Consider the following 115,343-nt stretch of genomic DNA (forward strand, 5'->3'; position numbering starts at 1 on the left):
CCTTATCTATCATATATGATGGAAGGAGACTTTTCTGGTCACGTTTATGAGGGACATCTTCGCTCTCCAGATGCAACTGGAGACCGAGTAAACTTCACTGGCGACAATATCGCAACTTATGACTTTTCTAGTGATCTACGCAAATTTCAATGGGGACTACAAGTAGGAGGAGAATGGAAAGCCTACAAACATTTAAACGTACATGCTGATTTAACATGGGGATTGAATGATATCTTTAAAAAAGACTTTAAAACAATCTCATTCGCTATGTATCCTATCTACTTGAATGTAGGATTTGGGTATGCATTCTAAAACAATAATGCGGCGACGAAGAATCATATATCATTAAAATTCTTTTTCGACTATATAAAACAAGAATCATATATAACAGATCATCTCATTTTCTATTGAGATGATCTGTTTTTCTTTCAAGAGTTTTCGTTTCATATACCTTTCATAAATCAAATGATAATAAGCTAGATTTCTTAATAAAAATATACCCTCATTACAATAATGTAACGAGGGCGTTTATTTGAAAGAAAGTTTATATATACTCTCTTTAAGAACCTACTATATTCTATTTTTCAAATGTTATTTTCAGATCATCAAGCATTAAAGTACTATTCGGAGCTCCTTCATAAGCATCACCTTTTTTACTAGACGTACAAATAAATGCAATTTTATATTCTGTTGAGGCATTATAAGTTTTTCCATTTACTTCGCTAAAATCTAAGTCAAAATGCACCCATCCATTAGTCGCAACGCCACTTTGAATACCCGCACGCATAACAATAGCATCACTAGTATTCACTGTCTCTCCATCCAATGTAATATCATTACTATCCTTATCTTTTGCTTCATATAAAATAGCATAAATATCACACTCATCAACAGCTCCTTCTACTACTTTATAGTCTTTATCATAATAAACTTCCCCTGGAGTATATTTATACCATCCTGAAAACTTCAATGGTTTAGATATACAAGCTATTCCAAACTTTGTAGATTTTAATGGTTTTGCCGCATTCAACTCAAATTTACCAGAAAATAAACTACCAGCAGTTATATTAGGAGCCATATTAGCCATTATTGCCCCCATCCATCCACCATACTTTTTTAAATCTGCTTTAGCATGAGCTAAACTCACTGTTTGCAAACAAGCAGCCCGTTGCCCCTGTTTAACATCTTCCGTATTATAAGTAACACAATAAGGAGGAACAACTACATCAGGATTATCCTTAGCAATTCCTTCTAAAGAACTATATACAATAGAACTACCACCATTAGTAGAAGCATAGGAACCTGCTGGAGTATAATAACCATAAGTTTTATCCTGTATCCAATTTTCAAAATCCAATGCTAATTCTTTAAAAGATATAGATGCTGTATATGTAACAGTTGTACCATCTTCAGCCGTCACAGTATATTGTACAGGAGAATTAAAATCTTGTACAGTTCCACTTTCAGGTGATACAACAGCTTTCTCATTAGAGAGAGCAATAGTAGGGACCAAAATTCTTAAATGCTCCGCTTTTGCAGTATCAGCTACTACAAAAGTTATGGTCTTAGCATTTTCATCAATAACAGGTTCTCCTAACACTAAAGAATCCACTTCTGCAACATTCCTGTCAAAAATAAAACTACTAATCTTTGCTTCACTACTTTCCGAACCTGCCAATTTCGTACCTACATACTCTACACGTACTTTCATAGTTCCACCGTTTACATCCACTTTTATAGTCAAATTCAGATTGCTGCCTGATACAACCCCAGATACAGATACAGCACATTCCCCTACTACTAAAGAAAGATTCTCATTGCCGCTAAATGAATAATTATTGTTATCTATAACCACCGGACAATTTTTAACAGCCAAATCTCCAATAGTAACATTCTCTGCACCGATTGTAATCACAAAATTTTTCAATTCCAAACCTACAGCTGTATCAGATGTTCTTTTGATTGTTATCTTTTGCAACATATTTTCGGCTACAGGTACATCACCAGTTTCTAACTCATAAAACACATTCATCGAGCCTTTGTAATTTCCAACAATCTCATTATCAATAATTCCTGGTAATTCAGAGTTTTTGTTATCGTCATCACTACAAGACGTAAACAATGTCGCAGTACACAATACTGCAAACAGATAATAAAATAATTTCTTTTTCATGTCTAAATTCTCTTTTTAATTAATAAAAGCAAATGCGCGATATACCATCGCACAGATGCCAAAATTTCACAGCTGCAAAGTAACTACTATTTCCACATCTTCGCAAGGTCTATTTTTCTTGTTTCTGTCCTATTTTTAAAGAAATATACTCAAAACCCCTTGTAATATACCATTTTTCAAGTCAAAATTATAATTTAAGAAAAGAAAAGAGAGCCTATTTCCCTAAATCTACATATCTTTGTAATAAAGTAAGAAGTACGATATATGGAAGAATTACCCAAAATAGACTTGCCGGAAGAATGGCTCATAGGTACAGGAGTTAACAAAGAATTGCTCAATTTATATACAAACTTTCCCTGCCGGTTGAAATCGGAAATATTCGTATTATGTATGGATGGAGAAATTGAGGCTTCAGTCAATCTAAACCGTATCACAGTACGAGCTAACGATTTTGTTACTATCATGCCGGGAAGCATTCTTCAGATACACAGTGTAAGCGGAGAACCCATACTTTATTTCGGAGGATTCTCATCAAAATACATAGAACAAGCCAATTTAACCCCTTCATCCATCAATACTTTATTTATAACGATAGGAAGACCTGTCATTTCATTAAAACCGGAAGGGACCAAATTATTAGCGGAATACTTTCAATTCTTGATAAAATTATATGCCTTTTTCAATGAATCAACCCGTAAAAGCATTACTCCGCACCTGTACAACAATATACACGCAGGAATAGCTGCCATGTATAACACCCAACTACAAAACACTAAAGAATATTTATCTAAAGGTGAACTAATCTACAAAAATTTCACTCAACTGGTGACGCAGAATTACAATCATACTCGAAATGTAGCATGGTACGCCGAGAAACTCAAGATCTCAAATATCCATCTGTGTACTACAGTTAAGAAAGTCACTGGGAATACATGTGCAGAAATCATTGCACACATGGTCATCATGGATGCCAAATCACAATTGAAGTCCACCCATCTTTCCATTCAAGAGATTTCTAATTCACTCAATTTTGCCAACACATCGTTCTTCGGCAAATACTTCAAACGATATGTCGGCATGAGCCCATTAGCCTATAGAAATAACGGATAAATAGAATAAATCACACATCACCTTAAGCCTCCGGCATCAAGACCACTCCCAGCTTCTTCTTACCGTCCATCTTGACTATCACAGGCTTTTCAAAACGAACATGACGGAGATAGTTCGTTTCCTGCACTGCTGGTTGTGCATTGAGGAAATCCTGGTTATAGACTCCATCATTCATAAAGGCGTTGATCGTGAAATATCCCACCCCGAAAGAAGTCAGGTTCTGGAAAAAGTGTGTCCCCTGACTGGGATCTACCCGGTAATTAGTCAGACCGGCTTCCACAATCACACGGGCAGCCGAAATATGAGGCCACTTCACCGGAATACCAAGCCATGTATCACTGCTTCCCCAACGTCCCGGGCCAACCAATACATAGTTCTTTCCTTCGTTCAGGAACTGTTGATTGATCTTCTCTATCTCCCAGGCAATCGTCTGATTATTGGAAGCACTATAATTGTCCGTTTTTACATAAACCACATCATATACCTCATTCATAATACCGTGTCCCAATGAATTATACGAACGGAGAATCACATCTTCATCAGGAATCTCGTTCAAGTCTTCATCCAGCATTTCTTTGCTGTCTACGATAGGACGGATCTGCAACAGATAGAAAGTTCCGGATTTATCCTGCTCTCGACTTAACGTTGCTGCAAATTCAATTTCAACCGGACGGCGCATCTCCTGTTCACCATATTTCAGTACTAACTGCAAGATACGAGCCAACGGGAAAACATCATGTTGCAGGATATTAGCAAAAGTAATCACCTTACGTCCTCCCGGATATAAACCATCACGAATGATCTGATCGTACGGATCGTAGGTAGAAGCAATATAACGCAAGGCACCGTCACTTTCTGCCTCTTTAACATGAAGTTTCAGCAAATTAAAACCATCGTCGATAGAAAAATCATGTCCGGCATTTTTCAAATCCAACGCATAGAAACGAGTTTGAGTCTCTTTGAGGGCAATTTCCATTTCGCTGGTTTGTAACACCTGATTAGGATGATAAGGAGAAAAACGAAGGGTCATGCCACCGTCAACAATATATTTCCCCAATCCCAAAGCCAGATTCACCGTTCCTTCTTCTGCTTTTTCATCCCCTAACGGATAATAATTAAGCGAGCGTGCCACACCGGACATGGAAGGATAATAACGGTCACCGTACTGATTGCCAACCACTTCCTGCAAGATAACAGCCATTTTCTCCTGATCAATTACATTCGACGTAGCTTGCATATACGCTTTGCTGTCACGGAAATAAACCGAAGCATACACCCCTTTGATAGCATCGGAAAGCATCCGCAACATTTCATAGCGGTCGTCCAGATAAGGAATCATGTAGGTGTTATAAATTCCGGCAAACGGTTGATAATGGGAATCTTCCAACAAGGAAGAGGAACGAATGGCAATCGGAGACTTCACTACATCGAAGAAAGTGAAAAAGTCCTCTATCAACCGATCCGGTAACTTAGCCTTCAAAAAATATTTCAAAATCGTAGCATCATCCGCATCCGACAACGCAATCTGATACAGATTGTTGGTGTCCATGAACTCATCAAAGACATCCGTGCAAAGCACCACTGTTTTCGGAATAGCAATACGCGCATTTTCAAACTCTTCAAACTCCGGATGACGCTTCACCATATTATCAATAAATGCCAGTCCACGTCCTTTTCCTCCGAGAGAACCATCCCCGATACGGGCAAAGTTAGAATAACGGTCGAAGCGGTCGCGCTTAAAGACCGCTACGACTCCCTGGTTCTTCATCTTACGATACTTCACAATCGCCTCAAAGATGATTTTACGGTGAGCATCCACATCCTGAAGACTATTCCAGGTGATCGGTTTCAAGAATTCAGCCACCGGGAACATGGCGCGCGAATAAAACCAACGCGACACGTGATTCCGGCTGATATGATATAAGAAGGACTCCGCAGGTACGGCAAAAAGAATGTTTTGCAGCTCCTTCAAATTCCGGACGCGGGCAATCTCCTCCCCGGTATCCGGATTCCGGAAAATAAAATCACCAAAACCAAAATTATCGGAAACGATACGGCGCAAATCAACGTCCATCTTCTTGGAGTTCTTGTCGATAAAGCTGGCACCATACTTGGCTGCATAAGACGAATTTTCAGATTCGGAAGACTGGATAATCAAAGGAACAAACGGATCATTCTTACGTATCTCCGCACACAGCTTGATACCTGCCAGACCGTCTTTCTCCCCCCGTTCCACTTTCGGGAAACGGACGTCAGTGATTACCCCCAATATATTATTCTGATACTTATGATAGATCTCCATCGCCTCCTGATACGTACGTGCCAACACTATTTTAGGACGTCCACGCATACGGAGCGTACGCTGGTGTGCATTCAAGGCTTCGGTAGAGAATTCCTGACTCTGCTTCAACACGAACTTATACAGATTCGGCAAAATGGAAGAATAGAAACGAATGCCATCTTCCACCAAAAGAATCAGCTGCACACCGACCTCCTGCACATCGTGTTCCAGATTCATCTTGTCCTCTATCAACTTAATGATAGACACCAACAAGTCGGTATTACCCAACCAGCAGAACACATATTCGAACGCACTTAAATCTTCATTGATAATCCGTTTGGTAATACCATGGCTAAAAGGGGTCAGTATGACGATAGGAATATGCTCGTATTTCTCTTTGATATGGCGGCCGATATCGAAACTGTCATTATCCCCCGTGCTCGGCATACAAATCACCAGGTCGAACGACATATTTTCCAACTGTGACAGTGCTTCCTCCTCCGTAGATACCTGCGAGAAACGAGGTGGATAGCGCAGAGACAAAGAAGTGTATTCATTGAAAATCTTCTCATCAATGCGCCCGTCATCTTCCAACATGAAAGCATCGTAAGGATTAGCGATTAATAACACATTAAAAATCCGCCTTGTCATCAGGTTGGCGAATTGTGTATCTTTGAAGTAAAGCTGGTTTAATTTATATTTACTAAGCATAAAGTCATTCTCCTTTCTTATTCCAAATCGTCATATCTCCAAAATCATGTTTCAGCAGATCGTTACTATGAATAATGGCATATTTAAATCCCAAATATTCACTACGAATATCCAACAACTCCTTTATAACCGGATAATAATCTTCTTTCTTACCTGACATATATTCATTAACAGCATAAGAGAAAAAGTTCATTTTTTGAATAAACTCATCATAAAATCGTTGTTCACGACAGTTCCTATAAGGTAGTTTCCCATTAAATAATAAATTCAACAACTGAATCGTTGAAAGCACTTCGGAAGTCGCATGGTCACTATTAAATATTACTTTCTGATTAACAAAGTCATTTGAGTGCCTTATTATAGTCTCTATGTCATAATGGATCGGATCTAAGATATCATCATACTTATTCGATTTTTTATTATTGCAGTATCCACAAGCTACAAATAAATTTTCCCATGTTTGTTTCAAGTCTCCATTATTAGCTTGCGACTTGAAATGTTCTACTTGATAATCTGTTGTCAAATGCCGTTCGCACAAATAACATTTATCATTCTGATCCATCAGTAATTGTTTGCAGACTTCGTCCGTGTTATAACTTTTATCTAAAGTTTGTGGCTTATCTGCATTCTTACAAATTCTAATCATCTTAATTAATTCTTATTTTGCCACTCTCTTTTCAGATCATAATATTTAGCTTTAACTGCAGGAGCTACTGCCTCCGGAATCTTATCAAAATCTTTCAGATACATATCCAATTCACTTTTATCCGAAACAGAAAGCTGCTCTGCACGAATCAGCTCTTCCAGCCGTTGTAAACGCATTTGAATTTCACTGGAATCTGTGCGAACACCAAAATAACCTTCCGCTAATGCTTCATAAGAATAATCCGTTAAGTCTTCAATTGGTTCACGATGTTCCAAATCAAAAGCAACAGCATTCTCTAAAGAATTAAGAATAAAAGGAGAATGAGTAGTAACAATAAACTGTATATTAGGAAAAATAGTAGTCAACATCGGCAAGATCATTCGCTGTAGTTCCAAATGAAGATGTGTTTCTATTTCATCAATCAACACAATTCCCTCTTTCTCGTATGCACGCACCACATTATCCTGTGACTGCATTTTTAAGATTAAATCGGCTACGATATCCAATGCAGCTGAATATCCTGCTGACAACTCCGTGAATTTAAACGATTTTCCACGTGTTTGAATGAGAAAAGAGTAATCTTTATAATTGAAATCAAGTTCCAGGGTTGTATCATCAAATATCTGACGGAGGATATTACGAAAACCGACAAACCATTGACGAATATAATCAGCATCCTCCATTTTTCCTTCATTGCGGGCTAAGGCTTCTTGCACTTTACAGTCAACCATAAAATTCAAGAACTGATCTACTTTATTATGTTTCAGATCAGTTTTCATTTCCAAATCCGGTTTAATCGGATTCTTAGGTTCTACAAAAAGAGATCTACGTTCATCTCCATAATAGGCTATGATAAAATCTTGACTTAGAAAATCCTTGGAGATGGAATATATATCATGGAATGAAAGTTCCACTTTGCCATAAACTTCTTCAATCCAAGTTTTATATAATTCAACGCTATCTTGATCAGCTATTATTCTCTGTGAATCACCTACAACTTTATGTTGCTGTAACCGTATTCGGCAAGACTCTAAATGTTTCTCATAATCTAAAAAGCTCAATGTCTTATCATTGCAAACCTTGCTCAAATGCTCCACAATTGCATTCAACAAAATAGTCTTACCACTTCCGTTCTTTCCCGTAATAATCAGATGTTTTTTCTCATTTTCAGAAATTGGAATACAAAAGTTCTCCAAATGAAAAATGTGATTAACCTTGATATTCGTAATAAAATTACCCATAGTCCTTTATACTTGATGATTACTTTTGCAAAGTTAATTTTTTAAATCTCATTTTCCATCATCTTCTTTATAAAGTTTACTTGTTTATCTCTTATTATTTTGTAGATTTGTAACTTTAAGTTTATTCAAAAAGACTTTTTATTCACATGAAAAAAGTAACTTTATTAATGAGTGGAATCATGGTGATGTCATGCGCTCCCCAACAGAAAAAGCTAGTCTACCCCGAGACGGCAAAGGTAGACACCGTAGACGTGTACTTTGGTACACAAGTTCCCGACCCTTACAGATGGTTGGAAAATGACACCAGTGCAGCTACTACTGCCTGGGTAGAAGCACAAAACAAAGTAACGAATGAGTATCTAAATCAGATTCCATTCCGGGAAAACTTGTTGAAACGATTGACCACACTGGCCGATTACGAGAAGATCAGTGCGCCAATCAAGAAACATGGTAAATATTACTTCAGTAAAAATGACGGCCTGCAAAACCAGAGTGTATTCTACGTACAGGATTCACTGGACGGCGAGCCTCGCGTTTTCCTCGACCCGAACAAGCTCTCGGACGATGGCACAGTGGCACTGACCGGTCTTTACTTCTCAAACAATGGCAAATATACCGCTTACAGTATCTCACGCAGCGGATCGGATTGGTCTGAAATATTTGTCATGAACACTGAAAGTGGCAAGTTATTGGAAGACCACATCGAATGGGCCAAATTTACCGGTGCCGCCTGGCAGGGAGACGGATTCTACTACAGCGCCTACGATGCTCCCGCTAAAGGAAAAGAATTCTCCAACGTAAACGAAAAGCACAAAATCTATTATCACAAAATAGGTGAACCGCAATCGAAAGATAAACTGATTTATCAGAATCCGGCTTATCCGAAACGTTTCTATACAGCCAGCACCAGCGAAGACGAACGTATTCTCTTCCTCACAGAATCCGGTGCCGGAAGAGGCAACAACTTATTTATAAGGGACCTGAAAAAGCCGAATTCTCCTTTCATCCAACTGACTACCGACCTCGACTACCAATACTACCCGATTGAAGTGATCGGCGACCAGATTTATATTTATACTAACTATGGTGCACCGAAAAACCGGATCATGGTAGCCGACATCAACCGTCCGAAACTGGAAGACTGGAAAGAACTCGTTCCCGAATCAGAAGCCGTTCTTTCAAATGCAGAAGTGATCGGTGGCAAACTGTTCCTTACTTACGACAAAGATGCTTCGAACCATGCATACGTTTACGGCCTCGACGGCAAGCAGATTCAGGAAATCCAACTGCCTTCACTCGGTTCGGTAGGCTTTAGCGGCAACAAAGACGATAAAGAATGTTTCTTCGGATTCACTTCATTCACCATTCCGGGTGCCACTTATAAATATGATATGGACCAGAACACCTACGAACTATACCGTGCACCGAAAGTACAGTTCAACTCGGATGATTTTGTGACGGAACAAGTATTCTTTGCCAGCAAAGACGGTGTAAAAGTTCCGATGTTCCTTACCTATAAGAAAGATCTGAAGAAAGACGGAAAAAATCCTGTATTTCTCTACGGATACGGTGGTTTCGGCATCAGCCTCAATCCGGGTTTCAGTGCAATGCGCATCCCATTCCTCGAAAATGGCGGTATCTACGCACAAGTCAACCTGCGTGGTGGCAGCGAATACGGTGAAGACTGGCACGTAGCCGGAACTAAGATGCAGAAGCAGAATGTATTCGACGACTTCATCTCTGCTGCCGAATATCTTATCAACGAAAAATATACGAATAAAGATAAAATCGCCATTGTAGGTGGCTCCAATGGTGGTCTATTGGTAGGTGCCTGCATGACACAGCGTCCGGACCTGTTCCGTGTAGCAATTCCGCAGGTAGGCGTGATGGATATGCTTCGCTATCATAAATTTACTATCGGTTGGAACTGGGCAAGCGATTACGGAACAAGCGAAGACAGCAAAGAAATGTTTGAATACCTCAAAGGCTATTCTCCATTGCACAACCTGAAACCGGGCACAAAATATCCGGCAACACTGGTAACCACTGCCGACCATGACGACCGTGTGGTTCCCGCCCATTCATTCAAGTTTGCCGCTACGCTGCAAGCAGACAACGACGGTACAAACCCGACACTGATCCGCATCGACAGCAAAGCAGGTCACGGTGCAGGCAAACCGATGGCAAAAGTACTTGAAGAACAAGCAGACATCTACGGTTTCATCATGTACAACTTGGACATGAAGCCGGATTTTAAGAAGTAAAAAGTACAAAGTATTAAATTCAGGTATTAAGTATGAGCACTTAATACTTACATTAAATATTAGGTATAGAGTATTAAGTATGAGCTCATGCGGTTTGCAGCGTAGCCTACCACTTAATACTTTATACCTAATGCTTTTTTCCACTATCATTTTATCATTATTTAATCAAAATAATGGCATAAAACCAATCACATCTGAAAAATTTTCCTATATTTGCAGTGAGTTAGTTGACATTTTATCAGAATTAACCTTTTAAAATATAGTATCATGAACATCCAGAAAATCATGTCCTCTTTGGAGGCTAAGCATCCCGGTGAATCTGAATATCTTCAGGCAGTGAAGGAAGTTCTTCTTTCTATCGAAGATATATACAATCAACATCCAGAATTTGAAAAAGCTAAAATCATAGAAAGATTGGTAGAACCTGACCGTATCTTCACTTTCCGTGTGACATGGGTGGACGATAGAGGCGAGGTACAGACCAATCTCGGCTATCGTGTACAATTCAATAATGCGATAGGCCCATATAAAGGTGGTATCCGTTTCCATGCATCCGTTAATCTTTCCATTTTGAAGTTCCTCGGTTTCGAACAAACATTCAAGAATGCACTGACTACCCTGCCTATGGGTGGCGGTAAAGGCGGTTCCGATTTCTCTCCACGCGGTAAGAGCGATGCTGAAATCATGCGTTTCTGCCAGGCATTTATGCTGGAGTTGTGGCGTCATCTCGGACCGGACATGGATGTGCCTGCCGGTGACATCGGCGTAGGAGGACGTGAAGTGGGCTATATGTTCGGCATGTATAAGAAACTGACTCGTGAATTTACCGGTACATTCACCGGCAAAGGATTGGAATTCGGCGGTTCATTGATTCGTCCGGAAGCTACTGGTTTCGGAGGACTGTATTTTGTCAACCAGATGCTTCAGGCAAAAGGGATCGATATAAAAGGTAAGACAGTGGCAATCTCCGGTTTCGGCAACGTTGCCTGGGGAGCAGCTACTAAAGCTACCGAACTGGGTGCAAAAGTGATTACAATTTCCGGTCCGGACGGATATATCTACGACCCGGATGGCATCAGCGGTGAAAAAATTGACTATATGCTTGAACTTCGTTCTTCGGGCAACGATATTGTGGCTCCCTATGCTGAACAATATCCGAACGCAACCTTCGTAGAAGGAAAACGCCCGTGGGAAGTGAAAGCGGACATCGCGCTTCCTTGCGCCACCCAGAACGAATTAAATGGAGAAGATGCTCAAAATCTCATAAAAAATGACGTACTTTGCGTCGGAGAAATTTCCAACATGGGATGTACCCCTGAAGCTATCGATCTTTTCATTGAACATAAGACGATGTATGCTCCGGGTAAAGCGGTCAACGCAGGTGGTGTAGCCACTTCCGGTCTGGAAATGTCTCAAAACGCAATGCACCTTAGCTGGAGTGCTGCCGAAGTGGACGAAAAGCTCCATGCAATCATGCACGGCATCCATGCACAATGCGTGAAGTACGGCACGGAACCCGACGGTTACATTAATTATGTGAAGGGTGCCAACATTGCCGGATTTATGAAAGTAGCTCACGCAATGATGGGACAAGGCGTTGTTTAAATTGAAAATTGAGAATTAAAAATTAAAAAATAAAAGAGTTTGGTAGTGGACTATGTTAGTCAACAAAACATTTATTTTTCAATTCTCAATTTTTAATTCTCAATTTATTTAAGGACTTTGTTTAGTTGTATTTGTATTTGTGGTTTGCGCTGCTCGTCTCCTGTGACAGGACGCGGGTAGCGCTATTTTTTTGAGATTAACATTATTTTCGCTGGAATTAATTATCTTTGTAGCATGATAGGTTAAATAATAGTTTGTGAATTTGTTATATGCGATAAACAACTCACAACTAATAATTTACCATTATTGGTTTTGTAATTAATAATCAAGTAATAAATAAAAAATGCTACAACCCGAATTGAAATTCCGCCGTGACAAGATTCGCAGTCTGATGGTGTCGCAGGGCATTGACGCCGCACTTATCACGTGTAATGCAAATTTAATTTACACGTATGGCTGTGTAGTCAGTGGCTATCTTTACCTCCCCCTTCATTCGCCTGCACTATTATTTTTTAAACGTCCTAATAACATCACAGGAGAGCACTCATTCTCTATCCGCAAACCGGAACAAATTGTTGATCTGCTGAAAGAACAAGGATTGCCGATGCCAACCAAACTGATGTTAGAAGGTGACGAACTTCCTTATACGGAATATTGTCGTCTGGCCGGTCTCTTCCCGGAAGCGGAAGTGGTAAATGGTACCCCGTTGATTCGCCAGGCACGCAGCGTGAAAACACCTGTAGAAATTGAAATGTTCCGCCGCTCCGGCATTGCTCATGCAAAGGCTTATGAGCAGATTCCTGGTGTTTATCGTCCCGGTATGACGGACATTGAATTTTCCATCGAAATAGAACGCCTGATGCGCCTGCAAGGTTGCCTCGGAATTTTCCGGGTATTCGGACGCAGTATGGAAATATTCATGGGTAGCGTACTGACCGGAGATAATGCCGGTTACCCCTCTCCTTATGATTTTGCCTTAGGCGGTCAGGGACTTGATCCTGCCTTGCCGGGAGGAGCAAATAAAACTCCGTTAAAAGAGGGACAAAGCGTTATGGTGGACTTAGGTGGCAACTTCAACGGTTACATGAACGATATGAGCCGTGTATTCTCCATCGGCAAACTGCCCGAAGAAGCTTACACCGCCCATCAGGTTTGTCTGGATATCCAGGAAAAGATTGCTTCCATTGCCAGACCGGGTATTGCCTGTGAAGTGCTTTACGACACAGCAGTCGAAGTGGTCAAAGCAGCCGGATTTGCCGACAAATTTATGGGAACAGGACAACAAGCCAAATTTATCGGTCACGGCATCGGGCTTGAAATTAACGAAGCTCCGGTACTGGCTCCCCGCATAAAGCAACAATTAGAACCGGGTATGGTCTTTGCCCTCGAACCGAAAATCGTTATTCCGGGTGTAGGTCCCGTAGGTATCGAGAACTCTTGGGTAGTGACCAACGAAGGAATAGAAAAACTGACGAACTGCAATGAAGAAATCATTGAATTAAGTTAAACAGACGATGAAAAAGATGTGTCCGGCAAAGAACAGGCACATCTTTTTCTACTAATAATAACACACTTAACCCCCAAAACCAATGAAACAACCTTTCATTCTAACCCTTGTATCCTCTGTTGCCTGCGCTGCAACAGCCGCCAACAAAGCACCGGAAAACACCACACCGACAAAGTCAAAAACACCCAACGTTGTATTTATCTACGCCGACGATCTCGGCTACGGCGATCTGGAATGTTACGGAGCTAAAAACGTACAGACACCCAACGTCAACCGACTGGCAAAATCGGGAATCCTTTTCACCAATGCTCATGCAACAGCCGCCACCAGCACCCCTTCCCGCTACTCCATGCTAACCGGAGAATACGCATGGCGCAAAGAAGGAACGGATGTAGCGGCAGGAAATGCCGGAATGATTATCCGCCCCGAACAATACACCATGGCAGATATGTTCAAAAGTGTCGGTTACACCACTGCCGCAGTAGGCAAATGGCATCTGGGACTCGGAGATCAAACCGCCACTCAAGACTGGAATGCTCCGTTACCGTGCGCACTGGGCGATTTAGGTTTCGACTATCATTACATTATGGCAGCCACAGCCGACCGTGTACCCTGTGTGTACATCGAAAACGGGAAAGTAGCCAACTATGATCCGAGTGCTCCCATCGAAGTCAGTTATCAAAAGAATTTTGAGGGTGAACCAACCGGAAAAAGTAATCCTGAATTACTTTATAACCTCAAGCCAAGTCACGGTCACGACATGTCGATCGTTAATGGAATTTCACGCATCGGTTTTATGAAAGGCGGTGGAAAGGCACTCTGGAAAGACGAAAACATTGCTGATTCACTTACCACACACGCCATTCAATTCATCGAGGAAAACCAAAACAAACCTTTCTTTCTCTACTTTGCCACCAATGACGTACATGTGCCCCGCTTTCCTCACGACCGTTTCAGAGGAAAAAATCCGATGGGATTAAGAGGTGACGCTATCGTACAGTTCGATTATTGTGTCGGTGAAATCCTGAATACACTCGAAAAACTGGGATTAAGAGAAAATACACTCATTATTCTTTCAAGTGACAACGGCCCGGTAGTAGACGACGGATACGATGACAAAGCAGAAGAACTACTCAACGGTCATAGTCCTGCGGGACCGCTACGGGGCAACAAATATAGTGCCTTTGAAGGAGGAACCCGTATTCCTGCCATCGTCAGCTGGCCTGCAGGAGTAAAAAAAGGAATGACTTCAGACTTATTGGTTTCACAAGTGGACTGGCTCGCCTCTCTCGCTTCCCTGACCGGAGCTACGATGCCTAAGAATACCGCACCGGATAGTTACAACTATCTGGGAAGTTGGCTGGGTAAAGAAAAGACAGACCGCCCGTGGGTAATAGAGCAGGCTTCCAATCACACGCTTTCCGTCCGCACCAAAGACTGGAAATACATCGAACCGAATGACGGACCGAAAATGATTCAATGGGGACCGAAGATAGAAACCGGAAACTCTAAAGAACCCCAGCTTTATAAGATGAAAGAAGTGAAAGAGGTAACCAACTATGCAAAAAATATGCCGGAGAAAGTGGCAGAACTGCAAAGTATCCTTCAAAGCGTACGCGAAGGAAATGTTTCATTTTAATGACAACAACATCATGAATTATCAATCAATCCCGTTGATAGGCAGCGCCCTGCTTCTATCTACCCTATCTGCCAACGGACAGAAAAAAAATACCCAGCCCAATATCCTCTTCATCCTTTGTGACGATATGGGATATGGAGACTTGGGATGCTACGGTCAACCATTTATCCGCACCCCTCATATAGACGCCATGGCCGGTGAAGGAATGCGTTTTACGCAAGCATACGCAGGAAGTCCCGTCAGCGCCCCTTCCAGAGCTTCATTCATGACAGGACAACATTCAGGCCATTGTGAAGTACGAGGTAACAAGGAATACTGGAAAAATGCACCGATTGTGGAATATGGACAGAACAAAGAATACTCAATAGTGGGGCAACACCCTTATGATCCCGACCACGTAATCCTGCCGGAGATAATGAAAGATAATGGCTACACCACAGGTATGTTCGGCAAATGGGCCGGAGGTTACGAAGGCTCCTGTTCCACTCCCGACAAACGGGGGATAGACGAATACTACGGTTATATCTGTCAGTTTCAGGCTCATCTTTATTATCCCAATTTCCTGAACCGTTATAGTAAAGCGTTGGGCGACACCGGAGTGGTACGTGTAGTGATGGATGAAAACATCCAATATCCGATGTATGGTCCCGACTACCTGAAACGTCCGCAATATTCGGCCGACATGATCCACCAGAAAGCATTGGAGTGGCTGGATCAGCAAGACGGTAAACAGCCGTTTTTCGGCGTATTGACTTACACCTTGCCTCATGCGGAACTCGTTCAGCCGGAAGATTCTATCCTGAATGAATACAAAGTTACATTCAACCCGGATAAAGAATTTAAAGGAAGCGAAGGCTCACGATACAACGCCATCACACATACACACGCCCAATTTGCCGGAATGATTACCCGCCTGGACTATTACGTGGGCGAAGTTTTGAAAAAACTAAAAGAAAAGGGGCTGGACGAAAACACATTGGTTATTTTCTCGAGTGACAACGGCCCTCACGAGGAAGGCGGAGCTGATCCTACTTTCTTCGGCAGAGACGGAAAACTACGCGGATTGAAACGTCAATGTCACGAAGGAGGAATACGTATTCCATTTATCGCCCGTTGGCCGGGACACATACCTGCAGGCGAAGTAAACGATCACATCTGTGCTTTTTATGATTTAATGCCGACGTTCTGCGAAGTGATCGGTATCAAAGACTACGAAAAGAAATACCGCAATAAGGAAAAAGAAGTCGATTATTTCGATGGGATTTCTTTCGCTCCCACACTGTTGGGTCAAAATAAGCAAAAGAAGCATGATTTTCTGTATTGGGAATTTGATGAAACAGACCAGATTGCCGTACGCATGGATGATTGGAAAATGGTAGTGAAAAAAGGAACACCGTTCCTCTATAATCTAAAAACAGATATTCATGAGGATCATGACATAGCACTCCAACATCCGGATATCGTGGAAAAGATAAAGGCTATCATCTTTGAACAACATACTCCGAATCCTCATTTTTCGGTGACGTTGCCCAAACGGTAAACGTACGGATAAAGAAATAATGAGTAATCAGCAGTTGGAAAGCAAGTTATCATTCATTCCGATGCTGTTTTGAGGAAAATACGGATTTTCGAAGCTCCATCCAATAGAATGATTATATTTGCATTTTGATTATAAGGAATAAATTACAAACCACTAATCAGTAAACAATGAAATTCAGCAATGTAAGATTATTAGTAAACGACTTCGCCAAATGCTTCAAATTCTACACCGAACAACTCGGATTGGAACCAGCCTGGGGAGATGAAACCAGCGGCTACGCCAGCTTTAAAGTAGCCGACGGAATAGAAGGCTTAGCCCTTTTTGTATCCGACTGGATGGCACCTTCGGCAGGCAATGCAGATAAACAGCAACCTGTTGGGATGCGCGAAAAATCAATGATCTCCTTCAGTGTAGATAACGTAGACGAAACCTTTGCCGCTCTAAAAGCAAAAGGCGTGACATTTATTAATGAACCTACAGATATGTCCGATTGGGGGATGCGTACCGTGTACCTGCGCGATCCCGAAGAAAATCTGATAGAACTCTTTACTCCTCTGTCACGGGAGCAATGTAGCCAGGAACTCCTCGAAGAAGATAAGAAATTTCAATAAGAGATATTGCTAAAAGAAACGTGCCCATACAAGTGAGCCGGAAAAAACATTCAAAAAGAAGGTGTATCAAAACCCTCATAAATTAAAAATCATCCTCGCTACAACTACCTGTAACGAGGATAATTTCGTTGAGAGGGGAGTTTTGATACATTCTCTTATACGTTAGCATCCCACTCAATACTGCCTTGTTTTACTCCAATTCAACTACTGATTCGCATAAATCAGTGTCTGAATACTATAGATTACGATGCCTGATTTTATATCTGTTCCATCCTTCTATCAGCGAATAGGCGTCATTCCCATCTTCTTTGCCCGTTCCAGCATGAAAGCATGAGCCGCTTCGTATTCGTTCGGAATCACTCCATCCAAGATTGCATCTTTAATAGCACTCTTCAAAACTCCAACTTCACGACAAGGTTCCAAGCCGAAAATCTCCATAATTTCTTCTCCGCTCACAGGTGGCTGGAAGTTACGGACACGGTCTTTCTCTTCCAAATCCTTCAGTTTCTGTCGAACCAACTGGAAGTTATTCAGGAAACGCTGTTTACGTTCCATATTCTTGGAAGTAATATCCGCTTCACAAAGCATCATCAAGTCGTCAATGTCATCACCCGCTTCAAAGAGCAGACGGCGTACAGCCGAGTCTGTCACCACGTCATCCGCAATAACGATCGGGCGCATGTGCAGGCTGACCAGCTTTTGTACATACTTCATCTTCTCATTCATCGGCAACTTCATCTTGCGGAAGATATGCGGAATCATCTTTTCACCGATAAAGTTATGATTATGGAACGTCCATCCCGCTTTAGGTTCCCAACGTTTCGTGGCAGGTTTGGCAATGTCGTGCAACAAAGCAGCCCAGCGCAACCAAAGGTTATCAGTCTTCTTGCTGATATTATCTAGCACTTCCAACGTATGATAAAAATTATCCTTATGGGAACGCCCGTTCCTTGTTTCCACCCCCTGTAAGGCAGCAAATTCCGGAAAAATCAACGGCAGCAAACCACTACGCTCCAAATCAATAAACCCTTTTGAGGGGATTGGAGAAAGAATAATCTTATTCAGTTCGTCCGCAATACGTTCACGGGATATAATTTCAATCCGTTCCTTATTCCGGCAAAGCGATTCGAAAGTATCATCGTCAATGTAAAAACCCAGTTGCGTAGCAAAACGGATGCAACGCATCATGCGCAAGGGATCATCGCTGAAAGTGATATCCGGGTCGAGGGGAGTGCGGATGTTTTTTTCCTTCATATCCTCCAAACCTCCGAACGGGTCTACTAATTCGCCAAAACGTGCTTTATTGAGACATACAGCCAGAGCATTGATCGTGAAATCACGACGGTTCTGATCGTCTTCCAGCGTGCCGTCTTCAATAATAGGTTTACGCGAATCCCGTTGATAAGACTCCTTACGTGCACCAACAAACTCTACTTCCGTGCCTCTATATTTTACTTGTGCTGTTCCGAAATTCTTGAAAACAGAAACATGAGCACCACGTCCCAACTGTTTTCCAAGGGCTTCCGCCATTGCAATTCCACTTCCTACAACTACTACATCTATATCTTTAGAGGGACGCTGCAGAAAAATATCACGAACGTAACCACCTACCACATAACACTCCATACCGAGTGCATCAGCCGTTTCGGCTATCTGTCCGAAGATGGGTTCGCTAAAATGCTGCTTCAATTCCTCTTGAGTCAACTCTATCATTCTTTTTAGTTATCAGTTTTGAGGGAACAAAATTACAAAAATAAGGGATATATTTGTATTTTTGCCGCTAATAAAGTGAACGAAGAACGATGAACTGCAAATGAAGGCCGGACACTGTTCATTTGAAAATAGCAAATAACAAAACCAGTAAATAAAATTTGTGATGAAAAAACTGATTATCCTCTTTTGTGGTACGCTGGCATTAGCTGCCTGCGGAAATGGCCTTGAGAAAAAAGCCAATGAAAAACTGATGGTTGCCAAGGCTGCCTACGAACGTGGCGACTATGAAGAAGCTAAGTTACAAATTGACAGTATCAAGATTCTCTATCCCAAAGCGTTCGAAGCACGTAAAGCGGGTCAGGCACTGATGCTCGATGTTGAAACAAAGGCACAGCAGAAAACGCTTGCTTACCTGGATAGCGCCTTTCAGGCAAAGACGGAAGAATTCAATGCCATCAAGGACAAATTCAAACTAGAAAAAGATGCCGAATATCAACAAGTCGGCAACTACCTCTGGCCTACACAGACCATTGAAAAGAATATGCACCGTTCGTACCTCCGCTTCCAAGTGAACGAGCAAGGTATAATGAGTATGACTTCCATCTACTGTGGTGCCGGTAATATTCACCATACAAAAGTGAAAGTGATTGCTCCTGATGGCAGTTTTGCAGAAACTCCGGGTTCCAAAGACAGCTACGAAACAACGGACATGAACGAGAAAATAGAAAAAGCGGACTACAAACTAGGGGAAGACGGAAATGTGATCGAATTCCTGAATCTCAATAAAGATAAGAATATCCGTGTGGAATATATAGGCGACCGCACCTATAAAACAACAATGAGTCCGACCGACCGCCAAGCCGCAGCAAGTGTCTACGAATTAGCACAAATCCTCTCGGCCATGGAGCAGATTAAGAAAGAACAAGAGGAAGCCAACCTGAAAATCGGATTCATCAATAAGAAGAAAGAGCGGAAAGCACAGGAGGAAATTACCGATTAATAAGAGGAAAACCATTCAGCAAAAAGAAACCTATCCGTACGGAAATGAGCTAAATGGACATTTATTGAAACGCAGATTAACGCAGATTATTAGAAGACTGCACCATGTTTGAGAACTATTTTATTCTTTGCGAAAATCTGTGTTAATCTGCATTTCAATACTTATTTGCTAAAATATCAATTGATTCATAACCGTCAAAAGAGAAGTCATCCACCAGAAAAAGCCATTGGTTAATAATAAAACAGACGGGAATAGTTGTTATTTTTCATAAACGACAACTATTCCCGTCAAATGTATAATGAGACTCTTAATCCTCTGCGTGGGAGAAACGGCGTTTCCTGGTAGGAAGAAAAGGCGTAGTCTGCCATCATGAAACGGCGTAGCCTGGTAACCAAAAACGGCGTGGTCTACATTCCTTTATTTCACTCTTCTATTCAACTGATTATTAGCCTTTTCCTGCTTTGATTTTCCGACCCGTTTTCCGGTCGTCTTCTTTTTACCGGCTGTGGACTTTGTCTTTCCGGCAAAAGGATTGTTACTTTTTTTGATTGACATAGACAGTACTTATATAGACCGCACTTATTTCTTACTATTCTTACTATTCTTATTATTCCTATTCTCCTTCGTAATACTCACCCAAAAACCAGCGAGCCACAAAATCCCAGTTTTCCTGCAATAACTCTTTTCCGTTCTCAAACGGGAACTGTGCTTCCGGCAACAGATCATGTTCCATTCCATACTTCAGCAAATCGAACGGACACAAACCTTCTTCACAAAACAGCTCGTAGGCTTCCTCTTCAGCCAGTTCGGCATTGTAGAGCGGATTACGTTTATCGGCAAAATATTCGGCCACATCAGGACCGATCAACAACCCTTTCGGATTGGCAAAAACCACAAAGTTACCAAACTCCTTTAAGTCAGGCAACAAAGAATCCTCTTCATCTTCCCACTTCAACGACTGCACAAAGAAAAATTTCAGCGCTTCATAAGAGTCAAAGTACAAAAGCGGTTCACCTTTGCTCGCTTCAAGAAAACGTTCTACGTTCGTAGGCATCTTTTCACCCGGCAAAGCTACCGGCAGAGGCATCCGTTTCTTTTGCATCAGTTCCGTTTCCATCAACCAGTCCGTTGCCAGATGATCGCTGATAGGTGCCAATTCGAACGCAACATCCAAACGGTTATAAAGTGCATCCGCAAACTCCAGCAAATCCGCATCCATCGGATTCTCCACTCCATCAAAATCATCGCCAACCGGAGAATTGATCGCCCACAAAAGGAAAACAACATCTTCACGGTTAATTTCGTCCGGCAAGTATTCTTCCGTCAATGCGTAGAAAGGCAAATAACGTCCGTAACTTTCCCGATGCCAATGAATAAACTGACGCCAGTTTCCTCCATCCGCTACACAATCTTCCAAATACAGGGCACACGTCAAAGCCACTCGCTTCTGATCTTCCTCCAACTCTCTCCCACCGTATATAAAAGAATCTGCCACCAACGGCAATAGCTGGTTAGCGAAATCCAGATACCATTCATCCGTATCCACCGCCTTTGCACGACCGTGAGCATCCAGCCATGCTTTCATATATATCTTCTGTTGCTTCATACTACAAACGTTTCAAAGCCAGTTTAATCACCTTTTCTACCGGAGCATCCGGCTCCTCCTTCAAGATAGCCAACACTACCTTCTGTGAAGGCGCAGCAGCAAACCCTAACATCGTCAATGCAGACACCGCCTCTTCCTGCACTTCCGCATTGGCAGGTTGCAACAACAGACCAGCAGAAGCCCCTCCGACAGCAGACGCACCTATCGTCTTTATCTTATCTTTCAGGTCGACAATCACCCGTTGCGCAGTCTTCAGCCCGATGCCTTTCACCGTTTTCAGTATGTTCGCATTTTCGGTGCTGATCACGTTCACCAGTTCGGCAGGCGAGAGAGCCGAAAGAATCATACGCGCCGTGTTCCCCCCGATACCCGAGACGGAAATCAGCAACAGAAAAATCTCCCGTTCCTGTTTCTCGGCAAATCCGTAGAGCACATACGCATCCTCACGAATCGCCTCGTAGATATATAGCTTACAGCTTTTCTTTCCCTGAATAGCCGAATAGGTATTCAAGGATATATTGGCGGCATATCCCACCCCGTTACAGTCGATCACCGCGGTTGCCGGACTTAGTTCGGCAAGTTCGCCTCTAATATATTCTATCATAACAGGGACAAAGATAAAACTTTCTCACCACAGATTACACTGATTTTCACAGATTATTCTTTTGATGCATTAGATATGAAGAATATGAAAAAAATAAAAATATTAAAGCAGATGAACCAAAGTTAGTAGTAATTTGTTTACTTTTGCAAGCAAAAGAAAGAAATTTGTTCATTAAAACCAAGAAAAGAATGAAAAAAGTAAGAGCTGCCATCGTTGGTTATGGCAACATTGGACATTATGTACTTGAAGCGCTTCAGGCAGCACCTGATTTCGAAATAGCCGGAGTCGTTCGTCGTGCAGGAGCAGAGAACAAACCGGAAGAGTTAGCAAACTACGCAGTAGTGAAGGACATAAAAGAGCTGGGAGATGTAGACGTAGCTATTCTTTGCACACCGACCCGCAGCGTTGAGAAATATGCAAAAGAATACCTGGCAATGGGGATTAATACGGTAGACAGTTTCGATATCCACACCGGTATCGTTGACCTGCGCCGTACCTTGAATGCAGCCGCCAAAGAACATAAAGCCGTATCGATCATCTCTGCCGGATGGGATCCGGGAAGCGACTCTATTGTACGCACCCTGCTGGAAGCGATTGCTCCGAAAGGCATCACCTACACCAACTTCGGTCCGGGTATGAGCATGGGACACACTGTAGCCGTAAAAGCGGTTGACGGAGTGAAAGCCGCTCTTTCCATGACCATTCCGACCGGCACGGGAATCCACCGCCGCATGGTATATATCGAACTGAAAGACGGATATAAATTCGAAGAAGTAGCCGCTGCCATCAAAGCAGATCCTTACTTCGTGAACGATGAAACACACGTGAAACTCGTTCCGAGTGTAGACGCCCTGCTGGACATGGGTCATGGTGTAAATCTGACTCGCAAAGGTGTATCCGGCAAAACACAGAACCAGTTGTTCGAATTTAATATGCGTATCAACAACCCCGCACTGACCGCACAAGTGCTGGTATGCGTGGCACGTGCTTCCATGAAGCAACAACCGGGATGCTACACGATGGTAGAAGTTCCCGTTATCGACCTTCTCCCTGGCGACCGCGAAGAATGGATCGGACATTTGGTATAATATATTTTATACATAAAACAAAATTAAAATAGAGAAAGGTGATACACCTTTCTCTATTTTTTTTATCTTTGTGAGCATACTACAAAAACACAATTATGAGAAAACTATTTATTCTCTGCGCATTTCTGTTACAATTTCTGTCGCCTGTCCACTCGCAACAAGCCACAACAGCCACCATAGAGCCCAATCTAAAGTACGGAAAACCTTCCAAAGAAGAACTGTCTCTCACCTCTTATGCCCCGGACACCACCGCCACGGCCATTTATCTCTTCCATCAGGGACAAAGTGACTTCGTCTACCACGACGGTTTTCAACTGACTACCGAGCATTGGGTACGCATCAAAATCCTGAAACCGCAAGGAGTGTCATACGCCGACGTGTCCGTTCCCTACTACTCTCCCACCGATAAGGATGAAGGACAGGAAAGAGCCAGTGACATAGAAGGCTGCTCCTACAATATGGAAAACGGGAAATGTATAAAAACGTCCATGAAGCGGGAATCCATCTCTTTCGAGCGGATCAACAACCTGTATAAAATGCTAAAATTCTCTCTGCCTGCTGTCAAAGAAGGCACTGTCATCGAATATCACTACAAACTCTACTCCGACTATTTTTCACACATCGACAACTGGATGATGCAGGAAGAACTCCCGATGCTCTACAACCAGTATAAGATCACCATCCCGCATGTGTTTATCTATAACATCGAATTGCGGGGAAAGGACTACATACAAGTGAAGCAAAGAGACTCCTCCATTCATGCCACGGAACGTGAGGGGGGCAGTGCGGGAGTCAGCAAAGACTTCACCGTTTCGGCACAGGAAACCACCTTTACCTCACGCAACCTTCCGGCTATCCGTCAGGACGAACCCTACTGCTGGTGTCCGGAAGACTACAAGGTGCAAGTGAGTTTCGACCTGCAAGGCACGCAATTCACCCCCAATGAATACAAGCCGTACAGCCAGAAATGGGAAGATGTAGACAACCAACTGTTGAAACCGGAAAACACACAGTTCGGCAAATACCTCTCCTTCACCAACCCCTTCCGCCCGGAAACGAAACAGGCATACAACAGCGAAATGAGTTTCGAAGAGAAAATCATCTGCGCCTTCCAGGTACTCAAAAAGAAAATGGCATGGAACGGACGCTATCAGCTCTACAGCAAGGAACTCGAAAAGGTGATTTCCAAAGGAAACGGCAGCAACGCCGACCTGAATTTCATCCTTATCAGCATCCTGAAAGACTTCGGACTGGAAGCCTATCCGGTAGTTATGAGCCGACGTTCGTCGGGCATCCTGCCTTACCACTTTCCTTCCCTGCAAAAACTGAATACGTTCATTGTCGCCGTCTACGACATAAACAAACAGAAATACGTCTTTTTAGACAGCTCCATGGACGTACCCGCTCTCAATATACTTCCGCTCGAACTGTCTGTAAACAAGGCGCGCATCCTCTCCCCGAAAGAGACAGAAGAAAAGAAATGGGTGGACGTAATGGCTCTTGCCGACAACAAAAGTTTTATGAAAATCGAAGCCCGCCTGGAAGGAAACCAAGTGAAAGGACATCGCAGCACCATTCTCTACGGACAGGAAGCCGTAGAATATCAGGCTAACGAGAAACATAAACAGGACAGCATCGTTTCGAATCCCGAAAGCAATGGCAGCCTGAAAAACAAACTCACCGTCACCAACCTGAAAGTGAAAAAGCAGGAAAATGACCGGGCACTGATAGAAGAAGAGTTCGACTTCGTCCTGCAAACCGACCGGACGGACGATCACCTTTATATAAATCCGATGCTCTTCCCGCACCTAAAGAGCAACCCGTTTATCCAGACGGAACGAGTGCTTCCTATCGAATTTCCCTATCCGTACAAGTTTACAATGCTGGCTACGCTGACTCTCCCCGAAGGATATGAAGTGGAAGAAACGCCCCAACCACAAGTCATCCGTACACAAGGAGACGGCTTGCAATGCAAATATATGATTCAGAGACAGGGAAATACAATCTCACTTAATTATATTTTCTACCTGAAAGAACCTATATTCCTCACCGAACAATACAAACAACTGCAGGAACTATGGACCAAAGTGATCGAGAAAAACAACGCACTCATCGTGCTCAAGAAACTATAGAATCATCACAACTTAAAACTCCAAAATCATGATGAAAACACTGTTAACTTTCGTTTTCTTATTACTGGGGTGGCAAAGCTTTGCCCAGCAAACAGACACAAACACCATCACCCCCAGCCTGAAATACGGCAAACCATCGGAGGAAGAGCTGAACATGACTGCGTACGCCCCTGACACAGCCGCCACAGCCGTAGTGCTCTATTCAAAGAATACCGCCCACTACGACCTGATTAACAACGAGTTCCGGCTTGTGTACACATACGAAACAAAAATCAAGATACTCAAATCCGAAGGTACGTCTTATGCCGACATCAACATTCCATTTTACTCCAATGCGAACAGTGGAATCATGAAGGAGAATGTCGGCCAGATTGACGCCTCGGCCTACAACATGGAAAATGGGAAAATAGTACGTACCAAAATGAAACGTGACCTGATTTTCAATGAGCGACTCAACAAAACTTATGAACAGGTCAAATTCTCAATACCTGCCGTCCGCGAAGGAACCGTATTCGAATACAAATATCAGATCAATTCCGACTTCTATTACAACATCAACCATTGGGAAGCTCAAAGAGATATCCCCGTACTCCTGACACAATACGACATCACGATTCCTGAATATTTCGAATTCAACCTCGACATGAGAGGATCACATTCCTTAAATCCGAAAGATCAGTCGGAAAGCATGTCTTTCCACCTGCAATATCAGAATGGGCAGATCGAAAAAATCGATTGTACGGGACGCCATCTAAGTTTCACCGGCAAACAATTACCCGCTCTCCGCCCGGACAGCTACGTATGGTGTGCAGACGATTACAGGAGCGGCGTCAACTTCGAACTGCGGGGGATCAGCTTCCCCGGAGCACTTTACAAATCATTTACGCACACCTGGACGGAAATTGACAAAATGCTGATGGAGGACGAAGATTTCGGTTCGCCACTCAAAATGCGTAACCCGTACCGGGACGAAATGGCGGCACTGTCTCTCGACAAGCTCTCCGACCGACAGGACAAGATTGCGGCCATCTACACGTTCCTCAAAAGCAAAATTTCGTGGAATGGACAATACGCCCTCTACGGCAGCGAAGTGAAAAAGGCTGTCAAAAACGGTACAGGAAGCAATGCAGATATCAACTTTGCGTTAATGAGTATGTTGCGTGACGCTCAAATTCCCTGTTATCCGGTAGTCATGAGCCGTAAAAACCTGGGAATCCTTCCCCTTAGCCATCCTTCTATCCAGAAGCTCAATACCTTTATTGTCGGCATAGCCGACACCGACAGCACTTTTGTGTTCCTCGACGGTTCCGTTACCAACGGATTCATGAATATCCTGCCACCGGTATTGATGGTAAACCGCGCACGCCTCATCAACGGCATAGGCCAAGACAACTGGATAGACTTGAGCAGGCTCGGGAAAAACCAGATACGTTCATCCGTCAAAGCTCAAATTCATCCTGACGGAAAGATCATCGGCAACCGCCAATCGGGCTACGTCGGACAATATGCCTCCGGTTTCCGCAGCCGTTATCATGCAGCCAAAGACAGCACGGAGTTTATCAACAAACTGGAAACGGAAGAAAACATCAAGATAACCAAGTTCACTACGGAAGGAGTGAACATCTTCTCACCCAAAGTGACGGAAAGTTTCGAGTTTGAGAAGCAGGCAACCGTAAACGATCATCTGATTTACGTCAACCCGTTGATTTTCATGCATGTCAGCAAGTGTCCGTTTATCCAGGTGGAACGACGACTGCCGCTGGAAATGCCTTACACCGAACAGCTCATGCTGGTGGTCAACCTGACACTTCCCGAAGGATATGCCGTAGACGAACTGCCACAGTCGATGAATCTGCAAACGGAAGACAGACAAGGATTCTGCCGATACAACATCCAGCAAAAAAATAACACAATCACCCTCACTTACTCATTCGCTTTCAATAAACTACTTCATCTCATCGACGAATACAAAGGAGTGAAAGCGTTCTGGGAAATGATTGCCGAGAAAAACAACGAGATTTTAGTACTCAAGAAAATATAAACTTTACCTATTTATAAAATGATTCGTTCCAGCCACCCCATCCTGAAACAAAGGATATGCCGGGCATTCGGTCTGTCCTGTGCCATTCTTTACCTAAGTCTGCACATACAGCCGGCATGTGCACAGGATATTCTCAAGGACGCCAATTCCATCATTGTGGAAGCACGCACAGAGGTTCTCTGCAAATCCATGACTCAATCCATCGAAAAAGAAAGCCTGACAATCACCGTCCTCAACCGCAAAGGATTGGAGGCAGCATATTTCTTCTGCGGATGTGACATGTTCCGTTCTTTGCAGAAATTCTCCGGAGAAATCCTCAATGCCACCGGACAAAGTGTACGCAAGATAAAGAAATCCGAACTACAGAAAAGTGAATATAGCTCTTCGCTTAGCACGGACGATTATTTCTATTATTACGAATGTAATTATCCTTCTTTCCCTTTCACAGTAAAATACGAATGGGAAATGAAATGCAACAACGGACTGATCGGTTATCTCCCTTTTGTCCCGCAGGCAGAATTTAACCAGGGAGTAGAGAAAGCGACTTACCGGATCGAGCTGCCCGCAGGACAAGGATGCAGATACCGCGAACTGAACACGCAAGGAAAAGGAATCGAAGTGAAAGAGTCCACCGGAGCCGACGGGCAGCAAGTGATCGAAGCCACCGCTTCCAAGCTCTCTCCCATCATTAAAGAACCTTTCGGACCGGATTTTACTGAACTGTTTCCACGTGTCTATTTTGCGCCTTCCGCCTTCAAGTACGACAAGTCGGAAGGCGATATGAGCAACTGGCAAAAGTACGGAGAATGGCAATACCGATTGCTCGACGGGCGCGACCTGCTCACCGAACCTTTCCGCGCCAAACTGCACGAACTGACAGCCCACTGCACTACCGACCGGGACAAGGTGAAAGCAATCTACGATTATCTGGCCAAAACCACCCGTTACGTGAGCATCCAACTAGGTATCGGAGGTTTACAGCCCATTGCCGCCGCCGATGTTTGCCGCACGGGATTCGGCGACTGTAAAGGATTGTCCAATTACACCCGCGCCATGCTGAAAGAGTTGGGAATTGCTTCCACTTATACAGTCATCAGCACCACCAACGAGCGTTTACTACCGGACTTCTCCAGTGCCAACCAGATGAATCACGTCATCCTACAAGTTCCACTTCCCCAAGATACGCTCTGGCTGGAATGTACCAACCCATCGCTTCCCTTCGGTTATGTCCACCAAGACATTGCGGGACACGACGCCTTACTCATCGAACCGACCGGCGGCCAGATGTATCGCCTACCCACCTATCCCGACTCACTGAACACGCAGCACATCGTTGCCAACATCACCCTCTCCCCCACAGCCGAGGCACGGATAGAGGTGAACGAAATCTCCCGGATTTTCCAATATGAGAATGAAGCAGGCATCGTCTATCTGGAGCCTAACAAACAGAAAGACCGCATCCGTTCAAGCATCAACTTATCCCAAGCCGATATTCAGAACCTGCAAATCAGCGAGTGCAAGGAGCCCAATCCGTCTATCACCTTCGACTACACTGCCACCAGCAATCAATACGGGCATAAAACGGGCAACCGTCTGTTTATCCCCACCAATGTGTTCCGAAAAGAATTCAGTGTTCCTCCTGTGACGAAGCGCACCTATCCCATTTACATCAACTACGGATACACAGATACCGACAGCATCCGCATCCAACTGCCGGAAGGATATGTAATCGAAGGACTTCCGAAACCGCTTGACGTGAAAAGCAAGTTCGGCAGTTTCCATTCCGGTATTCAGGTGAAAGATAAGGAAATCTACATCACTCACCGATTGTTTATGCGCAAAGGGGTTTACAGTCCGGATGAATATGCGGCATTCATTGATTTCCGCAAGCAAGTGGCAGGACAATATGGAGGAAAAATCATTTTAAAAAAAGAATAAGGAGGGAAACGCTTTACAGAAAATAAAGTATCTTTGCGACTCAACATTTTTTGTGACTTAACCATTCAAAAAAAGGAACATTGAAGAACAAACGATACAATCATATAGAAGAATGGGCAAATACCCTTAGCCACGGAATAGGCATCCTGCTTGGAATCGTGGCCGGATATTTCCTATTGGAAAAGGCTTCCGAGAATATGGAACCGCAGTGGGCAGTTGCTTGTGTATCCGTCTATCTGGCGGGGATGCTTTCCTCTTATATCAGTTCTACGTGGTATCACGGCAGCCGTCCGGGAAAGCTGAAAGAGCTGCTCCGCAAATTCGATCATGGAGCTATCTACCTGCACATTGCCGGAACCTACACTCCTTTTACCCTGCTCGTTCTGCGGCATGCCGGCGGATGGGGATGGGGAATCTTCGCTTTCGTCTGGCTGTCGGCTATCGCCGGTTTCATTCTTAGCTTCAAAAAGCTGAAAGAACACAGCAATCTCGAAACGGCTTGTTACGTAGGTATGGGCGCCTGTATATTGGTAGCCATGAAACCTTTGTTAGATCATCTGGGAGAACTGGGAGCCACTACCGCTTTTTGGTGGCTGATTGGCGGAGGAGTTTCGTATATTGTGGGAGCTGTTTTTTATTCATTGCGCAAACCCTATATGCATGCCACTTTCCACTTGTTTTGTCTGGGAGGCAGCATCGGGCACATCATTGCCATCTGGCTGATTCTGTAAGGAATGGTAGGGACAAAAAAAAGGCTATCTATCCCAGACAGCCAATCTTTGTTAACCTTAAATCTAATACTATGAAAAACACAGTACAAAGATACGGACTTTTCGGTCATCTCCAAATTTTCAGGCCAAAGCAGCCTAACTTATAACACGGTTTAATAAAAAGCAGAGGTTCGTTAACGTTTAACGCAATAAAGTTAAAAATTAACGAATCGTTTATTAACGATTTAAATGATTGAATTGCCGCTAATGAGTTTTTTCCTTCTGAATTTGAAACGAACAAACAAACAGATTCACAAATTCGTTATATAGAAAAGAGGAACTTAAAACGAAAACGATTTAGAACGCAAATTTATGGATTGGAAAAATCACCTGATAAAACACCTGCAATGGTCGGACTCCATCATCAACCGGGAGGCAAAAGAACACGTAGCCCGTGAAATTGCCGCCACGGCAAAAGACGGAGATGTGATAGGAGCCGGCTCCGGCTCTACAGTCTACCTGACTCTGTTCGAACTCTCACGACGAATTCGTGAAGAGTACTTGCATATCGAAGTGATTCCCGCCTCACAAGAAATCTCGATGACCTGCATACAGCTAGGCATCCCCCAAACTACCCTCTGGAACAAACGCCCCAACTGGACATTCGACGGAGCGGACGAAGTAGATCCGCAACAGAACTTGATTAAGGGACGTGGCGGAGCGATGTTCAAAGAGAAACTACTGATTAGAAGCAGCCGCAAAACGTTCATCATCATCGACCCCAGCAAGCGTGTGAATCAGCTGGGAAGCAAATTTCCCATCCCTGTAGAGGTCTTTCCGGACTCACTGACTTATGTAGAGCATGAGTTGCAGCGGCTGGGTGCCTCGGAGATTGTTCTTCGTCCCGCTCGTGGCAAAGACGGACCTATCTTTACAGAAAACGGCAACTTTATCCTCGACACCCGTTTCAACTACATCGACTCTTCGCTCGAAGAACAACTGAAGGCAATCACCGGTGTTATAGAGAGCGGACTTTTCATAGGTTATGACATCAAAGTGATCGTGGCGGAATAAAATAACACAAGCTGAAAATCCCATTTTGTAGAGACGTAAATTTGATTTGTTCTAATGCAAATTAAATAGTATAGCTTTACCTTTATTTTAGTTAGTAGAACTAGGTTATCTGACACCCGGGTCTCAGACATACCGACACCCGGGTGTTGGGTATGCTGACACCCGGGTGTCAGGCATCATGAGACCCGGGTGTCAGACAACTTATACTTGCAGTCTTTTGCATTCTTCTTTACTATCACTCATAATTTCAATCACTATTAGATTGTAACATTTAACTCATACCTCCAAAACACGAATATTAAAAAACGCCTAGATAAAGAAAAACACCGGGAAATTTATTAAAAATTTGGGTAGAATATTAATCCCTTCTCAAAAATCAATGAGAAGCAAAGACTACTAAATTGATAAGAATTGATAAAGGAAGTTTCAATAAAAGAAACCGGAAGAATAGGTTAATTTTTAAAATCCGAAACAAAAACATTGAAAAACAACAAGATAGGAGAAAAAAAGCAGAAGGAAAGGAGAAAAGAAAAATCAATAAGTCTTAGCAGAACTTGGTACATTCGTGATTGTAAACTTACCGTCAATATCAGTGATAGTACCAAGGGTAGTGCCATTCACCAATATTGAAGCACCTACGACAGGTTGCCCATCTTCTTCAGAGGTAACCAAACCGGTAACTCTGGATGTTTGCGCTGTCACCAGACCTATACCTATAAAAAGGAAGGTCATTAAGAACATCAATTTTCTTTTCATAAATTCTCTCTTAAATTTAACCTATAAACAGATTTTTTGTCTCTAACAGGTTGCAAAGATAACACGAATTATGACAAATCGAAAAAAGTGTTACGTATTTAACTAAAAAGTATCGTTTTGAAAGCAATAAGTTTCTAAAAACTGATAGGTTAAAACAACTTCTTTTAAATTTAGCATCTTTTAAAAGATAGTTTCTGTCATAAAGATAGCACCAAAATCAGGCTTTTCAAGAAAAAGAGAACATTATTACCTCCAAAACGGTATCTTTTTATCATTTTGCACCTTCAAAAGGGTTAAAGAACTATTAACAATGATAAAGGCAGAAACTTCTACATACCAAGTTCTGCTAAAACTTTGCGCGTTTCTTATGTAGGAATGATTTCGCAAGACGTTTCCATCAAACCGGGAGTGATAAAAGTTGTTTTGAAAAGCGACGCGAAGGCACTGGATGAGGTTGTGGTGACAGCCATGGGTATCTCACGCGAGAAAAAAGCACTGGGCTACGCCGTTCAGGACGTAAAATCAGATCAACTGACGCAAGCTGCCAACTCTAATCTGGCGGGAGCGTTGCAAGGTAAGGTGTCCGGTTTGGACGTGAAGCCTTCAAGTGGTATGCCGGGAGCTTCTTCACAGATCACCATCCGTGGTGCACGTTCTTTCTCGGGTGACAACACTCCGCTTTACGTTATCGACGGAATGCCGGTGACCAGTACTCCTGACGTTAGCACAGATATCCAGAACAATGGTAGTGTGAGCGGAGCGGACTTCGCCAACCGTGCAGTGGATATCGACCCTAATGATATTGAAAGTATCAACATTTTGAAAGGTCAGGCTGCTTCTGCGCTTTATGGTATCCGTGCTTCCAATGGTGTGATTATCATCACGACCAAAAGTGGTAAAGGATTGGAAAAAGGCAAACCGCAGGTTAGCTTCTCTTCTAATGTCAGCTTCGATGTAGTCGGCCGTCTGCCGGAGTTCCAGAAAACATACGCACAAGGTTCGGGTGGAAAATTCAGTCCCACTTCGGGAACCTCTTGGGGACCTAAAATTTCCGAACTTCCCAACGATGCAACGTATGGTGGTAACACGGACAACAAATACACTCAACAGTACGGTAAGCAACAGGGAAAATATTATGTACCCCAACGTGCGTCAGCCGGTCTTGACCCATGGGCCACTCCACAGGCATACGACAATGCCAAAGATTTCTTCGATACAGGAATTACCTGGAGCAACTCACTGAATGTCGCGCAGATGCTCGAAAAAAGTTCCTACTCTATCTCATTGGGAAATACGCACCAGGACGGTATTATCTCAAGCACCGGTATGGATAGATATAATGTAAAGGTTAGTGCCGACACCAAACTGACTAGTAACTGGAGTTCCGGATTTACAGCCAACTACATCACTACTTCCATCGACAAGGCAGTGACTTCCGGTAACGGTCTGTTGAGAACGGTTTACGCAGCTCCTCCCAGTTATGATCTGGCCGGAATTCCAAGCCATGTAGACGGCAACCCGTACACACAAAATTCTTTCCGTGGTAGCTTTGACAACGCTTATTGGGCGATGGAAAATAATAAATTCACAGAAGATACCAACCGTTTCTTCGGAAACGTATATACAAGCTATCAGACTGATTTCGGCACAACTAACCACAAGTTGAACGCAAAATACATGGTCGGTGTGGATGCTTACACTACTCACTACGTAGACAGCTACGGATATGGTAGTAACACTGGTGGCGGTCGCGGACAGATCGAGAACTACGGCTGGACAAACGCTACATATAACTCATTGCTGACCATCAACTACGACTGGCACATTAATGAGGACTGGGGACTGAATGCGGTAGTGGGTAACGAAATTATCCAAAGCAACAGAAAGAAGTATTATGAATATGGTACGAACTACAACTTCCCGGGATGGAACCACATCAACAACGCCACTACTCAACAGACAGAAGAAGAGACATGGAAAAACCGCACGGTGGGATTCTTCGGTAACGTATCAGCTTCTTACAGAAATATGCTTTATCTGACCCTCACCGGACGTCAGGACTACGTATCTAATATGCCACGTAAGAACCGCTCATTCTTCTATCCTTCTATTTCGGCTGGTTTTATCCTGACGGAATTGGATGCATTGAAAAACAATGTCGTTAATCACGCTAAATTGAGAGTATCTTATGCGGAAGTAGGACAGGCAGGAGATTTCCTCGAAAACTACTACTCGACTCCGACATACGGAGGTGGTTTCTATATGCTGACTCCAATCATGTACCCGATGAAAGGCACTACCGCCTATACTCCGTACTACACGATTTTCGACCCGAAACTGAAACCGCAGAACACACGTTCGTATGAAGTGGGTGCTGACGTGAACTTCCTCGATAACTTAATCACATTCAGTTATACGTACTCACGCCAGAATGTAAAAGACCAGATTTTCGAAGTGCCTTTGGCTTCTTCTACCGGTGCTAGCAAACTACTCACCAACGGTGGAAAGATTCATACCAACACGCATGAATTCACTCTCGGCTTCAACCCCATCCGAACGAAGAATATCAACTGGGATTTTGCATTCAACTGGACGAAAATCGATAACTACGTAGATGAACTGGCACCGGGTGTAGAAAATATCTCTCTGGGTGGTTATGTTACTCCGCAGGTACGTGCTTCGGCAGGTGAGAAATTCCCTGTAATCTATGGGGTAGGCTTCAAGAGAGATGAAAACGGTAATCGTCTGGTAGACGAAAACGGTCTTCCTATCGCTGGTGAAGCACAAGTAATTGGTAAGGTTTCTCCGGACTTCCTGATGGGTTTCAACACCACATTACGCTTATGGAAGTGTACAATCAGCGCAGTACTTGACTGGAAACAGGGTGGCCAGATGTACAGCAGAACAACCGGACTGGCAGACTACTACGGTGTCAGCAAGAGAACGGAAAACCGCGAAGGTACCATCATCTTCGACGGATACAAAACCGATGGAACTAAAAATGATATCGCCATCACAGGTGCAAACGCACAACAGGTATTTTACAGCCGCCTGAACGATATTGACGAATCTTCTGTATATGACAATTCTTTCATCAAACTGCGTGAAGTAGCTGTCAACTACAAAATTCTTCAAAAACGTTCGATAGAACTTTCTGTAAACGCATTTGCCAGAAATATCCTGATCTGGGCTCAATTGCCTGACCTCGATCCGGAAGCCAGTCAGGGTAACAACAACATGGCAGGAGCATTTGAAGATTATTCAATGCCGCAGACAGCTAGTTTCGGCTTTGGTTTCAACATTAAATTTTAATCTGCAAGACAATGAAAAAATATAAATCAATAGGAAAATTGCTGGCAGTTTCTTTCTTGACTGCTGCCATTGCTTCTGCTTGTACGGAAGACGCAATGGATAAAATCAATGAAAACCCTAACAATCCTCTGGATGCGCCTGCAAAATTTTTGATTACGGACTTAGGGGTAAGCACTGCATTCAGCACTGTGGGAGGGGATTTCTCGCTCTATTCTTCTGTTTACATTGAACACGAAACGGGTATATCCAACCAGCTTTACCGGGCGGAAGTACGTAGCGGAGAGCCTACAACGGCTACTACCTACAACAACGCATGGATCAACGTGTATTCAAATATCAAGAACGCTAAAATCGTTATCAAGAAGTGTGAAGAAGATCCTTCGGAAAAAGGAAACGTAGTGACGGAAGCAATTGCTAAAATCCTGCTCGCTTACAACGGAGCAGTGGCTGCCGATGTATTTGGAAATACACCGTACAGCCAGACTGGTATCCTCAATCCGGACGGCACACCAATGTATATGCAGCCCAAAATAGATACGCAGGAAAGCATTTATCAGGAAGTGATGCAGAATCTGGATGATGCCATCACTCTGCTGGATAACGGTACTGCCAAAGATGCAGGTCTGTCCGGCGCAGTCGGTTCTAAAGACTTGATCTACGGTTCAAACACCAGTACTCAAGCAAGTATGTGGCTCAAGACAGCTTATGCGTTAAAAGCACGCTATACAATGCGTCTGCTCAATAAAAGTGCCAATAAGACAACTGATCTTCAGAACATTCTTACTTATGTGAGCAAATCATTTGCTAATGCAAGTGAAGAATGTAAACTGGCTGTTTATGACGCTGATTCGCAGTTGAATCCGCTTTGGTCATTCAGCTATAGCCGTAACAGTTTGGCAGCCAGTGCCAGTCTGATTGAAAAGTTTGTTGAGCGCAATGACCCCAGAGCACCGCAAGCATTTCTGGAGCCCGATCCCACCGGCTATATTGCTTATGGATACGGAGGTACGCAAGCTACAGACATCGCAGGTATCAAAGCGGCTCCAAACGGAACTCCGCAAGAGTTGCAGAACAATTATGGTATGTCAATGATATCATGGGCAATGTCGGCTCCTACTCTTTTAATCAGTTATCACGAAGTGAAATTCCTCGAAGCAGAAGCATTATGCCGTTTGGGGGGCAGACTGGGTGAAGCTAAGAGTGCTTTAAAAGCTGCAATCACTGCCGGATTCGAGAATCTGGAAAACTCAATTATAGATGCCGCTGACACTTGGGTATATGATGGTGACAGCGATTTGGGGGCAGATGTAGCAGAAACCTATTTCACGGATGAAGTAGAACCGTTATTCGATGCCAACCCTCTGCAAGAGACAATGATACAGAAGTATCTCGCCTTCTTCGGTGCATCCGGCGAATCACTGGAAGCCTATAACGACTACCGTCGTTTGAAAGGTGCAGGAGAAAACTTCATTGTACTGAAGAACCCGCTGAACAACAATAAGTTCCCATTGCGCTTCGGTTATGGAGCAGACGACGTATTGGCAAATCCTGAAGTGAAAGCTGCTTTCGGTGATGGCCAGTATGTATATAGCGAAGCTGTCTGGTGGGCCGGCGGAAACAAATAATGAACTTAAAATCTCTCAAAGGAGAGACTTTACATAGAGTCGTTTCTGTACTCTAACAAATTAACAGAGGCGAACAAAAATAGGCCAACCGTGAGGTTCGCCTATTTTATTTTATCCAATTTCATCAGATGAATGCTCAAATATAATAGAGAAAAAGGAATATTCAACGGCATCTTTTACATACCATTTTTCTACCCAATCATACTCTTTTTCTACGCTATTCCGTATTTAACGTTTAAGCATCTTTTAAATAAATTAAAAAAATTCCCGTACGAATCAATTTCACCACTGCAAATCGGGTAGATATTTGCTTAAAGTAGTGCGGAGAATACTCAAAGTAATAGGTTTCACCAATACTTCAGTTGCTCCTGCGTTCATTGCATTTTCCTTATCCGAGCTGAAAGCATAAGCTGTCTGCATGATAATAGGAATTTCGGTATTAGACTCACGAATTATCTTCGTTGCCTCCAACCCGTTCATCACCGGCATCTTGATATCCATCAGCATTGCTTTGGTTCTTTCCTGGTGCTGTTGAAACAACTCCACCATTTCCTGCCCATTTTTAGCCCACTCGATATCACACTTTTTGCCTATGATAGCCTTGATTAATTTAAAGTTGCTGTCATCGTCTTCAGCTACTAAAATTAAGGGTCTGAATTCATTCATTTGTTCGCTTTCCATATCGCTTATATATTGTTTTTTTATCTGTTTTTTTGGATCAATTTCCCTTTTCAGCCCGCAAGTTATAAAAAAGATTCATATATTTCGCTATCTTTGCGCCTCAATTTAAAAGAATAGTATGATTTCTGTTGACGGACTAGCCGTAGAGTTTGGCGGCACTACTTTATTTAGTGATATTTCTTTCGTAATTAATGAAAAAGACCGCATCGCACTGATGGGTAAAAATGGGGCGGGAAAAAGTACGCTGCTGAAAATTTTGGCAGGCGCACGACAACCGACACGTGGAAAAGTTTCCACGCCCAAAGATTGCGTAGTGGCCTATCTGCCTCAACATCTGATGACGGAAGACGGAAGAACAGTGTTTGACGAAACGGCACAGGCTTTTTCACATCTGCATGAAATGGAAGCGCAGATTGAAAAACTGAACAAAGAGCTCGAGACACGGACGGACTACGAGAGCGATAGTTACATGGCGCTGATTGAAGAAGTGTCTGCCTTGAGCGAGAAGTTTTATTCGATTGACGCAACCAATTATGAAGAGGATGTGGAAAAGGCATTGCTCGGATTAGGGTTCACCCGGAGCGATTTTCAACGCCAGACGAGTGATTTTAGCGGTGGATGGCGGATGCGCATCGAGCTCGCTAAGTTGCTGTTACAGAAACCGGACGTACTCTTGCTCGATGAGCCGACTAATCATCTGGATATTGAATCTATTCAATGGTTGGAAGATTTCCTTATTAATAACGGGAAAGCAGTTATCGTAATCAGCCACGACCGCAAATTCGTGGATAATATTACAACACGTACCATCGAAGTGACGATGGGACGTATTTATGATTATAAGGTGAATTATTCCCAATATCTGCAACTGCGTAAGGATCGCCGCGAACAGCAGCAGAAGGCATACGACGAGCAGCAGAAGTTTATTGCTGAAACGAAGGAGTTCATCGAACGATTCAAAGGAACATATTCAAAGACGTTGCAGGTACAGAGCCGCGTCAAAATGCTGGAAAAGCTGCAATTGCTCGAAGTCGATGAGGAGGATACTTCTGCATTGCGACTGAAATTCCCGCCTTCACCCCGTTCGGGCAGTTATCCGGTTATCATGGAAGGTGTTGGAAAGGCATACGAAGAGAAAGTGGTGTTCCGCAACGCTAACCTGACAATTGAGCGTGGTGATAAAGTAGCTTTTGTCGGTAAAAACGGTGAAGGTAAATCTACACTCGTGAAATGTATCATGAAGGAAATCGAACATGACGGTACACTGACTTTAGGACATAATGTACAAATCGGATATTTCGCTCAAAATCAGGCTTCGTTGATGGATGAAAACCTGACGGTTTTCCAAACGATTGACGATGTAGCCAAGGGGGATATCCGGAACAAGATTCGTGATTTACTGGGTGCCTTCATGTTTGGTGGTCCCGAGGAATCGATGAAGAAGGTGAAAGTACTTTCGGGTGGGGAGCGTACCCGCCTTGCCATGATTAAATTGCTGTTGGAACCTGTCAACCTCCTGATCCTGGATGAGCCGACGAATCATCTGGACATGAAAACGAAAGATATCCTGAAACAGGCATTGCTGGATTTTGACGGCACACTGATTGTTGTTTCACACGACCGTGACTTCCTCGACGGACTGGTGACCAAGGTGTATGAGTTCGGTAATCAAAAGGTGACGGAACATCTTTGCGGCATCTACGAGTTCCTCGAAAAGAAAAAAATGGATTCGTTGCAAGAACTGGAAAAGAAATAATAAATAATAAAAAGAGGGTATCGGCTGCAGGCGGAATAAAAGTATTTGTATATTTGCAACATGATCCATCTTCAAAGAATTATGTCAAATAATGAAATGCAAGAATTGAGCGATAAATTACGGCGCGGCCTTCAATTAGCAGAAAAGCGGTTGCTGGAAAAAAATGCTCGTAACGGCACACTCCTTAGTCAGGGGACACCGGATGGAAAAGTTATTTATGTGTCAGCAACCGAATTGCTGGAACGTTTGCAGGAAAAAGAAAAAGAATCGCTAAAAAAATAAATTCTCTAAAAGAAAGGATGAAAGGGAAGAAAGGAATAATAGTAACTCTGCTGTTTTTTATCAACATTATTATGTTGGTGGCAGCGGTTATTCCCCATCATCATCACCCCAACGGAATGATTTGCATGAAGCAGGACTTGCCTGTAGAACAGCAATGTCCCACGCATCATCATCACCCGGGAAACGACTCATGTTGCAGCAGCGAATGTATGACTCGTTTCTACTCTCCCACTCCATCCATCCATACGGATAGCGGACCGGATTATGTATTCATCGCTACCTTATTCACGGATGTAATCATCGAACATCTATTACGACCGCAAGAGAAACGGATCAAGAACTATTATGTCTACCGAGACTCCTTGCATGGTACGAATACCCATCGTACCACTTCTCTTCGTGCCCCTCCCTACTCTGTTTTTGCGTAAAAGCGTAAATGCAAATCAGTTGCATCTGCGTTACCTTATCTTTGTAGCGTAAAAAGAAAACAGTAAAATTTAGTAGGAAAATATCATTATGAAAAAACTTATTTTCGTGGGAATCCTGGGCTTATTCGTGCTGGGATCCTGTAATAATAGTACCGTCACACACACACACAACGAACACGATCATGCCGCGGAAGGACATAATCACGAGGCAGAGGAACCCGATCATTCCCATGAAGGCGAATGTAGCGGAGCACACAATCATGATGCAGCCGATGAACACAACGAAGCTGCCGAAGCCCACAGTGATGAAATCATTCTTCCGAAAGCAAAAGCTGAAGCAGCCGGTGTAAAGGTGAGCGTTATTGAACCTGCACCTTTCCAGCAAGTGATTAAAACCAGCGGACAGGTGCTGGCTGCTCAAGGGGATGAATCGGTTGCCGTAGCTACAGTAGCCGGCGTGGTATCTTTCCGTGGAAAAGTAACGGAAGGAATGAGCGTCGGCAGCGGCACTCCACTAGTCACCATTTCTTCAAAGAATATCGCTGACGGTGATCCGGTGCAACGTGCCCGCATTGCCTACGAAGTATCCAAGAAGGAGTACGAACGTATGAAGGAGCTTGTTAAAAACAAGATCGTATCCGACAAGGATTTTGCACAAGCGGAACAAAGTTACGAAAACGCCCGTCTTAGTTACGAAGCTCTTTCCAAGAATCACTCGGCTATCGGACAAAGCATTACGGCTCCTATTGCCGGATATGTGAAAAGTATTCTCGTGAAAGAAGGTGACTATGTGACCATCGGACAACCGTTGGTAAGTGTGACGCAGAACCGTCGTCTTTTCCTCCGTGCCGAAGTGTCAGAAAAGTATTACCCGTATCTCCGCACGATCAGTTCCGCCAATTTCCAGACTCCCTATAATAATCAGGTGTACGAGTTGAAAACATTGAACGGTAAACTTCTCTCTTTCGGAAAAGCTGCCGGAGACAATTCTTTTTATGTGCCTGTCACTTTTGAGTTCGACAACAAAGGGGAAGTGATTCCCGGCTCATTCGTAGAGGTATTCCTGCTTTCTTCAGCAATGGAAAACGTGATTTCTCTTCCGCGCACCGCGCTGACAGAGGAACAAGGCATATTCTTCATATATCTGCAACTGGACGAAGAGGGTTATAAAAAACAGGAAGTAACGATAGGAGCCGACAACGGCAAAAGCGTTCAAATCCTGACTGGTGTAAAGGCTGGTGACCGTGTAGTGACCGAGGGTGCTTATCAGGTTCGACTGGCAAGCGCAAGCAATGCAATCCCGGCACACAGCCACGAACACTAAAGAGACTAGGCGTCGCAGCCGTTTTTTTGTGCGGCGTATCTATCAAGTTATTTATAACTCTCAATTAATGAAACATCATGCTTAATAAAATTATACATTACTCCCTACACAACCGGTTGGTTGTAGTTTGTGCGGCCATCCTCCTGCTTATTGCGGGAACGTACACCGCCATGCATACGGAAGTAGACGTATTCCCCGACCTAAATGCACCTACGGTAGTAATCATGACCGAGGCGAACGGTATGGCTGCGGAAGAAGTTGAACAGCTCGTTACTTTTCCTGTTGAAACTGCCGTAAACGGAGCTACGGGTGTGCGTCGTGTCCGCTCTTCTTCTACTAACGGATTTTCCGTTGTCTGGGTAGAATTTGACTGGGGAACGGATATTTATCTCGCTCGCCAAATTGTTAGTGAGAAATTAGCAGTGGTCAGCGAATCACTGCCGGTTAATGTCGGCAAACCGACTCTCGGACCACAATCTTCCATTTTGGGCGAAATGCTCATCATCGGTCTGACTGCCGACTCCACTTCGATGCTCGATCTCCGCACGATTGCGGATTGGACCATCCGTCCCCGCCTGTTGTCTACCGGAGGAGTGGCACAAGTGGCTGTGCTCGGAGGAGACATCAAAGAATACCAGATTCAGCTAGATCCCGAACGGATGCGTCATTACGGCATCTCAATGGGAGAAGTGATGACTGTGACACAGGATATGAACCTGAACGCCAATGGAGGTGTGCTCTATGAATTCGGAAATGAATATATTGTACGCGGTGTACTATCCACTTCCAAGACAGAGCAACTTGGCAAAGCGGTAGTGAAGACGGTGAACAACTTCCCCGTCACACTGGAAGATATTGCAAACGTAACCATCGGACCGAAAGCTCCAAAACTGGGAACTGCTTCAGAACGCGGCAAATCCGCTGTCCTGATGACTGTTACCAAGCAACCGGCTACCAGCACACTGGAACTGACGGACAAACTGGAAGCATCTCTGAAAGATCTCCAGAAAAATCTGCCGCCGGACGTAAAAGTTTCAACGGACATATTCCGTCAAAGCCGCTTTATCGAAAGCTCTATCGGCAATGTGAAGAAATCACTCTTTGAAGGAGGAATTTTCGTTGTCATCGTGCTTTTCCTGTTCCTGGCAAATGTACGTACTACGCTGATCTCATTGGTGACACTACCTCTTTCCCTGCTCGTTTCGATCCTGACTTTACACTACATGGGGCTGACAATCAACACCATGAGTCTTGGAGGTATGGCGATAGCTATCGGCTCATTGGTAGACGACGCCATTGTCGATGTGGAAAATGTATATAAACGACTGCGGGAGAACCGCCTGAAAGCGGAAGCAGAAAGACTAAGTACGCTCGAAGTGGTATTCAATGCGTCGAAAGAGGTGCGCATGCCTATCCTTAATTCAACGTTGATTATCGTAGTCAGCTTTGTTCCGTTATTTTTCTTGAGCGGCATGGAAGGCAGAATGTTGGTTCCACTAGGCGTTGCTTTTATCGTGGCCCTGTTTGCGTCTACGATAGTTGCCCTGACACTGACTCCGGTGCTCTGCTCTTATCTATTAGGAAGCAATAAGACGAACAAGGAACTGAAAGAAGCTCCTGTTGCCCGCTGGATGAAAGGGATTTATGAAAAAGCACTGACTTGGGTATTGGCACATAAACGTGTGACTCTCGGAAGTACAATCGGACTTTTTGTAGTTGCCCTCGGAGTGTTTTTCACACTTGGACGCAGTTTCCTCCCTTCGTTCAATGAAGGATCGTTCACCATCAATATCAGTTCTCTACCGGGTATTTCGCTGGAAGAAAGCAACAAAATGGGACATCGTGCCGAAGAGTTATTGATGACGATTCCCGAAATACAAACGGTAGCCCGAAAAACGGGACGTGCTGAATTGGATGAACATGCGTTAGGAGTCAATGTTTCTGAAATAGAAGCTCCGTTCGAATTGAAAGACCGCTCGCGCAGTGAACTGGTAGCTGATGTACGTGAAAAATTAGGTACGATCACCGGAGCAAACATAGAAATCGGACAACCGATCAGCCACCGTATCGACGCGATGCTGTCGGGTACGAAAGCGAATATTGCTATCAAGTTATTCGGTGATGACCTGAATAAAATGTTTTCACTCGGTAATCAAATCAAAGGAGCGATCAGTGACATTCCCGGTGTTGCCGACCTGAACGTAGAACAACAGATTGAACGTCCGCAGCTGAAAATACAGCCTAAACGGGAAATGCTGGCTAAGTTCGGTATTACCCTGCCGGAATTTTCGGAATATGTGAATGTAGCTTTGGCTGGAAAAGTAATCTCACAAGTGTATGAACAGGGCAAAAGTTTTGACCTGATCGTAAAAGTGAAGGATGATGCCCGGGATGAGATGGAGAAAATCCGTAACCTGATGGTAGACACGAACGACGGCCGCAAAGTTCCTTTGAGCTATGTAGCGGAAGTGGTATCGGCCATGGGTCCGAATACGATCAACCGCGAGAATGTGAAACGTAAAATTGTCATTTCCGCCAATGTGGCCGATCGTGATTTGCGCAGTGTTGTGAATGATATTCAGAAACGCATCGACACATCGGTACAATTACCCGAAGGTTATCATATCGAGTATGGTGGACAGTTTGAAAGCGAGCAGGCTGCCAGCCGGACGTTGGCGTTGACTTCATTTATCAGTATCGTGGTTATCTTCCTGTTGCTGTACAATGAGTTCCGCAGCGTGAAAGAATCCGGGGTTATTTTGCTGAATCTTCCGCTGGCATTGATCGGTGGTGTCTTTGCCTTGGTGATTACAACAGGGGAAGTCAGCATTCCGGCTATCATCGGTTTCATCTCTTTATTCGGTATTGCAACCCGTAACGGTATGCTGTTAATCAGTCACTACAACCATTTGCAACAGGTAGAGGGTTTGAACGTGTACGACAGTGTAATTCAAGGCTCTCTCGACCGTCTGAATCCGATTTTGATGACGGCATTGTCTTCTGCACTGGCACTGATTCCATTGGCACTTGCCGGTGATTTGCCCGGTAACGAAATCCAGAGTCCGATGGCTAAAGTGATTTTAGGAGGATTATTAACGTCTACTTTCCTGAACGGTTTTATAGTTCCGATTGTTTATCTGATGATGCACCGGAAAAAGGTTCAGGAAAGCTTGTAACAAATAAAGAAAATAAGAATGAAACAAATCATAAGCACTGCACTTCTGTTCTTAACCATAGGCGGAGTGCAAGCCCAAAACGGAATTGACCAGGTATTGAAGAATATCGAAACGAACAATAGGGAGCTGCAAGCAAACGAGCAACTGATTACTTCGCAAAAGCTGGAAGCCAAAACGGATAATAACTTGCCTGACCCTACTCTTTCTTATGCGCATCTATGGGGAGCGAAAGATAAAAACGAAACAATCGGTGAACTAGTTGTTTCACAAAGCTTTGATTTCCCCAGTCTATATGCTACACGTAACAAGTTGAACCGCCTGAAAGCAGGAGCTTTTGACAGCCAGGCGGATGTTTTTCGTCAGGAGAAGCTGTTACAGGCTAAAGAACTCTGCCTGGATATTATTATGCTCCGTCAGCAAAAGCATATTTTAGAGGAACGTCTCCGCAATGCGGAAGAGCTTGCTAAAATGTACGCCAAGCGTCTCCAAACGGGAGATGCAAATGCGCTCGAAACCAATAAAATCAACTTGGAACTGCTGAATGTTAAAACGGAAGCGTCTCTGAACGAAACAGCACTCCGCAATAAGCAGCAGGAGTTGAATACACTAAATGGTAATATTCCGGTGGTTTTCGAGGAGAACCAATATCCGGCTATACCGCTCCCGAGCGATTACCAAATGTTGAAATCGGAAGTCATGGCAACGGACCGTACTCTAATGGCACTAGGCAACGAGAGTCTCGTTGCACGTAAACAAATCGCTGTCAATAAATCCCAGTGGCTGCCGAAGCTGGAACTCGGCTACCGTCGGAATACGGAAACAGGTGTGCCTTTCAACGGTGTAGTGGTAGGCTTCTCCTTCCCGCTTTTCGAAAATCGGAATAAGGTGAAAATCGCTAAAGCGCAGGCACTCAACATCGACTTGCAAAAGGATAATGCTACCCTGCAAGTGGAATCAGAATTGGCACAACTTTACCGGGAAGCGAAAACGCTGCATGCTTCAATGGAAGAATATAGCAAGACTTTCCAGTCGCAACAAGATTTGGCATTGCTGAAACAAGCTTTGGCAGGTGGACAAATTAGTATGATCGAGTACTTTGTAGAAGTGTCGGTGATCTATCAAAGTCATCTAAATTATCTGCAATTGGAAAATCAGTACCAAAAGGCAATGGCACGGATTTACAAAAGCAAGCTATAAATAGTACATAAAACTCTTTAGGCATGGATTACGCTGAACATACTAATTTCTATTTTTAAGTTATGTATTCAGTGTAATTCATGCCTAAATATATATTCCATAGATCTCCTCTTCTCTCATTTTCTTCAAATTCCGACTGGATATTTCAAAACAATACACTACATTTGCAACAAACATAAAATCTGAAATATGAGACCTAAACATTTCTATTTATTCATGTTATCCTGCATCCTTACGCTACTAAGTGGCTGTAAAGATGATGACGACAATCCACTACGTTTTTACAACAGTGAATACGAAGTGCCTATGGGTGGCAGACGTTACCTCGGCCTGGAAAGCGGAAATGGTGACTACTCACTTGCAGTGAAAGACACACGCATCGCAAGTGCCGGAACTGAAACTGGCTGGAGCGGAGTACCTGCCGGACGTATGATTTATGTAACCGGTATCCTCACCGGAACGACTTATCTGACAGTAACAGACAACGCCACACAAGAGAGTTGCACTTTACCAATCAAGGTGGTCGATAATTACGAAAATATAAAGTTGCTCCGCAGCTACTTGTCTAACTTACCCAACGGAGACACAAATCTTCTACCCGGCATTTCCGACATTTTCCTGATTAACAACCACGCACGGGATGTTTATTTCTTCAAGCAGGGACAACCGACGGCTTTTTCACCCGGACTTGAATTAATAACTCAAGGAAGTTACAAACTGGAAAAAGAAGAAGGAGACGATGAGAAAGTTACACTAACTCTCACGTTTTCCGAAGATACGACACCACATAAATTCATCTTGTGGGGAAACTCCTATCTATATCACCGACTGGACAAGAATCTGAATTTGAACTGGAACACTCCCCCCATTGGAGAGACACGGACATCGCCCGAACCGCCTCCTGCCTACACACTGGAAGAAATAGCAGAAGGTGTAGAACCCGGAAAGGGCAGACAACTTGTTTTCAGTCTTACCCAACAAGAAATACCTACGGGAATACTGCCTTAATCAGTAATGTCTGCGGATAAGATGCGTATATTTTCCGGTAAGTATCCACTACGGATGCGCCATTCTTGCGGATAAAGATTATTGGCACGATTGCCGATATTCTTCACAAATCCGAGAGGGATATGCCGATAAGTAATCAAAACATACCCACGAGGGGCTGTTGCCGGTAAGGTAATGGCCTCTTTTCGTAAATAAGTGATAGCCTGTTCATAACTTATTTCTTCTATAGCGAATGCTTCCCGGCACAAAAGGGAGGTACACATTGCCAACGCATGGTTAGGGATCAAATCCTTTCCTTTCACCTCGCCTATCTCAATCCCTGCCGACACGATTTTCAGGCTTTGTTTCATCGTCGTCAATTCATTAGTATAGTACTGCGAAAAAGCCCGGATATTTGTTCCTTCCGCCAATAAAATATACTTGTCCGAATTTTCATCATTCAACCAGCTTTTGGCCATATTCAGATGTTCTTTCAATACAGGAGAAGATGCTGCTATTCCTTTCTTATCCTTCTTCTTGAAAGCTTTCTCTTTCGCGAAAGAAGATACCGGAATCTCTTCTTCCGTCTCCGGCTTACGAAAAGCCACCAGAAAAAAGCCTTCACCTTTCGTCTTATGAGGGAAAAAATGATAGACGGGAATAGAAGATTTAGAATAATCCCCTTTATCTGACAAAAGATCTCCTGTTATATTCCAATTCTCCTGCACCTGCACAGTTAACGGTTCGCCTCCATACTCTTGTTGAATCCAACGTGCATTCTCTTCATCCTCTTTTGTATTAAATGTACACGTACTATATATAAGAATACCTCCGGGCTTCAACGCATCCCAGATATCCGCAATAATCCGTCGCTGGCGCTGCCAACAGATTTCCACATTCTCGGGATTCCACTCTTCCACAGCTACCGGGTCTTTACGGAACATACCTTCACCGGAACAGGGAACATCTGTAAGAATCACATCAAAGAAAGAGGGTAAAGCTGAAAAATCTGCCGGATCATTATTAGTCACTACCACATCCGGATGTCCCCACTTCGTCAGGTTTTCAGCAAGAATCTGCGAACGATTCCGGATTACCTCATTGGCTACCAGCAGGCTCCCTTCGGGAAGTACACTACGGGCATGAGTCGATTTTCCACCGGGAGCCGCACAAAGATCCAACATCTTCACCGGCCCGGTGACATATTGCCGGAGTACCTGCTCCACAAACATAGAAGAAGCTTCCTGAACATAATAACAGCCTGCATGAAATAAGGGATCGAACGTGAAAGTGAGACGCTCCTCCAAATAGAATCCTTCGGAAGACCAAGGTACTTTATCCGATAAAGAATGATTGATTTTCAATTGATTCAACCGAATGCTAACCGGTGGTTCCTGTTGGAGGGCAACAGCCAGTTTGTCGTATTCTTCATCGCCCAATAGAGCGCGGGTGTAGCCTATAAAAGAAGCAGGTAATTCCATTTTTCGTTTATTAATTTCCGCAAATATCAAAAATATTTCGTCTCTTTGCAACTTTCTATGATATTAACTACGTCTAACAGACAAAGAAATAAATTAAAAAACTATTGATATGAAAAATTTTCTATTAGCATTGATGGTTGTACTGACCACTTGCACACTGGCTGTTGCCCAGACTACCGTTGTTCGTGATTCCATCGGGAAAGTAAAAGTAACTGTGACCAAAGACAATAAAGCAAATACGAACAATACTGCTGTCACAGTGATTGGTGTAGACACAGCAGATGCTGATTCTGCAGACGTGAATGCAAACTCAAGTAATGTTAGCACCACTCATGGTAAAGCCAGCTTCACATTCGATTCGGATGACAGCGATTTCCCCTTCCACAATGTTAGTGCCGGCGGAGGTATTCTGGTAGCAATCATAGCAATCGTTGCCGTATTCGGATTTCCGGTATTCATTCTATTTGTAATCTTCTTCTTCCGTTATAAAAACCGGAAAGCACGTTATCGCCTTGCCGAACAGGCACTTGCTGCCGGCCAACCGCTTCCGGCAGAGTTTATCCGCGAAACCAAAACTGTCGATTCGCGTTCACAAGGCATCAAGAACACCTTTACGGGTATTGGTCTTTTCATCTTCCTCTGGGCAATCACCGGCGAATTTGGAATTGGAGCTATCGGCTTACTCGTTACATTCATGGGTATCGGACAATGGATTATCGGTAGTAAACAACAGACTCAAGACGCAAATGCTACCCGGATGTATACAGGTAATAAGGATGAAAAAAAGAACCCGAATAACGTTAGAACCGATAGTTTCGAAATCATCCCTTCCGAATCCGAAGAGAAAGACAATGGAGTAAACGAAGAAAAGAACGACGAGAATAAATGAGCCAACTCAATGATATATCGTTAGTCGCACAGGTCGTGGTGTTCAAGAACACCAGGGCCTTCGACCAGTTGGTGAAGGAGTACCAGTCGCCCATCCGGCGATTCTTCCTCAACCTGACTTGCGGCGACAGCGAATTGAGTGACGACCTTGCGCAAGATACATTTATCAAAGCGTATACGAACATTGCCTCTTTCCGGAACTTGTCAAGTTTCTCTACGTGGCTGTATCGTATTGCTTATAATGTTTTTTATGATTATATTCGCAGCCGGAAAGAGACAGCCGACTTGGATACAAGAGAAATAGACGCCATCAACAGCACCGAACAGGAGAATATCGGGCAAAAAATGGATGTCTACCAGTCGCTCAAAATGCTTAAAGAAGTGGAAAGAACCTGCATCACGTTGTTCTACATGGAGGACATTAGTATCGACAAAATTGCAGGGATTGTAGGAGTACCGTCAGGGACAGTGAAAAGCCATCTGTCACGCGGGAAAGAAAAATTAGCAACGTATTTAAAACAAAACGGTTATGACAGAAATAGACAATGATAAGCTCTTGCGCGATTTCTTCGCAGAAAACAAGCAGGAAATGGCAGATAACGGATTCAGTCGCCGTGTCATGCACCACTTACCCGATCGTAGTAATCGCCTGGCTCGTATCTGGAGCGCTTTCGTGATGACTGTGGCGGCCGCACTTTTTGTATGGTTAGGCGGATTGGAAGCAGCTTGGGAAACCATAAGAGAAGTATTTATCGGTATGATTAATCATGGCACTTCCAGCCTTGATCCGAAGTCAATTATTATCGCAGCTGTTGTACTATTATTCATGGCTACACGAAAGGTTGCTTCGATGGCATAATTAACTCCTGGAAAGAAGCTGTTTCGTTAAAGAATGATAAATTTGCCCTTGTTAGCAAAGGAGCCCAAACTTAGATATCGTATCTTTGTTCTTCTGTAAACTAAAAGAGTGAGAAGAGTTTTGAAATTACGTATATTTATTTTATTTCTGTTCCTGCCTATATTGAGTGTTCAGGCAGGTATCATCGACAGTCTGATGATACATCCCAGGGACTCAATCGGATTAACCAGCGATTCCCTTGTGCTACGCTATTTACAAGAATCGGGAATCCCTATATCTGATAATAATAAGGTAAAACTGCTAAAAAGCGGACGGGAGAAGTTTATCGATTTGTTTGAAGCCATCCGGGAAGCTAAACACCACGTCCATCTGGAATATTTCAATTTCCGAAATGACTCCATCGCCAATGCTTTATTTGCTCTGCTGGCCGAAAAAGTGAAAGAAGGGGTCGAAGTACGAGCTATGTTCGATGCATTCGGAAACTGGTCGAACAATAAACCACTTAAAAAGAAACATCTCAAGAAAATACGTGAACAAGGAATCGAGATTGTTAAGTTCGATCCGTTCACTTTCCCTTATATCAATCACGCCGCCCATCGCGATCACCGGAAAATAGCTGTCATCGATGGAAAAGTGGCATATACCGGTGGTATGAATATCGCTGACTACTACATTAACGGACTACCCAAAATCGGAACTTGGCGTGATATGCACACACGCATTGAAGGGGATGCTGTCAATGATCTGCAGGAGATATTCCTAACGATCTGGAATAAGGAAACCAAACAGAATGTAGGTGGAGCCGCTTATTTCCCCAAACATAAGGAACAAACGGACAGTACGAATATTGTGGTAGCAATCGTAGACCGTACCCCGAAAAAGAATAGCCGTATGTTAAGCCACGCTTATGCCATGAGCATCTATTCAGCCCAAAAGAATGTTCATATCGTCAATCCTTATTTTGTACCGACTTCTTCAATCAAAAAGGCGTTGAACCGGACAATCGACCGAGGCGTAAATGTTACAATCATGGTTTCTTCTGCCTCCGATATCCCGTTTACTCCGGATGCCGCACTTTATAAGTTACACAAACTGATGAAAAGAGGAGCTACTGTCTATATGTATAACGGTGGATTTCATCACTCTAAAATAATGATGGTGGATGATTTGTTCTGTACAGTTGGCACTGCCAACCTGAACAGCCGCAGCTTGCGCTATGATTACGAAACTAATGCTTTCATCTTTGATACCAAAATAACGGGTGAATTAAATACAATGTTCCGGAACGATATCGAGCATTGCACTCAACTAACGCCTGAATTCTGGAAAAAGCGCTCCCCGTGGAAGAAGTTCGTCGGCTGGTTTGCTAATTTATTCACTCCATTTTTGTAATTTTGTGCGGAGAATCATTTTCACCACAACTTATTCATTATGAAACAATACCTGGATTTACTCAATCGTGTACTAACCGAAGGTACAGAAAAAAGTGACCGTACCGGAACCGGAACCATCAGCGTTTTCGGTCACCAAATGCGTTTTAATCTTGATGACGGTTTCCCGTGCCTGACAACCAAGAAACTACATCTGAAATCAATCATATACGAATTGCTTTGGTTTCTGCAAGGTGATACTAATGTGAAATATCTTCAGGAACATGGAGTGCGCATCTGGAACGAATGGGCGGATGAGAACGGCGACTTAGGACATGTTTATGGTTATCAATGGCGTTCATGGCCTGACTATAACGGTGGATTTATCGACCAGATCAGTGAAGTGGTGGAAACAATCAAACATAATCCGGATTCACGACGTATCATTGTAAGCGCCTGGAACGTAGCAGATTTGAATAATATGAATTTGCCTCCCTGCCATGCTTTCTTTCAGTTTTATGTAGCAAACGGACGGTTGAGCCTGCAACTGTATCAACGCAGTGCAGATATTTTTCTGGGTGTTCCTTTTAATATTGCATCATACGCATTATTGCTGCAAATGATGGCACAAGTGACGGGACTGAAAACCGGAGATTTTGTTCATACCTTCGGTGATGCACATATCTACCTGAACCACTTGGAACAAGTGAAGCTCCAATTATCACGTGAACCTCGTCCATTGCCACAAATGAAGATCAATCCGGATGTGAAAAGTATCTTTGACTTCAAATTTGAGGACTTTGAATTAGTGAACTATGACCCGCATCCGCATATTGCAGGAGCAGTAGCCGTGTAACTTTATGAGTAAAATATCTATCATTGCTGCCGTAGACCGCCGTATGGCTATCGGCTTCGAGAACAAACTTCTTTTCTGGTTACCCAATGATTTGAAACGTTTCAAAGCATTAACTACCGGAAACACCATACTGATGGGACGCAAAACTTTCGAGTCACTACCGAAAGGCGCATTACCCAATCGCAGAAACATCGTTTTATCTTCCAACCCGGCTACAGAATGTCCCGGTGCGGAAGTTTTCCCTTCACTCGAAGCAGCTTTGCAAAGTTGTAAAGAGGAGGAACACATTTATATTATAGGAGGAGCAAGTATTTATCAGCAAGCTCTTTCTTTCGCTGACGAACTTTGCCTGACAGAAATAGATGATATGGCTCCCGAAGCCGACGCCTATTTTCCGGAAGTATCGCCAGAGATGTGGCAAGAAAAAAGCAGAGAAGCTCATCCTGCGGATGAGAAACATCTCTGCTCCTATGCTTTTGTTGATTACGTGAGAAAATAACGATTAATCTTCATCTTCTATGTCGACCATGATTGGCATCTGCCGCTTAATGGCTTCATGGAAGGAGATTAATGTCTCGGTACGCGCCAAACCCAATGGTTGCAACTTATCGTGAATAATACTCAATAAGTGATGGTTATTCTTTGCGTAAATTTTGATAAACATATCGTATTTTCCGGTAGTGAAATGACATTCCACCACTTCGGGGATAGCTTCTAAAGCTTTTGTTACCGAATCAAAGGATTCGGGATCTTTCAGATATATACCAATATAAGCGCAAGTCTCATATCCGATTTTCTCGGGGTCGATGACATATTCCGAACCTTTTAATATACCTAAATTAGTAAGCTTCTGAATACGCTGATGGATTGCAGCGCCGGAAACATTACATGCTCGTGCTACTTCCAAAAAAGGAATACGCGCATTCCCTGCAATCAGTTTCAGAATTTGCTCATCTAAAGCATCTAATTGATGATGTCCCATTTTTGAATCAAATTGTTTTTATCAATGAATCTTTTATGCAAAGTTAGCGATTTTTCGACAACAAATACTATAATCTATTACTTTTATTTGCAGAAAGCGGATAAGTCAACAATAGTTCGTACCTTTGCGAAAAACATAAATATACCATTAATATGAAACATATTTGCTGTATTATTCTGTGTTTCTGTACTTCTATAGGAAGTTATGCACAGAATTTTGCTGATTATTTTCAGAACAAAACATTGCGAGTGGATTATATCTTTACCGGGGATGCTACACAACAGGCTATTTATCTGGATGAGCTATCACAACTTCCTACCTGGGCAGGACGTCAACATCATCTTTCGGAACTTCCATTGGAAGGTAACGGACAAATTATAGTGAAAGACCTTGCCAGCAAACAGTGTATCTACAAAACGTCATTCTCTTCTTTGTTTCAAGAGTGGCTGTCCACAGACGAAGCTAAAGAAACAGCCAAAGGATTTGAGAATACTTTCCTTCTTCCTTATCCTAAACAGCCTGTGGAGGTAGAAGTCACTTTATATTCTCCGCGAAAAAAAAGATTGGCTACCTATAAACATATCGTGCGTCCGGATGATATATTGATTCATAAACGGGGGGTATCACATGTCACTCCGCATCGGTATATGCTTCAAAGTGGTAATGAAAAAGACTGCATAGATGTTGCCATCCTTGCAGAAGGATACACAGAAAAAGAAATGGATATTTTCTACCAGGATGCCCAACGTACCTGCGAAAGTTTGTTTTCGTATGAGCCGTTCCGCTCCATGAAGGGTAAATTTAATATTGTTGCCGTAGCCAGTCCTTCTACGGACAGTGGTGTCAGTATTCCCCGCGAAAATCAGTGGAAACAAACGGCGGTTCACTCTCATTTCGATACTTTTTACTCGGACCGTTATCTGACTACCAGCCGGGTAAAGTCTATCCATAATGCATTGGCAGGCATCCCCTACGAACATATCATTATCCTGGCTAACACGGATGTATATGGTGGTGGTGGAATATACAATTCGTATACGCTGACCACGGCCCATCACCCGATGTTCAAGCCGGTAGTCGTGCACGAATTCGGACACAGTTTCGGTGGACTGGCTGACGAATATTTCTATGATGATGATGTGATGACAGATACTTATCCGCTGGATGTCGAACCATGGGAACAGAATATTTCAACGCGTGTGAACTTCGCTTCCAAATGGAAAGATATGCTTCCGTCAGGTACCCCGATCCCGACCCCTATTGCTGAAAATAAGAAATATCCCGTAGGAGTATATGAAGGAGGTGGCTACTCTGCCAAAGGCATTTATCGTCCGGCTTATGACTGTCGCATGAAAACAAACGAATATCCGGAGTTTTGTCCGGTTTGTCAACGTGCCATCCGTCGAATGATTGAATTTTATGTTCCTTAATGGAATACAATTATATTATTGTCAAACTTAAAACCCAAACCTCATGATTAGACTTCAACCAATTAGTACGTCGGATCTGCAACATTACAAATTCATGGAAGAGCTTCTAATTGATTCGTTTCCACCGGAAGAGTACCGTCAGTTGGAACAACTGCGCGAGTACACTGATCGTACGGGCAACTTTCATAATAACATCATCTTTGATGATGACCTGCCAGTCGGCTTCATTACCTATTGGGATTTTGACAGTTTCTACTATGTAGAACACTTTGCAACCAATCCCGCCCTGCGAAATGGAGGCTATGGAAAACGCACGCTGGAATACTTGTGCAATTATTTGAAACGCCCGATCGTATTGGAAGTAGAACGTCCGATAGAGGAAATGGCAAAACGACGTATCAGCTTTTATCAACGTCAAGGCTTTACGCTGTGGGAAAAAGACTATAGCCAACCTCCTTACAAACCCGGAGATGATTTTCTACCCATGTATTTAATGGTACACGGAGAATTGGATTGTGAAAAAGATTTTGAAACAATCAAGAATAAAATTCATACGGAAGTATACGGAGTAAAAAATATAATATGAAGAAAGACTTATAAAAATTTAATCTGCAAAGTTACTTATATTGATTTTAAGAATATATAAAAAGAAAGGATATCCAAACAGATTGGACACCCTTTCTTTTTATATATTAAATTAACTAATTACTTCTCACCACGTTTCGTAGCCGAATAGTTAATCTTCAAAGCATAAGATTTTCTAAGAGCATTTTTTACGTCAGTAATAATACCCATCTTTGTCTTTTGATCTACTTTCAGAGACACAGTCATTTTAGCTGCATCACCTTCATTCATACTTGCACGTTCCTGGAAAATGAAGTCTTGTACTTCACCAACTTCAGCATAGCTGTCGTTGAGCTGAATACGACTTTCAGTACCCATTTTCGCGCGATATTCTTGTGTAGGTTCCCCTACATAGATGAATGTTACCAGCGATTTCTTCTCCAGTTTTTCGAGTTCAGTACCTTGCGGAAGTGTAAACTGCACCTTTAATGTTACCTCACGCATTGTTGTTACAATCATAAAGAAGAACAACAAAGTAAAGATAAGGTCAGGCAACGAAGAAGTATTCAATGCCGGCATTTCACGTTTACCAGTCTTATTAAATTTTCCCATTACTTACTTCTTTTTTTCTCCGTACTTTTTAGGTTCTGCCTCAGAAATTCTCTGCGGATAAATTTCACGAATCGCCTTTTGTTGATCGTCATTCAATTCCGCATATGTCTTTTGCCATTTTTCCTGAGCCAACTCGTCTCTCAATTCATTGTATGCAGCCACCAATTCGTTCTGCACACTGATATATGCCTGATAAGAAGATCCACGGTCATTCTGCAAAGAAATTACATGCTTGTCATTAACCAGATATGTGCCGAAGAATTCTACATTCTTCTGTGTTTTTTCAGGCATGTGTTCTGCATTAGCAACATTAGCAATAAATTCTTTAGCTCTTTCTCTTAGCTCATCAACACCGATATAATCATTTCCGCACATCAAGGCATCATCCTTATTCAGGTATACCTGTAAGACGTTACGTTCTTTGATCTTATCTGTGTTCTGTTGGTCTTGATCTTCGGGTGGTGGAGGCAAAAGTCTTGCCAAACCACGGTCCGTATCCATTGATGTCGTAATCAAGAAGAAGATCAGCAACAAGAAAGCAATATCCGCCGTAGAACTTGAGTTAATATCAGGAACTTTTCTATTTCCTTTTGCCATTTTTAATCACTTATTTAATTGAGTGTCCTCAATTGATTACGATAATTTTTTCTTTATACCACTCGCGATGATTGCAACAATAGTTACAAACAACAAGATGTAGATAGAATAAAGGAACATATCAGTTATTTTCAGCCAGAAAGGAACGTTGTCAGTACCACTATAGCCAGGGATCTGCATCGGTGTACCATCACCCATAGACCAAGCTACAATTAAAACAACAACTAAAAGAACCAAACCAAGCAAAGATTTGATAGCATTTGCCGGATTATCTTTCAAAGCTGCGCCAAACTGGAATATAGCAGCAATCACAGTGGCAGCAACAGCTACACCAAACAAAACGTACATCAGATAGAGTAAGGCGTCTGTTTGAGCTGGTTGCCACATCTCGGGATCTACCCCCGGAATCAAGGCATCGCCAGTGGCATCTCCTCCTAAGAAGAACAAGCCGATAACGATCAGAATAATAGCAAACATCGCATACAGTGCGTAATACGATATTCTATATGTTAACTTACTCATTTCAGATTATTTTTTGTATTTCAAGTTATATTTGATTACCATATCAAGCAAAGAGATAGAAGAATCTTCCATTTCACTTGTAAGAGCCTCAATTTTAGAAAGTACGTAGTTATAGAATACCTGAAGGATCAATGCTACGATCAAACCGAAGATAGTTGTAATCAAGGCAACTTTCATACCACCTGCAACAACCGTCGGAGAGATATCACCTACCTGCTGGATCTTATCAAATGCCTGCACCATACCGATTACAGTACCCAAGAATCCGAGTGACGGAGCCATTGCGATAAACAGTGTGATCCAAGAACATCCTTTTTCAAGGTAACCTGCCTGTACACCACCATAAGATACAACTGACTTCTCAACTACGTCGATACCTTGATCGATTCTCATCAAACCTTGGTAGTAGATAGAAGCAACCGGGCCTCTGGTGTTACGAGCAATGTCTTTAGCAGCTTCAACATCACCTTTTTCCAAAGCAGCTTCGATAGATGCCATGAATTTTTTTGTGTTGATTTCAGCCAAACTCAAATAAATGATACGTTCAATACAGAAAGCCAAACCGATCACCAAAGCGATAGCTACCAAACTCATGAAAGATGCAGTACCTTCGATGAATTTAACTTTGATTTCCTTGTGAATACCACCCTCTTCTGCAGCAGGAGCAGCAGCTGTAGTAGCTTCAGCGGCAGGAGCAGCTTGTTGTTCAGTTTGTTCTGCTGCAGGAGCGTCTTGAGCCTGAGCAAGTTGAATTGAGCCAAAAGTGAAGGCCCCAATCACAGCAACAATTGCAAATAACTTTTTCATTGTGTGTCTAATTTTTAAGATTAATTAATTGATTATTATTATTGTATTTACTTCTCATCTCTCTTTCATTTCCGCGGAGAGACGGGGATTCGAACCCCGGATACGCTTTTGGCGTATACACGCTTTCCAGGCGTGCCTCTTCAACCACTCGAGCATCTCTCCCTCTGAGTTTTCAGCATTTTCAGCTACAAATGTATTCTTTTTTTTCTTTTCAAGAAGCATTCTCCCTCTTTTATCTCGAATAAATACGGCAAATTAATATAATTTAAAACCTTTCGAACCTTATTTGCGGATTCCGAACACTTTTAGCGCATTCACAGAAGTGACCTGTGCCACGTACTCCGGATCCCTCTGATAAATATCAGCCACCTTCATGAGTGTGTCTCTCACATTGGCACTTTCATTCCTCTTTCCCCGGTTCGGCACGGGAGCCAAATAGGGAGAATCGGTTTCGAGCACAATGCGCTCTAAAGGAACAGTCGTCAATGCCTCCGGCAAAGTCGATTTCTTGAAAGTTACAACTCCATTGATACCTAACATAAATCCTTCAAATTCCAACAATTTCGCCGCTTCTTCCGATGTCCCGGTAAAACTATGAAAAATGCCGGTCAATGGGGTATTTTTATAGGGTTCCATTACCTTATATATATATTCAAACGCTTCTCTTGAATGGATTACAATGGGAAGACCATATTCCAGCGCCCACTCTATTTGCTTTTCAAAAACCAAGATTTGCTCTTTCAGAAAAGTCTTATCCCAATAAAGATCAAGACCTATTTCTCCGATAGCCACAAACTCATGGGAAGTCGACAAGTATTTGTGAACAATCGCTAATTCCTGTTCATACGATTCATTGACAGAAGTGGGGTGCAATCCGATCATCGGATAGCAAAATCCCGGATAATCCCTACAAACCGACAACATAGCATCAATGGTCGTGCTGTCTATATTGGGCATAAATATATAGGAAACTCCTGCTTTTCTGGCACGTTCCATCACCAGAGGCAGGTCTTCGGTAAATTCTTCAACAAAAAGATGAGAATGAGTATCGATCAACATGATATTTCTTTTTCTTCTTTTATTTTTTCGCTGGAGCGATAATAATATATCAGCCCATAATCGCGACATTTTTCTAATCGGGTATCATTGGGAGTGACATCCTGGTATTTGGCTTCTACCTGATTCCAGATATCCAAAATCAATTCATCCGCACGGTCACGCATGGACGCCAGTTCATCAAGACTACGATTGGTTAATGCCTGATAGTTCTTCTGCCGTTCATAGCTATCCAGGAAAATATCATAATGCACTTTCACACGTGCAATAGTCGGATTATAAATAGGTATGCCACCTTGAGTGGTCCTTAGTTGTTCGCCTTCGATTATTTTCTTCCCCCACTCTACCAGTGAGGCTTCACTCAACAGGTCTGGTACGGTATTGGAAGCAGGCAAGCCATATAACTCTTTATGTGTTACCTTGATTTCATCACGAAGCACTGCCAAATTGAGCACCTGAATAAAATGAGAGATATAGAGCCGGGCAGTCTTCACATTCATCTGATGTTTACGGCTGGCACGCGACTGATTATCGTAGCACTGTGTATAATAAATTTGCGCTGCCTCAAACCGATGCAAGAAGTTGCGCGCCTCAAATAATGTCTTCAATGTAATAGCCAAGTCACGCACATTATACATCTCTCCCTTTTCGACAGCCGCTTTCAGCGCCCGAACTCTTGCTTGATCTGTATTTGGTAGTCGTCTATAAGGCATATCTCCGATACTTAACTACATTTCACGATACATTAATAATTTCACCAGATTCTTCAGTTCTTTTTTTCTGTCTTCCGCAACAGCTACCGCCGCCAGACTTTCCATAGCGAACGTATAATATTCACGCATTTTGCTTTCACAGATATTGCGGATATTCAACTGATTATAGATTTCAGTTACCGCTTCGATTTTTTCAGTCGGTTGAAAAGCTTCAGCATTCAACCAACGATTCAATTCAGCATGCTGCTTTTCATCCGCACGGTTCAGTGCTTTGATAAGCATATATGTTTTTTTATTGCAGAGGATGTCTCCACCTATCTTCTTCCCGAACACTTCCGGATCACCATATACATCCAACAAATCATCCTGCAACTGGAATGCTACTCCGATATGCATTCCAAAATTATATAGATTCTCTGCATCTTCAGCAGTCGCTCCTGCCAGAATTGCACCTATTTTAAGACTACCCGCAAGCAATACAGCTGTTTTCAAACGAATCATTTCAATGTATTCGTCTTCTGTGACGTCACAGCGAGATTCAAATTCCATATCCAGTTGCTGTCCTTCACAGATTTCGAGTGTAGTCAGACTGAATAAATCCATCACTTCTTTCAGGTGTTCCGGTGGACAACCCGTCATATACCGAAATGCCAGAATCAGCATAGCATCTCCCGAAAGTACAGCAGTATTATCATTCCAGACCTTGTGCACGGTAGGTTTCCCTCTGCGCACATCCGAACGATCCATCAAATCATCATGCAACAAGGTGTGATTGTGATAAACTTCAATTGCAGTGGCAGGATCGTATATAGACGCAACATCCTCCCGATACAAGTTATATCCCATCAACATTAATACAGGACGTATCCGCTTCCCACCCAGAGAAAGGATATATTCAATCGGTTCATAAAGCCCTTTCGGCGTCCGGGTAAACTGGATTTCAGAGATATGATTATTTATCTTATCGAGTAATTGAGAAGCTGTAAACATGATGAATAAAAAAATTAATGAATAAAAAGAGGCTGCCGAAAGCAGCCTCCCAATTTATAGTGTTACAAATTACTGCAATCTAAACATCACAGGAACCGTAAATTTAACACGTACCGGTTTTCCGCGCTGCATACCTGGTTTCCACTTCGGCATGGTATTAATCACACGGAGGGCTTCTTTATCCAGATACGGGTCGACGCTACGTACAACCTTCGCATCTACAATACTACCGTCTCTGTTAACAACGAACTGTACGATAACACGTCCTTGAGTTCCGTTTTCCTGTGCAATAGTCGGATATTTAATATTTTTTGCCAGATACTGCATCAAAGCGGCTTGTCCGCCCGGGAAGTCCGGCATGTTTTCTACAACCTCGAAAATTGTCTGTTCTTCCGGCTCTTCTTCAACAACCTGTACAGGCACGTATTTTACTTCTACGCGAGCTTGATTATCTTCATTGATAATAGTTGTTGTTTCCTCAATCTGAGCTTTATCATCTACAATCTCCAGCAACTCGGCTACTTTCGGAGCTTCGGGTGGTGGCGGAGCTTGTTGTTCAGGGGTTTCGGTAATAGGAATGATTTCCTCTTCAAACACGACATCAGCTACTGCTTGGCTTGTATCTATCTTCACGTCACGCTGGGTCCATTCGAACGCCACGAACATGAAAGCTAGAACTACCACGTAACCAATGAGCAGCCATGTTGACTTCTTGCCTTCCAGGTCTGCCTTGGGTGATTTTTTAACTTCCATAAATTTATTAATATAATGATTAAAAAAAAATGTCTTCCATGTGTCTCTGGGCAAATATAGTACATTTTCATAGATTCATTCCCCTCTTCACCTCTTTTTATCCGGCTTTTTAACTTTTTTAATTCTTTCGTACTTGTCTTGCTCCTTTTAACGGCAAAGCTATGGTTGATTTTCAAATTTACCGTATCTTTGGCGGACAAATCAGATGAACTGAATATGAAAAAGATAACAATTGCAATCGATGGCTTTTCCTCTTGTGGAAAAAGTACAATGGCCAAAGATCTTGCCCGCGAAGTGGGTTACATTTACATTGACAGCGGAGCCATGTATCGTGCGGTCACTTTATATAGTATAGAGAACGGGATTTTCAACGGAGACGTGATCGATACGGAGAAACTGAAAAAAGAAATCAAGAACATTCGTATATCTTTCCGGCTGAATAAGGAAACCGGACGTCCCGACACGTATCTGAACGGCGTGAATGTGGAGAATAAAATCCGTTCAATGGAGGTTTCTTCCAAAGTGAGCCCTATCAGTACACTTGACTTCGTACGTGAAGAAATGGTGGCGCAGCAACAGGCAATGGGAAAGGAAAAGGGCATTGTCATGGATGGCCGGGATATAGGAACTACCGTTTTCCCGGATGCGGAACTGAAAATATTTGTAACCGCTACTCCCGAAATCCGTGCTCAACGTCGTTATGACGAGCTGAAAGCAAAAGGACAGGAAGCCAGCTTCGACGAAATTCTGGAAAACGTGAAACAACGGGATTATATCGACCAGAATCGGGAAGTAAGTCCACTTCGCAAAGCTGAAGATGCTCTGCTTCTGGATAACACCCACTTATCGATTGAAGAGCAAAAGGAATGGCTTTTCGGACAATTTAATAAGGTAAGTAAATAGTTTGCTTTATGATCAAGGTAGAGATAGACGAAGGTTCCGGCTTCTGCTTTGGTGTGGTGACAGCCATTCATAAGGCAGAAGAGGAGTTGGCAAAGGGAGAGACTCTCTATTGTCTCGGAGATATTGTACACAATAGCCGGGAAGTGGAAAGGCTTAAAACGATGGGATTAATCACGATCAACCGGGAAGAATTCAAGCAACTGAAGAATGCCAAGGTATTGCTTCGCGCACATGGAGAGCCACCGGAAACTTACATGATTGCCCGTGAAAATAATATAGAAATTATCGATGCGACCTGTCCGGTAGTATTACGTTTGCAAAAACGCATCAGACAAGGGTATCTGACAGACAGTGACAAAGAAAAACAAATTGTCATATACGGCAAAAGCGGTCATGCTGAAGTGCTGGGATTGGTGGGTCAAACAGATGGAAAAGCAATTGTCATCGAAAAGGCAGAAGAAGCCAAAAAGTTGGATTTAAACAAAAGCATCCGTCTTTTCTCACAGACTACCAAGTCACTGGACGAGTTTCAGGAAATCGTGGAATACTTCAAACAACATATTTCACCGGAGGCGACTTTCGAATATTACGATACTATCTGTCGTCAGGTTGCCAACCGGATGCCTAAGCTCCGGGAATTTGCGGCTACACACGATTTGATATTTTTCGTCAGCGGCAAAAAGAGTTCAAACGGAAAAATGCTGTTCGAAGAATGTTTGAAGGTGAATACCAATTCACATTTGATAGATAACGAGAACGAAATAGATCCTTCTCTCCTTCAAAACGTAAATTCAATTGGCGTATGTGGTGCGACTTCTACTCCTAAATGGTTGATGGAGAAGATTTACAATCACATTCGGACACTCATCAAAGAATAACAGCTTTATTCTGACAAAGAATAATAGCAAAGCAACATAAGGAAACGGCAAAGTAACATGAACGAATAAAAGGAAAGCGGAAAAAGGTCATTTGAACATTTTTAATGTTTTCTTCTTACGAAAAAAAACTTCATAACCACTGCTTTCAACTTTTTGTTGTACATTTGCCGCGTCAAACTAATTAATGAGAGATTGTTATATGGGAACAGTTAAGTGTATCGGAATTTTGACCTCCGGAGGTGATGCTCCGGGAATGAACGCTGCTATACGTGCAGTGACACGTGCAGCCATCTACAATGGATTGCAAGTTAAAGGTATATACAGAGGATATAAAGGTCTGGTTACAGGTGAAATCAAAGAATTCAAGAGTCAGAATGTGAGTAATATCATCCAGTTGGGTGGTACTATCCTGAAAACGGCACGTTGTAAGGAGTTCACGACTCCGGAAGGTCGTCAGTTGGCTTATGACAACATGAAAAAAGAAGGCATCGATGCTTTGGTTATCATTGGTGGAGATGGCTCACTGACAGGTGCGCGTATCTTTGCACAGGAATTTGATGTTCCATGTATCGGACTGCCGGGAACTATTGACAACGACCTTTATGGTACAGATACGACCATCGGATATGATACTGCATTGAATACCATATTGGATGCCGTAGATAAGATTCGCGACACAGCCACTTCACATGAACGTTTGTTCTTCGTTGAAGTTATGGGACGTGATGCCGGTTTCCTTGCGTTGAACGGAGCTATCGCTTCGGGTGCGGAAGCTGCCATTATTCCGGAATTCAGTACGGAAGTCGACCAACTGGAAGAGTTTATCAAAAACGGATTCCGCAAATCAAAAAACAGTAGCATTGTATTGGTAGCCGAAAGCGAACTGACAGGAGGAGCCATGCATTATGCCGAACGTGTGAAAAACGAATATCCGCAATATGATGTACGTGTGACGATTTTAGGTCACCTGCAACGTGGTGGTAGCCCTACCGCTCACGACCGTATCCTGGCAAGCCGCCTTGGTGCTGCTGCTATCGATGCTATTATGGAAGATCAACGTAATGTTATGATCGGAATCGAACACGACGAAATCGTCTACGTACCGTTCAGCAAGGCTATTAAGAATGACAAACCTATCAAAAGAGATCTTGTTACTGTATTGAAAGAGCTTTCGATCTAATTTTTTTATTCTAAAGAGTTTATTTTTACTGATATATGACGACAAAGAGCGGTGAATGATGGGATAACCCCATTTATTCACTGCTCTTTTATTTATATAATGTGGTATAGAGATGAACTACAACTACATCACCGAGCACATTCACATATATTAATTTAGCGGTTCTTATTGTCAGACCATTATTTCATGATTTACCCTCCCGTATATCCTATCCGCCCAGTTTTACTTACCTTTCGTGACAGATCCCCATTAAACAAGCATTATACAGCCGTTATACTTCTATTATCCGGTAAGCATTGTTCAATCAAGATGCCGGTATTGGTAGTTCACCACGGCCGTGGTAAGTATTCGTCACGGCCGTGGTAGCATCTCACCACAGCCATGAAGAGATCTCACCACGGCCGTGACGAACTACTAATAGCGGCATCTTAAGTAAGCATTCGGGCTCGTGCGTGTTTCTTTCCCTTCTTTTCTTTCCTACCTTTGTGCCTTCATAATCATCTTAATCCATTATGTGTTCAGTATTAGTATTTTCTAGTGAAAGTGAAAAGCTGCGTAGTCTCTTATCCGAGTCTAACCATTTTGATTCTGTTCTTTTCATATTTGATGGTGGTCGTCGTTATAAAGTTTCGGCTTCCAGTCTTGGCATCCATTCTCCTCAGGATCTACTTCTCCCCTTAGGTCTTGGTCTTTTCCGTAACAGTCCTTTCTGGTCTTATTACCTTTATCCCAATGGTTGTAATTTCCATAAAGGTATTGACGGTCTTTGTGGCGAGGTCATCCGGCACACGGGTTCTTGCGTGTCAGAGCAGAGTTGTCATATTTTTCTTGACCGTTCCCGTAGCAGATTGCATATCCTCTATCGGTGCGAGGACGAATACCGACTGGAATGCCGTCGTCTGAACCACAGTTCTTTCTTCTTGAAAAAGGACGAACGGAAAAGAGATTTTCTTCAAATTTCCTGGAATCGCCTGAATGAGCTGCTTACTGTTAAAAAGTATCGGAAAACAGTTGAAAAGTAATCTCCCATCCTACAAGCCGTACAGGTTTATTTTGATAACTTTGCCACATAATAAAAAAGTGGATATGCAGTGAAAGAACCAGTCATTACCTTTACTTTGGAAGAGTACGAAGAGTTGCGCAAGGAACGTGAACGTCTTGAAAAGGAACATGCGGAACTTCAGAGAAAATACGCAGCCTCTTTGCAGGAGTATTCCCGCCAAGTTGAGGAAATCTCAGCCTGTACAGCCGTCATTGCTGACCTGAGATGGAAATTGGCTGATTTGACACGCCGTTTATGGGGTAAATCCAGTGAAAAACGTCATCTTCCCGAAGATGCCAACCAATTGAGCATCTGTTTTGAATCTCCGTCCGATGTCAATGACCCGGTAGCGGAGGAGCAGAAAACGGCTGAGAAATCTGCCCGGTCGGAGAATGGTTACAATCGTTTCCGTAAGAGCTTCACCCAAAAGATTACTCCCCACGCCCGTAAGCCCATCGATCCGTCCCTTCCCCGTGAAGAAATCATCATTCCCATGCCGGAAGGTCTTTCTCTGGAGGGAGCGACGAAGCTGGGGGAGGAAGTGAGCGAACAATATGCCGTCAGCCCTGCCCGATTCTATGTGAGACGCATCATCCGTCCTAAATACCGGCTTGCCGACGGTCGTATCATAACTGCTCCCATGCCCGTAATGGCACACCCTCACAGCAATGCCTCGGAGAGTGTACTGTCCCACATTGCCACCGCCAAATATTACGATCACCTGCCTCTGCACAGACAGCTGGACATTTTTGAGCGTGAAGGCATCCATCTGAGTCCTTCCACCGTAAGTAACTGGATGATGGCTGCCGCACAGCGTTTGGAGCCGATCTACAATGAGCTTCGTGAACTGGTTAAGGACAGTTATTACGTCATGGCCGATGAGACGCCCCACCCCGTACTTGAAAGCGACCGACCCGGTGCTCTTCATCGCGGGTATATGTGGAACTTCTATCTGCCCCGGTTTCATACCCCCTTCTTTGAATATCACAAGGGGCGTGGCAGCAGCGGAATAGACACACTGCTGGCAGGACAGGTCCGCGTGGTACAGAGTGACGGCTTTGCAGTATATGACGAGTTCGACACGCTACCCGGAAAGTTGCACTTGTGCTGTTGGGCACACGTCAGGCGCAAGTTTGTGGAAGCGGAAGGAAATGACCCTCCCAGAGCAAGGTATGCACTTGAACAAATAGGCAGACTGTATGCTGTGGAGGAGGAAATCAGGATAGAACATCTGGAAGGCGAGGCTGTAGTAAAGCTTCGCCGGGAAAAATCGTACCCTATTATCAAAGGACTGGAAAAATGGTGCAAAGAGGAATATGAACATACGGTCGATAAATCGCCTGTTGCCAAGGCCATATTCTATATGTACACACGCTTTGAACAACTGTCCGGATATGTCAATGATGCACAGTTCTGCATTGATAATAATCCGGTGGAGCGTTCTATTAGACCGTTGACTGTAAACAGAAAAAATACACTCTTCTCCGGATCGCATGAGGCAGCACACGCAGCGGCAATATTCTTTTCACTGATGGGATGTTGCAGGGAAAATAAGGTGAACCCAAAACTATGGATGCAGGACGTGGTGATTAGAGTACAGGATAAAGAAAGAGAAGAGAAAAACGACTACTCCGATTTACTGCCATTTAATTGGAAAGGATAAACAAGAAAGGTTTATAAAGTCAAAAGCCAGACGTACTCCGTCTGGCTTTTGACTTTATAAGAGTTTGGAGAGAATACGCACGAGACCGAATGCTTACCATCTTAACATAACTATACCGGCATCCCAACGCAACTATACCGGCTACTCTCGTTATAAAACCTCACTTAATCAACCTTAAAACAAGCTACTTGATAAGAAGTCAAGCCTGACAATAAAAGTTCATATATTTTATTGTCAGGATATTATCAGCATCTATTGTCAGGATATATAAAATTGATATTCAACAACTTAAATACTATCCTGACAGATTGACGATAAAAAGAGTACAAATCATGATGTATTACCTAAACAAAACCATATGGTTTGCTCATAGCGCTATAGAAATGGGCAAAAGATGTTATTGCTGGCAATAATCTACCATTATGCAGCTTCTATTTCTTCGTACCTATATTATTTTAGATTGCCTGATGAATTTCCTTATCCATAAATAATAACCGGTCAGTGGTAATGCAGCTCCAATCAAAGCAGCAATAAAAGCAAGTATGCGGGTAAACATCCCTCCCCAATTGCCGACATGTACCGAATAAATCCAGCCGCGAATTTTTCCTGACTTGTCTTGATGTTGATAAAGACTTGTTTCCGTAAATTCACCAGTATCTGTATTGAAAGAATAACGGTCAGACGCACGCTGATTTCCGAAGCGGTCGAAAGACACACTTGCCGTACCAGAAGAAACACTAATTTGCTTATATTCCGGATTTTGATGCTTTAACTTATCATACACTTCCTGCCAACAAGCGAATGGCGAAGCCGCAGAATACCGATCACTATGATTGCTTTCCGAACCCTCTCTTTTATCAGCACTTCGCCTACCATTTCCTCCCCCTTTCTTTTCCTGATTAGCCAGTCCGGTATTTCCTTTATGCTCATTATGCTTCTGTTCATTTCCATGGGAAGCCCGTTGTTGTACCTCTACCCCGAAAACTTTATAAAAAGCCGTCCGGTACCATGGAAAAGACCATGTCAATCCCGTCAGCGCCATAGCTAACAAAAAGATCAGAGCATACATTCCACCTGCCACATGTAAGTCATACCAGAATCTTTTCCAGCCTTTTGTTGCCGATATCTTCAGACTGTTTTTCAGTGCCCTACGTGTACGGGGCCACCAAATGACAATACCAGAGACCAGTACCACCACAAATAGCAGTGTACTGACACCTACAATCATCTTTCCCCAAAATATTCCTTCATTTCCCGGATTCATACTATCCAACAGCCAACGATGCATCCGGAACATAAACATAAAAAAGCCGCTGCGTTCTTTTTTACCTTTTATTTCACCCGTATACTGGTCTACATATAAAGAGGCACGGCGTGGTTTGGAAAGACTGACCTGATAAGCCCGTTCGGGATCAGAAGAAATACTGACACCGGTCACAGAGATACTATCCGGCAATGCAGATGCCACTTTTTCAAGTAACTTTCCGATAGAAACAGGTTCTTCCTTCACCGTTTCCACGTAGCAAAGATCGCGACAAGACAGTTCATTCACTTCATCCTCGAATACCAGCATCGCACCGGAAAAACAGATCAGAGTGATTATCAGCCCGAAAGGGATGGAAAGCCACAAATGTATCTTTCTGAATATTTTCTTCATGTTTTCATTATCATTCTTGAAAAGCCTGCAAAGCTTTCCGCTCGGCAGGCTTTCATCTTTAAAAACTATTTTCTACTAAACCGGTATTTATTTGGAAAGATATTCCATCTTACCTACCGTAGTAATGGCATCAGCATTTACCGTCAGGCCTTTGACTGCTTTACCCGTCTTTGCATCAATCTTATAGAAAGCCGGTTTTTCGCCGGTAGTCACAGTAACCGCCATATAAGCATAACCATTTTCTCCATAAGGCTCACCGCCAAACTTACCATCAGCCGGCAAACCTGTAACGGGTATAATTGTTTCATCTTCTGCCTTGAACACCGCCAATTCACTGACATCGGCATCTTTACCATTCTGAATCATATCTTCCGCACCGTTTTTATACAACTGGAGCAGGAAATAATCTTCAGAAATATGCCAGCAACGGAAAATCGGATGACGAGTTCCTATTTCCTCAAAGTTCACATAATAATCCGGATCGAAAGCAGTTGTGCCTGCTTTGATACGCATCACACCGGAAGGTTTCTGCCCCGTTACCTTTTTCAAATCGGCAGACGAAACAGCCGTACGTCCATATCCGGGAGAGAATACATACACATCGCCATTATCAGCAGCCCAGATAGTCTGATAATATTGTGAACGCATACGGCCACATGCATAACCTATTTTATCTGTCGTAGCAATCACCGGTGTCTCGTTGAAATTAGTACCACTATAAATTGCGACATAAGCATGATCGGGATATTGTGTAGAGGGAATGACACCAGCCGTATAGGCACCGCTGCCGCTACCGCCATCAGCTTTAGTCACAAGTTCCTGATCCGTCACTTTGTCCGGCCACTGTTTAATACCGTATTTACTCATACCCATCGGAATCACCGACGTATAAATCTTGTTGTTGGCTTCAACCAAACCTGCCCATGAAACTTTTTCGCCGTTACCCAAGAAATTTTCGGCAAGCAATGTACCTTCTTCCTGGGAACCATCCGTCGCATCCAGATAGTTAAACAATAAAGCTTGAGCCACATTCTGGTCCTCATCCGTTATATTCGAATCTCCGGTAGAAACGGTCACTACTTTATTTCCCCAGGTTCCATAAGATGTGATACGGTTATAAGTATAGGTATATTTTTCTTTCATTTTACCATCGGCACCGAGATAATAAGAAGCTCCCGTACCCGCTCCGCCTTTATTATAAACTAAGGCAAAAACATAATCCAATCCTTTATACACCCAATATGTACCGCCAATCACTTCAGTTCCATTCCCCTGGGTCGACACCGTTCCCTCATCCAAAGAATTGGCCACCACCAGATAACTGGCTTCACCGGATGTGGCAGCAACCACATAGGCCGTATTTCCATCGATCGCAGGATTATCTACCGGATTATTATCATCATCGCAAGATGCGACAAACACACCGCTACTCAAACAAAAAGCTGTAGCAAAAGCCTGTAATAAAAACTTCTTCATATATTCTTTATTATTGATTTATACTAAAAACTTACTCTACCTATTTACCGAAAAATACCCTGAACTTTCCATAGAATGCCCGCCCCGCTTTTTGCAGACTAAAATTGTCGAATAACCGGGCATCTGTGAAATTCCGACATTCAAATGATACATTATAACGTCCGTGTTTCATTGTATAGGACAAAGACAGATTATGAGAGAATTGTTCCGGCACTATATTTTTTGATTCTTTATCTCCCAGATTCTCCCAATAAAGAGGAAAATCATGTTGCCAGTAGCTATCATACCCTATGCTCAATACATTTCCCTTGACAAACAAGTCGTTCCAATAGAAATTAGCGTTGATATTGGCATAACGATAGGGAAGATTGGGCATGCGCACCTTATAGTGCATACTTTCCTGCAAAGAAGAGCCTGCCAGATATTTCTCATAATCGCGGGTATCAATACTATTGAATGTTCCTCCTATATCAAACCAACGTGAAAAGCTATACAGTAATGACAGATTATATCCTTTCGTTCTCACATGACCGTGGTTCTCATAATACCCGTAACTGGTTCCTCCCAGCACATCCAATCCTCTTTTTATGTAATCTTTCGTATCCCGATAGATCAGACCGGCCTCGGCATACAGTCCGTGCCTGCCAAACTGGTGATTATAACTGAAACTCAAATTGATATTGTCGCTCTTCTCCGGTTTCAGGTTTATTTTGCCGGCTTCAAGGTCTTCATCTCCAAACAGCTCGTCTGTCGTAGGAAGCCGGAAAGCCTTCTCATACGATAGCTTCACCTGCAGGTCCTTCCATAGAAAATACGTACCCGCTGCACCATATCCGAGGGAACTTGCGGTATTGGACAGGTTGATATAGTTGCCTATACCATCTGTGTTTTGTGACACCGGTCCCTTGTTGTATTGCCGGTAGTACTTGGCAAATGCAGAAACATTCCACTTTTCCGATGGCATCAGACGATAAGAAAGTCCGCTGACATTCTTACGTGTAATCTTAGGTATAGTGAAATCCGTAAATTTGGAAGAAGAGCCTACCGTAGAACGACTTGTACGTTCAAAATCACTAATCACATGGCTGAAAGTAAATGTATGCGCCTGTCCGATATGATAATTCATCTTCAGTGTTCCATTCCAGTTTTTATTTTTAGATTCACTATTCTGATAAGATTGTTCTCCCCGGCTGCCCTTTTCATAGAAATCTCCTCGCCAGTTATAAGCTCGGGAAGCTGTATCTACATTGTTGGTGATATTATGATTATAGTTGGCAGTAAATAGCAAATCCAGATTCTTGACGAACAAGTTCTTTTTATAGTACTCCAATGAAGGAACCAACGAATGTCCCTTGCGGAATTTCTCACCGAACACGACATCTTGATAAACGCCTGTCTGTATCTCTTTATAAAAATGAGAATAATTGAAACTCAATGCCAGTCTGTCCGCCCATTTCTTTCCCACCAGACCGATTTTTCCGATCACAGCTTCATTATGGTACTGATCGTTAAAACGCTTCAGATGATAAATTTTGCTTTTATCGAGCGGCGGAAAACGTACGCTGCCGTCTTCCCGAATCTCAAACTCGCGTACATAAGTGTCCACATAGTAATCATTGTCCGAGAAATTCTGGAAAGCATTGACTTCATACATGAAACCGTTCTTGAATGTTTGTCCGAAACGTGCGTATGACTTATGAGTATTAAATGACCCGTAAGAATAGGAAGCGTCCATAAACCATTTTCCGGGCTGCTTGTTGGTAACGATATTCACAACGCCTCCGATGGCATCTGTTCCGAATCCTACCGGAACCACTCCTTTATACACCTCAATACGGTCTGCGAAATTAATAGGTACATTATTCAAATCGAATGCAGCACCGGCTCCCTCTTGTGGTATGCCATCAATGAATATTTTCACATGTTTCCCGCTGAAACCATCAATATACAATTGCATATCCGACCCTACTCCACCTGATTCACGGAGCTTTACCCCCGGCACTTTAGTCAGTGCGCCCGCCAAGGTCTGCGTACTGTTATGCAGTTTCTTCGCATCAATGGCTACCGCATTAAAAGCAGATTTATTCACACGACCGACACCGGATGTCGTAACTACCACCTCTCCCAACTCTTTTACTGCCGGAGCAATGGTGATATTTACCTTTATTCTCTCTCCCTTGCCTAGTTTGACTTTCTTTTCTACGGTCTGATAGCCGATAGCTGAAACAACCAGAGTATATTCACCCGCCGTAGTTTTCAAATGATAGATGCCCTTTTCATCTGTATAGCAACCGTGATTGGTTCCTTTCAGATAGACCGTTGCAAAATCCACGACTTCCTTTTCCGTAGACATCACTCTACCCGAAATCAAACTGTTACGATGATGCCCACGTTGTGAATATGCTGATACGGAAAACAAGAACACTAGAAAAACCAGAAAATACTTATTACTCATCTCCTTTTTACCTTTTTACTTTATACCTTTTCATCGCTCTAAAAGCGATACAAAGGTAAGTAGAAAGAAAAGTACAAAACAATCCCTATCTTTCGGTAAAAATAAGACAATATAAAAGAGATATATAGATATGCGCAATACCTATATATAAGTAAATACTACTTCAGCCAGTTCGCCAACGCACATTCCGTCACCTCCCATAACTGTTCTTTCCGCACATGATTCGTGTATTTATCAGACAAGTTTTTCTGGTGGTTATTGACATACAATTGTCCTGTCACGCCTGCTTCCTTTTCATCCAACAATAAACCGACTGCCGTAGAAGCCCCTTTCTTCGGTTTGCGGATAAAAGGACGGAAAAAAATATCCGTCAACGGATCGAACCACTTATGCATCGTAATGATATTAGTAGAAACAATTCCCGGATCAGCGGCATTGACGGTGATTCCTTTCTCACTAAGTTGCCTGGAGAGTTCGAAAGTAAATAGTAACAAAGCCAGTTTGGTGTTACTGTAAACAGGAATTCTCCAAAAACGCCCCGTTTTTCCTCTGTGAAAGAAATCGGGAAAATCGAGTTTACCGATTGCGTATGTACAAGAAACCATATTGACGATACGCGCTCCACGCACCATCAGCGGAACCAATTTCCGGGTAAGCAGATAAGGTCCCATATAGTTCACACTTACCGTTCGCTCAAACCCATCAGAAGTAGTATGAAAACCTGTCTCCATCGTTCCGGCGTTATTCATTAACAGAGCAATGGGGAGGTTTCTTTCCAATATCCGGTTGGCAAAAGAAACTACCGATTGCATGGAAGACAAATCAATAGCCATTACTTCCAAATACGGGTTTCCGGTTTCCTTGCTCAAACGTTCGCGAACAATCTCCGCTTTCTTCGGATTATAACATGCCATTATGATTCGATAACCGGCTTTGGCTACGGCACGTGTTATTTCTGTCCCCATTCCTCCGTCTGCACCGGTGATAATCGCCCATTTCATTTCACTCATTTTTTCTCCAATTTATCAATCTCCTTTTGCAAAGACAAAGGAATTTGTTCTTTCAAATGTTGATGACAAGCCATTTCTATCGTATACATACGACCGATGCAATAATTACTGTGTCCACAGTTGCAGCGTGCCTGTTCCTCCTTTTTCATCCGGTTTACAAATCCCGGTTCGTTGAGCAAAGCTCTCGCCATCTGCACGGCATCAAAACCGGAATCGAGCACTTCATCTATTTTCTGGCGGGAAACAAGACCGCCGACATAAATCAGCGGCGCATTCGGAAGAGCTGCCCGGAATTTTAGTGCATCTTCAAGGAAATATGCTTCTTTAAAAGGCACAGAGGGTATCATCCATTTACCAAACATACGAACTCCGTATTTCAACCACCAGCAATTCATATAGTAAGACATCGAACGGATCGGCATGGCACCCCGCATCACATACATCGGTGCACGGCTCACAAAGCCTCCACTCAACACCAATCCATGAACGCCATGTTCCAATAGACGTTTGGCCACTTGTATCGATTCGTCAATCTCCATGCCTCCTTTGAAACCGTCACGCATATTCATTTTCACGAAAACAGCCATATCATTGCCTGCCGCTTTCATCACTTCTTCCATCACCAGGTCCATAAAACGCATCCGGTTTTCGAGCGAACCACCGTATTCATCTTTCCGATGATTGGTATATGGGGAAAGGAACTGACTAATCAGATATCCATGTCCTGCATGTACTTCAACAGCGTCAAATCCTGCTTCTCTCGCCAGATTGACTGCATTTCCATACGCTTGTGCCATTTCCGGCAACTCCTCCTTTTCCATTCCACGCACAAACGTAGGAGAGTAAAGATTAAAACCCGAAGATGCGGATATAGGAGTGACACCACAAATATTCCGATGGGACATATTTCCACAATGTCCGATTTGTATACCCACTGCTGCACCTTCATCGTGCACAGCTTTTGTCAATTCATGCAAACGGGGAATAATAGACGGGCGCAACCACAACTGACGGTCGAAAGAAAGTCCGCTTTGCGTCACAGCGGCATAGGCCACTGTTGTCATACCCACTCCTCCCGCAGCTACCGAACGATGGTAATCCAGCAACATCTGCGTAGGAGTATTCTCCGGACACATGCTCTCAAAAGCTGCCGAACGGATTGTTCGATTCCGCAACGTCAAAGGCCCAAAAGTGACCGGGCTAAAAAGTTTAGATTCCATAGTAGTTATATTTATTAAGTCATATTGAAGTCGTGATGAAAAGTGCCTCTAATACCTAATAAAGGAAAGGGAACACTCGTTTCCGTTCTCCCACCGCATCTCCGAATTCTTCGCGATAACGGCACCAGATGGCATTGGCACGGGGAACAAGGTTAGCAATCGTCCACCAAAGGAAAACAAGTCCGGAAAGTGAACAGGTGAGTATCGCCCATCCTGCCCATTCTACTATTTCACCAAAATAGTTGGCGGAAGTGACGTAACGGTACATTCCTTTTTGAGGCAGATAATGCCGGGTATCTCCCGGTTTACGCAAGTGCCGGATGATATAATCCGAATGCCAGTTCGTCAACATACCTGTGAAAAAAAGCAGTGTGCCTATAATAAACCACGGTGAAGTGAACCAACCGGATTGATACATCGTTTCGGGAGCAAGATAAAAGATCCATTTACCTTGCATATAGCCATTCAGCAAATTAAAAAGAACACCCATCGACATGATTGCCAGCGGCATCTTACTTTTTCCCGTCAGTAACAGAGGAAAAATGAAGGCACGCTGAAAGTAGTGAATCTGGAAGAACAGGAAAAAAGTGAAGATCACCGGTTCAAACCGACGCTCGGAATATATCCACATTACGGACATCACCAGGAAAACCGGAGCTTCCATCAATATCCAGGCTAGTTTATTGGATATAGCTACGCCCCACGATGCCGTGCGGAAAATGCCATATCCGGCTTTCACAAAGTAAAGGGCGATAAAAACAACCAAGGCAATCAGGCTCATCACGCCCAGAAACAGATTAAAAGCATCTATATTCATGTCGATCTTTTTTTTGTAACACGCAAAAATAACAAAAATGAGATGAATGACGGTACAAAAAAGAGAAAGAATCTGAAATACATTCCTTTACGAACATAAAAACAGCATTCCCGAACGCATACCTGGAATTACCAGGCATACATCCGGGATCACTTATATATTCAATTAAAGGATTTGTTTTTATCAACGTTTCTTGATTGGAATATAAGCCAAATCATCGAGTACATTCTTATAAGCCGGGCGGATAATTCGTTTGCCTTCGAAGGTCAATTCTTCATTACGATGTGCACACCAGCCTACGATACGCGCCATAGCAAACAGAGGAGTGAAGATTTCCTGCGGTAAGCCGATCATTTCATACACGAAGCCTGAATAGAAGTCAATATTGCTGGATACTGTCTTTCCGTTGTTTTTAACACGTCCGAAAGTAGCGATAGCACGTTCTTCCAACAGTTCGAGGAAAGCAAATTCGCTTTCTCTTCCTTTTTCACGGGCAAGGTCACGAGCCAATTCTTTCAACAGAAGAGCACGGGGATCGGAGATCGTATAAACGGCATGTCCTATACCGTAGATCAGTCCGCTCTTATTATATACTTCCTTATTCAACATTCGGGTGAAATAAGTGTCTATCTCATCCACACTTGTCCAGTCTTTGATATTTTCTTTCAGATGCTGGAACATGTCGGCAACCTGAATATTTGCACCTCCGTGAAGCGGGCCTTTCAATGAACCGATACCTGCGGCGATGGCCGAATATGTATCCGTTCCGGTAGAAGAAGTAACGCGAACGGTGAAAGTGGAGTTGTTACCACCCCCATGTTCTGCCTGAAGAATCAGCAACAAATCGAGGGTACGAGCATCGAGTTCGGTATAATTTCTTTTCAGCATGTACAGGAAGTTCTCGGCAATAGAGAGTTTTTCCTGCGGATGGCGGATATGCAGAGAACGTCCGAAAGTAGCATGACGAAGCATATTGTACGCATAAGCAATGATAGTGGGGAATTTCGAAATCAGTTCAATACTCTGGCGCATCAGGTTATCTCGGGAAGTATCATCCGCATTCGCATCAAAACGGTACATTTCGAGCACACTGCGTGAAAGAATATTCATGATGTTGTTTCCTTCCAACTCTATGATATTCATTTTTGTCTTCTGCTCCAACGGCATATTGTCGTTAATCAAATCACGGAAAGAAAGCAGTTCTTCTTTATCCGGCAGACGTCCGGAAAGCAACAGGTAAGCCACTTCTTCAAAACCAAAACGTTTCTCTTTGATAATGGCATGCGAAATATCTTCCACATCATAACCACGATAGAATAATTTTCCCGGTATCGGTTTCAGTCCACCACCCGGAATACGTTCATAGCCTACTACATTACCGATTTTGGTTAAACCTACCAATACACCCGTGCCGTCTTCATTACGCAATCCGCGTTTCACATCAAACTTTGGGAACAATTCATTATCAATCCGGGTAGCTTCCTTCATCTCCTCGGAAAGTTTGTAAATCAGGTACTCTTTTTTCATCTTTCTTCGTTTTTTATTCGTTACTTTTATTTTTCAATTCTTTCCACGATCTCACGAGTGAAAGCGGAAGTAGAGAGGGAGGTTCCATTCGGCATAAAACGAGCTAAATCGTGTGTAGCGCGAGCGTCCAGGAAGCTTTGTTCCAAGGCTTTCTCTATCAGAGCAGCCGCTTCTTTCCAATCAAAATATTCGAGCATCATCACTGCCGAAAGTATAATAGAACAAGGGTTCACCACATCTTTTCCCGCAATATTGGGAGCTGTTCCATGAGTCGCTTCAAAGATGGCATGTCCTGTTTGATAGTTGATGTTTGCTCCCGGAGCAATACCGATACCGCCTACCATAGCTGCGAGTTGATCGGAAACATAGTCTCCATTCAGGTTCAAGGTAGCTATTACGGAATATTCTTCGGGAATCAGGAGTGTATTTTGCAAGAAAGCATCGGCAATGCAATCTTTTATCACCAGTCTGCCGTCTGCCAAAGCATCGGCAAATTCACGTTGTGCCAGTTCGTAGCCCCATTTCTTGAAACCACCTTCTGTGAACTTCATGATATTTCCTTTATGCACCAGGGTTACAGAAGGCAAATGATGATCGAGTGCATACTGGCAGGCAGCACGTACCAGACGTTCGGTACCCTCACGTGATACAGGTTTCACACCGAAAGAGGAGGTTTCCGGGAAACGGACTTTTGTTACTCCCATTTCGTCTTTCAGGAATTTATAGAACTTTTCAGCTTCCGGAGTACCGGCTTCCCACTCGATACCTGCGTAAATATCTTCCGTATTTTCACGGAACACGCACATGTTCACTTTTTCAGGTGATTTGACAGGCGACTGTACTCCCTGATACCAACGGACCGGACGAAGGCAGACATATAAATCAAGTGTCTGACGCAGCGCTACATTCAACGACCGGATTCCACCTCCGACAGGAGTTGTCAACGGGCCTTTGATTCCTATCAGGTATTCCTGAAAAGTTTCCATTGTTTCATCCGGCAACCAGGAACCAGTTGCATGGAAGGCACGTTCTCCCGCCAACACTTCTTTCCATTCGATCCGACGTTTGCCGCCATAGGCTTTCCGGATAGCTGCATCCACTACGGCTTGCATGGCAGGAGTCACTTCCGCTCCTACTCCATCACCGGTAATATAAGGTACGGTAGGCACATCAGGCACCAGCAACGTACCATCTGTTTGCATGGTTATCTTGCTCATTTTTTATCTTGCATTTAAAGCAGAACCGGCACGGAACCAGGCTATCTGCTGTTCATTATATGTATGTTGTACTTCAAAACTTTCTTTCGTTCCGTCTTCGTGATGAAGAACAATCGTCAAATTACGACCGGGTGCGAAATGGACTAAACCTACGACTGACAGAAGATCATGTTCCTGAATCTTGTCATAATCCGCCTTGTCTACAAAAGTAAGAGCAAGCATTCCCTGTTTCTTCAGATTCGTTTCGTGGATACGGGCAAAACTCTTAGCCAGAATGACACGCACATTGAGAAAGCGCGGTTCCATGGCTGCGTGTTCACGGCTGGAACCTTCTCCATAATTCTCTTCGGCAACAACTATAGACGGAATACCTTCAGACTTATACATTTTTGCCGTACCGGAAACTGTTCCATAAGTATTTGTTGAACGATTCCAAACGCTGTTCGTTTCACCGTTGAAAGCATTGACAGCTCCCATCAGCATATTGTCGGAAATATTCTCCAAATGTCCCCGGAAGCGGAGCCACGGACCTGCCATAGAGATATGGTCGGTAGTGCATTTGCCTTGTGCTTTAATCAGTAAAGGCATATTCAGTAAATCCTGTCCGTCCCACGCCGGGAAAGGCGTCAAGAGCTGGAGACGTTGAGAATCAGGCTTCACCTTGATTTCTGTTTTTGCTCCGTGTGGGGCAATATATCCCTCGTTCCCGGATGTAAAACCTTTCAAAGGAAGTTCATCTCCTACAGGTTCGGATAGTTTCACCTTTTCTCCGTCATGATTTACCAGTCTGTCTTTCAACGGATTGAAGCAGAGGTCACCAGCAATCGTTAATGCCATCGTCAGTTCCGGAGAAGCTACAAACGCATAAGTATTCGGATTACCGTCAGCACGTTTGGCAAAGTTACGGTTGAAAGAAGTAACGATTGAATTTTTCCGTGTCGGATCGTCCGTCTCGCGTTTCCATTGACCGATACAAGGGCCGCAGGCATTTGCCATAATCGTGGCGCCCAACTGTTCAAAAGCTTCAATCATACCATCTCTTTCGGCAGTAGCCCGGATTTGTTCCGAACCCGGATTGACAATCAACGGAGCAGCGACACTCAAGTTCTTTTCAGTGACCTGTTTTGCCAGAGAAGCCGCACGGCTCAAATCTTGATAAGAAGAATTGGTACATGAACCAATCAAGCCCACCTCCATTTTGCGGGGGTAGCCGTTCAATAACACTTTTTCCGCAAATTCGGAAATTGGAGTAGCGGCATCCGGTGTAAAAGGACCGTTTATATAAGGTTCGAGTTCCGACAAGTCTATTTCAATCACACGGTCGTAATAGTTGGATGGTTCGTCAGTCACTACATCATCCGCACGAAGATCGGCATCGACAGCTTCAGCCCAATCGACTACACAATCTCTTCCGGTAGCTCTCAAGTAGGTAGCCATGCGCCCGTCAAACGGGAACAGAGAGGTAGTAGCCCCTACTTCGGCACCCATATTACAAATGGTAGCTTTCCCGGTAGCAGAAAGGGATTCGGTTCCGGGACCAAAATATTCGATAATAGCATTCGTTCCTCCTTTTACGGTAAGAATGCCGGCCAGTTTCAGGATTACATCTTTCGGAGATGTCCAACCACTTAGTTTTCCGGTCAGACGGACACCGATAATTTTCGGCATTTTCAGTTCCCATTCCATTCCTGTCATCACATCCACTGCATCCGCGCCACCGACACCGATAGCCACCATGCCCAGTCCGCCTGCATTAGGAGTGTGAGAATCCGTTCCTACCATCATACCTCCGGGGAAAGCATAGTTTTCGAGTACTACCTGGTGGATAATACCTGCTCCCGGTTTCCAGAAACCGATGCCGTAACGGGAAGATACATCGCGAAGGAAGTCATATACTTCTTCATTGGTCAATCTTGCCGTAGCAATATCCTCCTTTGCACCTTTGTACGCCTGTATCAAGTGATCGCAATGTACTGTTGAGGGCACAGCCACCTGATTCTTACCTGCATTCATAAATTGAAGCAATGCCATCTGCGCAGTCGCATCCTGCATAGCTACACGGTCGGGACGGAAGTTCACATAATCTTCTCCCCGTTTGTAATCTTTTAAATCGGCTACATCATACAGATGAGCATACAAAATTTTCTCGGCCAACGTTAAGGGGCGTTTCAATATAGCCCGTACGTGTTCTACCTTTCCTTTATAAGCAGCGTAGAAAGCTTCTAACATAGTCACATCATATACCATATTGTTTTATCTTTTATGAGTCTATCTATAAAAATAACGAACGGCGTTCGAGTAATGTTTAACAAAATGAAATATTTTTTCTACCCGGAACGAAGATTTGTTACCTTTGCGCCTATTATGAGTAATAATCCGAAAAGTCCAATCATCGACCTTCAGCAACAGCAACTCCTCCTGCGGATGGAGTATGAATACGAGAAGGAAGAATTTAAACGGCAGACCGAAACAATGGGCGTTGCCCGTAAAGTGAAACGCGGTCTCTGCTGGTATCCCGTCTCTCTTGGCCGAAGTTACTACAATTCTCTGAATCAGCTTGTAATAGATATTACACGGACCGAAAATAAAGAAATAGAGCATTCCTTCGAGTTCGGCCGTCCCGTCTGCTTTTTCCACCAATCATTCGAAGGAAAAGTGAAGTACATGAATTTCATCGCTACTGTCAGCTTTGCGGATGAGGAGCGAATGGTAGTTGTACTTCCAGGAGCGGGAGCTTTAGCGGAACTGCAAACTGACGGCATACTGGGGGTGCAACTTTATTTTGACGAAACATCCTACCGGGCCATGTTCGAGGCACTGGAAGACACCATACGCGCTAAAGATAATCGTCTGGCAGAACTGCGTGATATTTTGCTTGGCACACAAAAACCGGGATTCCGGGAGTTGTATCCTGTCCGCTTCCCCTGGTTGAACAGCACACAGGAAACAGCTGTCAACAAGGTACTCTGCACGCGTGATGTATCCATCGTTCACGGTCCTCCGGGAACCGGAAAAACAACGACTCTTGTCGAAGCGATTTATGAAACATTGCACCGGGAACCGCAGGTGCTTGTCTGTGCACAAAGTAACACTGCTGTCGACTGGATTTGTGAGAAACTGGTAGACCGGGGAGTACCCGTACTCCGCATCGGAAATCCTACCCGGGTCAACGACAAAATGCTATCATCCACCTATGAACGTAGGTTTGAAAGCCATCCTGCCTATCCGGAACTTTGGGGAATTCGCAAATCTATCCGTGAAATGGGTAGCCGGATGCGCCGGGGTAGTTATTCCGAACGGGAAGGTATGCGTAATCGCATGAGTCATCTCCGCGATCGTGCTACGGAGTTGGAAATACAAATCAATGCCGATCTTTTTGATAGTGCCCGTGTGATTGCTTCTACGCTAGTCAGCAGTAACCATCGTCTGCTCAACGGGCGTCGTTTTCCTACTTTGTTCATTGACGAAGCTGCTCAAGCGCTCGAAGCTGCCTGCTGGATTGCCATCCGCAAAGCAGACCGTGTCATCCTTGCAGGAGATCATTGCCAGCTCCCGCCGACTATCAAATGTATAGAAGCCGCTCGTGGAGGACTGGATCACACGTTAATGGAAAAAGTGGTTCAGCAAAAGCCTTCTGCTGTCTCTTTACTAAAGGTACAGTACAGAATGCATGAGGCCATCATGCAGTTTCCCTCCGACTGGTTCTACCACGGAGAACTGGAAGCTGCCCCGGAAGTGCGCTACCGAGGTATTCTTGACTTTGACACTCCTATGAACTGGATTGATACTTCAGAAATGGACTTTCACGAAGATTTTGTAGGCGAGAGCTTCGGACGCATCAACAAGCAGGAAGCCAATCTATTACTACAGGAACTGGAAGCATATATCGAACGTATCGGCAAAGAACGGATACTGGATGAAAGAATTGATTTCGGTCTGATTTCACCCTACAAGGCGCAAGTGCAATATTTGAGGGGAAAGATCAAAGGGAGCAGCTTTTTACGTCCTTTCCGCAGCCTCATCACCGTAAACACGGTAGACGGCTTTCAGGGACAGGAGCGAGATGTTATTTTCATCAGTCTTGTACGTGCCAACGAGGATGGGCAGATTGGATTCCTGAATGATTTGCGAAGAATGAATGTAGCGATTACAAGGGCACGAATGAAGCTTGTTATATTAGGAGATGCCTCCACCCTTACCAAACATCCTTTCTATAAAAGGCTGATGTTATTCATTAAAAAGGAGGATTAAATACTTAATCCTCCTTTTAACAAAGTGCACTTTCTCACGAAACCGCACTTCGTTTTAACACAAACAAAACAAACAATATTTTATTTCACATCAGTACTATTCTTTATTTAAGAAGTCAATAAATGACTTTTATTTTCAATATACAAATACAGATCTTAAAAAGAAATATCAATTTCCACAAAGGTAAAACACACTAAATCACCACTTCTGAGAAATCAAAAGCAGCGTCATTCGTTTATTTATTTAGTGATGTTAATCATTCTTCAGGGCTGGTTAAGTTAATTCATACTTCTCGTTTATTTTATCTGATGACGCAAAGATAAACATAAACTTGCATTTTTTGTCCATATTATCAATATATTTTTGAAAAAAAAATTCGGCAAGCCTCATTTGTTCATTTCTAAATCTCTTTTTAACAAAAAAAGGGGAGAAAGCAAACAGCCCTCTCCCTTTTATAAACTTGTATAATTTATCCAGCTTAATTGTTTTCCGGACGAAGTTTACGAACAGTTACTGCAGTCTGCCACATTTCGCTTTCACGCAGTTGACGGAGCTCTTCATTCAATTTTTCACGATAATCAGGTTGTGAATTACTATCGATAGAAATCTGTGCTTCGTTACCTGTTTTGACGCTATGATACAACTTTTCAACTACCGGCTTGATAGCGTCGTGGAATGGGCCCATCCAATCAAGAGCACCACGTTGAGCAGTAGTAGAACAGTTAGCATACATCCAGTCCATACCGTTCTTTGCAAACAACGGCATCAATGACTGTGTCAGTTCTTCTACTGTTTCATTGAATGCTTCAGAAGGAGTATGACCGTTTTCACGCAATACTTCGTACTGTGCCAGCAACAAACCTTGGATAGCACCCATCAATGAACCGCGTTCACCTGTCAAGTCAGAAGTAGCCTCACGTTGGAAAGTTGTTTCAAACAGATAACCGGAACCAATACCGATACCCAGTGCGATGGTTCTGTCCATTGCTTTGCCTGTAGCATCCTGATAGATAGCATAAGAAGAGTTCAAGCCACGTCCTTCGAGGAACATTGTACGCAAAGAAGTACCCGAACCTTTAGGAGCAACCATGATAACGTCGATATCAGTAGGAGGAACTACACCTGTACGGTCGTTCCAAGTGATAGCAAAACCATGTGAGAAATAAAGAGCTTTTCCGGCAGTCAGGTAAGGTTTGATAGTAGGCCATACAGACATTACTGCTGCGTCAGACAACAAGCACATTACGATAGTACCTTTCTCGCAAGCTTCTTCAATGCCGAACAAAGTTTCGCCCGGAACCCATCCGTCTGCTACTGCTTTATCGTATGTTTTTCCTTCACGTTGACCAACGATTACATTGAAACCGTTATCACGCAAGTTCAGTGCCTGTCCAGGTCCCTGTACGCCATAACCGATTACAGCAATTGTTTCATTTTTCAATACTTCACGAGCTTTTTCCAATGGAAATTCGTCACGGATTACTACAGTTTCAGTAGTACCTCCAAAATTCAACTGTGCCATTTTCTTTTTGTTTTTAGTTTTTGATGACTTACGTCATCCGTTATTAATTAATTTTGTATTCTCACATTTATTCAAATATCACTTTCGAACGGCAAACAACTTCGCTGCCATTCTTCTTTACTTCTACGTGAAACTCGTTTGCATTCACTTCATCGCAGAAGAAAGAGAGCTCATCACCAAAGTAACTTTCGGCTACGTACGCCATCTCGAAACGGCGGATACGTTTGGTCTTGTACAGCTCTATCGGGAACAAATCAAGGATATGCTCGATGTAACGGATGCTGTTCACATGACCGTTAATATCAATATCACTGTATTTTGCCGTCAGGGTAGCCATTGGCTGATCGCTTGTCACTTTGATACGTGAAGGCTTTTCAATAGGACAAGGTTCATCACAGACATAATCTACGATACTTCCTCCGTGTAAGGTCAATAGATCGGCCGGTTTGCGGGTATTAAGATTAATCATCGCCCATACGGAACGCGCGTAACCAATCTTCTTCCCATCCTTATCAATAATAGCGAAGTTACGGTCAGTAAACAAGCGGTAGACATTTTCCACCCATGTTTGAACTGAAAAATTCTCATATTGATAAGGCATTTCATCCAACTCAATGGCCAGACGCGAAAGTACCCAAGTGTAATTATCCTCGTTCAGTGTTGCAATACCAAAGCCACGGTCACTTGCGTGAAAACCGGCACAATTCAACAAATGATTTCCCAGTACGCCCATAGTCAGACGTCCGTTAAAGTCAACATGGAACGGTTCTGCCACAAACTGATAAGTTCCTATTTTATTTTCTTCACTCATTATTCTTGTTGGTTTTTACTCTGGTTATACATGGCTTCCCGTCCATCGAGAAACTCGTTCACCCGTTCAAAGCAACTGGTGGTAATCGCTACGCGTCCCGACCGTACAAACTGCAAAACACAATTTAAAGCCTTCAGTTCACCGTAGAGTGAGGTTATATCTTCGCTCATACCATTTTTCTCGACAATAGAAAATACCGGATTAACTTCCACTACACGGGCATTGTATCTGCGGATCAACTTGGATGCTTCCGGGGTTTCCTGAAAAGCAGGAGTAGATACCTTATATAGTGCAATCTCATGGAAGTATATTTCATCCTCGGTGAAATAATGTGCCTGAATCACATCGATCTTCTTTTCGATCTGTTTCACTACCTTCTCAATGGTGTCCTTATCCGTCAAGGCTGTAATCGTATACTTGTGTACACCTTTAATAGAAGAAGCAGATACATTCAGACTCTCGATGTTGATTTGCCGACGAGTAAATACAGCAGTTACCTGATTCAGCAATCCGGCTATATTTTCGGAATGAACTATTATCGTATATAATGTCTTGTCACTCATAATCCTAAATTTTAATTGCGAACTTTCAATCTTCCATTCTCAATATTCAACTTCCCCTAGCATTCCAACAGCATCTGATTGACCGAACCACCCGGAGGAGTCATCGGCAAAACATTGCCTTCTTCCACTACGCACGCTTCGAGCAGGAACGGACCATCTGTCGCCAGCATTTCTGCAATAGCTTCTTTCAGTTCTTCACGGGTGAAAGCACGTTTGGAAGGAATATCATAAGCCGAAGCAATCTTCATGTAATCCGGATTCAACATCGGAGTAAACGAATAGCGGCGATTGAAGAACATAGCTTGCCACTGGCGTACGTTTCCGAGGTAATTATTATTCAGGCAGATAATTTTCACCGGAGCTTTCTGCTCCATAATCGTACCCAACTCCTGAATATTCATTTGCAGTCCGCCATCTCCCATAAATACGCATACGGTACGTTCCGGTGCTCCAAAAGTTGCCCCGATAGCTGCGGGAAGGCCGAAGCCCATTGTTCCAAGTCCTCCGGAAGTGATGATACTGCGTTCTTTCGTATATTTGAAGTAACGTGCAGACATCATCTGGTTTTGACCTACATCCGTTACCAAAACTGCTTCATGATGAGTAGCATTGCTTACCGCACGTACCACTTCTCCCATACTCAAAGAGTTTGTTGCAGGGTGAAGTTCGGGACGGATTACTTTTTCTTCCTCTACTTTCTCATATTCTTTGAAGCTATCAATCCATTTGGTATGAGTTTTCTTTTTCAGGAGTTTAGTCACAGAAGCCAATGTCTCCTTGCAATCTCCCAAAACAGCTACATCTACCTTTACATTCTTATTGACTTCTGCAGGATCGATATCAAAATGAATCACTTTCGCCTGTTTCGCGTAAGTAGCCAGATTGCCAGTCACACGGTCGTCAAAGCGCATACCGACAGCAATCAGTACATCGCATTTATTGGTATTGATATTCGGTCCCAAATTACCGTGCATACCCAACATACCTTTATTCAACGGATGTTCTGTCGGCAAAGCTGACAGTCCGAGCAGCGTACAGCCTGCAGGCATATCCGCCTTTTCGATAAATTCACGCAATTCGTTTTGTGCATTTCCCAATTCAACACCCTGTCCAACCAATACAAGCGGACGTTCGGCGTTATTAATCAGTTCGGCAGCTGCCTGTACAGACTCCTCGTCCGTATCGGGAACAGGAACATAACTGCGGATAAAATCGACTTTCGTCGGTTCATATTTCGTTTTTTCTACTTGCGCATTCTTGGCAAAGTCCAGTACCACCGGACCGGGACGACCACTACGGGCAATATAAAACGCACGTGCTACCGCCCAAGCTACATCTTCCGCACGACGGATCTGATAGCTCCATTTAGCGATCGGCTGCGTAATACCTACCAAGTCAACTTCCTGAAAAGCATCCGTTCCAAGAAACCCTGTTCCTACCTGCCCGGCAATCACTACGATAGGGGTACTATCGATCATCGCATCTGCAATACCTGTTACCGTATTAGTTGCTCCGGGACCGCTCGTCACCAGGCAAACACCTACTTCTCCTGATACACGGGCATAACCTTGTGCCGCATGGGCAGCTCCCTGCTCGTGACGAACCAAAATATGGTTCAATATATTTTGATGATCGTACAAGGCATCGAACACCGGCATTATGGAACCACCGGGGTAACCGAAGATGGTAGTCACTCCCTGATGTTCCAAGGAGCGCATCATAGCCTCTGCACCTGTTATTAAATCTTTCATATTAGTTGATAGTTGATAAATGAACTATATCAGATTAATCTCACTGCTCCCTTATCGGCAGAGCTTACCATGCTGGCATACGCCTTCAGGCTTTTCGGTACATAACGGTCACGAGTGACAGGAGTCATCGGACGAGCCGCCAGTTCTTCATCCGTCAGTTGCACGTTAATCTTCCGGGCCGGAATATCGATTTCGATAATATCTCCATCTACAATTTTTCCGATATTGCCTCCAGCTGCCGCTTCGGGAGAAACATGTCCGATACTCAATCCGGAAGTTCCACCACTGAAACGTCCATCGGTAATCAAAGCACATTCTTTTCCGAGATGACGAGATTTGATATAAGAGGTAGGATAAAGCATTTCCTGCATACCGGGACCACCCTTCGGACCTTCGTGCGTAATGACGACGACATCGCCACTGACGACTCGGCCTCCGAGGATACCTTCACAGGCTGCTTCTTGCGAATCAAATACTTTGGCAGGTCCGGTAAATTTCCAGATACTTTCGTCTACACCTGCTGTTTTTACCACACAACCGTCTTGGGCAATGTTACCTTTCAATACGGCCAATCCACCGTCTTTGCTATAAGCATGTTCCAAATCGCGGATACATCCGTTTGCACGGTCTTTATCCAGTTCCTTATAGTACATGCCCTGTGAACCAAGTACGAGATTGAATCTATTTCCGGCTGCGCTCGAATATTTTTTAATTGCCTTTTCGCTTACATTCGGGCTGGTGATTGAATATTCATTAATAGCTTCCGCCAATGACATTCCGTCTACCCGTCGAACAGATGTATCTATCAGACCGCCTTTTGCCAGTTCATCCATGATAGCTATAATACCACCGGCACGGTTTACATCCTGAATATGATATTTCTGTGTATTGGGGGCCACCTTGCAGAGACAAGGAGCCTTGCGGGAAAGCATGTCGATATCGTCCATCTTGAAGTCTACCTCAGCTTCGTGAGCAATAGCCAACAAGTGAAGAACTGTATTGGTAGACCCCCCCATTGCTATATCCAGCGTCATGGCATTCAAGAAAGCCTGACGGGTAGCAATGCTACGGGGAAGTACACTTTCGTCTCCTTCTTCATAATATAACTTTGCATTTTTCACGATCAGTTCTGCTGCATCTTTAAAAAGCTGCGTACGGTTCTCGTGTGTAGCTACGATGGTTCCGTTTCCGGGAAGAGCCAGTCCGATTGCTTCATTCAGGCAGTTCATTGAGTTGGCGGTAAACATACCGGAACAACATCCGCAAGTAGGACAAGCATTTTGCTCGATATTCGCTACTTCCTGATCGCTGACACTTTCATCGGCCGATTTAATCATCGCGTCGATCAAATCCAGATGCTGACCATTCCATTCTCCGGCTTCCATCGGACCGCCCGATACAAATACGGCAGGAATATTCAGACGCATAGCCGCCATCAACATTCCAGGAGTAATCTTATCGCAATTGCTGATACATACCATTGCATCTGCCTTGTGCGCATTAACCATATACTCTACACTGTCTGCAATGATGTCACGTGAAGGAAGCGAGTAAAGCATACCGTCATGTCCCATTGCTATACCGTCGTCGATAGCTATTGTATTGAATTCCGCAGCGAAGCATCCCAACTTCTCAATCTCTGCCTTCACCAGCTGACCGATTTCATGCAGATGCACATGTCCCGGAACAAACTGTGTGAACGAATTGACGATAGCGATAATGGGTTTACCCATCTGATTCTTCTTCATGCCGTTGGCTGCCCATAACGCACGGGCTCCCGCCATCCGACGGCCTTGTGTACTAAACGAACTGCGTAATTGCTTTTTCATTTCAATCTATCTTTTAATTAAAGAGCCTTCCTCACACAAGTGAGAAAGGCTCTAAATTCTATCTTTTATGGTACGAACACATACAACACAAAAACCTTTCTCACGCTCTTGATGGGACCACCACGACGCGAATAATATGCAGGACTGCTAGGTTAATAGATGTATGTAACATATTCATATCTTCTTTTCTTTATTTTCGTGCTGCAAAGGTAAGGGCTTTTTTATTATATCCAAACAAATCGAAGAAAAAAATCACTTAAAAGCGAATAATTGTAAGAAAAGAGAGGTGTTATTTCTCTATTTTATCACTTAAAGGTTGAATTTACAACTATTATCTAAGTACATACTCCACCTTCCTTTTCTGACAAAAGCACTTAATAATCTGAAATTTACCCTCCCTATACCGGAGGACAAGCAAATAATTCGTATCTTTGTCGACCCGGATTACCGGGAATTATTAATCAGAAACAAAAAATATCAGATGGAAACAGTAGAAAACAAGTACATTACCGTTGCATACAAACTATATACAATGGAAGATGGTGAAAAAGAGTTGTTCGAAGAAGCAAAAGCAGAACATCCCTTTCAATTCATTTCAGGATTAGGAACAACACTCGAAGACTTCGAAAATCAAATAACTGCTCTTTCTAAAGGTGATAAATTTGACTTTACCATTCCGGCAGATAAGGCTTATGGACAATATGACGAACAACACGTCATTGACCTCCCCAAAAATATATTTGAAATAGATGGCAAATTTGACAGCGAACGTATTAAAGAAGGTAACATCGTACCTTTGATGACTGGTGACGGTCAACGCGTAAATGCCAGCGTAGTAGAAATCAAACCGGATATTGTAGTAGTTGACCTCAACCATCCGTTGGCTGGTGCCGACCTGATCTTTGAAGGTGAAATACTGGAAAGCCGTCCTGCTACGAACGAAGAAATTCAGGAACTTGTGAAAATGATGAGTGGTGGTGATGGCTGCGGTTGCGGATGCGACAGCTGCGGTGATGGCTGTGGCGACGACTGCGGTTGCGAAGGCGGACACTGTCACTAAATAAAGTATTAAATTATAAAGTATTAAGTATTAATTCCGTGCGAACACAGCTGGGCTTTAATACTTAATACTTTTTTTATGCCGTTATTTGAGCTAATACTTAATACCTGATACTTAATACTTGAAATCAACATCCTTTATGCGTCATGATGTCAAGCACCATTTTATCCGTTTCGTTCATGGCTTGCGAGCCGATTCTTGTCAGGTTGCGGATACTTTGATCTACATCTTCGTCGATAATTCCTTCTACGGAAGTCACACAACGGTCTTCCATTGCCATCATTGCAGATAATACGGCTGTCGAAACTCCGGTAGTTACTTTCAATGCACAACTCGGTTTTGCACCGTCACAAATCATTCCTGTCAGATTAGCAATCATGTTTTGAACGGCGAAGGCAACCTGATTGTAGTTTCCTCCCATCAACCAGGTGATTCCACAACTGGATCCGGTAGCAGCTACCACGCAGCCACACAAAGCTGACAGACGTCCTAAACTTTGTTTGATATATATAACAGTGAGATGGCTTAGCATTAAAGCACGGATAAGTTCTTCTTCGCTCTTTCCGTTCTCTTCGGCAAAGACAACGACAGGGAGTGTAGCGGATATCCCCTGATTACCACTGCCGGAATTACTCATGACAGGAATCATTGCACCCGCCATCCGGGCGTCGCAAGCAGCTGATGTATAAGAGAGGATATGAGAAAATACGCTGTCACCCATCACTTTATGTTCATAAGTTCCCCGAAGCATTTTACCTAAAGAATGTCCGTAGTTACCTTTAAAGGCTTGCTCGGCAGCAGCTTTATTCAAACGGGCTGTATCAAGAATGAAGCGAATCTCATCCAGCGGAGCAGTCAGTGCAAAGTCATAGACTTTACGCAAGTTTAATTCGAGCGAAGCATCTTCCTCTTCCTCGCTGACTGTATGTTGCTTGTCGAGCAATGTCTGTTCATCTTTGGCTATATATATAAAGGTAGTATGTCCACCGGCAATGATAGCTTTAGCTGTTTTATCTCCCGCTTTACAGATCACTTCGATATAAAGCTTTTCCGTAATATCTTCTTTCAGAGAAATACAAATCCGTTTTTCTGCAATGAACAGTTTCCCCTGCTCCACTGCTTCCGGCGTACAGTCCCTCAACACCTCCAACTGATAGTCTGATTTACCAATCAACACACCTAAAGCCACAGCTATGGGAAGACCTACCATACCCGTTCCCGGGATTCCGACTCCCATGGCATTCTTTAGTATATTAGCACTTAACAAGACGTCTATCTTTTCCGGTTTCACTCCCAACGTTTCAGCAGCTTTAGCTACACAAAGCGCTACTGCGATAGGTTCCGTACATCCAATAGCCGGAATGACTTCTTTCTTAATCAACTCTATAATTTGCCTTCTTTCTGATTCAGTCATGGACTTATAAGTTTTGGTTCCACAAAAATAGGAAAATCTTTCTTTTCCAACATTCTATAATGAACAAATAAAATCTCATATTGTTATAAAATCTCCCATACACCAAACTTTAACAGAAAGAATTGATAGAAAAATGAAAGCAAAACACATGATTCTTTATTTGCTACTGGCTATTGTTTCCTCTTCCTGTATCGGCGAAGAAGCTCTCAATGCAGAAGCAGACATAATAAGTTGCACACTACCGGGAGTAGCCATGACAACCAGTCCTATTATTAACAATAATTCCATCACTATCTTCGTCGGTCCGGGAACTGATATTTCAGAACTTACACCTGAATTTACATTGACTCCGGGAGCTACAATTAATCCTCTTAGCGGTACGGAACGAAATTTCAATACTCCACAAGAATATACTGTTACAGCTGCCGATGGTGTTTGGAAGAAAACGTATATCATATCCGTTATCGACACGGAACTTGCCACGAACTATAATTTCGAAGATACGCTTGGCGGAAAGAAGTACTACATATTTGTAGAACGCGAAGGAGGTAAAGTCGTTATGGAATGGGCCAGCGGAAATGCGGGCTATGCCATGACCGGCGTAGCCAAAACTGCTGATGACTATCCCACTTTCCAAATAACAGACGGAAAAGCCGGCAAATGCCTTTCTTTAGTGACACGCAGTACCGGATTCTTTGGACAAATAGCAGGAATGCCTATCGCGGCAGGAAATCTGTTTATCGGTTCCTTCGATGTAAGCAATGCGATGAGTAATCCGCTTAAAGCAACTAAATTCGGTCTTCCTTTCCGGCATGTACCTACTTATCTGGCTGGCTATTATAAGTACAAAGCGGGAGATCAGTTTACAGAAGGAGGCAAACCTGTAAATGGGAAACGGGATATCTGTGACATATATGCCATCATGTACGAAACCAGCGAATCTGTTCCAACCCTTGACGGAACGAACGCATTTACCAGCCCAAACCTGATTTCAACAGCACGGATTAATAATGCCAAAGAAACGAACGAATGGACTTACTTTAAGCTTCCTTTCACCACTCTCCCCGGCAAATTCATAGATAAGGAAAAGCTAATGGATGGAAAATATAATATAGCCATAGTGTTCACCTCAAGTCTGGAAGGAGATCATTTTAACGGAGCAATCGGAAGTACATTGCTCATTGACGAGGCCGAGTTAATCTATCACTCGGAAGATTAGTGGAACTAAATAACTTTATAACAACAAGAACAATGAAAATCTATCCGTATATATTCAGTTTACTAACCTGTATAGGAATAGCCCTCCCCGGCTATGCACAGGTTGATCGAAATGAAACACTGATCCGTTCCGCCCTTCACGGACTGGAATATGAAATAAAAGCAGGTTTCAGCATTGGCGGCACAGCCCCGCTTCCTCTTCCGGTGGAAATCCGTTCCATTGACGGATATAACCCGACATTAGCTATCAGTATAGGAGGTGAAGTGACCAAATGGATTGCCGTTCAGAACAAGCTCGGAATTATAGTCGGATTGCGGCTTGAAAACAAAGCAATGACTACCGAAGCCACCGTGAAGAATTACAATATGGAGATTCTCGGACAGGGAGGTGAAAGAATCAGCGGAGTATGGACAGGCGGAGTAAAAACCAAAGTACATACTGCCGGACTGACAATACCTCTGATGGCTACCTACAAACTAACCAACCGGTGGAATATCAAAGCCGGACCTTATTTCTCCTATCTACTTTCAAGAGAATTTTCAGGTCACGTATACGAAGGATATTTGCGGGAAGATAATCCCACCGGTCCGAAGGTTGAGTTTACCGACGGTAAAATTGCAACATACGATTTCTCGGACGACTTGAGACATTTCCAGTGGGGATTACAGGTAGGAGCCGGATGGCGAGCCTTCAAGCACCTCAATGTGTATGCCGATCTTACCTGGGGATTGAATGATATATTTAAAAACGATTTTAATACAGTCACTTTTGCTATGTACCCCATCTACTTGAATATAGGTTTCGGGTATGCTTTTTAAGTCCCACTAGGCTCTGCCACCTGCTTCACTCCGGAGTAGGTTACTTTCACCGTCTGTTGCAATGCAGGCACTTTCACATTAATAGTCATGTCTGCATTTCCATCTTCTACAGTTCCCGTAACTGTTACAGGACAAGTACCCAAAGAAGCAGCATCTCCTTCAAATGTAAGATCTTGCTGTCCGGTGAATGTAGACACACCTTCCCCCTTCTTCACTTCACATTTATCAATGACAATATCTCCAAATTTTAATATCTGCTGGTTGATGAACAATTCAAAATCCTTCAGTTCAATCTTCACTTCCGTATTGCTGACCTGCGAAAGCGTGATAAACTTCTCTATTCCGTCGCCGATGACAATTTCCTGATCGGAGCCATCCGGTATCATGGATATATCCAGATTTCCCCAATACGTTCCGATTACATCCGGAGCCGTTATCACAGCTTCCTCTTCGGGAGGATTCTCATTATTCTTGTTATCACTATCGTCGTCATCACTGCTACAAGCAGCAAAGAGAGTAAGAGAGCATACCAATGCCAATAAATACAATAGATTCTTTTTCATACGTCTTTGGTTTAGTTATTACAATAAATTCGTCCTTTATAAACTAAAAAGAAGAAAAAAGGTTCAATATGCTTCCTTTTTCGAAGTTATTTCGAGTTCGCAACTTTCTTACCGAAAACTTTGTTATATTTGCATATAGTAATTTTAAAAAAGCCACAACTATGTTTAATTCATTTGGCAATATCTTTCGACTCACAAGTTTCGGTGAGTCTCATGGAAAAGGAATTGGAGGGGTGATTGACGGATTCCCATCAGGAATTACCATCGACGAAGAATTTGTACAACAAGAACTAAATCGCCGTCGTCCGGGACAATCAATCCTTACCACCCCACGCAAAGAAGCTGATAAAGTAGAGTTTCTTTCAGGTATTTTTGAGGGGAAATCAACCGGGTGTCCTATCGGTTTTATCGTTTGGAATGAAAACCAACACCCCAATGACTACAACAATCTGAAAAATGTATATCGTCCTTCACACGCTGATTACACATACACGGTGAAGTATGGAATCCGTGACCATCGCGGCGGCGGACGTTCCTCTGCACGCGAAACGATTTCGCGCGTTGTAGCCGGTGCATTGGCTAAGCTGGCACTCCGCCAACTGGGAGTCAATATCACTGCCTATACCTCGCAGGTAGGTCCTATCAAACTGGAGGGTACTTACTCGGACTATAATTTCGACCTGATAGAAACCAACGATGTACGTTGTCCGGACCCTGAAAAAGCAAAAGAAATGGCAGATCTTATATATAAGGTAAAAGGCGAAGGCGATACCATCGGAGGTACACTGACCTGTGTCATTAAGGGATGCCCCATCGGATTGGGACAACCTGTTTTCGGTAAACTTCATGCTGCCTTGGGTAACGCCATGTTAAGCATCAACGCTGCCAAAGCATTCGAATACGGCGAAGGATTCAAGGGATTGAAAATGAAAGGTTCCGAACAGAACGATGTTTTCTATAACAATAACGGACGGATCGAGACGCACACCAATCACTCCGGAGGTATTCAGGGAGGATTGAGTAATGGTCAGGATATTTATTTCCGTGTAGTGTTCAAACCGATTGCCACGCTGCTGATGGAACAGGAAACTGTCAACATTGATGGCGTCGACACCACTCTGAAAGCACGCGGACGTCATGACGCTTGTGTATTACCTCGTGCCGTACCTATCGTAGAAGCAATGGCCGCCATGACTATACTCGATTATTACTTACTGGATAAAACGACACAACTCTAATGAACGAGATTCAAAAATACATAGCGGCACACGAACCAAAGATGATGGATGACTTGTTCAGCCTTATTCGCATTCCCAGCATCAGTGCTCTGCCGGAGCACCACGACGATATGCTGGCTTGTGCGGAACGCTGGGCACAGCTGTTATTGGAAGCAGGTGTGGACGAAGCATTGGTAATGCCCTCACAAGGTAATCCGGTTGTTTTCGCTCAAAAGATCGTGGACCCGGATGCAAAGACTGTATTAATCTACGCTCATTACGATGTGATGCCGGCCGAACCATTGGAACTCTGGAAAAGCGAACCGTTTGAACCGGAAATACGTGACGGACATATCTGGGCACGTGGAGCGGATGATGACAAAGGACAATCGTTCATTCAGGTGAAAGCATTTGAATATCTCGTCAAAAACGGATTACTGAAGAATAATGTGAAGTTCATCTTCGAGGGTGAAGAAGAAATAGGTTCGCCCAGTCTGGAAGCTTTCTGCGAAGAACATAAAGAATTGCTGAAAGCAGACGTTATTCTTGTGTCGGATACGAGTATGCTAGGAGCTGAACTGCCCTCATTGACCACTGGTCTGCGCGGGTTGGCTTATTGGGAAATAGAAGTGACGGGACCGAATCGTGACTTGCATTCCGGACATTTCGGGGGTGCGGTAGCCAATCCGATCAACGTACTTTGCCAGATTATTAGCAAAGTAACGGATGCCGATGGACGTATCACTATTCCCGGATTCTACGATGATGTAGAAGAAGTGCCGCAAGCCGAACGGGAAATGATAGCCCATATTCCTTTTGACGAAAAGAAATACAAAGAAGCAATCGGTGTAAAAGAGCTTTTCGGAGAAAAAGGATATAGCACATTGGAACGTAACAGTTGCCGTCCGTCTTTTGACGTATGTGGCATTTGGGGCGGATATACAGGAGAAGGTTCTAAAACCGTACTGCCTTCAAAGGCTTATGCTAAAGTATCTTGCCGGTTAGTACCGCATCAGGATCACCATAAGATTTCGCAAATGTTCGCAGATTATATTCTTAGTATCGCTCCTGATACAGTACAGGTGAAAGTGACTCCCATGCACGGGGGACAAGGATATGTGTGCCCGATTTCACTTCCTGCCTATCAGGCAGCAGAGAAAGGTTTCGAGATCGCTTTCGGGAAAAAGCCGTTGGCGGTACGCCGTGGCGGAAGTATCCCCATCATCTCTACTTTCGAACAGGTATTGGGAATCAAAACCGTATTGATGGGATTTGGACTCGAATCGAATGCGATCCATTCTCCGAACGAGAATTGCTCATTGGATATCTTCCGGAAAGGGATAGAGGCGGTCATAGAGTTTCATCAGGAATATGCCAGACGATAAACCGGATAAATAACAATCAAGTTATAAACGATACATATAAAAGAGTGGTGGACAAGCTTGATTACAAGCATTTGTCCACCACTCTTTTATATATCTATCACACTGACAAACTACATGACCGGAGTCTCGAAAAGGAAGGTAAATGATTGGCTGTCTTTCAAATCCTTCACTGCATCACCTGCATAAATTTCGCCCTTTGTCAGAGACAGTTTCTTAATGCCGGCTTTCGGACTAAAATCAATTTTCTTCAAATCCAGCCAAAACAAATTCGGAGTCAGGGTAGATTCGAAATAATATACCTTATTCTTCTGATCGGATACGGAACGCCAACGGGTAGAAGATATATAAGGCTTCTCCGGTGTATTAATACCAAATGGCACGGAAACATTACGCATCACACTCAACACGCTGGGAACTGCAATCTTTGCATCCGCAATTTGTGGAATAGCATGAATGTAGAATGAAGCCCGTACAAAACGGTCGCTTGCCCGATTGGTTCCCGGTAACATCTGCAAGCCACCGATTTCTTTCCAGTAATCATTAATGGCCAACTGCTGTTCATATCGAGGAGAATTTGTCATCACCCGGTATTCTTTTCCTTCGTGAATACTTAATTTCCCATCCAGATATTCCAATACAGCCGTATTGCCTGTTTCATCGGTTATGGCCAGATGCAAGGTAGACTCCGGTCCTCCATTCGGCATACGGGGAGCATCAATGCGGAAAGTCTCCTTTTTCAATTCATCCACCGCTTCGCGTACCGTGGCAAAGTTATCAAGCACATACTGTGTCCAAATGCTGATGCCCATTGCCGGACGGGTATCGCCGGGAAGAGAGTAAATGGATTCCGGCAAGAAAAGCAGGCTAGCCACTAATCCTTTCTCGTTCATTCCGTCACAAGTACCTATATCATATCCTGTAGCAATCACACTTCCATATTTGGAAGTCCAGTTCACAGTTTTCTCCTTGTTATGTCCCATACGTTGGATGCCACGCGGAAATACATAGATATTCGTCATGATATCTTCCTTCCAGTCCATTGTACGTCCTGTTATCACCATCTGGTCAGGGCCTATATACACTGCACGCGTACATGCTTCTACAGGCTGTATACTCATCAAAGAGACGGCAGCCAACACCAATGCAACTCCTGCTAATTTTTTCTTCATGTTCATTCTATTTAAATAATTGATCTTCTTATTTATAAATAACAAATGCACCACGATTATTGCCTAAAAGAAAGAGGATTTTAATGAAAAAAAGGCATTTATCCAATGCAGGAAGAATTTTTTGGTTTTCAACGTATGAGGGTTATCATCACAGAGATCATTTCTTAGCGAAAAATATTAAACAAATTTAAGTGTTACTATTGCAGTCATTGCTACTTTAGTTCGTCCAATAAATAAACATACAATTATCATGATAAAAGAGTACACCAAACAAACTATAATCATTTGCTTTCTATTACAAGGAATCGCATTATCAAGCAGAGCGCAAGAACAACAAGTGTGGCAACGATACCACGATAAATGTCGAAGAGAAGCAAGTATTATTGACACTCTCCCCTCCAAATTAGAAAAAGCCTTACACTGGTCACCAACAATAAATAAAGAACAAAAAGAGGTTATACGCTATATACTATGGAATATGGTTTACGTGGAAGGTGGTACAGCCAATCTCGGAGACAACAACAACTATCCCGTGGATGTAGCCTCTTTTTTCATCAACCGATATGAAGTTAGTCAGGATGAATGGTATGTCATTATGGGAGAAAATCCTTCTAACCAACACAGACGTAACTATCCGGTAGACCAAGTCAATTGGTTTAACGCTCAACGATTTACCAAAAAACTTTCTCAATTAAGCGGTCTACCCTTCCGTCTCCCCTTCGAAGCAGAATGGGAATATGCAGCACGTGGGGGACTAAAAACCAAGAATTTCATCTATGCCGGCAGCAATAATGCAGAACAGGTTGCCTGGTTTAGAGAAAAATATTACAATACTTACGTATCCAAAGAAACAGGAACGAAGAAGCCCAACGAACTGGGACTTTATGACATGAGTGGAAACGTATATGAATGGTGTATGGACTGGTATGACAGAAAGGTTCCTTTTACCGGAAACATCGCTCCGGTTATAAGCGAAAAAGATACGCATAAAGTGTTGCGTGGAGGTAGTTATTATACTTTCGAGAAATATTGTAAAGTCACCAGCCGCTACGGAGTTAACCCGCAACGATGGGATATTGATTATGGATTACGGCTGGTAGTGTCACTGCCAGATTAAAAGTACACAATCTTTGTATAGTGCTTACTTCATTTTCTATTCATTAGTTTGTACTTTTCCTCTAGTTGTTGTAACGCCTGCTTAAGCTGAATCGCTTTTTCTTGAGATACACTGCCTCCCTCTTTTTCATACCACTCCAACTGCTGTTTAATGAGCCTACGGGTAGTTTGCAATGACTGTTGCAATGAATCACGTTGCGCCATTTTGTATCCAGATTGTATCCTGTCAAAGCAAAAACGGTCAAAACAACGTAACTTGCTGATTAACGGTGTAATATGCGTAGCATCTCTCTTCATTGCCAAGTAGCGAAAATGCAGAATATAGTAGTTTTAAGAAGACTTTCTGTTACGAATCCGTTACCTGTTTTAGAAAACAGCATTGTGTAGATACATAATTGAAAGTCGCTTATTTACAGCAGCTAAGGTTATACTTGGCGATATTTTGGTTTTGTAAGTCTTAATCCTGCTTAAAATAGTGTTCAAACGGAATTTTATTCATTGAATCACTGTATTTTGCTTTCCGACCTTTAGCTCATAAGAAACTAATTTTACACTCAAAAATTAAGGATTATGAGTAAAGAGCTAAAAGTGCATTATTACCTTCGCCATAAGGAGGTGAAAAATGATGGTACAACTCCCATTATGGGGCGCATCACTATCGGAAAATCAATGGTACAGTTCAGTGCCAAGTGTAGTGTGCAGGTATCCCTTTGGGATACTAAGTCTGCACGGGCAACAGGCAAAAGTAAGGCAGCTACCGGACTGAATCGGGAACTTGACAAGATAAGTCTGTCAATTCACTCTTGCTACAAAGAACTGTTGGCGAAAAAAGAAGAAATTTCCGCAGAAGAGGTGAAAAATGCCTTTCAAGGTATCGCTTCCGAGCAGGAAACACTTATCGGCTATTGCAACCGGTACAATCACCAACTTGCAGCCAGAATCGGTGTAAACATAACATTGGAAAGTTATAAACGATACGGTGTATCATTCAACCACCTACGCCGTTTTCTACGAACAAAGTACAATCTGAGTGACATTTCGTTTCAGGCATTGGATTATTCTTTTGTCGAAGCCTTTGATTTCTACCTGCGGGTACAATTGAAATTCAAGCCCAATACCATTGTTGGTATTATCGGACACCTGAAGATTATTATCAAGCGAGCCATAAACGAAGGGATTATCACTCGTGATCCTTTTGCAGGATTCTCATTGGTGGGAGAACCTTTACAGCCTAAATCACTAACCAAACAAGAATTGCACAAAATAATGACAACCCCGTTAGATACTCCTAACCGCTATCTGGTGCGTGATATGTTCTTGTTTTCTGTTTTCACCGGCATCTCATTCAGCGACATCCGTAATTTAACATACAGCAATCTGATGCAAGCAGAAGATGGTGCTTGGTGGATTCACTCTAAACGGAGGAAGACCGGGACAGAGTTTCATGTTCCCCTTCTGGAACTCCCTTTGCAGATTATTGAGAAATATCGTGGACTGAACAAAGATGGGAAAATGTTCGTGATGCTTAGTTGCAGCAAGACCAATGGAAATTTAAAGAAGATTGCCCAAATATGCGGTATAAAACGGAACATTACCTATCATTAAGGACGTCATAGCTATGCCAGTTTAATAACTCTATCCCAAGGAGTTCCAATGGAAACAGTCAGTCGGATGCTCGGACATCGGGATTTACGGGCAACACGCATCTATGCCCAAGTTTCCAATGAAAAGATAAACACTGACATGCGTAAATTGGAGAAGCGTATCACCAACAGGTATCACTTAGCAGACTGAATACGATGAGTACATTGGATAATAAAACCAAACGATACAGCACTTTTGCCGTTATCTTCTATATCAATAAGAATAAGGTAAAGAAAAACGGGCTATGCCCCGTCATGGGGCGTATCTCTGTCAATGCCGAGATAGCTCAGTTCAGTGCAAAAATAGATGTGAACCCCACATTATGGGATGCCAAAGATTATCGCCTGAAAGGAAAAAGTAGAGAAGCGGTTCAAGCAAATCGGGAGTTGAATAAACTGACTGATTCTATAGAGAAATACCATAGCGAACTCTTACAGCAACAGAGTAATGTTACAGCCGAGCTGGTAAAGAATATGCTGTTGGGTATCGGACGGAAGAAAGACAACCTCCTTTCTCTTTTTGCCGAACACAATGAGGAGTATGCCCAAAAGGTAGGAGTGAACAGAACGAGAGAAACCTATAAACATTATCTGCTGGTTTACAATCATGTTCGCCAGTTTCTGCAAAGCCAATATAAGATGGAAGATATTCCTTTAAAGCAACTGAACTACTCTTTCATTGAACAATTCGATTTTTATCTTCGGGTGGAGCAACACCATTCACCTAATACAATCGGAGGATATACGATACTCCTGAAGAAAATAATCTGCAGAGCAATCAATCAAGGAACCCTACTTAGAGATCCTTTTGCAGATTATCGTCCGGAACAACCGCCAAAGAAATGTAGGCACATGACTACTGATGAATTGGAGCGGTTCATGGCTACCCCTATTACTTCTAAATCTTTGCGTCACACACGGGATATGTTTGTCTTTAGCACGTTCACCGGAATATCGTATATCGATTTGTGTAATCTCTCATTATCTAATATAAGTAAAGCTGGCAACGGTACGATGTGGATTCACTTTAAACGACAAAAGACCGGAAGTGAGTGCCATATCCGCTTATTGGATATTCCCAAGCAGATAATTGAGAAATACAAGCCGGAGCGGAAAAGTGATAAGATTTTTAACATGGTGGGGTATTCTTCATTGGCGGCAAATCTTAAAAAAGTTGCCAAACAGTGTGGTATTGAGCGGAATATCACCTATCACATGAGCCGTCATAATTTCGGAACGCTTATAACTCTCTCACAGGGTGTTCCGCTGGAAACGGTCAGTCGTATGATGGGACACTTGGGCATCAAAACCACTCAACTATATGCAAAACTCACGAATCAGAAAATTAATGAGAATATGAAGCTTTTATCAAATAATATGGCTGATAAGTTCAATATTTATGAGGATAAACAAATGCCGGTTAAGGTTTGTGCAGCAAAATCATTCAAACATTTAAAGAAGTAATTATTATGGAAAGGAAACTAATAAAAATCAGTGAGGATGGGAATGTATTCATTCCGGATAATGTACAAATGCGAGATTTTGAGATAGCGGAACTGCTCGGGGCAATGATACCGACTATACGGTCTAATGTACGGGCGATTCTAAAATCGGGAGTAGTTACAATAGATACGCAGCACGGTGGCACGGTGATTGGAGCCACACTATTATCAGATTATTACGGGCTGGATATGGTAATCGCTCTCGCTTTTCGGATTCATAGCTGCAATGCAGGGATTCTTAGAAAATGGATTTTACGAAAGGCAACTGCCCGTCCCGAGTGCTCCAATATACCTTTATATATCAGCTTCAACTGTAATCAATCGCCTAATTAAGGAAAGACTGAAATGGCGTTCCGTCATGTAATCCGAATCGGGTCAGCCATTCCGTTACAATGGCTAAGATAAACAGGCAAAGGATTCAACCCTTGCCATCATTGCCTCGAAGGTCGAGACTTCCATGCTTACTACTTCCATTGTTCCTGATTTATTGATTCGTAATTCTTATTTCACGGGCAAAGAAAGAACGAAGTTTTCATATGGCAATGGATTGTGTACCGACTGGCAGCTTGTGGCACCGGAATGGAAGCAACAGTCTCTTTTCCTGTGTAAAAAGAGCTGTTCAACAGTCACGGATGAACTTCCTGTAATTGATGTTGGAGGCACTGTTATTCTTGGTATCTTCCCTTATCTCTTCCAATGCCTCCAATACCCTGAGTTGCGCATCGGGGAATCTGCTGACCAACGCATCAAACAGATTCGTGTCGTGAAGTTCCAAAGCCACTTTTACACTCTTATGTTTCGTTTTTTCATCCAAACGGCTTTTATTCCCCGAAATAATCTCCCCTAAATTCTGAATATCCTCAAAATCATATTTTTCCGGATAGCCATGCGGATTCTCGATTGAAGCAACCGCAGCTATCAGGCTGTCCGTGACAATCTCCTTCACTTCGATACCCGTGGCAGTTGAGTATTGTCGCTTGACGACATACTTGAGCTGCCCTTTGACAAAACGCAGTTCAACACCGAAATAATTGCAATGATGCCACTCTATGATGAAAATGCTCGTGGCTGTTTTCAAATGCCACCCTCTCCTGCATAATCCGGCAGAACTGTCTGCAACACTGAGTATCACAGACCAAAGGAATATTACCATTTTACTGCATCCCTGCCATAACCGACTTCTGAACGGTTCTGTTATGCACCACAGATAGAGGTTCAGGATAATATCCGCAAACGAGCAGGATTTTCATGGTTATGTTCATTCTTCTGTCGGATTAAGGTTGTTATTCCGGTAGATATTGTCAATGTCATCTTTAAACACCTCCAAATGATGGCACAGAATGTTTTCCACATAGCTGCTGATGGTCGCTTTGGATGAATCCATCAGGTGGACGATTCGCATGAGCCTGCGATGGGTGTTTGCTGTGATATATAACGGCTTCCGGTAAGTGAAATCCACCCGGTTGAAGAAATGTCCGTCATAATCTCCCCGTGTTTTTCTTTTTCGCTTTCCAAATTCCGCACTTTTGGGAGGAATGACGGTTTCCGATTGTTCAGGCAGTCCAACAACAGGTTGTACTTCTTCCTTTTCGCCCTGCTCTCTTGGTTGGATATAATCTTTCCTCCCATCGGGTTTCGGTCTTTTGCTCGCTGAATCCACGGGAATACCTTGTGATACCCATTCGAGAATCCTGTTATAGTCTGTCTTATTGTTCTCAGGCATGGTCGTTTCTGTTTAATCCTACAATTTGTTTTACTTCTTCTATCAGACAATCTATATGACTTCCCTTGACCAATTGTTTGTCCGGTGGAAATATGGTCGAGAGGAAAACCGCTTCATTTCCCGATATGGACTGTTCCTTGTCATACCGGGCTGATTGTGGGATGACCGTATCCAGCAGGGAGAGTTTGAAGTCACCGATTATTGTAGCGTAATGTTCCAGCCACTCTTTACGCACACGGGAATCCACCCTGTTCCAGAAAAGATGGACGGATTTCAGATTCAACTGCTTTTGTGAGGATATCAGTTCGGTTACGGGAATAATGAAAGAGAGAGTACTTTCCATAGACATACGGGAGGGTGACATCGGCACAAACACATAGTCCATGTTCAGGAAGGTGGACACCACTCTCCCTCGTTATTGATTGTTCCAGGCAGGTCGAAGAATATCACGTCATATTCCATGCTCTCGGATGCAAAGAACTCATTGGCTTTGAATATGCCTTCTTCGGGACGGGCGCAGACAATCGGGTAGGTCTGCTTGTCGATGGCTTCCAGCAGGGTTACCGCCTTTGCCTGATAATAAAGGTTGTTCTCCAACTGACGGATTTCACGTTTGCGCATTTTGTAGATGCTGCATTGCGGATAGTCGCAGTCGATAACGGCGACATTATATCCGTGGGCATAATGCAGGAGACTTGACGCAAGGGCGGTAAAGGAACTTTTGCCTGCTCCTCCCTTTTGGGTGGAGAAAGCGATGAACAAGGGTTTCTGTTTCATAAATCTAACTTTTTAAAGGGATACATACTGTTTATTTTAAATTTTTCCGGTTTCCTTTCTTATTGGAAATTTGTCAAAAATCCATTCATTCAAAATTGGTTGGCAATTTGCCTTTTTGCGAATTGGATTGTTTGCTTGTTTTCATGTTTATAAACTTTCAAGCTGTCAAATACTCAATTTTGCGGATAACCTTTCCTTCAAATTTCCAAACAGCCGGCAAATATAAATCACGAATACGTACCGTTCCAAATATCAGATATTTATGCGGTATTGTGCCGTATTCTGCACATGGATAACCAACGCCAGTCTGTTTCCATGTTTGCAAATTACCAAGTTGTCAAACTTGATAATAGTAAAACTTACGGTATGAAAGGATGGGGAAATAATCAAGACTAATTTCAATCCGTTTTTGACGGATTTTTATGTTCATAGGAACATAGCATGGTGTCTTTTGAGTTACTCAAAAGGCAGCGAGTTACTCGCCGCACCTTGCCCTTGCAGGGAGTAATCGCCCTCCGAAGTCGGGCGATTGTAAAGAATTGGATAAGGGTGTGAAATAATTGTTCTTGATAGTAATGCTACTAATCTTCTTTTTCAATATATTTGCAGTAAATACCAATATGAAGTATTATGAAACAAAATCAAATCAACCGGCTTAAAGTAGTTCTTGTAGAACAAGGAAAGACAGGGAAATGGCTATCCGAGCAGTTAAGTAAAGACCCTTCTACTGTTTCTAAATGGTGTTCTAACAAGATACAGCCATCATTGGAGGTTCTTGATAAGATAGCAATTCTCCTGAATGTTGATAGACGTGAATTGATAAATAAAAGCAAATAATTATATGACATTCAAAAATATACTTGATAAATTCCGCAAATATGCTTTCTCAGAGAGAGATAAAGGAGATAAGTTTGAGAAATTAATGCAAGCATACTTGCAGACCGACCCTAAATATGCTACTTTTTTTTCAAAGGTTTGGCTTTGGAACGAATTTCCATTTCGTAAGGATTTTGGTGGTAAGGATACCGGAGTAGATTTGGTTGCTTATACGCATAATGGGGATTATTGGGCTATTCAATGTAAGTGTTATGCAGAAAATGCAACAATAGATAAACCTGCGGTGGATTCGTTTCTTTCCACATCGAGCAGAAGTTTTACGGATGAATCGGGCAATACTTCTACCTTTGCTCATCGTCTTTGGATTTCTACTACCAATAATTGGGGTATCAATGCCGAAGAGGCCATCCGTAACCAGCAACCGGCAGTTTCCCGTATCGGTTTATTCCATCTGGAAAGTGCTCCTGTCGATTGGTGTAAGTTGGAAGAAGGATTATCGGGTGAAGCATCCCGATTGGTCAAGAAAGAACTTTTCCCTCATCAAAAAACGGCATTAACTAAAGCTCATCATTATTTTAAGGATAATGACAGGGGAAAGCTAATCATGGCTTGCGGAACAGGCAAAACATTTACATCGCTAAGAATTGCAGAAAATGAAACAAATGGGAAGGGATTTATCCTATTTTTAGTGCCGTCTATCGCTTTACTCGGGCAAACATTAGAGGAGTGGTATGCTGAAGCCGACGAACCGATAAAAGCAATATGTATTTGTTCGGATGCTGAAGTTTCAAAGCAGAAAACCAAAAGCGAAGATCTGGATGGATACAGCACGGTGGATTTGGCTTTACCTGCTTCAACCGATGTCGAATCTATTATCTGCCAACTCAAAAGCAATTCGCAAAACGATTGTGGGATGACTGTTGTCTTCTCTACTTATCAATCCATCGAGGTTATTGCAAAAGCGCAGAAAGCCTACAAGCAGGAAATTGGAGATAAAGCTATATTTGATTTAATTGTTTGCGATGAAGCCCACAGAACCACCGGCGTTACATTGGCAAAAGAAGATGAGTCTGCCTTTGTTAAGGTTCATAACAATGATTTTATAGAAGCAAAGAAAAGATTGTATATGACCGCAACACCTCGCCTGTATAGCGATGACAGCAAATCCAAAGCCGCACAAGGGGATGCCATTCTCTGTTCTATGGATGATGAGCGTATTTATGGAGGAGAAATTTATCGTATCGGATTTGGCGAAGCTGTCAATAAGGGAATGCTGTCTGATTATAAAGTACTGATCTTGACTGTCAGTGAAAATGATATGCCTGTTGCCGTTCAGAAAATGGTAGCTAATCCTGAGAATGAAATATCATCGGATGATGTATCAAAGCTGATAGGTTGTATCAATGCGCTTTCCAAACAGATTTTAGGGGATGCCGGTATCATAAAAGACAGTGATCCTGAACCTATGAAGCGTGCGGTAGCTTTCTGCCCAAATATACAGGCTTCAAAAAAGATAACAAATACGTTTAATTCAACTCTGGAATCTTATTATTCGGAGTTATCCGAAGAGCAAAAAGATAAGATTGTAGCTGTCGCCTCCGATCATATTGACGGAACAATGGCAGCTACTATACGCCAAGAAAAACTGTCGTGGCTTAAAAGTGTGCCTGAAGATGAAAAGGAGTGCCGTGTATTGACGAATGTTCGCTGTTTGAGTGAAGGAGTAGACGTTCCATCTCTTGATGCGGTCTTGTTTTTGTCGGCACGAAATTCGCAAGTCGATGTCGTCCAATCGGTAGGACGTGTAATGCGAAAATCGCCGGGAAAGAAATACGGATATATCATTATTCCGGTGGTAGTGCCTGCCGATGTTGCTCCAGAAAAAGCATTGAACGACAATGCTCGTTATGCGGTAGTCTGGACGGTATTGAATGCCTTGCGTGCTCACGATGACCGTTTCAATGCCACAGTCAATAAACTGGAACTGAACCGAAAGAAGCCCGAACAGATTGTCGTAGGTCGCCCCGATTATACCGGTAGCAGTAATAAGGAAGAATATTCTTCAGAAAAAGGCTCCGAATTAAATCGGCAACTGACCATTCAGTTCGAGCAATTGCAAAGTATCCTTTTTGCCCGAATGGTTCAGAAAGTAGGCGATAAACGCTATTGGGAACAATGGGCAAAGGATGTAGCAGAAATTGCAGAACGCAATATCGAACGCATCAAACGATTGATTGAACACGATAAAGAACATCGCTGGGCTTTTGAGCAGTTTATGGACGGATTGCATAAAAACATAAATCCGTTCATCACTGACGATGAAGCAATAGAGATGCTTTCACAGCATATTATTACCCAGCCGGTTTTTGAAGCTCTTTTCGATGGATATTCGTTCGTAAAGAACAATCCGATTTCTCAATCCATGCAAGCCATTCTGGATTTGCTCGAGAGTGATGTTGTGAATAAAGATACCGAAATACTGGAAAAGTTTTATGATTCGGTCCGTACCCGTGCGGATAAAATAGACAATGCAGAAGGAAAGCAAAAGGTAATCATTGAACTCTACGATAAGTTTTTCAAAACCGCTTTCCCGAAGATGGTTGAGAGACTAGGTATTGTTTACACTCCGGTAGAGGTAGTCGATTTCATCATTCATTCGGTGGATGCGGTATTGCGGAAAGAGTTCAACCGATCTTTATCAGATGAAAATATACATATTCTTGATCCCTTTACAGGAACAGGAACTTTCATCACCCGATTACTTCAAAGCGGATTAATCTCTACCGAAGACTTGGAACATAAATACAGCAAGGAAATACATGCGAACGAACTTGTATTGCTGGCATACTATATTGCAGCCGTAAACATTGAAAATACATTCCACGACCTAATGAAAGGCCAATCAGAATACAAGGAGTTCAACGGTATATGCCTCACTGATACTTTCCAATTGGGCGAAAGCGATGCAAGCGAGAAGCTGTTTTCTGAAATGTTCCCTCAAAACTCGGAACGTGTCATCGAGCAAAAGAAAGCTCCTCTGCGTGTTATTATGGGTAATCCGCCATACTCTATTGGGCAGAAGTCGGCTAACGACAATGCACAAAATCAAAGTTATGCAAAGTTGGATGCAAAAATTGCGAGTACTTATGCGAAAGGAAGCAGTGCTACATCGGTTAAAGCTCTTTATGATAGTTACATAAAAGCTTTCCGCTGGAGCACAGACCGTCTCGATCCGAAAAACGGTGGTATTATAGCTTTTGTCTCAAATGGAGCTTGGATAGATGGAAATGGCATGGATAGTTTCCGTAAATGTTTGGAAAAGGATTTTTCTACCATTTATGTGTTTAATTTGCGGGGAAATCAGCGCACCAGCGGTGAATTATCCAGACGAGAAGGTGGTAAAATTTTCGGTTCAGGTTCTCGCACACCGATTGCTATAACGTTACTTGTAAAAAAAACCAAAGCAGATGAAACTCCTGCTACAATATATTATCACGACATCGGCGATTACCTGAGTCGTGAAGATAAATTGGCTATTCTCCGGAAATTCGGTTCGATTGAACATATAGAATGGCAACAGTTGAGCCCCAATAAACATGGCGATTGGCTTAATCAGCGCAATGATGCTTTTGAAAATTTCATTCCGCTTGCTCCTGAAAAGAAATTTGATTTAAGCACCAAATCAGTGTTTACCACTTACTCATTGGGATTAGCCACAGGAAGAGACGCTTGGGTTTATAATTTTTCTAAAAAACAATCAATGTTGACAGTGGAAAAGATGATTCATTTTTATAATGAACAAGTATCATCATTTCATCTAGCTAAAAACAAAAGTGAAAACATTTCAATAGATTCATATATTAATTTAGATCCAACAAAATTTAGTTGGAATAGGAATCAAAAAGAAGACCTACAAAAAGGGAAGATGCATAAATATTATCCTGAAAATTTTACAATAGGTTTTTACAGACCATTCTGTAAGAACAATTTGTATTTCGACAAGGATTTTAATGCAATGCTTTATATGAATAAGAGGCTATTTCCTTATCCCGAAGCGGAAAACAAAGTAATATGCCTGTCTGGTATTGGTGCGAGCAAAGATTTCTCTGCATTAATTACTGATGCGATACCTGATTTGCAAGTAATGTTCAATGGACAATGTTTCCCAATGTATCACTATGAGGAACGTAAAATTGAGAGTAAAACTTTGTTTGATGATGCCGAGGATACCATTCAGAATAATTATATTCGTCGTGATGCCATCTCCGATTTCATTTTAGAACGTTGTCGCAAAGCCTACGGTCCATATGTGGGCAAAGAAGATATTTTTTACTATGTTTACGGCATTCTGCACAGCACGGAATATCGTACATCCTTTGCCGCCGACCTTAAAAAAATGTTGCCCCGTATTCCATTAGTGGATGAAGCCCGTGATTTTTGGAGTTTCAGCAAAGCAGGAAGAACCTTAGCGGAATTGCATTTGAACTATGAGAACCGTCCTTCGGCAACTGGAGTCATTGTGACCTATAATACCATTCCGCAGAGCGAAATAGAAAAAGCAATGCAATCAGGCGAGATTGAGACAATCAATTATCAAGTTGAAAAGATGCGCTTTCCCTCCAAAACAGATAAAAGCAAAATTATATACAACAGCCAAATAACGATTGAAAATATACCGGCCACAGCTTATGAATACGTAGTAAATGGCAAAAGTGCCATCGAATGGATCATGGAGCGTTATGCCATCACTACCCATAAAGATAGCGGCATCACCAACAATCCCAACGATTGGGCAACGGAGCACAATAATCCCCACTATATTCTGGATTTATTGCTTTCTGTTATTTCGTTAAGCATGGAGACGGTGGAGATAGTAAATGGATTACCGAAATTAACCTTTTAAATGTCTGATAAGATGGAACATAAATACAATAAAGGCTCTGAGTGGCGTAAATGGGATTTGCACATACATACGCCATATTCTATTTATCAAAACTATGGCGGAACCGGTTCGTTTGATAAATTTATAGATGCACTTGAACGATTACCCAAAGATGTAAAGGTTATTGGCATTACAGACTATTATTTCATCGATGGATATGAAAAAGTAATGGAGTATCGACAAAAGGGGAGGCTTTCTAATATTGATAAAATTTTTCCCATATTGGAGTTTAGAATTGATACCTTTGGAAGTGGCAACGAGAATAAACTGCAAAAGATCAATTTACATATCCTTTTTGATATTGATGAAGATAATTTAAAAGAGGAAATCAAGAAGATTCGAGAGGAATTTATTTCACAAATTCCAATATCTTCTATAGATAAACATAAAACAAAAATGTTATCTGTTAATAATCTTACAACTGAAGGAGGCAATGATTTACAAAAGGGATTTAGCGATTTAGTTCCACCGACGGCTAAAGTTTTTGAGTTGTTAAATTGTGAGACATGGAAGAATAAAACATTTACATTTTTGGGCTATAAAGAATGGTCTAATTTAGAAAAAAACAATCAACTAAAGCCGTTAAAAGAAGACCTTTACAATAGAGTTAATGCCTTTTTATCAGCGACTCAAAGAGAAACTTTCTTGAATTGCCAAAAATGGCTTAATGAATATGGAAATAAAAAGCTTCTCCATTCTGGAGATATTCATGATTTTTCTTTTTTAGATACTGCAAACACCAATGAGAATGGTGATATTATTCAATCGACTAATTATTATTGCGATACATGGATTAAAGCAGACACTACCTTTGACGGTTTGAAACAGATTATATGCGAGCCTGAAGATCGAGTAAAAATTCAGATTGACCATCCAGATGATAAGAAGGGCTATAATATCATTGAGAAAATTAAATTTGTAGATACTTCCGGGCAAGATAAATTTCCATGTGAGGAGATTGGTTTGAGCAGTGGACTCAATGCAATTATTGGAGGTAAATCATCTGGAAAATCATTGTTACTTCACTTGATAGCTTCAGAAATGGGCAATAAAACAGACATAAAGAACTATGAACAAGTAATTAAAAATACATCAATAGAGATATATTATAAAGATGATCCTACCCGAAAGAGAACAAAAGATGATGCTCGTATAATAGAATTTTTACCGCAATTGCATATAGAAAATCTTGTTCGAAATCAGGAATATAAAAATACGACTTATCGTTCTTTGAACGAATTTATAGAGAATCTAATAAAGCAAGATGAACGTATTAAAGCTATTTTTGAAGAATCGAATAATATAATCACAGAAGCAATCTCTAATATCGAATCTGCCATAACTGAATGGGGTAAATTAGATACCCAACTAAATACTGCAAAAGAAGAGAGAACTAAATTGGGAGATAAGAAAGCTATTGAGAATGAGATTGACAGGATTATAGGAGAAATAAACGAATTAACTAAAAATGCAGGCTGGACTCCTGAGGAAAAAACGCTATATGATAAACTAATAGCTGATAATCAAACACAAGAAGTAAAAAAGAAAGCATTAGAACAAACAAACGAAGAGTATAGTCGTTTAGAGAACTACATTATTAATCAAATAAATAATGATATATGCAGCGCAATTAGATTTACAAGTGAAAATGAAGCTGTTAATGGAGTATTTACAGGTTTTAAGGACCTACTAAATAAGTCACTTGCTGAAATAATAACATCTTCATCTGCGCAAATAAAAGAAAAAATTCAAAAAAATATCGAATTGATTGATGCTATAACAGCAAATATTACGGCGAATACGGATGCATTGAAACCATTAATGGAGAAAAATGCAATACAAACTGAAGTTGTAAAATTAGAGCAGTTAAAAAAGGAAGAAGAAAAACGGCTCACAACAATAGCAGAGAAGGATCAACAGATAAAACAATTCAGAGAAAGCATTGCGAATCTAAACTTTGTAACAAATAGTAAAGCAATAGAAAATTCGTATTATAACCTATCGGACTTACTGAATGCTGCTATTGCAGATAAGTGGAGTATAGAAACGACTAAATTGGATATACGGGCTAAGACCGTATTTAATAATACTGTGTTTGTTAATTCAATTAGCGATATAATAAATATGAAAAGCTATCTGAGTAATCAATTTGGAGCTGACATATTTAATACTAATGAGTATGAGTACAGAAAAGAAAACCATTGTGAGAAAATTGCCAAATTAGTTCAATTTGCAATAAAAGAAGACGAACGATTTTTAAATTTCAAACAAGGTAAAACTACCAAGGAGTTTTTGCTTGCCATTCTCAAAAACTGTTTTGCTATAGAATACGATATAAAGAAAGGCTCGGATAGTATTCATACAATGTCAGAAGGCAAAAAGGGGATCGTAATATTACAGTTGTATTTAAGTCTCAGTCAGGCGGACTGTCCAATTTTAATTGATCAACCGGAAGATAATTTGGATAACAGAACTGTTTATCAGGATCTAAACGATTACATTAAACAATGTAAACGTAAAAGGCAAATTATTATGGTTTCTCATAATGCTAATTTAGTTGTAAATACAGATGCTGAAAATATAATCGTTGCAAATCAAGCAGGAGAAAATGGATCTGAAAACAGGAAATATAGATTCGAATATGTAAATGGATCATTAGAGAATACATTTACAAATAGTAAAGAGACTGCAATCTTATATAAACAAGGAATAAGAGAACATGTCTGTGAGATATTAGAGGGTGGAGTTGATGCTTTCAAGAAGCGAGAGGATAAATATCACATTAAGAATTAGCCATGAAGATAATCCATACCGCAAATTGGCATTTAGGGCAGACGTTTTTTGAATATGACCGTAAAGGTGAACATTCTCTATTTTTGACGTGGCTTCGAGAGCAAGTGAAAGTTCACGAGGTGGATGTGTTGTTTATTGCCGGAAATTATGACTCGGAAGCTCAGCTCAAAGCTCTCAATTCACTTTTGGAGTCGATGAATGTCACTATGTGGGGGATTGTCAAGCGTACCGAAGAGGGTAATATTGATTTCGACCATTTGATTGTACCACTCGGTAAAAGAGAGTATTCATACTTCGTGAGCCGTTACGGCTTACAGAGATGTTATCAGAAATAAATCAACTCTTCGTTGGTGAGGTGTGGAACTTTACCGTTTTGAAGAAAATATAATAGATTAGCATTGAAAGGATTAATGATATGACAAAAGAAATAATTATAAACGATAGCGAGTACGCTCAAATATTGCAGCAGGCGGTTTCTGAGATTCAGACTGCTCGTGCCACCATTGCCCGGCAAGTAAACACTACCGTCAATTCTGTATATTGGAATATCGGGAAGTTACTCTTTGATAGAAACTTAGAGAGTGGATATGGTAGTGGCGTAGTTAAACGATTATCGGTGGATTTGAAAGAACAGTTTCCGGATATGGGATTGTCTCCTCGTAATCTATGGGATATGAAGCGTTTTTATGAAAGATATAAAACTTGCGATTCAAAACTGCGACAAGCTGTCGCAGTTTTACCTTGGGGACATAATTTATTATTGATAAACAAGATAGATGACAATAATGCTGTGAAATTTTATGCAGAAGAGTGCTTGCAGAAAGGTTGGTCGAGAGATATGTTACTCAATGCAATAAAGATGGATACCTATGCAGTTCGTCAGACACAAATCAAAACGAATAATTTTGATTCAGTCTTACCTGTGGCACAAGCCAACTATGCGAATGAGGTCTTTAAAAGCTCATATAACTTAGGATTTCTTGGAATAACAGAACCTGTTAAAGAATTGGAATTAGAGAAGCGGTTGGTTGCTAAAATCAGATCGTTTATACTGGAATTAGGCAAAGGATTTTCTTTTATTGGCAACCAATACCGTCTGGAGTATAACAACAAGGAATATGCGGTGGATATGCTCTTCTTTCATAGGGGCTTGCGCTCGCTCGTTGCTATCGAATTGAAGATCGGTGCTTTTAAGGCAGAATATGTTGGCAAAATGAATCTCTACCTTTCGTTGCTTGACCGATTGGAAAAAGGAGAGAATGAGAACCCATCAATTGGTATCATTCTTTGCGCTGATAAGGATCACTTAGATGTAGAGATCGCTTTGCAAGATATAAACAAGCCTATCGGGGTAGCTGAGTATCAATTACTGTTACCCAAAGACGAACTTCAGGCGTTGCTTATTCAAGAGATTAATTCTATTGAAGAAAACACAGATTCAGAAAGGGAGTAACAACATTTATTTTGCTACTCCATCTGCAATTTATCTTCATCGAGTTCGGACGACGAAGCAATAAAGAGGGATATTCAGTAAATAAAAAATATAAGGCAACTACTTCATTGCGAATTAGTTGCCTTTTTTGTATCTTTAAGCATTTCCCCGTAAATACAGTTTGACGACTAAAACGGGGGTAATTAAAAATAAAGACACATGGTAAAGATACGAAAAATTTCAGAAATCGAACCTACTTTGGGTTTTACAGAATTTGATATTCTCGAAAAATATCGTCAAAGTTTTGAAAAGAGTGAATTGGGGCGGCTTCATTCTCTTTTTCCTTTCTCCGAACTGGCTCAACAGATGGGTTTACATGAATCTCGTCTGGGTCGTAAAAGTTATTTTTCTCCTGAAGGTAAAATCGCCTTAATGGTCTTGAAGTCCTATACCAACTTTTCAGACTCACAACTGATTGAACATTTAAACGGTAATATTCATTACCAGTTATTTTGTGGTGTTCAGATTGATCCTCTTCATCCACTGACCAATCCTAAAATCGTCAGTGCAATTCGTCAGGAACTAGCAGATCGCCTTGATATTGAGTCCCTCCAGCCTATTCTGGCTGACCGTTGGAAACCTTATCTTGAGAACCTTCATGTCTGTATGACCGATGCCACCTGTTATGAAAGTCATCTGCGTTTCCCTACTGATGTCAAACTC

The 115,343-nt window shown here is 42.6% G+C and carries 96 protein-coding genes and 1 tRNA gene (2 of these 97 only partly in view); 54 read left to right on the forward strand and 43 right to left on the reverse strand.

Going from position 1 to position 115,343, the window contains the following annotated elements; genetic code table 11:
* On the forward strand, positions 1–312 hold the end of the coding sequence (locus tag H8796_RS24355; RefSeq protein WP_117935413.1) for a porin family protein. The gene continues 471 nt to the left of window position 1, outside the view; the window shows 312 of its 783 coding nt (coding positions 472–783); the start codon falls outside the window, past its left edge; the stop codon is at positions 310–312.
* Between the two features lie 265 nt (positions 313–577).
* Here the strand turns inward: H8796_RS24355 and H8796_RS24360 are convergent, their stop codons facing one another.
* Positions 578–2,173, reverse strand: coding sequence for a PCMD domain-containing protein (locus H8796_RS24360; protein WP_117935346.1), 1,596 nt, complete (start codon positions 2,171–2,173; stop codon positions 578–580).
* Between the two features lie 264 nt (positions 2,174–2,437).
* Between H8796_RS24360 and H8796_RS24365 the strand changes: the two genes are divergently transcribed.
* Entirely contained in the window at positions 2,438–3,283 is an 846-nt protein-coding gene (locus H8796_RS24365) for an AraC family transcriptional regulator (protein WP_117935348.1), read from the forward strand.
* Between the two features lie 22 nt (positions 3,284–3,305).
* Here H8796_RS24365 and H8796_RS24370 read toward each other — a convergent pair whose 3' ends face one another.
* Genes H8796_RS24370 through H8796_RS24380 form a run of 3 tightly spaced genes read right to left on the reverse strand, consistent with a single transcriptional unit; the run spans position 3,306 to position 8,162 of the window.
* A complete protein-coding gene (locus tag H8796_RS24370) occupies positions 3,306–6,275 on the reverse strand; it encodes a PEP/pyruvate-binding domain-containing protein (protein WP_117935350.1) in 2,970 nt (989 codons plus the stop codon).
* 4 nt (positions 6,276–6,279) lie between these two features.
* Positions 6,280–6,921, reverse strand: coding sequence for an HNH endonuclease (locus tag H8796_RS24375; protein WP_117935352.1), 642 nt, complete (start codon positions 6,919–6,921; stop codon positions 6,280–6,282).
* A 5-nt stretch (positions 6,922–6,926) separates the two neighbouring features.
* Positions 6,927–8,162 (reverse strand): AAA family ATPase, encoded by a 1,236-nt coding sequence (locus H8796_RS24380; protein ID WP_117935354.1) that lies wholly within the window; start codon positions 8,160–8,162, stop codon positions 6,927–6,929.
* Between the two features lie 146 nt (positions 8,163–8,308).
* Between H8796_RS24380 and H8796_RS24385 the strand changes: the two genes are divergently transcribed.
* The 6 genes from H8796_RS24385 to H8796_RS24410 all read left to right on the forward strand — a co-directional run bounded on the left by H8796_RS24385 (position 8,309) and on the right by H8796_RS24410 (position 17,328).
* Entirely contained in the window at positions 8,309–10,426 is a 2,118-nt protein-coding gene (locus tag H8796_RS24385; RefSeq protein ID WP_117935356.1) for a prolyl oligopeptidase family protein, read from the forward strand.
* 267 nt (positions 10,427–10,693) lie between these two features.
* Positions 10,694–12,031, forward strand: a complete 1,338-nt coding sequence (gdhA, locus tag H8796_RS24390) for an NADP-specific glutamate dehydrogenase (protein ID WP_117935358.1) — start codon at positions 10,694–10,696, stop codon at positions 12,029–12,031.
* A gap of 343 nt (positions 12,032–12,374) precedes the next feature.
* Entirely contained in the window at positions 12,375–13,538 is a 1,164-nt protein-coding gene (locus H8796_RS24395; RefSeq protein ID WP_004306834.1) for a Xaa-Pro peptidase family protein, read from the forward strand.
* Between the two features lie 82 nt (positions 13,539–13,620).
* A complete protein-coding gene (locus H8796_RS24400) occupies positions 13,621–15,177 on the forward strand; it encodes an arylsulfatase (RefSeq protein ID WP_117935360.1) in 1,557 nt (518 codons plus the stop codon).
* Between the two features lie 13 nt (positions 15,178–15,190).
* Positions 15,191–16,717, forward strand: coding sequence for an arylsulfatase (locus H8796_RS24405; protein ID WP_117935415.1), 1,527 nt, complete (start codon positions 15,191–15,193; stop codon positions 16,715–16,717).
* Positions 16,718–16,884: 167 nt separating this feature from the next.
* Complete coding sequence (locus tag H8796_RS24410; protein ID WP_117935362.1) at positions 16,885–17,328, forward strand: VOC family protein; 444 nt, start codon at positions 16,885–16,887, stop codon at positions 17,326–17,328.
* A 279-nt stretch (positions 17,329–17,607) separates the two neighbouring features.
* On the opposite strand, the gene H8796_RS24415 is transcribed toward H8796_RS24410, so the two are convergent.
* On the reverse strand, positions 17,608–19,041 hold the full coding sequence (locus H8796_RS24415; protein WP_117935364.1) for a CCA tRNA nucleotidyltransferase: 1,434 nt from the start codon (positions 19,039–19,041) through the stop codon (positions 17,608–17,610).
* A 163-nt stretch (positions 19,042–19,204) separates the two neighbouring features.
* On the opposite strand from H8796_RS24415, the gene H8796_RS24420 reads away from it, so the two are divergent.
* Positions 19,205–20,041, forward strand: a complete 837-nt coding sequence (locus tag H8796_RS24420) for a hypothetical protein (RefSeq protein ID WP_117935366.1) — start codon at positions 19,205–19,207, stop codon at positions 20,039–20,041.
* Positions 20,042–20,458: 417 nt separating this feature from the next.
* Here the strand turns inward: H8796_RS24420 and H8796_RS24425 are convergent, their stop codons facing one another.
* The 3 genes from H8796_RS24425 to ruvA are packed head-to-tail and all read right to left on the reverse strand — an operon-like array spanning position 20,459 to position 22,251.
* Positions 20,459–20,596, reverse strand: a complete 138-nt coding sequence (locus H8796_RS24425) for a hypothetical protein (protein ID WP_187343892.1) — start codon at positions 20,594–20,596, stop codon at positions 20,459–20,461.
* A 58-nt stretch (positions 20,597–20,654) separates the two neighbouring features.
* A complete protein-coding gene (locus H8796_RS24430) occupies positions 20,655–21,647 on the reverse strand; it encodes a DUF3843 family protein (protein ID WP_117935368.1) in 993 nt (330 codons plus the stop codon).
* Position 21,648: 1 nt separating this feature from the next.
* On the reverse strand, positions 21,649–22,251 hold the full coding sequence (gene ruvA / locus H8796_RS24435) for a Holliday junction branch migration protein RuvA (protein WP_117935370.1): 603 nt from the start codon (positions 22,249–22,251) through the stop codon (positions 21,649–21,651).
* Positions 22,252–22,439: 188 nt separating this feature from the next.
* Between ruvA and H8796_RS24440 the strand changes: the two genes are divergently transcribed.
* From H8796_RS24440 to rpiA, 6 genes are all read left to right on the forward strand, one after another.
* Positions 22,440–23,339 (forward strand): diaminopimelate dehydrogenase, encoded by a 900-nt coding sequence (locus tag H8796_RS24440; protein WP_117935372.1) that lies wholly within the window; start codon positions 22,440–22,442, stop codon positions 23,337–23,339.
* 95 nt (positions 23,340–23,434) lie between these two features.
* The gene (locus tag H8796_RS24445) at positions 23,435–25,471 is read left to right on the forward strand and encodes a DUF3857 domain-containing protein (RefSeq protein WP_117935374.1); all 2,037 of its coding nucleotides are present in this window, start codon (positions 23,435–23,437) and stop codon (positions 25,469–25,471) included.
* A 28-nt stretch (positions 25,472–25,499) separates the two neighbouring features.
* Positions 25,500–27,512 (forward strand): DUF3857 domain-containing protein, encoded by a 2,013-nt coding sequence (locus tag H8796_RS24450; RefSeq protein ID WP_187343893.1) that lies wholly within the window; start codon positions 25,500–25,502, stop codon positions 27,510–27,512.
* An 18-nt stretch (positions 27,513–27,530) separates the two neighbouring features.
* Positions 27,531–29,450 (forward strand): transglutaminase domain-containing protein, encoded by a 1,920-nt coding sequence (locus tag H8796_RS24455; RefSeq protein ID WP_117935378.1) that lies wholly within the window; start codon positions 27,531–27,533, stop codon positions 29,448–29,450.
* Between the two features lie 80 nt (positions 29,451–29,530).
* The gene (locus H8796_RS24460) at positions 29,531–30,181 is read left to right on the forward strand and encodes a hemolysin III family protein (RefSeq protein ID WP_004297979.1); all 651 of its coding nucleotides are present in this window, start codon (positions 29,531–29,533) and stop codon (positions 30,179–30,181) included.
* Between the two features lie 351 nt (positions 30,182–30,532).
* Entirely contained in the window at positions 30,533–31,234 is a 702-nt protein-coding gene (gene rpiA, locus H8796_RS24465) for a ribose 5-phosphate isomerase A (protein WP_004297978.1), read from the forward strand.
* Positions 31,235–31,768: 534 nt separating this feature from the next.
* Here the strand turns inward: rpiA and H8796_RS24470 are convergent.
* Positions 31,769–31,990 (reverse strand): carboxypeptidase-like regulatory domain-containing protein, encoded by a 222-nt coding sequence (locus tag H8796_RS24470; protein WP_004297975.1) that lies wholly within the window; start codon positions 31,988–31,990, stop codon positions 31,769–31,771.
* Between the two features lie 333 nt (positions 31,991–32,323).
* On the opposite strand from H8796_RS24470, the gene H8796_RS24475 reads away from it, so the two are divergent.
* Both H8796_RS24475 and H8796_RS24480 read left to right on the forward strand, forming a co-directional pair.
* Complete coding sequence (locus H8796_RS24475) at positions 32,324–35,302, forward strand: SusC/RagA family TonB-linked outer membrane protein (protein WP_255424121.1); 2,979 nt, start codon at positions 32,324–32,326, stop codon at positions 35,300–35,302.
* 11 nt (positions 35,303–35,313) lie between these two features.
* Positions 35,314–36,927 carry a SusD/RagB family nutrient-binding outer membrane lipoprotein gene (locus H8796_RS24480; RefSeq protein ID WP_061448611.1) on the forward strand — a complete coding sequence of 538 codons (1,614 nt, stop codon included), beginning with the start codon at positions 35,314–35,316 and terminating at the stop codon, positions 36,925–36,927.
* Positions 36,928–37,209: 282 nt separating this feature from the next.
* On the opposite strand, the gene H8796_RS24485 is transcribed toward H8796_RS24480, so the two are convergent.
* Positions 37,210–37,608, reverse strand: coding sequence for a response regulator (locus tag H8796_RS24485; RefSeq protein ID WP_004314143.1), 399 nt, complete (start codon positions 37,606–37,608; stop codon positions 37,210–37,212).
* Positions 37,609–37,726: 118 nt separating this feature from the next.
* Between H8796_RS24485 and H8796_RS24490 the strand changes: the two genes are divergently transcribed.
* The 7 genes from H8796_RS24490 (at position 37,727) to H8796_RS24520 (ending at position 46,779) form a co-directional block, all read left to right on the forward strand.
* Positions 37,727–39,364: an ABC-F family ATP-binding cassette domain-containing protein gene (locus H8796_RS24490; RefSeq protein WP_061448610.1), complete on the forward strand. Its 1,638-nt coding sequence runs from the start codon at positions 37,727–37,729 to the stop codon at positions 39,362–39,364.
* Positions 39,365–39,445: 81 nt separating this feature from the next.
* Entirely contained in the window at positions 39,446–39,646 is a 201-nt protein-coding gene (locus H8796_RS24495; protein WP_099147112.1) for a hypothetical protein, read from the forward strand.
* Positions 39,647–39,663: 17 nt separating this feature from the next.
* Entirely contained in the window at positions 39,664–40,074 is a 411-nt protein-coding gene (locus H8796_RS24500; protein ID WP_117935380.1) for a DUF6769 family protein, read from the forward strand.
* 88 nt (positions 40,075–40,162) lie between these two features.
* Positions 40,163–41,398, forward strand: a complete 1,236-nt coding sequence (locus tag H8796_RS24505; RefSeq protein ID WP_117935382.1) for an efflux RND transporter periplasmic adaptor subunit — start codon at positions 40,163–40,165, stop codon at positions 41,396–41,398.
* 77 nt (positions 41,399–41,475) lie between these two features.
* Positions 41,476–44,574 (forward strand): efflux RND transporter permease subunit, encoded by a 3,099-nt coding sequence (locus H8796_RS24510; protein ID WP_117935384.1) that lies wholly within the window; start codon positions 41,476–41,478, stop codon positions 44,572–44,574.
* Positions 44,575–44,592: 18 nt separating this feature from the next.
* The gene (locus H8796_RS24515) at positions 44,593–45,771 is read left to right on the forward strand and encodes a TolC family protein (RefSeq protein WP_117935386.1); all 1,179 of its coding nucleotides are present in this window, start codon (positions 44,593–44,595) and stop codon (positions 45,769–45,771) included.
* Between the two features lie 189 nt (positions 45,772–45,960).
* Entirely contained in the window at positions 45,961–46,779 is an 819-nt protein-coding gene (locus H8796_RS24520; protein WP_117935388.1) for a hypothetical protein, read from the forward strand.
* Here H8796_RS24520 and H8796_RS24525 read toward each other — a convergent pair.
* Positions 46,776–48,239, reverse strand: coding sequence for an rRNA cytosine-C5-methyltransferase (locus H8796_RS24525; protein WP_117935390.1), 1,464 nt, complete (start codon positions 48,237–48,239; stop codon positions 46,776–46,778). The two genes, H8796_RS24520 and H8796_RS24525, sit on opposite strands and share 4 nt — an antisense overlap.
* Positions 48,240–48,348: 109 nt before the next feature.
* Here H8796_RS24525 and H8796_RS24530 point away from each other — a divergent pair, with 109 nt between their 5' ends.
* The 6 genes from H8796_RS24530 to H8796_RS24555 all read left to right on the forward strand — a co-directional run bounded on the left by H8796_RS24530 (position 48,349) and on the right by H8796_RS24555 (position 52,711).
* Positions 48,349–49,128 (forward strand): DUF6249 domain-containing protein, encoded by a 780-nt coding sequence (locus tag H8796_RS24530; protein ID WP_117935392.1) that lies wholly within the window; start codon positions 48,349–48,351, stop codon positions 49,126–49,128.
* Entirely contained in the window at positions 49,125–49,676 is a 552-nt protein-coding gene (locus H8796_RS24535) for an RNA polymerase sigma factor (RefSeq protein WP_004297960.1), read from the forward strand. Before H8796_RS24530 ends, H8796_RS24535 begins: the two co-directional genes overlap by 4 nt.
* The gene (locus H8796_RS24540; RefSeq protein WP_117935394.1) at positions 49,657–49,986 is read left to right on the forward strand and encodes a DUF5056 domain-containing protein; all 330 of its coding nucleotides are present in this window, start codon (positions 49,657–49,659) and stop codon (positions 49,984–49,986) included. The genes H8796_RS24535 and H8796_RS24540 overlap by 20 nt, the downstream gene beginning before the upstream one ends.
* A gap of 120 nt (positions 49,987–50,106) precedes the next feature.
* Positions 50,107–51,378: a cardiolipin synthase gene (gene cls, locus H8796_RS24545; RefSeq protein ID WP_187344008.1), complete on the forward strand. Its 1,272-nt coding sequence runs from the start codon at positions 50,107–50,109 to the stop codon at positions 51,376–51,378.
* A gap of 39 nt (positions 51,379–51,417) precedes the next feature.
* Positions 51,418–52,212, forward strand: a complete 795-nt coding sequence (locus H8796_RS24550) for a thymidylate synthase (protein WP_117935396.1) — start codon at positions 51,418–51,420, stop codon at positions 52,210–52,212.
* Positions 52,213–52,216: 4 nt separating this feature from the next.
* Positions 52,217–52,711 (forward strand): dihydrofolate reductase, encoded by a 495-nt coding sequence (locus H8796_RS24555; RefSeq protein WP_008998801.1) that lies wholly within the window; start codon positions 52,217–52,219, stop codon positions 52,709–52,711.
* A gap of 3 nt (positions 52,712–52,714) precedes the next feature.
* Here the strand turns inward: H8796_RS24555 and H8796_RS24560 are convergent, their stop codons facing one another.
* Complete coding sequence (locus tag H8796_RS24560; RefSeq protein ID WP_004297952.1) at positions 52,715–53,194, reverse strand: Lrp/AsnC family transcriptional regulator; 480 nt, start codon at positions 53,192–53,194, stop codon at positions 52,715–52,717.
* 152 nt (positions 53,195–53,346) lie between these two features.
* Here H8796_RS24560 and H8796_RS24565 point away from each other — a divergent pair, with 152 nt between their 5' ends.
* Both H8796_RS24565 and H8796_RS24570 read left to right on the forward strand, forming a co-directional pair.
* On the forward strand, positions 53,347–54,624 hold the full coding sequence (locus H8796_RS24565; RefSeq protein WP_117935398.1) for an IgA Peptidase M64: 1,278 nt from the start codon (positions 53,347–53,349) through the stop codon (positions 54,622–54,624).
* A 43-nt stretch (positions 54,625–54,667) separates the two neighbouring features.
* Entirely contained in the window at positions 54,668–55,210 is a 543-nt protein-coding gene (locus H8796_RS24570) for a GNAT family N-acetyltransferase (RefSeq protein ID WP_117935400.1), read from the forward strand.
* 119 nt (positions 55,211–55,329) lie between these two features.
* On the opposite strand, the gene H8796_RS24575 is transcribed toward H8796_RS24570, so the two are convergent.
* The 9 genes from H8796_RS24575 to H8796_RS24615 all read right to left on the reverse strand — a co-directional run bounded on the left by H8796_RS24575 (position 55,330) and on the right by H8796_RS24615 (position 61,238).
* On the reverse strand, positions 55,330–55,800 hold the full coding sequence (locus H8796_RS24575) for a biopolymer transporter ExbD (protein ID WP_004315772.1): 471 nt from the start codon (positions 55,798–55,800) through the stop codon (positions 55,330–55,332).
* 3 nt (positions 55,801–55,803) lie between these two features.
* Positions 55,804–56,397 carry a biopolymer transporter ExbD gene (locus tag H8796_RS24580; RefSeq protein WP_117935401.1) on the reverse strand — a complete coding sequence of 198 codons (594 nt, stop codon included), beginning with the start codon at positions 56,395–56,397 and terminating at the stop codon, positions 55,804–55,806.
* A 36-nt stretch (positions 56,398–56,433) separates the two neighbouring features.
* Positions 56,434–56,919 (reverse strand): hypothetical protein, encoded by a 486-nt coding sequence (locus H8796_RS24585; protein ID WP_117935403.1) that lies wholly within the window; start codon positions 56,917–56,919, stop codon positions 56,434–56,436.
* Between the two features lie 6 nt (positions 56,920–56,925).
* Complete coding sequence (locus H8796_RS24590; protein WP_004312432.1) at positions 56,926–57,726, reverse strand: MotA/TolQ/ExbB proton channel family protein; 801 nt, start codon at positions 57,724–57,726, stop codon at positions 56,926–56,928.
* A 74-nt stretch (positions 57,727–57,800) separates the two neighbouring features.
* Positions 57,801–57,888, reverse strand: a tRNA-Ser gene (locus H8796_RS24595).
* Between the two features lie 120 nt (positions 57,889–58,008).
* Positions 58,009–58,785 carry a TatD family hydrolase gene (locus tag H8796_RS24600; protein WP_117935405.1) on the reverse strand — a complete coding sequence of 259 codons (777 nt, stop codon included), beginning with the start codon at positions 58,783–58,785 and terminating at the stop codon, positions 58,009–58,011.
* Complete coding sequence (locus H8796_RS24605; protein ID WP_008998813.1) at positions 58,779–59,495, reverse strand: hypothetical protein; 717 nt, start codon at positions 59,493–59,495, stop codon at positions 58,779–58,781. The genes H8796_RS24600 and H8796_RS24605 overlap by 7 nt, the downstream gene beginning before the upstream one ends.
* Positions 59,496–59,510: 15 nt before the next feature.
* Complete coding sequence (locus H8796_RS24610) at positions 59,511–60,485, reverse strand: polyprenyl synthetase family protein (RefSeq protein WP_008998814.1); 975 nt, start codon at positions 60,483–60,485, stop codon at positions 59,511–59,513.
* A 69-nt stretch (positions 60,486–60,554) separates the two neighbouring features.
* Entirely contained in the window at positions 60,555–61,238 is a 684-nt protein-coding gene (locus H8796_RS24615) for an energy transducer TonB (protein WP_008998815.1), read from the reverse strand.
* Between the two features lie 216 nt (positions 61,239–61,454).
* Here H8796_RS24615 and cmk point away from each other — a divergent pair, with 216 nt between their 5' ends.
* From cmk to H8796_RS24640, 5 genes are all read left to right on the forward strand, one after another.
* On the forward strand, positions 61,455–62,141 hold the full coding sequence (gene cmk, locus H8796_RS24620) for a (d)CMP kinase (protein WP_117935419.1): 687 nt from the start codon (positions 61,455–61,457) through the stop codon (positions 62,139–62,141).
* Positions 62,142–62,149: 8 nt separating this feature from the next.
* Positions 62,150–63,019 carry a 4-hydroxy-3-methylbut-2-enyl diphosphate reductase gene (locus tag H8796_RS24625; protein WP_117935407.1) on the forward strand — a complete coding sequence of 290 codons (870 nt, stop codon included), beginning with the start codon at positions 62,150–62,152 and terminating at the stop codon, positions 63,017–63,019.
* Positions 63,020–63,218: 199 nt separating this feature from the next.
* On the forward strand, positions 63,219–64,199 hold the full coding sequence (gene pfkA / locus H8796_RS24630) for a 6-phosphofructokinase (protein ID WP_004297914.1): 981 nt from the start codon (positions 63,219–63,221) through the stop codon (positions 64,197–64,199).
* A 512-nt stretch (positions 64,200–64,711) separates the two neighbouring features.
* Positions 64,712–65,221 (forward strand): IS66 family insertion sequence element accessory protein TnpB, encoded by a 510-nt coding sequence (tnpB, locus tag H8796_RS24635; RefSeq protein ID WP_117932120.1) that lies wholly within the window; start codon positions 64,712–64,714, stop codon positions 65,219–65,221.
* A gap of 69 nt (positions 65,222–65,290) precedes the next feature.
* Entirely contained in the window at positions 65,291–66,904 is a 1,614-nt protein-coding gene (locus tag H8796_RS24640; RefSeq protein ID WP_117932118.1) for an IS66 family transposase, read from the forward strand.
* Positions 66,905–67,349: 445 nt separating this feature from the next.
* On the opposite strand, the gene H8796_RS24645 is transcribed toward H8796_RS24640, so the two are convergent.
* The 9 genes from H8796_RS24645 to H8796_RS24685 form a co-directional block, all read right to left on the reverse strand.
* Positions 67,350–68,561 (reverse strand): PepSY domain-containing protein, encoded by a 1,212-nt coding sequence (locus H8796_RS24645; RefSeq protein WP_074557651.1) that lies wholly within the window; start codon positions 68,559–68,561, stop codon positions 67,350–67,352.
* Positions 68,562–68,648: 87 nt separating this feature from the next.
* The gene (locus H8796_RS24650) at positions 68,649–70,037 is read right to left on the reverse strand and encodes a DUF4374 domain-containing protein (protein ID WP_117937746.1); all 1,389 of its coding nucleotides are present in this window, start codon (positions 70,035–70,037) and stop codon (positions 68,649–68,651) included.
* A 40-nt stretch (positions 70,038–70,077) separates the two neighbouring features.
* The gene (locus H8796_RS24655) at positions 70,078–72,492 is read right to left on the reverse strand and encodes a TonB-dependent receptor (RefSeq protein ID WP_074557647.1); all 2,415 of its coding nucleotides are present in this window, start codon (positions 72,490–72,492) and stop codon (positions 70,078–70,080) included.
* A 158-nt stretch (positions 72,493–72,650) separates the two neighbouring features.
* Positions 72,651–73,502: an SDR family oxidoreductase gene (locus H8796_RS24660; RefSeq protein WP_117937748.1), complete on the reverse strand. Its 852-nt coding sequence runs from the start codon at positions 73,500–73,502 to the stop codon at positions 72,651–72,653.
* The gene (locus H8796_RS24665) at positions 73,499–74,722 is read right to left on the reverse strand and encodes an NADH:flavin oxidoreductase (protein ID WP_117937750.1); all 1,224 of its coding nucleotides are present in this window, start codon (positions 74,720–74,722) and stop codon (positions 73,499–73,501) included. Before H8796_RS24665 ends, H8796_RS24660 begins: the two co-directional genes overlap by 4 nt.
* 55 nt (positions 74,723–74,777) lie before the next feature.
* Positions 74,778–75,539 (reverse strand): DUF1295 domain-containing protein, encoded by a 762-nt coding sequence (locus H8796_RS24670; protein WP_074638214.1) that lies wholly within the window; start codon positions 75,537–75,539, stop codon positions 74,778–74,780.
* Between the two features lie 183 nt (positions 75,540–75,722).
* The gene (locus H8796_RS24675) at positions 75,723–77,066 is read right to left on the reverse strand and encodes a citrate/2-methylcitrate synthase (RefSeq protein ID WP_008998828.1); all 1,344 of its coding nucleotides are present in this window, start codon (positions 77,064–77,066) and stop codon (positions 75,723–75,725) included.
* A 26-nt stretch (positions 77,067–77,092) separates the two neighbouring features.
* Positions 77,093–78,283: an NADP-dependent isocitrate dehydrogenase gene (gene icd / locus H8796_RS24680; protein WP_032853484.1), complete on the reverse strand. Its 1,191-nt coding sequence runs from the start codon at positions 78,281–78,283 to the stop codon at positions 77,093–77,095.
* Positions 78,284–78,286: 3 nt separating this feature from the next.
* The gene (locus H8796_RS24685) at positions 78,287–80,530 is read right to left on the reverse strand and encodes an aconitate hydratase (protein ID WP_117937752.1); all 2,244 of its coding nucleotides are present in this window, start codon (positions 80,528–80,530) and stop codon (positions 78,287–78,289) included.
* 66 nt (positions 80,531–80,596) lie between these two features.
* Between H8796_RS24685 and H8796_RS24690 the strand changes: the two genes are divergently transcribed.
* Entirely contained in the window at positions 80,597–82,534 is a 1,938-nt protein-coding gene (locus tag H8796_RS24690) for an AAA domain-containing protein (protein ID WP_008998831.1), read from the forward strand.
* A 478-nt stretch (positions 82,535–83,012) separates the two neighbouring features.
* Here the strand turns inward: H8796_RS24690 and ilvC are convergent, their stop codons facing one another.
* From ilvC to ilvD, 5 genes are all read right to left on the reverse strand, one after another.
* Positions 83,013–84,056, reverse strand: coding sequence for a ketol-acid reductoisomerase (ilvC, locus tag H8796_RS24695; protein WP_008650279.1), 1,044 nt, complete (start codon positions 84,054–84,056; stop codon positions 83,013–83,015).
* 67 nt (positions 84,057–84,123) lie between these two features.
* Positions 84,124–84,867 carry an acyl-[acyl-carrier-protein] thioesterase gene (locus H8796_RS24700; protein ID WP_099146824.1) on the reverse strand — a complete coding sequence of 248 codons (744 nt, stop codon included), beginning with the start codon at positions 84,865–84,867 and terminating at the stop codon, positions 84,124–84,126.
* Entirely contained in the window at positions 84,867–85,430 is a 564-nt protein-coding gene (ilvN, locus tag H8796_RS24705) for an acetolactate synthase small subunit (protein ID WP_008650275.1), read from the reverse strand. Before ilvN ends, H8796_RS24700 begins: the two co-directional genes overlap by 1 nt.
* 56 nt (positions 85,431–85,486) lie before the next feature.
* The gene (gene ilvB, locus H8796_RS24710) at positions 85,487–87,181 is read right to left on the reverse strand and encodes a biosynthetic-type acetolactate synthase large subunit (protein WP_117937753.1); all 1,695 of its coding nucleotides are present in this window, start codon (positions 87,179–87,181) and stop codon (positions 85,487–85,489) included.
* Between the two features lie 29 nt (positions 87,182–87,210).
* Positions 87,211–89,010 (reverse strand): dihydroxy-acid dehydratase, encoded by a 1,800-nt coding sequence (gene ilvD / locus H8796_RS24715; RefSeq protein ID WP_099146826.1) that lies wholly within the window; start codon positions 89,008–89,010, stop codon positions 87,211–87,213.
* A 481-nt stretch (positions 89,011–89,491) separates the two neighbouring features.
* On the opposite strand from ilvD, the gene H8796_RS24720 reads away from it, so the two are divergent.
* Positions 89,492–90,070, forward strand: coding sequence for a peptidylprolyl isomerase (locus H8796_RS24720; protein ID WP_004306740.1), 579 nt, complete (start codon positions 89,492–89,494; stop codon positions 90,068–90,070).
* 127 nt (positions 90,071–90,197) lie between these two features.
* On the opposite strand, the gene H8796_RS24725 is transcribed toward H8796_RS24720, so the two are convergent.
* Complete coding sequence (locus tag H8796_RS24725) at positions 90,198–91,484, reverse strand: serine dehydratase subunit alpha family protein (RefSeq protein WP_117937755.1); 1,287 nt, start codon at positions 91,482–91,484, stop codon at positions 90,198–90,200.
* Between the two features lie 133 nt (positions 91,485–91,617).
* Here H8796_RS24725 and H8796_RS24730 point away from each other — a divergent pair, with 133 nt between their 5' ends.
* Together H8796_RS24730 and H8796_RS24735 are read left to right on the forward strand one after the other, a co-directional pair.
* Positions 91,618–92,703, forward strand: a complete 1,086-nt coding sequence (locus tag H8796_RS24730) for a PCMD domain-containing protein (RefSeq protein ID WP_117937757.1) — start codon at positions 91,618–91,620, stop codon at positions 92,701–92,703.
* Positions 92,704–92,735: 32 nt separating this feature from the next.
* A complete protein-coding gene (locus H8796_RS24735) occupies positions 92,736–93,521 on the forward strand; it encodes a porin family protein (protein WP_117937759.1) in 786 nt (261 codons plus the stop codon).
* Here H8796_RS24735 and H8796_RS24740 read toward each other — a convergent pair.
* Positions 93,518–94,084 (reverse strand): calycin-like domain-containing protein, encoded by a 567-nt coding sequence (locus H8796_RS24740; RefSeq protein ID WP_117971810.1) that lies wholly within the window; start codon positions 94,082–94,084, stop codon positions 93,518–93,520. The genes H8796_RS24735 and H8796_RS24740 overlap by 4 nt on opposite strands.
* 161 nt (positions 94,085–94,245) lie before the next feature.
* Between H8796_RS24740 and aroC the strand changes: the two genes are divergently transcribed.
* The gene (gene aroC / locus H8796_RS24745; RefSeq protein ID WP_004306728.1) at positions 94,246–95,322 is read left to right on the forward strand and encodes a chorismate synthase; all 1,077 of its coding nucleotides are present in this window, start codon (positions 94,246–94,248) and stop codon (positions 95,320–95,322) included.
* Complete coding sequence (locus H8796_RS24750; protein ID WP_117937761.1) at positions 95,322–96,686, forward strand: dipeptidase; 1,365 nt, start codon at positions 95,322–95,324, stop codon at positions 96,684–96,686. Before aroC ends, H8796_RS24750 begins: the two co-directional genes overlap by 1 nt.
* Before the next feature lie 110 nt (positions 96,687–96,796).
* Here H8796_RS24750 and H8796_RS24755 read toward each other — a convergent pair whose 3' ends face one another.
* Positions 96,797–97,855 (reverse strand): linear amide C-N hydrolase, encoded by a 1,059-nt coding sequence (locus tag H8796_RS24755; protein ID WP_004326146.1) that lies wholly within the window; start codon positions 97,853–97,855, stop codon positions 96,797–96,799.
* Positions 97,856–98,105: 250 nt separating this feature from the next.
* Here H8796_RS24755 and H8796_RS24760 point away from each other — a divergent pair, with 250 nt between their 5' ends.
* Positions 98,106–98,972, forward strand: a complete 867-nt coding sequence (locus tag H8796_RS24760; RefSeq protein ID WP_004326147.1) for a formylglycine-generating enzyme family protein — start codon at positions 98,106–98,108, stop codon at positions 98,970–98,972.
* 29 nt (positions 98,973–99,001) lie between these two features.
* On the opposite strand, the gene H8796_RS24765 is transcribed toward H8796_RS24760, so the two are convergent.
* Positions 99,002–99,268, reverse strand: a complete 267-nt coding sequence (locus H8796_RS24765; RefSeq protein ID WP_004326148.1) for a hypothetical protein — start codon at positions 99,266–99,268, stop codon at positions 99,002–99,004.
* Positions 99,269–99,541: 273 nt separating this feature from the next.
* On the opposite strand from H8796_RS24765, the gene H8796_RS24770 reads away from it, so the two are divergent.
* The 4 genes from H8796_RS24770 to H8796_RS24780 are packed head-to-tail and all read left to right on the forward strand — an operon-like array spanning position 99,542 to position 102,449.
* A complete protein-coding gene (locus tag H8796_RS24770) occupies positions 99,542–100,576 on the forward strand; it encodes a site-specific integrase (RefSeq protein ID WP_004326149.1) in 1,035 nt (344 codons plus the stop codon).
* A 48-nt stretch (positions 100,577–100,624) separates the two neighbouring features.
* The gene (locus H8796_RS25550) at positions 100,625–100,765 is read left to right on the forward strand and encodes a hypothetical protein (RefSeq protein ID WP_229093173.1); all 141 of its coding nucleotides are present in this window, start codon (positions 100,625–100,627) and stop codon (positions 100,763–100,765) included.
* A 5-nt stretch (positions 100,766–100,770) separates the two neighbouring features.
* The gene (locus H8796_RS24775) at positions 100,771–102,078 is read left to right on the forward strand and encodes a site-specific integrase (RefSeq protein ID WP_004326150.1); all 1,308 of its coding nucleotides are present in this window, start codon (positions 100,771–100,773) and stop codon (positions 102,076–102,078) included.
* Positions 102,079–102,083: 5 nt separating this feature from the next.
* Positions 102,084–102,449 (forward strand): hypothetical protein, encoded by a 366-nt coding sequence (locus H8796_RS24780; protein ID WP_004326151.1) that lies wholly within the window; start codon positions 102,084–102,086, stop codon positions 102,447–102,449.
* 286 nt (positions 102,450–102,735) lie between these two features.
* On the opposite strand, the gene H8796_RS24785 is transcribed toward H8796_RS24780, so the two are convergent.
* The 4 genes from H8796_RS24785 to H8796_RS24800 all read right to left on the reverse strand — a co-directional run bounded on the left by H8796_RS24785 (position 102,736) and on the right by H8796_RS24800 (position 104,616).
* Positions 102,736–103,248: a hypothetical protein gene (locus tag H8796_RS24785; RefSeq protein ID WP_004326152.1), complete on the reverse strand. Its 513-nt coding sequence runs from the start codon at positions 103,246–103,248 to the stop codon at positions 102,736–102,738.
* Between the two features lie 126 nt (positions 103,249–103,374).
* Entirely contained in the window at positions 103,375–103,839 is a 465-nt protein-coding gene (locus H8796_RS24790; protein WP_004326154.1) for a DUF3408 domain-containing protein, read from the reverse strand.
* On the reverse strand, positions 103,832–104,224 hold the full coding sequence (locus tag H8796_RS24795) for a ParA family protein (protein ID WP_050554624.1): 393 nt from the start codon (positions 104,222–104,224) through the stop codon (positions 103,832–103,834). Before H8796_RS24795 ends, H8796_RS24790 begins: the two co-directional genes overlap by 8 nt.
* 2 nt (positions 104,225–104,226) lie before the next feature.
* Positions 104,227–104,616 (reverse strand): ParA family protein, encoded by a 390-nt coding sequence (locus tag H8796_RS24800; RefSeq protein ID WP_004326156.1) that lies wholly within the window; start codon positions 104,614–104,616, stop codon positions 104,227–104,229.
* A 630-nt stretch (positions 104,617–105,246) separates the two neighbouring features.
* On the opposite strand from H8796_RS24800, the gene H8796_RS24805 reads away from it, so the two are divergent.
* From H8796_RS24805 to H8796_RS24830, 6 genes are all read left to right on the forward strand, one after another.
* Entirely contained in the window at positions 105,247–105,453 is a 207-nt protein-coding gene (locus tag H8796_RS24805) for a helix-turn-helix transcriptional regulator (RefSeq protein ID WP_060408489.1), read from the forward strand.
* 4 nt (positions 105,454–105,457) lie between these two features.
* Positions 105,458–110,356, forward strand: a complete 4,899-nt coding sequence (locus tag H8796_RS24810) for a type ISP restriction/modification enzyme (protein WP_004326157.1) — start codon at positions 105,458–105,460, stop codon at positions 110,354–110,356.
* A 12-nt stretch (positions 110,357–110,368) separates the two neighbouring features.
* Positions 110,369–113,188, forward strand: a complete 2,820-nt coding sequence (locus tag H8796_RS24815) for a TrlF family AAA-like ATPase (protein WP_004326158.1) — start codon at positions 110,369–110,371, stop codon at positions 113,186–113,188.
* A 2-nt stretch (positions 113,189–113,190) separates the two neighbouring features.
* Positions 113,191–113,523, forward strand: coding sequence for a hypothetical protein (locus H8796_RS24820; protein WP_004326159.1), 333 nt, complete (start codon positions 113,191–113,193; stop codon positions 113,521–113,523).
* A gap of 80 nt (positions 113,524–113,603) precedes the next feature.
* A complete protein-coding gene (locus H8796_RS24825) occupies positions 113,604–114,641 on the forward strand; it encodes a YhcG family protein (RefSeq protein ID WP_004326160.1) in 1,038 nt (345 codons plus the stop codon).
* A gap of 198 nt (positions 114,642–114,839) precedes the next feature.
* Positions 114,840–115,343: the 5' end (the start) of a transposase gene (locus H8796_RS24830; protein ID WP_004326161.1), read on the forward strand. It continues 855 nt past the right edge of the window; only the first 504 of its 1,359 coding nucleotides appear in the window; it begins with the start codon at positions 114,840–114,842; its stop codon lies beyond the right edge, outside the window.

Source organism: Bacteroides sp. M10 (assembly GCF_014334015.1).
Taxonomy (GTDB): Bacteria; Bacteroidota; Bacteroidia; order Bacteroidales; family Bacteroidaceae; genus Bacteroides; species Bacteroides intestinigallinarum.

What these genes read in the sequence shown, in the direction of transcription:
- H8796_RS24360 (WP_117935346.1), bottom strand. Translation starts at nt 2,173, where the DNA reads ATGAAAAAGAAATTATTTTATTATCTGTTTGCAGTATTGTGTACTGCG.
- H8796_RS24365 (WP_117935348.1), top strand. Translation starts at nt 2,438, where the DNA reads ATGGAAGAATTACCCAAAATAGACTTGCCGGAAGAATGGCTCATAGGT.
- H8796_RS24370 (WP_117935350.1), bottom strand. Translation starts at nt 6,275, where the DNA reads ATGCTTAGTAAATATAAATTAAACCAGCTTTACTTCAAAGATACACAA.
- H8796_RS24375 (WP_117935352.1), bottom strand. Translation starts at nt 6,921, where the DNA reads ATGATTAGAATTTGTAAGAATGCAGATAAGCCACAAACTTTAGATAAA.
- H8796_RS24380 (WP_117935354.1), bottom strand. Translation starts at nt 8,162, where the DNA reads ATGGGTAATTTTATTACGAATATCAAGGTTAATCACATTTTTCATTTG.
- H8796_RS24385 (WP_117935356.1), top strand. Translation starts at nt 8,309, where the DNA reads ATGAAAAAAGTAACTTTATTAATGAGTGGAATCATGGTGATGTCATGC.
- gdhA (WP_117935358.1), top strand. Translation starts at nt 10,694, where the DNA reads ATGAACATCCAGAAAATCATGTCCTCTTTGGAGGCTAAGCATCCCGGT.
- H8796_RS24395 (WP_004306834.1), top strand. Translation starts at nt 12,375, where the DNA reads ATGCTACAACCCGAATTGAAATTCCGCCGTGACAAGATTCGCAGTCTG.
- H8796_RS24400 (WP_117935360.1), top strand. Translation starts at nt 13,621, where the DNA reads ATGAAACAACCTTTCATTCTAACCCTTGTATCCTCTGTTGCCTGCGCT.
- H8796_RS24405 (WP_117935415.1), top strand. Translation starts at nt 15,191, where the DNA reads ATGAATTATCAATCAATCCCGTTGATAGGCAGCGCCCTGCTTCTATCT.
- H8796_RS24410 (WP_117935362.1), top strand. Translation starts at nt 16,885, where the DNA reads ATGAAATTCAGCAATGTAAGATTATTAGTAAACGACTTCGCCAAATGC.
- H8796_RS24415 (WP_117935364.1), bottom strand. Translation starts at nt 19,041, where the DNA reads ATGATAGAGTTGACTCAAGAGGAATTGAAGCAGCATTTTAGCGAACCC.
- H8796_RS24420 (WP_117935366.1), top strand. Translation starts at nt 19,205, where the DNA reads ATGAAAAAACTGATTATCCTCTTTTGTGGTACGCTGGCATTAGCTGCC.
- H8796_RS24425 (WP_187343892.1), bottom strand. Translation starts at nt 20,596, where the DNA reads ATGTCAATCAAAAAAAGTAACAATCCTTTTGCCGGAAAGACAAAGTCC.
- H8796_RS24430 (WP_117935368.1), bottom strand. Translation starts at nt 21,647, where the DNA reads ATGAAGCAACAGAAGATATATATGAAAGCATGGCTGGATGCTCACGGT.
- ruvA (WP_117935370.1), bottom strand. Translation starts at nt 22,251, where the DNA reads ATGATAGAATATATTAGAGGCGAACTTGCCGAACTAAGTCCGGCAACC.
- H8796_RS24440 (WP_117935372.1), top strand. Translation starts at nt 22,440, where the DNA reads ATGAAAAAAGTAAGAGCTGCCATCGTTGGTTATGGCAACATTGGACAT.
- H8796_RS24445 (WP_117935374.1), top strand. Translation starts at nt 23,435, where the DNA reads ATGAGAAAACTATTTATTCTCTGCGCATTTCTGTTACAATTTCTGTCG.
- H8796_RS24450 (WP_187343893.1), top strand. Translation starts at nt 25,500, where the DNA reads ATGATGAAAACACTGTTAACTTTCGTTTTCTTATTACTGGGGTGGCAA.
- H8796_RS24455 (WP_117935378.1), top strand. Translation starts at nt 27,531, where the DNA reads ATGATTCGTTCCAGCCACCCCATCCTGAAACAAAGGATATGCCGGGCA.
- rpiA (WP_004297978.1), top strand. Translation starts at nt 30,533, where the DNA reads ATGGATTGGAAAAATCACCTGATAAAACACCTGCAATGGTCGGACTCC.
- H8796_RS24470 (WP_004297975.1), bottom strand. Translation starts at nt 31,990, where the DNA reads ATGAAAAGAAAATTGATGTTCTTAATGACCTTCCTTTTTATAGGTATA.
- H8796_RS24480 (WP_061448611.1), top strand. Translation starts at nt 35,314, where the DNA reads ATGAAAAAATATAAATCAATAGGAAAATTGCTGGCAGTTTCTTTCTTG.
- H8796_RS24485 (WP_004314143.1), bottom strand. Translation starts at nt 37,608, where the DNA reads ATGGAAAGCGAACAAATGAATGAATTCAGACCCTTAATTTTAGTAGCT.
- H8796_RS24490 (WP_061448610.1), top strand. Translation starts at nt 37,727, where the DNA reads ATGATTTCTGTTGACGGACTAGCCGTAGAGTTTGGCGGCACTACTTTA.
- H8796_RS24495 (WP_099147112.1), top strand. Translation starts at nt 39,446, where the DNA reads ATGTCAAATAATGAAATGCAAGAATTGAGCGATAAATTACGGCGCGGC.
- H8796_RS24500 (WP_117935380.1), top strand. Translation starts at nt 39,664, where the DNA reads ATGAAAGGGAAGAAAGGAATAATAGTAACTCTGCTGTTTTTTATCAAC.
- H8796_RS24505 (WP_117935382.1), top strand. Translation starts at nt 40,163, where the DNA reads ATGAAAAAACTTATTTTCGTGGGAATCCTGGGCTTATTCGTGCTGGGA.
- H8796_RS24510 (WP_117935384.1), top strand. Translation starts at nt 41,476, where the DNA reads ATGCTTAATAAAATTATACATTACTCCCTACACAACCGGTTGGTTGTA.
- H8796_RS24515 (WP_117935386.1), top strand. Translation starts at nt 44,593, where the DNA reads ATGAAACAAATCATAAGCACTGCACTTCTGTTCTTAACCATAGGCGGA.
- H8796_RS24520 (WP_117935388.1), top strand. Translation starts at nt 45,961, where the DNA reads ATGAGACCTAAACATTTCTATTTATTCATGTTATCCTGCATCCTTACG.
- H8796_RS24525 (WP_117935390.1), bottom strand. Translation starts at nt 48,239, where the DNA reads ATGGAATTACCTGCTTCTTTTATAGGCTACACCCGCGCTCTATTGGGC.
- H8796_RS24530 (WP_117935392.1), top strand. Translation starts at nt 48,349, where the DNA reads ATGAAAAATTTTCTATTAGCATTGATGGTTGTACTGACCACTTGCACA.
- H8796_RS24535 (WP_004297960.1), top strand. Translation starts at nt 49,125, where the DNA reads ATGAGCCAACTCAATGATATATCGTTAGTCGCACAGGTCGTGGTGTTC.
- H8796_RS24540 (WP_117935394.1), top strand. Translation starts at nt 49,657, where the DNA reads ATGACAGAAATAGACAATGATAAGCTCTTGCGCGATTTCTTCGCAGAA.
- H8796_RS24550 (WP_117935396.1), top strand. Translation starts at nt 51,418, where the DNA reads ATGAAACAATACCTGGATTTACTCAATCGTGTACTAACCGAAGGTACA.
- H8796_RS24555 (WP_008998801.1), top strand. Translation starts at nt 52,217, where the DNA reads ATGAGTAAAATATCTATCATTGCTGCCGTAGACCGCCGTATGGCTATC.
- H8796_RS24560 (WP_004297952.1), bottom strand. Translation starts at nt 53,194, where the DNA reads ATGGGACATCATCAATTAGATGCTTTAGATGAGCAAATTCTGAAACTG.
- H8796_RS24565 (WP_117935398.1), top strand. Translation starts at nt 53,347, where the DNA reads ATGAAACATATTTGCTGTATTATTCTGTGTTTCTGTACTTCTATAGGA.
- H8796_RS24570 (WP_117935400.1), top strand. Translation starts at nt 54,668, where the DNA reads ATGATTAGACTTCAACCAATTAGTACGTCGGATCTGCAACATTACAAA.
- H8796_RS24575 (WP_004315772.1), bottom strand. Translation starts at nt 55,800, where the DNA reads ATGGGAAAATTTAATAAGACTGGTAAACGTGAAATGCCGGCATTGAAT.
- H8796_RS24580 (WP_117935401.1), bottom strand. Translation starts at nt 56,397, where the DNA reads ATGGCAAAAGGAAATAGAAAAGTTCCTGATATTAACTCAAGTTCTACG.
- H8796_RS24585 (WP_117935403.1), bottom strand. Translation starts at nt 56,919, where the DNA reads ATGAGTAAGTTAACATATAGAATATCGTATTACGCACTGTATGCGATG.
- H8796_RS24590 (WP_004312432.1), bottom strand. Translation starts at nt 57,726, where the DNA reads ATGAAAAAGTTATTTGCAATTGTTGCTGTGATTGGGGCCTTCACTTTT.
- H8796_RS24600 (WP_117935405.1), bottom strand. Translation starts at nt 58,785, where the DNA reads ATGTTGATCGATACTCATTCTCATCTTTTTGTTGAAGAATTTACCGAA.
- H8796_RS24605 (WP_008998813.1), bottom strand. Translation starts at nt 59,495, where the DNA reads ATGCCTTATAGACGACTACCAAATACAGATCAAGCAAGAGTTCGGGCG.
- H8796_RS24610 (WP_008998814.1), bottom strand. Translation starts at nt 60,485, where the DNA reads ATGTTTACAGCTTCTCAATTACTCGATAAGATAAATAATCATATCTCT.
- H8796_RS24615 (WP_008998815.1), bottom strand. Translation starts at nt 61,238, where the DNA reads ATGGAAGTTAAAAAATCACCCAAGGCAGACCTGGAAGGCAAGAAGTCA.
- cmk (WP_117935419.1), top strand. Translation starts at nt 61,455, where the DNA reads ATGAAAAAGATAACAATTGCAATCGATGGCTTTTCCTCTTGTGGAAAA.
- H8796_RS24625 (WP_117935407.1), top strand. Translation starts at nt 62,150, where the DNA reads ATGATCAAGGTAGAGATAGACGAAGGTTCCGGCTTCTGCTTTGGTGTG.
- pfkA (WP_004297914.1), top strand. Translation starts at nt 63,219, where the DNA reads ATGGGAACAGTTAAGTGTATCGGAATTTTGACCTCCGGAGGTGATGCT.
- tnpB (WP_117932120.1), top strand. Translation starts at nt 64,712, where the DNA reads ATGTGTTCAGTATTAGTATTTTCTAGTGAAAGTGAAAAGCTGCGTAGT.
- H8796_RS24645 (WP_074557651.1), bottom strand. Translation starts at nt 68,561, where the DNA reads ATGAAGAAAATATTCAGAAAGATACATTTGTGGCTTTCCATCCCTTTC.
- H8796_RS24650 (WP_117937746.1), bottom strand. Translation starts at nt 70,037, where the DNA reads ATGAAGAAGTTTTTATTACAGGCTTTTGCTACAGCTTTTTGTTTGAGT.
- H8796_RS24655 (WP_074557647.1), bottom strand. Translation starts at nt 72,492, where the DNA reads ATGAGTAATAAGTATTTTCTGGTTTTTCTAGTGTTCTTGTTTTCCGTA.
- H8796_RS24660 (WP_117937748.1), bottom strand. Translation starts at nt 73,502, where the DNA reads ATGAGTGAAATGAAATGGGCGATTATCACCGGTGCAGACGGAGGAATG.
- H8796_RS24665 (WP_117937750.1), bottom strand. Translation starts at nt 74,722, where the DNA reads ATGGAATCTAAACTTTTTAGCCCGGTCACTTTTGGGCCTTTGACGTTG.
- H8796_RS24670 (WP_074638214.1), bottom strand. Translation starts at nt 75,539, where the DNA reads ATGAATATAGATGCTTTTAATCTGTTTCTGGGCGTGATGAGCCTGATT.
- H8796_RS24675 (WP_008998828.1), bottom strand. Translation starts at nt 77,066, where the DNA reads ATGAAAAAAGAGTACCTGATTTACAAACTTTCCGAGGAGATGAAGGAA.
- icd (WP_032853484.1), bottom strand. Translation starts at nt 78,283, where the DNA reads ATGAGCAAGATAACCATGCAAACAGATGGTACGTTGCTGGTGCCTGAT.
- H8796_RS24685 (WP_117937752.1), bottom strand. Translation starts at nt 80,530, where the DNA reads ATGGTATATGATGTGACTATGTTAGAAGCTTTCTACGCTGCTTATAAA.
- H8796_RS24690 (WP_008998831.1), top strand. Translation starts at nt 80,597, where the DNA reads ATGAAATATTTTTTCTACCCGGAACGAAGATTTGTTACCTTTGCGCCT.
- ilvC (WP_008650279.1), bottom strand. Translation starts at nt 84,056, where the DNA reads ATGGCACAGTTGAATTTTGGAGGTACTACTGAAACTGTAGTAATCCGT.
- H8796_RS24700 (WP_099146824.1), bottom strand. Translation starts at nt 84,867, where the DNA reads ATGAGTGAAGAAAATAAAATAGGAACTTATCAGTTTGTGGCAGAACCG.
- ilvN (WP_008650275.1), bottom strand. Translation starts at nt 85,430, where the DNA reads ATGAGTGACAAGACATTATATACGATAATAGTTCATTCCGAAAATATA.
- ilvB (WP_117937753.1), bottom strand. Translation starts at nt 87,181, where the DNA reads ATGAAAGATTTAATAACAGGTGCAGAGGCTATGATGCGCTCCTTGGAA.
- ilvD (WP_099146826.1), bottom strand. Translation starts at nt 89,010, where the DNA reads ATGAAAAAGCAATTACGCAGTTCGTTTAGTACACAAGGCCGTCGGATG.
- H8796_RS24720 (WP_004306740.1), top strand. Translation starts at nt 89,492, where the DNA reads ATGGAAACAGTAGAAAACAAGTACATTACCGTTGCATACAAACTATAT.
- H8796_RS24725 (WP_117937755.1), bottom strand. Translation starts at nt 91,484, where the DNA reads ATGACTGAATCAGAAAGAAGGCAAATTATAGAGTTGATTAAGAAAGAA.
- H8796_RS24730 (WP_117937757.1), top strand. Translation starts at nt 91,618, where the DNA reads ATGAAAGCAAAACACATGATTCTTTATTTGCTACTGGCTATTGTTTCC.
- H8796_RS24735 (WP_117937759.1), top strand. Translation starts at nt 92,736, where the DNA reads ATGAAAATCTATCCGTATATATTCAGTTTACTAACCTGTATAGGAATA.
- H8796_RS24740 (WP_117971810.1), bottom strand. Translation starts at nt 94,084, where the DNA reads ATGAAAAAGAATCTATTGTATTTATTGGCATTGGTATGCTCTCTTACT.
- aroC (WP_004306728.1), top strand. Translation starts at nt 94,246, where the DNA reads ATGTTTAATTCATTTGGCAATATCTTTCGACTCACAAGTTTCGGTGAG.
- H8796_RS24750 (WP_117937761.1), top strand. Translation starts at nt 95,322, where the DNA reads ATGAACGAGATTCAAAAATACATAGCGGCACACGAACCAAAGATGATG.
- H8796_RS24755 (WP_004326146.1), bottom strand. Translation starts at nt 97,855, where the DNA reads ATGAAGAAAAAATTAGCAGGAGTTGCATTGGTGTTGGCTGCCGTCTCT.
- H8796_RS24760 (WP_004326147.1), top strand. Translation starts at nt 98,106, where the DNA reads ATGATAAAAGAGTACACCAAACAAACTATAATCATTTGCTTTCTATTA.
- H8796_RS24765 (WP_004326148.1), bottom strand. Translation starts at nt 99,268, where the DNA reads ATGAAGAGAGATGCTACGCATATTACACCGTTAATCAGCAAGTTACGT.
- H8796_RS24770 (WP_004326149.1), top strand. Translation starts at nt 99,542, where the DNA reads ATGAGTAAAGAGCTAAAAGTGCATTATTACCTTCGCCATAAGGAGGTG.
- H8796_RS25550 (WP_229093173.1), top strand. Translation starts at nt 100,625, where the DNA reads ATGGAAACAGTCAGTCGGATGCTCGGACATCGGGATTTACGGGCAACA.
- H8796_RS24775 (WP_004326150.1), top strand. Translation starts at nt 100,771, where the DNA reads ATGAGTACATTGGATAATAAAACCAAACGATACAGCACTTTTGCCGTT.
- H8796_RS24780 (WP_004326151.1), top strand. Translation starts at nt 102,084, where the DNA reads ATGGAAAGGAAACTAATAAAAATCAGTGAGGATGGGAATGTATTCATT.
- H8796_RS24790 (WP_004326154.1), bottom strand. Translation starts at nt 103,839, where the DNA reads ATGCCTGAGAACAATAAGACAGACTATAACAGGATTCTCGAATGGGTA.
- H8796_RS24795 (WP_050554624.1), bottom strand. Translation starts at nt 104,224, where the DNA reads ATGGACTATGTGTTTGTGCCGATGTCACCCTCCCGTATGTCTATGGAA.
- H8796_RS24800 (WP_004326156.1), bottom strand. Translation starts at nt 104,616, where the DNA reads ATGAAACAGAAACCCTTGTTCATCGCTTTCTCCACCCAAAAGGGAGGA.
- H8796_RS24805 (WP_060408489.1), top strand. Translation starts at nt 105,247, where the DNA reads ATGAAACAAAATCAAATCAACCGGCTTAAAGTAGTTCTTGTAGAACAA.
- H8796_RS24810 (WP_004326157.1), top strand. Translation starts at nt 105,458, where the DNA reads ATGACATTCAAAAATATACTTGATAAATTCCGCAAATATGCTTTCTCA.
- H8796_RS24815 (WP_004326158.1), top strand. Translation starts at nt 110,369, where the DNA reads ATGGAACATAAATACAATAAAGGCTCTGAGTGGCGTAAATGGGATTTG.
- H8796_RS24820 (WP_004326159.1), top strand. Translation starts at nt 113,191, where the DNA reads ATGAAGATAATCCATACCGCAAATTGGCATTTAGGGCAGACGTTTTTT.
- H8796_RS24825 (WP_004326160.1), top strand. Translation starts at nt 113,604, where the DNA reads ATGACAAAAGAAATAATTATAAACGATAGCGAGTACGCTCAAATATTG.